Genomic DNA, 115,343 nt, shown 5'->3' with positions numbered 1-115,343 from the left:
GACCGGCTCACCCTGCCGGACCGCAGCATGACGGTGCTGCAACGGCCCGCCTAGGGCGGTGCCGCGGCACCCGCGAGTACCCCGGCCCGCGCCAGGGGCCGGGTCGGGGGCGGGGCAGGGGCAGGAGCGATGACACTAAAGGCGGTGGGTTGGGTACGTAGGTCTCCATGACATCCGATCGACCCGACCCGGCGGTGCCGACGGCCACCTACCGGCTTCAGCTGCAGCCCGAGTTCCCCTTCGCGGCCGCGGCGGCGGCCGTTCCGTACCTGGCGTCGCTCGGCGTCTCGCATCTGCACCTGTCCCCCGTCCTGGAGGCCGTCCCGGGCTCCGCGCACGGGTACGACGTCGTGGACCACGCGCGCGTGCGCGAGGAACTGGGCGGCGAGGAGGGTCTGCGCGCGCTGGCGGCGACCGCGCGCGGGCACGGCCTCGGCCTCGTCGTGGACATCGTGCCGAACCACATGGCCATGGTCCCGCGGCACAACCGCGCCCTGTGGGAGGTGCTGCGGGAGGGACCGAAGTCGCCGTACGCGCGCTGGTTCGACATCGACTGGGACGCGCAGGGCGGCCAGGTGCTGCTGCCGGTGCTCGGGCGTCCGGTGGGTGAGGAGCTGGGCCATCTGGTGGTCGACGGCGACGTCCTGCGCTACCACGACCACGCCTTCCCGCTCCGTGAGGGCACCGGGGACCTGCCGCTGCCCCGGCTGCTGGACGCGCAGTGGTACCGGCCGGTGTGGTGGCGGCTGGCCCGGACCGAGCTGAACTACCGGCGTTTCTTCAGCATCTCGGAGCTGATCGGGGTGCGGGTGGAGGACCCGGAGGTGTTCGACGCCACGCACGGCAAGATCCTCCAGCTGCTGCGCGAGGGCGTGGTCGACGGGCTGCGGATCGACCACCCGGACGGCCTCGCCGACCCCGACGGCTATCTCCGGCGGCTGCACGAGGCGACCGGCGGGCGCTGGACGGTCATCGAGAAGATCCTCTCCGACGGCGAGCGTCTGCCGCCCTCCTGGCCCGTGGCGGGCACCACCGGCTACGACGCCCTCCGGCACGTCGACGGCCTGTTCACGGACCGGGCGGGGGCGGACGAGCTGGCCGAGCTGTACCGGCGGTTCGCGGCCCCGCAGACGGACCGGGGCGGCAACTGGGCGGCCACGGCCCGGCGGGCGGCGTACAAGGTGCTCACGCACGAGCTGGCCGCCGAGACGGACCGGCTGACCCGGGTGGCGAGCCGGCTGTGCGCGGGCTCCGCGGACCCCGCCCTGCGCGACCGCGCTCCCTGGGCGCTGCGCACCGCACTGGAGGAACTGCTGGTGCGGCTGGGGGTGTACCGGCCGTACGCCTCCGGGGACGCGGCCGGCGTCGTCACCGAGGAGGCCGCCGAGGAGGCCCGGCGGGCCTTCGTCGTGCCCGAGGAGGGCGAGGTGGTCGGCCTAGTGCGCGGGCTGCTGCTCGGGCCGGCCGGTGTGGATCCGGTGCTCGCGGAGTTCCGCGCGCGGTTCGCGCAGACGGCGTCGGCGCTGCGCGCGAAGTCCGTGGAGGACACCGCGTTCTACCGGTACGTGCCGCTGCTGTCGGCGACCGAGGTGGGCGGTGAGCCGGGCAGCCCGGGGGTGTCCCCGGAGGACTTCCACGCGTACTGCGCGCGCGTGCAGCGCGACTGGCCGGCCACCGGGACCGTGGTGTCGACGCACGACACCAAGCGCAGCGCCGACGTGCGCGCGGCGCTGGCCGTGCTCACCGAGTGCTCGCGGCGCTGGGCGGGCCTGCTCGCGGAGCTCACCCCGGAGGGGGGCGCCGCCGTGCCGGACGGGCAGCTGGCCTGGGCGGCCTGGCAGACGGTGTTCGGGCTCGGCCCGGCGGACACCGGGCGCGTCCAGCAGGCCCTGCTGAAGCACGCCCGGGAGGCCGGGCTCTACACCAGCTGGACGGAGCAGGAGCCGCCGTACGAGGAGGCGGTGGCCGCGTTCGTGGCGGCCGGGCCGTGCGGGGCGCCCGGTGACCTCGTGGCCGTCTTCCGGGACTCCCTTCAGGGGCACATCCGGGCCAACGTCCTGGGGACCGCCCTGGTCCATCTGACGATGCCGGGCGTGCCGGACCTCTACCAGGGCACGGAGGACGAGTACCGGGCGCTGGTGGACCCGGACAACCGGCGGCCGGTGCGGTTCCCGCCGAAGGCCGCCGTGGCGGACGGGGACAAGGGCACGCTGACGGCGGCGGCACTGCGGCTGCGCGCCCGGCGGCCGGACGTCTTCGGCGCCGGGGCGGCGTACGCGCCGCTGCCCGCGGAGGGCGCGGCCGCGGGCCACTGCCTGGCCTTCACGCGCTCCGGCCGGGTGGTCACCGCCGTCACCCGGCTCTCGCTGCGGCTGGCCGAGGCGGGCGGCTGGGGCGACACCCGGCTGCCGCTGCCGCCGGGCCGGTGGGCCGACGTACTGGATGCGGGGCGGGAGTTCGAGGGGCACGTGCGCGTGGCGGACCTGTTCGCACCGCTGCCGGTGGCGCTGCTGGAGCGGGTCGGGGAGGACTGAGCGGCGCCGCTCGCCACGTCCGGGCCCCGGCTCCGGCCACGCCTCGCGCGGGTGGGCTAGGAAGGCCCGGCGGCCGTGCCGCGGCCGGTGCTCACGCGGTCGCGCGGCCCGTCGGGTGAGGCCGGACTTCCCGGGTCCGGCCACGTCTCGCGCAGGAGGGTGACGAAGGCTTCGGCGGCGCCGGTGGGGGGCACGCGCGTGTAGGCGGTCAGGGTGCGCTTCCAGGGCGGGTCGGGGGTGAGGAGCACGCAGTCCTCGCCGACGGCGCCGCGCACGATGTGGGAGGGCGCCGCGCACACCCCGATCCCGGCGGCGGCCATCCGGACCGCGGTGGAGGTGTGCTCGGTGCACACTGCGGTGCGCGGCCGGAACCCGGCCTGCCCGCACGCCCGGTCCAGGAAGCGCTCGCCGTGCACGACGGGCTCCATGGCGCAGCGCACCCAGGCGCGGTCCGCCAGTTCGGGCAGCGTCACCTTCGTACGGCCCGCGAGACGGTCGTCGAAGGGCACCACGAGGACGATCTCCTCCTCGCCCACCGGCACGACGGTGCCGGCCCAGTCGGTGGGTGCCGGGCCGACGGCGAGGTCCGTGGTGCCGCGCTCCACCGCCTCCCGCAGGGCCTCCGAGGTGGCGTACTCGTGCAGGTGGAGCAGGACGCGGGGGTGGGCGGTGTGCCAGCGGGCGAAGACGTCGGGGAGGACGCCCACCGCGACCGAGTGCAGGGCCGCGACATGCAGTTCACCGCCCTCGGCGCCGGCGGCGGCACGGGCGGCGCGGCGGGCCTGGACGGCGCTGCGGACGGCGAGTCCGGCGTGCGGCAGGTAGGCGCGGCCCATCGGGGTGAGGCGCACCCCGCGCGGCAGGCGCTCCAGGAGGGCGCCGCCGACCGACCTCTCCAGGGCCTTGATCTGGTGCGAGAGCGCGGGCTGGGTCACGTGCAGGACCTCCGCCGCGCGCGTGAAGGACGCCTCTTCGACGACCGTAAGGAAGTACTCCATCTGCCGCAGACTCATGCCATAAGCATCCTGCATGGATTCGACAAGAACATTGCCTTGGACGCATGGCGGGCAGCGGACCGAGGGTGAGGTCCATGAACACACCGGACGTGATCGTCGTCGGCGGCGGCACCGGCGGGTACAGCACCGCCCTGCGCGCCGCCGCCCTGGGGCTGGACGTCGTCCTCGTCGAGCGCGACAAGGTCGGCGGGACCTGTCTGCACCGCGGCTGCGTCCCGAGCAAGGCGATGCTGCACGCCGCCGAACTCGTGGACGGCATCGCCGAGGCCCGCGAGCGCTGGGGCGTCAAGGCCACGCTGGACGCCGTCGACTGGCCCGCGCTCGTCGCCACGCGGGACGACATCGTGGCCCGCAACCACCGGGGCGTTCAGGCTCACCTCGCGCACGCGGGCGTGCGGGTGGTACGGGGCAGCGCACGGCTCACGGGGGTGCGCACGGTGCGGGTGGAGGGTGAGACCGCGCCCGGGGCGGGCGACTTCACCGCGCGCCGGGGGATCGTCCTCGCGACCGGCTCGCGACCGCGCACGCTCCCGGGGCTCGAACCCGACGGCCGGCGCGTGGTGACGAGCGACGACGCGCTGTTCGCCCCCGGGCTCCCGGCGTCCGTGCTGGTGCTGGGCGGCGGTGCGATCGGCGTGGAGTACGCCTCCTTCCACCGCTCGATGGGTGCCGAGGTGACGCTGGTGGAGGCGGCCGACCGGATCGTGCCGCTCGAGGACGCCGATGTCGCCCGGCATCTGACGCGGGGTCTGAAGAAGCGCGGGATCAACGTCCAGGCGGGGGCGCGGCTGCTGGACGCGGAGCTGACGGCGGACGGCGTACGCGCGCGTGTGCGCACCGCCCGCGGCGAGACCCGCACGGTGGCGGCGGAGCGGCTCCTGGTGGCCGTCGGCCGCGTCCCGGTCACCGACGGCCTCGGGCTGGCCGCCGCGGGCCTGGCGACGGACGAGCGGGGGTTCGTCGCCCCGGCGGACTGGCGGCGGCTGGAGACGGCCGTACCGGGCGTGCACGTGGTCGGCGACCTCCTGCCGCCGCCGTCCCTCGGGCTGGCCCACGCGTCGTTCGCGGAGGGCCTGCTGGTGGCCGAGACGCTGGCGGGGCTGCCGTCGCCGCCCGTCGACTACGCGGCGGTGCCCCGGGTCACCTACTCCTCGCCGCAGACCGCGTCCGTGGGCCTGGGCGAGGCGGAGGCCCGCGCGCGCGGGCACGAGGTCGAGGTGGGCACGATGCCGCTGACCGCCGTCGCCAAGGGCATGGTGCACGGGCAGGGCGGCATGGTGAAGGTCGTCGCCGAGGCCGGCGGCGGTCAGGTCCTCGGCGTGCACCTGGTGGGCCCGCACGTGTCCGAGATGATCGCCGAGAGCCAGCTGATCGTCGGCTGGGACGCCCAGCCGTCGGACGTGGCCCGGCACGTCCATCCGCACCCCACGCTGTCGGAGGCGGTGGGCGAGGCCTTCCTGACCCTCGCCGGCCGTCGCCTGCACCAGCAGTGAGCGGCAGGCGCCCGGCGAAGCCGTCCCCCTGGGGGGGTCGACGGCGTGCTCGAGTGCCCCCGGGCGCCCCCTGGAGCCTCCCCCTGCCTCCCCCTCCATCTGCTTGACAGTTCACCTATGCCGTGCGGCACTGGGAGGGCGAAGCCGGGCGGACAAGTCGGGGGTGAGTCCTCTGCCGGAGCTGCGTTACCCCAGTGTTGCCGAACTGGTCGCATCCGCCGAGGCGTTGGCCACCGATGAGCCCGGCGTGTGCGCCCTGCGGAAGGTGGGCCTGTCCCGGGCGGGCAGACCGCTGCACCTGCTGTCGGTGGGGCACCGGCGGCGGGCCGTCCTGGTGGTCGCCGGCGCCCATGCCAACGAGCCCACCGGAGGCTCCACGCTGCTGGCGCTCGCCCAACGGGTGGTGTACGACCGGGAGTTACGAGCCGACACCTCCTGGCACTTCCTGCTGTGCGCCGACCCGGACGGGGCGAGCCTGCACGTCACCCCGGCGCCACGCAGCCTGCTCGACTACCACCGCGGCTTCTACCGGCCCGCGCAGCCCGAGCAGCCGGAGTGGTCACCGTCGGTCCTGCCGCCCGACCGGCTGCCGCCCGAGACCCGGGCCCTGACCGGGGTGATCGACGAACTGCGGCCCTACCTCCAGGTGACGCTGCACGGCACCGACCTGGGCGGCAGCTGGGTGCAGCTGACCAGGGACGTCCCCGGGCTCGCCGAGCCGTTCGTCAAGTCCGCGGCGGAGCTGCGCATACCTGTGGAGACGGGCGCGTCGGACGCGGCCGGCTGGCCCGCGTCGGGCCCCGGCGTGCACGTGATGCCCGACCCGGGCTCGGGCCTCGCCTACCCGAGCATGCCGGACGACGCCCGGCACAGCACCTGGTACCGCGTCCACCGCTACGGCGGGCTGACGGCGGTGGTGGAGGTGCCGATGTGGGCCAGCGACCTGGTGGACGACCCGGCGCCGCACCCCGCCCCGGCGGCGGCGCTGCGGCGGCTGGCGGGCCGGCTGCTGCGGGACGCGCTGGAGGTGGAACGGGTGCTCACCGAGGTCCTGCCCCGGCTCGGGGACACCGACGTACCCCTGCTGCGCGCGGCCAGGTGGGTCCTGGAGGTGGTGCCGGGCCTGGCCGCGGACTGGACCGGCACGCCGCCCGCCGACACCACGATGGCGTACGTCGGCAGCGTGGACGCCTTCGGGCGCCGGCTCCCGCTGCGGGCGGCGGCGATGCTGCTGCGGGTCCTGCGGGAGGCGGACGACCGGGCGGCGCCCCGGCTGGAACGGCTCGTCACCTCCTGGTGCGACGCCTTCGCCGAGCGCTTCCGCGCCCGCTGGGTGCCCCTGGAGCACCAGGTCGAGCACCAGTCCCGCACGGTGCTCGCGGCGGCGCTGCACGCGCGCGAACGGGTGGCGTGAGGCCGCGAACGCCCGCACACCACCCCCGACCGGTCCCACCCGCTCAGCCGTCCCGCACTCAGCCGTCCAGCGCGAACACCGCCCCCGTCCGCGCCCCCATTGCGCAGGTGTTCGAGAACGTCTCCCGGTAGTCGACGGGACGGCCGTGCCACTCCCCGCCCGCGCGGACGGTCACCGGGGCGTAGATCATCGGGCAGAACACGTTCTTCTTCCGCGGGATGGCGCGGATGTCCCCCTTCGCGGCCGTCAGTTCGCCGCAGGCCTCTGCCGCGCGCGCGTGTCCCCGCGGCGGGTCGCACAGCAGCAGGGTGCCGTGGGTGTCCCCGGTGCGGGTGTCGCCGCGGGTGACGGTGAGGTAGAGCCAGTCGCCCTGGCCGGCCGCGCGGGGCGTGGTCGCGGCGGCGGATGCCGGGCCCGCGGCGAGGAGGGCGACCGCCGCCAGCAGGGCGCCCCGTACCGCTGTCGCTTTGGTGGTGTGCGTCATTCCCGGTGCATCGGCACGGCGGCCTGTGTACCCCAGCCCGGCTCACCCGAACGGGAGCACGCGCGCGCGTACCGCTGGGCCAGTTCGAACGCGCTCAGTACGACGCGTGTCTGGTACTCGGCCTGGCGTGCGACCGGGATCCAGCGGGCCCCGTAGCAGTCGCGGTAGTCCGCGCACCAGGTGTCGAGGAGCCGGTCGAGGTCGGGCAGCGCGCCTGCCGGGTCGTGGCCGGTGCCGCGCACCAGCCGGTGCAGCAGCCCCGCCGTCCTGAGGGCCAGGCGCCGTCCGGCGATGCGCAGGGCCGCCAGGTGGGCGGTGCTGAGCGGGGGCAGCCGGCCCGCTCCCGCGCCGTCGGTGTCGGTGTCGGGGTCCCAGGCGTCGGCCAGGCCGGGGCAGACCAGCAGGTAGTCGTCGACCGGGGCGAGCAGGCGCGCCGCGTCCGGGGCGGCGGCCAGCTGGGGCCGGATGCGGCACAGGACGCCCTCCAGGAGCCGGGCGTCCTGGCGCAGGGTGCGGCTGACCGCGCGCAGCGCCGCGTCCCGGTCGGCGGGCGGGGAGGGGTCCTCCACGGCTCGCACGCCCCACATGGGCGCCTCGACGACCGCGGTCACCGTGCCGTGCCGGTGCGGGTGGAACCAGGTCGACTCGACGGCCGCCTCGGTGATGGCCGCGGCCAGGCCGACGCGGCGCGGTGGCGGGATCCGGTAGACGGCGGGTCCGACGTTCGGCCAGTACAGGGTGTCGTACGCGCCGAGCTCGCGCGGGATGCCGAGGCGGGCGGCGGCGCGGGCGACGCGCGGGGCGAGTCCGGGCAGGTCGCGGGTCAGTTCCACGAAGCCGCCGCCGACGTCGACGCCGTGCAGCGAGCACTGGAGGAAGGGCCGCAGTTCGTCCTGGAGGTCGAGCAGGGCGCGGGTCTCCGGCAGCACGACGGCGTCGGCGCCGTCGGGCAGCCATTCGGGCTGCTCCAGGAAGCCTGGCCGGAAGAAGTTCCGGAAGTAGTGCCGCAGGGTGTACGGCCCGGCCAGCCAGCCCTCGTTGCGCCGCGAGCCGTCCGGATCGAGGCACAGCAGCAGGTTCCAGGTGGCGTCGGCGCCCTCGGTCAGCCGCGGGTCGGCGAGCGCCCGTTCGGCCAGGCGCAGGACGGTGGCGCCGCCCACCGGCTCGTTGGCGTGCGGTCCGGCGACGACCAGGACGTGCCTGCTGCCGTGGCCGACGGAGAGCAGCCACAGCGGTGTGCCCGCGCGGGAGGTCCCGACGCGGCGCAGCCGGGCGGCCCCGGGACGGCGGGCGACGAGCGCCGCCGCGCGGGCGCCCAGTTCGTCCACGGACGGATAGCGCAGGAGTGGGGGCAGGGGAGCACACCTCCACTGTGTGGTGCCGGCGGTTCACATCATGTGCACGATGTACGCACAGTCAGTCACGACTTCGGGGGTACGTCAACACCGCCTGAGGCAGCCGGATTTCGGCCACGGAGAGGTTTACGGCGGGGCCGGTCTCAGTGGACGGCGAGGCGGAAGGCCATCCGGCCGAAGGAGATCTGGTCGCCCTCGCGCACGACCGCGGCGCCGATCACGCGCCGTCCGTTGACGGTGGTGCCGTTGGTGGAGCCGAGGTCCCTGAGGACCCACATGCCGCCCTGGCGGCGCAGTTCGGCGTGCACCCGGGAGACGGTCTCGTGATTGAGCCTGAGGCCGCTCGCGGGGTCGCGGCCTATGCGCAGCGGGTGGGTGTTGTCGGGGTGCGGCAGGAGCAGCTTGGGCAACTGCTCGGCCCGCCAGGCGCGGCGCAGCCGTACGGTGAAGCCGGAGACCGACTCGACGGCGCCGAACAACGCGCGCGCGAGGCGGTTCTCCTGGGGCAGGTCGGCGGTGAGGACGGCGAGTTCGTCCGAGCGTCGGGCGGCGAGCGCCAGTTCCATGCGGCGCACGAACGTGTCGTGCGACAGCCGGCCCATGGCGACGCCGTCGCGCAGCAACCGCAGCGCCTTGTCGCGCTCCGCGTCGGACAGCCGCGCAGGATACGTGGAGAACTCGAAGGACGACGTCACGCAGGTGATTGTCGGTCAGTGAACCCCGGGTGTCCAGAAAACGGGAAAACGGTCGCCACGCGCGTACTTTCGGCGACACCCGCCCGGAAAGCGCGGATGGGGAGGCGGACTGATCGCGTTTTGCAGCACGATGGACGGGCTACATCACGGTGAGCAGACGAAGGGGAACCGTCCCGTGCAGTTCGAGGTGTGGGCACCGCAGGCAGACCGTGTGACGCTCCATTGCGAGGGCGCCACGCGCGCGTTGGAGCGTGATCGGGAGCGGGCCGGGTGGTGGACCGGCGAGTCGGAGGCGGACGACGGGTCGCGGTACGGGTACGCGGTGGACGACGGCCCCGTGCTGCCCGACCCGCGGTCGCGTCGGCAGCCCGACGGCCCGGACGGCCCGAGCGCGGTCGTCGACCACACGCGGTACGCGTGGCGCACCGAGGCGTGGGCCGGGCGCGGGCTGCCCGGGGCGGTGCTGTACGAGCTGCACGTGGGCACGTACACCCCCGAGGGCACCCTGGACGCGGCGGCCGGGCGGCTGGAGCACCTCGTGCGACTGGGCGTCACGCACGTCGAGTTGATGCCGCTGTGTCCCTTCCCGGGGCGGCACGGGTGGGGGTACGAGGGGGTGTCGCTGTGGGCGGTGCACGAGCCGTACGGCGGGCCCGAGGCACTGAAACGGTTCGTCGACCGGGCGCACGAACTCGGCCTGGGCGTGGTCCTCGACGTCGTGCACAACCACCTGGGTCCGTCCGGCAATCACCTGCCCGAGTTCGGACCGTACTTCACGCAGACGCACCACACGCCGTGGGGCGCCGCGGTCAACCTGGACGCGCCCGGGTCGGACGAGGTGCGCGCGTACTTCCTCGGCAGCGCGCTGGCCTGGCTGCGCGACTACCGGATCGACGGGCTGCGCCTGGACGCGGTGCACGCGCTGCGCGACACGCGCGCGTGCCATTTCCTGGAGGAGCTGTCGGCGGCCGTGGACTCTCTGGCCGCCGAGGTGGGCCGGCCGCTGTTCCTGATCGGCGAGTCCGACCTCAACGACCCGCGGGTGATCACCCCGCGCGCGGAGCACGGCCTCGGCCTGCACGCGCAGTGGAACGACGACTTCCACCACGCCCTGCACACCGCGCTGACCGGCGAGTCCCAGGGCTACTACGCCGACTTCGCGCGCGACCCGTTCGCCGCCCTCGCCAAGACGCTCACGGACGGTTACTTCCACGACGGCTCGTACTCCAGTTTCCGGGGCCGGCACCACGGCCGCCCGCTGGACCGCGTGCGCACGGCCGGGCACCGGCTGCTCGGCTACAGCCAGACCCACGACCAGGTCGGCAACCGCGCCCAGGGCGACCGCCTCTCGGCCGTGCTCTCCCCCGGCCTGCTGGCCTGCGCGGCCACGCTCACCGTGACCGCTCCGTTCACGCCGATGCTGTTCATGGGCGAGGAGTGGGCGGCCGGCACGCCCTGGCAGTTCTTCACCGACCACACCGATCCGGAACTCGCCCAGGCGGTGCGGCAGGGCAGGCGGCGGGAGTTCGCGGCGCACGGCTGGGCCGAGGAGGACGTCCCCGACCCGCAGGACCCGGCCACCCGGGACCGCTCGTGCCTGGACTGGTCGGAGCCCGAACGGGAGCCCCACGCGCGCGTGCTGGCCTGGTACCGCCGGCTCATCGCCCTGCGCCACGAGCAGCCGGACCTCACCGACCCCGACCTCGCGGACACCAAGGTGGCGTACGACGCCCGGGCCCGCTGGCTCGCCTTCCGGCGCGGGGACGTCCGGGTGGTCGTCAACCTGGGCAAGGCTCAGGCGGCGATCCCGCTCGGCACGCGCCCGGCCGAGGTGCTCGCCGCGTGGGACCCGGTCGAGGCCCCCGGGGAGGACGGGCTGCTCCAGGTGCCCGGGGAGTCGTGCGTGGTGCTGGCGCAGGAGTGACGGGCGCTTCAGCGACCGCCGCTGGTTTCGAGGAGGGATCTGCTCAGCGCCCACACGATGAGGAGGTCGAGGGTCATCACGATGATGGACCACACCGGGTAGTACGGAATGAACATGAACTGGGTGATCAGACTGACCGCCCCCATCGTGATGCCCGCCCCGCGCCCCCAGCTCTTGCCGAGCAGCACCCCCATGCCGGCGACGACGAGCCCCACTCCGATGACGAGGTGGAGCCAGCCCCAGGCGGTCAGGTCGAACCGGTAGACGTACCGGGGCGAGGAGAACAGGGTGTCCTGTGCGATGCCGGTCACGCCCAGCAGGATGCTGAGCGGGCCGCTCAGCATCAGCGTCGCCCCGGCGAACAGGGGCAGTCCGCTGATCATCTCACCGCTGCCGTAACGGTCCCGCCCCTGCCGCACCTTGTCGGGCATCGCTGCCATGGCCTTCGCCTCTCTGTCCGGCGCGGTCGCCGACGCACGTCGCCCGTGCGGGGCCGGCCACGCTCCCTGACAGCCTCACCCGAATCCGCCGGCGTCGCGACCGCAGCCCGGCACGCACGGGTGGACCCGTGGTCCGGGGGCGGGCCACGGCCTTCTACGCCCCCTCTTCCTCGCCGTCCTCCCTGAACTCCGTCACCCGCTCCAGCAGGATCGCCTCCCAGGCGCGCCGCAGCTGGGTCCTGAGGAGCGGGAGGGGGGCGGTGTCGCGGGCCTCGATGCGGTCGGTGAGGCGGACGACGGTGTCGCAGCGGGCGAGCCACAGACCGCGCAGGCAGGGGCGGGCGCTGTATCCGGCGAGGGTGGCGGCCCGGACGGCGGCGGGCGAGCCGACGGCGAGGGCGAGGGAGGCGATGTCCTCGGCGGGGTCGCCGACGGCGGCGCCGGTCCAGTCGAGGATGCCGCGCACCCGCCCGTCGGCGCTGACCACGAGGTGCTCGCCCCTGAGGTCGTGGTGGACCAGGACCGCCGTACCGGGCTGGGCGGCGAGCTGGGCGGCGGCGGTCGGGGCCAGCTGGGTCATCCGGGCCGGATCGAACTCGTCGGCGGCGCCGAGGCGTTCGGCCGCGTGCGCGGCCATCCGGCGCAGTGCCTCCAGGGAGCGCGGGGCGGTGCGCGGGACGCCGAGTGTCTCGGCCTGCCGTACGGGCACCTCCCGCAGCCCGGTGAGCAGCCCGGCCAGGTCGGCCTCGCCGACGGCGGAGACGTCGTGCTCCTCCCCCGTGCCGCCGGGCACCCTGGTGTCGAGCGTGTAGGTGAGGCCGGGCGCCCACTCGCCGTGGGCGACGCTGGTGGGGACGGCGACGGGCAGATGCGGGCGTACGAGGTCGCGCAGGCGCAGCTCGAGGCGCTGGCGGGCGGCGGCCCCGCGGTCGGGGGCGAGGCGCAGCACGTGGCGGTCGCCGACCCACCAGGTGGAGTGCTCACCGCCCTCGGCGACGGGCCGCACGTCGGGCCCGGAGGTTCCCTCCGCGCCGTCCTTGAGCAGCGAACGGACCAGTCGGCGGACGGTGTCCGCGGTGGGTGTCGGTGCCTGGGTCATGGTCGCGCCGTTGTCGTCCCGGGGGCTGTCGGTGGGTACCCGCTGTGCCTGTGTCCTCTCAGTCCACCATGACCATCTCGCGGGTGGTGTTGTTGAGGCGGTGGCCACCGTCCTCGGTGACCGTGACGATGTCCTCGATGCGGACCCCGAAGCGGCCGGGCAGGTAGATGCCGGGTTCCACGGAGAAGCACATGCCGGGCACGAGGGGCTGGTCCTCGCCCTCGATCATGTACGGCGGCTCGTGGGTGGTCACGCCGATGCCGTGGCCGGTGCGGTGGATGAAGTACTCGCCGTATCCCGCGTCGGTGATCACGGCGCGGGCGGCCCGGTCGACGTCCTGGCAGGGGACGCCGGGCCGCACCGCGCGGAAGCCGGCCTCCTGGGCGGCGCGCACGACGTCGTGGACCCTGCGCTCCTCGTCGGTGGGCTCGCCGACGTGGACGGTGCGGGTGGTGTCGGAGCCGTAGCCGTCCTTCAGCCCGCCGAAGTCGAGGACGACCATGTCGCCGCGCCGGATGACGCGGTCGCCGACCTCGTGGTGCGGGTTGGCGCCGTTCGGGCCGGAGCCGACGATGGTGAAGTCGACCTGGGAGTGTCCGTGCCGGCGCAGCAGGCCGGCGAGGTCGTGGCCGACGTCGGACTCCCGGCGGCCGGCGAAGGGGACCTTCCGGATCTCCTCGAACGTGGCGTCGGCGGCCGCCCCGGCCGCCGCCAGCAGCTCCAGCTCGGCCGTGTCCTTGACGGCGCGCAGCATGGGCAGCGCGTCGGTGAGGGCGGCGTAGGAGGTGCCGGGGAGCGTCTTCTGAAGGCCGAGCAGGTGCAGGGCCCAGGCGTTGTCGCTGATGCCGAACCGGCCGCTGTTCGGCAGGAGGCCGGCGGTGACGGCGTACGGGTCCTTGCCGTCGGTCCAGTCCCGCAGGGTGAGGGCGGCGGCGCCGGGTGCCTTCTGGGCGTCCGGGGCCTCCAGCGTGGGCACGACGAGCACGGGGTCCCGGCCGGGGGCGAGGACGAGCACGGTGAGCCGTTCGGTGGCGGCGGTGGGCGCGTAGCCGGTGAGCCACACCAGGTCCGGGCCGGGTGCCACGAGCAGCCCGGCCAGCCCGGCGTCGGCGGCGGCGCGCGCGGCGCGCTCCATGCGGGCCCTGTAGTCGTCGGCGGTGAAGGGCGCGGGCGTACTACCGGTCATCCGGGCCTCCGTGAACGCGGGAACGTGCTGGGCATGGGACCACGGGAGCATCCTGCCCGGACACGGAGGGGGACGCGAGCCGGTTACGGGGTCCCGCGGGCGAGGCCGTGCCTCCCCTCCCCCGAATTCGAACGAAGGTTCGCCGATCACCCGTCAGGACCTCAGGACCGGGCGCTCACGTGACCAGACCGGGAACGGCGGTCAGCTGCTGATAGCCGCCGCCGCGGTGGCGCACCGTGAGGGTGACCCGGGCGCCGGGCCGGCCCGCGGCGACGGCCCGGACGAGATCGGCGGCCGTGTCGACTCGGATCTTGTCGACCTGGAGGAGCACGTCGCCACGGACCAGGCCGGCCGAGTAGCCCGGACCGGGGACGTGGACGCCGACGACCAGCGCGCCCGCCTTCTCGTCGTCCATGACCTCCAGGCCGAGGGTGGCGGCGGGCGCCGCCTGGGCGGCGGAGGGCGTCGCCGGGGCCGAGTGGCCGGGCGGCTGTGCCTCGCGCCGCAGTTCGGCGAGCCTGCTCATGCCGATCACGGTGGCGCCGAGCGTGCCGAGCCCGACGCCGGACAGCACCAGGACGGCGCCGATGAACAGGCCGAACAGCATGGTCCGCAGCCGTCGGCCGCGTCGGCGCGCGGCGTGCGGGCGCCGCGCGGGTCCGCTGGGGCCGCCGTCCCCCCGTTCCTGACCCGGGATCGGCTTGGGGCGCAACGCGGTCTGTTCCATGGATCGCCTCCGGCTGGTGCTCTCCCAGGCGCACTACCCGGCGCACCGGGGCGCGACGAGCCACGATCGAGTGAGACTGAGCAGGGGGCGGCGACGGGAAGTCATAGTCGTCGCGGCTCGTCAGTCCCTTCCGGTCAGCCGCTCCACCAGCACCGCCGCCGCTCCCCGCGGCGCCCCGGCGTACAGAAGCTCCGTGCGGTGCACGATCCGTGGCTCGGTCAGCGGGACGGCGACCGCACCGGGCACTCCGTCGGCCACCGCGCGCGGCAGCAGGGTCAGTCCGTGGCCCGCGGCGGCGAGGGCGGTCAGGACACGGACGTCGGTGCCGTCGTAGCGCAGGGCCGGCCGGAAGGCGCCGCCCCCGGCCGCGGCGCGCACCAGGCCGAGCGGCAGTCCCGCGTCGGGGGCGTCCAGCCAGCGCGCGTCGGCGAGGTCGCCCAGGCGCAGACCGGGGCGGCGCGCGAGCGGGTGCGCGGCGGGCAGCAGCACGGCGAGGGTGTCCTCCCCCACGCCGTGCGCGGTCAGGGGCGCCACGTCGGGCAGCCGCAGCGGGTCACTGGGCGCGGCCGGTCCGTCGACCAGGCCGAGGTCGGCGGCCCCGGTGGCGACGGCGGCCGGGACCGAGTCCCGGGCGAGCACCCGCAGGGTCACGCCCGCGCCGGGCAGCGCGGCGAGCACATGGGGGTGCAGCGCGGTGGGTGTCGCCGCGAGGGTCAGCCCCTGCTCGGGCACGGCCGCCATCCGTACGACGTCCGCGCGCGCCGCGTCGAGGCGCAGCAGCAGCGGGCCCGCGTGTTCCAGCAGCCGGTCCCCCGCCGCGGTGGGGAGGACGGGGCGGCGGGTGAGCAGCGGTGCGCCGAGGTCCTGTTCGAGCGCCGCGATGTGCTGGGACACGGCGGACTGGGTGTAGCCCAGCTCGCGCGCGGCCTCGGAGAAGGAGGCGAGGCGGGCGACGGTGACGTACGTGCGCAGCAGGTGCGGATCCATGGCGGACAGGATCCCATTCGACATCAGCGTTGCTTATCGAAGGTGCAGAGATCATCGTTGGACGTGAACCCGGGGGCGCGCCCAGGATGAGGGGCATGTCGAACACCGCGGTTCACACCGCCACGCTCGCCCTGGTCGGCGACCGCTCCCCCAACGTCGTCTCGCACACCCGGATCCCGCGTCTGCTCGACGCGCTCGCCGCCCGCGACCGGCTCGTCCTCGACGCCTACTGGATCCCGACCGAGGACGCCGAGGGCGCGGACGCCGTGCGCGGCTTCGACGCGGTGTGGGTGCTGCCGGGCAGCCCGTACCGCAGCGAGGCGGGCGTGCTCACGGCGATCCGCACCGCCCGTGAGGAGGGCATCCCCTTCCTGGGCACCTGCGGCGGGTTCCAGCACGCGCTCCTGGAGTACGCCCGGAACGTGTGCGGACTGACCCGGGCCGCGCACGCCGAGAACGACCCGGACGCGGAGGACCCGCTCATCGAACCGCTGGCCTGTTCCCTCGTCGGCCACGAGGCCCCGGTCCGGATCGAGCCGGGCTCGCTCGCCGAGTCCGTGACCGGTTCCGGGCGCACGGTCGAGCGGTACTTCTGCGCGTACGGCCCCTCCCGTCACCTCGACACGCTGCGCGCGCACGGCCTGCGTTTCTCCGGCCGGGACGAGGACGGCCACGTCCGGATGGCCGAACTCCCGGACTCCAGGCACCCGTTCTTCCTGGCCACGCTCTTCCAGCCGGAGCTGTCCGGCGACGGCTCGCACCCGCACCCGGTCGTCCGGGCGCTGGCGCGGGCCGCCACCGAGCACGCGGCGGCCCGCGTACGGCAGTTCAGCTGACGGGCAGGACGGGCGCCGGGGGGCGGTCCGGGAGGAAGCCGTGGGTACGGCTCACCAGCGCGCCGGACTTGTAACGGTCCACGCTCCGGTGCCAGTTCAGGATCCCGGCCAGCCAGTTGCGCAGATCGGCGACATAGCCGTCCATGGCCTCGCGCGCCTCGGCCGTGAGCCGGAAGTCCTCGTACACGACGGGCAGTTCGTGCGCCACGACATGTTCGAACTGCCGCATCCGCTGGGTCATCAGGTCGTGCACGACCCCGAGCGCGGTCGGGTAGTCGACGCCGAAGAAGTTCTGCACGACGAGGACGGCGTTGTGGATCTCGCCCTCGTACTCGATCTCCTTCTGGTACGAGAAGACGTCGTTGACGAGGCAGGCGTAGTCGATGGCGGCGTTCTCCAGCGAGCGGACCGGACCGCTGGCGTACACCTCCGGCGGGATCGCCGGGCCCTGCCCCAGGCGGCACAGGCTCAGGGTGAGGTCGGAACCGAAGGTCGCCCGCCGCATCTCCAGGTAGTCGACCGGGTCGGGGACGCGGTTCTGGAGCTGGTTGGACAGTTCCCACACCCAGCTCTCGGTCATCGTGTCGACGGTCCGTTTCAGGGAGCGCCGCTGGTCGGTGGTCATCTGCGCGGTCGTGCGCGCCCACAGGTCGGTCAGGCCGCGCTCCAGGGGGCCGGCCGGGGCGGGGGCCGGCTCGCCCGCGACGGGCATGCAGGCCGACAGCCGGGCCGTGGTGAGCCGGGCGCCCGCCAGGTCCCGGCGCCGGCCGTGCACCAGCGGGTAGTAGTCGTCGCCGTACGTCCCCCAGGCGAGCCACTGCGCGCTGAGGTCGAGGGCCTCGGGGGTGGCGTCGGGGTCCAGGCCGGCCGCGCAGAGCGGCAGGTCGGCGGCGGCGAGCTTGTCCTCGTCCCAGACGCCCTCCCCGAGGATGCCCATCCGGTGCGCCCAGGCGGTCAGCCGGGGCCGGGCTCCTTCCAGGTGCGGGCTCAGCTCCAGCGGGAAGGGCATGTGGAAGTCGGGCAGCAGGGACGGGCCGACCTTCTGGAACGGCACATGGGAGTAGGCGCGCAGGCGTTCTGCCGCCGCCGAGGCGAGCAGGGCGCCGACGTCGGCGGCCGAGGTGCCCGGTCCGGTCGGGCCGTGCCAGGGCGCGGCGGTGGTGGCGCCCTCGTTCATGTACCGGCTGGAGCGCAGGTGCCATTCGTGGCCGCCGGACTGCCAGTCCTGAAGTCCCTTGGTGTAGGCCGCCACCGCCGCGACCTGGTCCGGGGTGAGGCCCTTGTCCAGGGCGAGGGCGGGCACTTCGGTGAGCGCGGTGTGCTCGAACTGGTGGAGGCGGGAGGTGAGGATGTCGTTGACGGTGTCGGCGGCCTCCTGGGTGGTGCAGCCGAAGAAGGTCTCCAGGACCAGCACGCCGTTGCTGTTCTCCCCCTCGTCCTCGACCTCCCGCTGGTAGGAGAACAGGTCGTTGCGCAGGTGGACGGCGTCGGCGAAGGTCTCCATGAGCACCCGCAGCGGCCTCGACCCGGCGGCCGGCGCGGGCACTTCGGCGGTCGCGTACTCGACGAGCCCCGCCGACCAGGGGGCGCCGCCGACCTTGCGGCGCATCTCGATGTACTCGACCGGGTTGGCGATCCGCCCCTCGTCGATGTTGGACAGCTCCCACAGCGACTCGTTCAGCAGATGCTCGGTGGCCACGGCGAACCGCCGGCGCCAGGCGGCCGACATCGACGGCACCGTGCGCGCCCAGAGGTCGGCGAGGCCCGCCTCGACCGGGTTCTCCGGCTCGGGTACGGCGGCCCCGGGGTCCGGCGGCATGAACAGCGGCAGCCGGTCCAGGTGCGCCTTGCCGGCGGCGCGGTCCGGGGTGCGCTTGTACATGTCCAGGAAGTGGTCGTCGAAGAAGAACACCCACACGTACCAGTCGGTGATCAGCGAGAGCGCGGGGCCGTCGCAGTCGGGGTGGGTGTAGGCGCACAGAAGCCCGTAGTCGTGCGCCTCGAGGTCGGCCTGCTCCCAGATCCCGGACCCCTCCAGCATGCCCATCTCGCGTGCCCACGCCGTCGAGTGGGCGCGCGCCTCGTCGACGTGCGGGTTCAGCCGCGCGGGGTACGGCATGTAGAAGTGCGGGAGTTCGAACGGCTGCGTCATGGCCCGGCCCTACCCGCGGCTCCCAACAGGCATCCGGAACGCGGCACATGATCACACCATCGCGTGAAAGGGCGGGGAAAAGCGGAACTCTTGCCGGGCGCGGACGCAGACGCCACGGTGGTCCCATGACCTCTCTCGCGCCGTCACCGGAGACGGGGCCGGTACCCGACGTGTTCGATCCCCGGCGGTACGCCGCCGGGGTGCCGTACGCCGACTACCGGGTCCTGCGCGACCGGCACCCCGTGGCCTGGCAGGACGAGCCGGAGGTGCTGGGCTGGCCGGCCGGACCGGGATTCTGGGCGGTGACCCGGCACACCGACGTGGTGCGGGTGCTCAAGGACTCGGGGACGTACTCGTCGTACGTCGGCGCGACCCAGATCCGGGATCCCGATCCGGCGGACCTGCCGTTCATCCGGCGCATGATGCTCAATCAGGATCCGCCGTGGCACGGTCGGTTGCGCCGGACGGTCAGCCGGGCCTTCACCCCGGGGCGCGTCGACCGGTTCGCCGAGGTCGCGCGGGAAAGGGCGCGCACCCTGTTCGGGCGGGCCCTGGAAGCGGCCCGCACGGAGGGAAGCGTCGACCTGGTCGCCGCCGTCACCGACGAGTACGCCCTGCTCAACCTCGCCGACCTGCTGGGCGTCCCGCCGAGCGACCGCCGGCTGCTGCTGCGCTGGACACGGCGGGTCATCGGCTACCAGGACCCGGACGAGGCCGGTGAGCCGGTGCTCGACCGTGCGGGCAGACCGGTCGACCCGCGCTCTCCGGCGATGCTCGCGGACATGTTCGCGTACGCGCGGCAACTGGCCGCGTACAAGCGGCGCCACCCCGCCGACGACGTGCTGACCACGCTGGCCCACGACACCGAACTCCGGGACGGGGAGCTGGAGATGTTCTTCTTCCTGCTCACGATCGCGGGCAACGACACCGTGCGCGGCGCCGCTCCGGGCGGGCTGCTGGCGCTCGCGGAACATCCGGAGGCGTACGGGCTGTTGCGTGCGGGGAAGGTGCGGCTCCCGCAGGCGGTCGAGGAGTTGCTGCGCTGGCATCCGCCGGTGCTGACCTTCCGCCGCACCGCCGCGCGGGACACCGAACTGGGCGGGCGGCGGATCCGCGCGGGCGCCAAGGTGGTGGTCTTCCACGCCTCGGCCAACCGCGACGAGCGGGTCTTCACCGACCCGGACCGGCTCGACCTCGCCCGCACACCCAACCCGCACGTGTCGTTCGGGGACGGCCCGCACGTCTGCCTGGGCGCCCATTTCGCCCGGCTTCAGCTGCGGCTGCTGTACGAGGAGGCACTCGTGGCGCTGCCCGCACCCCGGCTCGCCGGGCCCGCCGAACGGCTCGTGTCCAATTTCATCAACGGCATCAAGTCACTGCCGGTGCACGTCGGTTGAGCCCCTGGCGACCTGGATCACCGCGTGCGTGCCCCCGGTGCGCCAGCGCTGTCCCTCCGCGGCGGTCAGGGCCGCTTCGGTGTCCGGGTCCAGACCGGTGATCACATCGGACTTCAGGGTGCGCAGGGCGGCGACCGGGCCCGGGAAGTACGCGGTGACGTCCCGGAAGGGCGTGGTCGGCGGCCACAGCCGGTCGCCGACCAGGCGCCGGTAGTTGAGGTCCCCCTTGAAGACGGTCAGGGTCGCGGCGGCGAACTCGGCACGCAGGTCGTCCGGCATGTCCGCGTACGGCAGCGGGGCGCAGGAGAAGGGGTGGGCGCGCACCGTGAGCCGCCCGTCTGCCATGGCCGCCCACAGCCGCCGCCCGTATCCGGCCGCCGCGCCCGGAGCCGAGGTCAGCCGGCGCAGGGCGTCCACCACGTCGGCGGTCGTGGCGTCGGAGACGTAGTACGGGTAGGACTTGATGTGCAGTACGGCCCGTGCGACGCGGCCCTCGGCGAGGAGGTGGGCGATCAGGAGCAGGTCGGGGACGAGTTCCCGGCCGGCGTTGTCCGCGACCAGGCAGAGCGTGCCCGTGCCGGAGGAGGGCAGCAGGGACCACAGGGCTTCGCTGTCGTCGGCCACCAGGGCCGGGACGGTCTCCTGGGTCTCGGCGCCCTTGTCGGAGAGGCGGAAGCCGAGGTCGGCGCGGTTGCCCCAGAGCGAGCCGTGCAGCAGGGCGCGGGCCCGTTCATCGGCCGGCAGGGCCTCGAGCGCGTCGAGCGCGGCCAGTTCCTCGTCCGTCTCCTCGGCGTCGAGTTCGGCGCGCTTGAGGGGCCGGAACGGGTCGATGCCCGCCCAGGCTCCGGAGCCGAAGTAGCCGACGGCGTCGAGGAGCCGGCGGTAGAAGTGGCTCTCCGACCACAGCCAGGGCACGTCGAACCAGGAGCGGCCGGTCCAGGTGTCCGCGCCCCAGGCGCGCCACCGGTCGCGGTCGGGCGCGTCGGCGGGCAGCGGCTCGATGACGCCCTCGGTGCAGCTCTTCAGCAGCGCGTCCAGCGCGCGGTGCTGCTCGGGGCCGTACGGGAAGGCCTCGCGTACCTGCCGGATGATCGCGGGATGCCGCTCGGCCAGTACGCTCCACGGGAAGGAGCCGGGTCGGTCACCGAGGATCACGGGGGCGGCGGGGGTGTCGGGCATAGGCGTCACCGTACCCCGCGGATCAGGCGGTTCTGGTCTCCCGTTCCAGCTGTGTGGCGAGGGTCAGATAGCGGGCGCGCCGGGGTACCGGCACCATTCCCCGGATCATCAGGTGCCACATCTCGGCGACCCTGCGGGGCAGCCGCCCGTCGGGGTCGAGGGAGCGGCCGGCGACCCGGGTGCCGACGAAGAAGTACACGAGGGAGTGGGCGGCGGCGTCCACGTCGATGTCCGGATGGACATCGGACTCCTTGACCGCGCCGAGGAGTTTGCGGGTGGAGAGGTCCAGCCACTCCGAGAACGGGTGCTTCAGCGGCGGCCGGACGGCCACGTCCGCGGTGGCGAGGCGGAGTCCCGCCCGGGGAATCGGGTCCTCGACCGCGAGCCGGGCGATCCCGAACGTGGTGCGGATCAGGAACTCCAGCGAGGAGCAGCCGCGGCTCTCCACCTCCCTCGTCACCATCCGCGACGCCTGGGCCTGCAACTCCATGATGGCGCGCGCCAGATCCTCCTTGGCCGCGAAGTGGAAGTAGAGCGCGCCCTTGGTGACCCGGGCATGCTCGACGATGTCGCTCAGGCTGGTCGATTCGTAGCCATGACGGTCGAACAGGTCGGCCGCGGCCGTGATGATCGTCGCCCGGGTCTGCTCGGCGCGTAACTGCCTCGCCATCTACGGGACACTCCTTGAAGTCAGAAACGTACGGGACGTGCCGTTTGTTTTTTACCCCACGCACACGATAACTCACCCTGCGACAACAGAGCAGGTTTGTGCAGACTCGGTGGCCGACACGTGCAAGCCATGCAAGCGGCTGTCCGGGCGCCTGCGAAGGTCAATAAGCGGACGATGTCAATCGAGGCCCCTCCCTCGGCTTTTGCCGTCTTCCGGAGGCCATGGCGGACGGCCGGGCCCCCGCGCCCGTGATCGCCACGATACGAGGAGGTCGGGCGGTTCTCAATGGGACCTCAAACGGACGGGCCGGTCGGTGCATGCAAGCACCGACCGGCCCTGTAGGTCGGCGGATCCGTACACGAGGGGGCGAACTGAACGCCGGCGGCCTTTTTCCCGTACTGCACGGGACATACCGTTGCCCCGCCGGCCGAGGAGGCGTCCTGCGATGAGTCGGATGACCGTACATCTGAGGGTCACGGGGGCCGCCGTGGCGGCCTCGGCCCTGCTGTCGCTGTGCGCGGCGGGACCGGCCCGGGCGCACGGCGCGCCGACGGATCCGGTCAGCCGGGTGTACGCCTGCTCCCCCGACGGCGGTGACGCGGCCCGCTCGGCGGCGTGCCGGGCGGCTGTCGCCGCCAACGGGGCGCCCTTCACGATGTGGGACAACCTGCGGGTGGCGGGCGTGAACGGCCGGGACCGGCAGGTGATCGCGGACGGGAAGCTGTGCAGCGGCGGCCTGCCCGCCTACAAGGGGCTCGACCTGGCCCGTACGGACTGGCCGTCGACCCGGCTGACCCCGGGCGCCGGGCTGACGATGACGTACGCCTCGACGATCCCGCACACCGGCACGTTCAAGCTCTATCTGACCAAGCCGGGCTACGACCCGTCCAAGCCGCTGACCTGGTCCGACCTGCCCTCGAAGCCCTTCGCCCAGGTCACGGACCCGGCGTTGACCAACGGCGCGTACCACATCAGGGCCACGCTGCCGTCGGACCGGACGGGGCGGCAGATGCTCTACACGATCTGGCAGAACAGCAGCACGTCGGACACCTACTACTCGTGCTCCGACGTGGTGTTCCCGAAGGCGAAGGCGGGCAAGGCCACCGACCGGTCGCCCTCGGCCCCGGCTTCGGCCGGCGCGGCGACCGGGAAGGCGACCCGGCCGTCGGCCGGCGCCTCCGGCCGGCCGACGGCCACGGAGTCGACCGCGGCGGCGTCCGGCAGGGCGACGACCGCCCCCCGGACCGAGGGCACCGCAGCCGACAGCACCCCGGTGGCCTCCACCACCGACACCGGCTCCGGGCCCTCCGCCCCGCTGCTGGCGGGCGGCGCCGCCGCGGTGCTGGTGCTCACCGGGGGCGCCGCCCTGGCCGTACGTCTGCGTCGGCGGTGAACGCCTCAGCTGCTTACGCTCAGTTGACGTAGACCGAGGCGCCCGAGTCGGTGACGGGGGCGTACTTGGCGGTGAAGTAGCCGCTGGAGAAGCAGAGCGAGGAGCCGGAGCTCTTCGTGAACTGCTGGTTGGTGAAGCTGATGCTGTTGTCGCTGTTGTCGGCCTTGCCGGACAGGCTTGCCGCCTGGTAGACGCAGGTGATGGAGCCCAGCAGGGTCTTCAGCTTGACGGTGGTCTGGATGGTCGAGCCGCTCGCCGGGGTCACGGTGAGCGTGCCGTCGGAGGCCACGGTGGTGGTGTAGGGCATGTTGTCGACCGAGATGCTGCTCACGCCGGTGACGCCGAGGACGTTGCTGGTGCAGCTGCTGGCGTCGAAGGTCTGCGCGGTGGCCGCCTCGGTGGCCGTGCCGGGTGCGGCGGGGTTGTCCTTGACGGTGGCGGTGAACTGCGACGACGTGCACTTGACGCCGCTGGTGCCGGTCGCGCTGGAGTAGAGCGTGGCGGAGGTGCCGCTCGCCAGCGGTGCGGTGAGGACGTCACCGACCGCGACCGCGGTGCCGCCGGCGCTGCCGGTGGTGAGCACAGCGGTGCCGTCCGCGGAGGCGGGGACGGCGGCCAGCGGGAGCGCGAGTGCGGCGACGGCTCCGGCGAGGGTGACGAGGGTACGGGTGCGCATGCGGGTGCCTCATTTCTGAGTGGGGGGCTGGTGAGGGTGAGGTGGGGGGTTGAGGGCGCGCCGGGGCGCCGGCCGCTGCCGGTCCGTGCACGCCTTCTCCGTACGTGACGGACCGGCAGCGGCGGCTGGACACCGGCCGTAAGCCTCGGGGGGAGACTTCCGGCCGGGCCGAATGAGGGCGGCCGGGCACGGGCCGTGAGCCCTAGGGCAGGGAAGGGCCCGTGCCGGGACCGCGCTTGTGCGGAGGCGGTCTGGTGGAGTGCCGCGCCGGGAGCACCCCTGGAGACGACCGATGGTGCCGCACGGCGGATCCGGCGCCACGGATCCGGTTGAGCCAGGGGCAGTTGTAGACCTGAGGATCAGTCAACGTCAAGGTCGATCAAGGGAGTTGCTGCACTTGAAAGGAGCCGACGCATAATCGACACTCTTTTTTCACAACTCCCTTGACCCTTCATGTAACCACCGGTAACTTCCTCGGCGGCTACTGCTGCGTAACGAGAAAGCCCTTGCGATCGCCGGGAGTGCGAGGAGGCGTGCGCGGCAGCCGCTGTCCGCGCCAGGACAACGCGCCACGAGCCCAACCCGCATGACTATGCCCAATGGAGCAGACATGGCCTCGTCCCCGGACCTCTCGTCCGCCGACAACACCCCCGATAACCCCGAGAGCGTTTCCGCACCAAGACGCGGGCGGGTCCGGCTGCGCCGGGCCGCGGTGATGGCGGTGCCCGCCGTCGGGGTCACCGCGGGACTCGCGATCCTCACCGCGCAGGGCGCCCTGGGCGTCCAGTTCGCCATCTCCGGCATGCCGTTCGTGGTCAAGGCCGACCGGCTCGACGGCACGGGGTTCGCGCAGTACGGCGGGCTGGACAACATGATCGAGAACAGCCCCAACGCCGGTGACACCGGGGGTCAGGAGCTGGTCGTCACCTCGGTGGTGAAGAACGGCACGCTCACCAACATGTGCCAGAGCGTCGACCTCGGCGGCATCCAGCTCGTCCTCACCGCGGGCACCGGGTCCAAGAAGGTGCAGGTGCAGAACCTGTCGATCGACTCCGACGACATCACGGGCAACGCCTCGTTCAAGAACATCGAGATCGGCCGCGACGCCAGCACCCTCGACAAGGTCGACGCCAAGGGCCCCGCGGGCGTCTACAGCCAGCAGGCCGACAAGGTCACCATCACGCACCTGTACCAGCGCAACTACGCGGCCACCGCGGCCGTCTTCAAGCTGCCCAACCTGCACATGAAGTTCTCCAGCGACGGCTGCCCGTGATGGACAGGGCCCGCTTCAGGCAGTGGAGAGGAGGCCGTCCCTTCGTGGGCGGCCTGCTGCTCGTACTGGGCGGCGCCGAGATCCTGGTGACCATGAAGGCACCGCTTCCGGTCATCCTGCACGTCGGCATGCAGGGCCTGGCGGGGTATCTCCTGCCCACTCTGATGCTGATACTCGGCCTGCTGGTCCTCTTCAGCCCCGCCCAGCGCATCTTCTACTCCATCACCGGCGTCCTGCTCTCCCTGGGCAGCTGGATGACCTCCAACCTCGGCGGTTTCATCGTCGGCCTCGCGCTCGGCGTCACCGGCAGCTGCCTGACCTTCGGCTGGCTCCCGGACCAGGAACCCCGCGTGAGCCGCCGCGAGCGGAAGCGGAAGGAACAGCAGACGCCCGCCGAGGTCGCCTGACGCCACCGACGGCACCGACGGCGCCGGCACAAGGCCCGGAACTCCTCGCCGGAACTTTTCGGCCGACGCACGAGTTTCTACGGTGTTGTAGAAGCACTCGATCCGTATGTGCCGATCCGTCTGAGGAGTTCGCATGGCCCTGTGGGACCGCATCAAGGAGTCCGCGTCGACGATGCAGACCCAGCTGGAGGCGAAGAAGAACGATCTGAAGAGCGGTGCCTTCCGCGACGCGAGCATGGCCATGTGCGCGCTCGTGGCGGCCGCCGACGGGACGATCGACCCGGCCGAGCGGCAGCGCGTGGCCCAGCTCATCGCCACCAACGAGGTGTTGCAGAACTTCCCCGCCGACGACCTGCGGCGCCGTTTCGAGGACAACCTGAACAAGCTGACCACCGACTTCGCCTTCGGCAAGGTCAGCGTGCTCCAGGAGATCGCCAAGGCGAAGAAGAAGCCCGCGGAGGCGCGCGCCGTCATCCAGATCGGCATCGTCATCGGCGGTGCGGACGGTGACTTCGACAAGACCGAGCAGGCCGTGGTCCGCGAGGCGTGCTTCACGCTGGAGCTGCCGCCGCACGAGTTCGACCTCTGAGCCGTCCGCGAGGATGAGGGCATGCTCGACGACCTCGACCGTGCCCTCATCCACGCCCTGCACATCGACGGGCGCGCGCCGTTCAGCCGTATCGCCGGGGTGCTCGGCGTCTCCGCGCAGACGGTCGCCCGGCGCTACCGGCGGCTACGGACCGAGGCCGGTCTGCGGGTCGTAGGGCTCGCCGACCCGCACCGGGCGGGGCGGACCCAGTGGCTGGTCCGGCTCACCGCGGCGGCGCGGTCCGCGCAGACGATCGCCGAGGCACTGGTGCGGCGAACGGACACCTCGTGGGTGAAGCTGACGTCCGGGGGGACCGAGATCACGGCGATCATCCACGCCCCCACGGACGACACCGCCGGCAACTCACTGCTGCTGCGGGACATTCCGCGCACCGGCGGGATCACCGCGGTGTCCGCGCACTGTCTGCTGCACACCTATCTCGGCGGGCCCGTGAACTGGCGGCGCGGCGCGCGGACACTGGACGCCGAGCAGCAGCGGGCGTTGCGCGAGGGCGTGGAGGGCCGGGAGGACGGCGAGGACAGCGAGGGCGTCGACGCGCGCCGGCCCGGCCCCGGGGAAGCCGAGCTGCTGGCCGCCCTGGAGAAGGACGGGCGGGCCGCCTTCGGGGAGCTGGCCCGCCGGACCGGATGGTCGCCGGCCACGGTGGCACGGCGGCTGGCCGAGCTGCGGGCCGGGGGCGGGCTGTTCTTCGACGTGGAGCTGGACGCCGGGCTGTTCGGGGTACGGACCCGGGCGCTGCTGTGGATGTCGGTGCGTCCCGCGGACCTGGAGGACGTGGCACAGGAGCTCGCGGTCCACGACGAGTTGGCCTTCGTGGCGGCCACCACCGGGCCGACGAATCTGGTGGCGCAGGCGCTGTGCCGGGACCCGGCGGACCTGCACCGGTATCTGACGCGGCGGCTGGGAGCGTTGCGGCAGATCCGTGCGCTGGAGACGAGTCCCGTGCTGCGGACGCTGAAGGCGGGCAGCCCCACGGCTATGTCTCCACTGTCACCCTCGTGCTCGCCACCCAGCTCACGCCCAGCAGTGCCACCGCCGCCCAGCACGCCTTCTCGGCCGCGTGCGGCGCCGAGCCGGCGTTGAGGCAGACGCTGCCCAGGACGGCGACGCCGAGGGTCGCCCCGAGCTGCTGCACCGCGTTGAGCAGGCCCGCGGCCGAACCGATCTCCTGGGGAGCGAGAGGCTTCAGGGCGAGGGTGAAGAACGCGGGGGTGAACAGGCCCGCGCCCATGCCGATGAGCGCCAGCGCGGGGAGCACGGCCACGGGGTAGGCGCCGGGCTGTGCCGCGTGGTACCCGGCGACGGCGGCGAGCAGACCGGTCAGGAGCACGCCGAGGCCGTACGGCATCACGCGCCGCCCGTGGCGTCGTACCAGCCGCGCGCCCGCCAGCCACGACGCGACCGCCAGGCCGGCCGACCACGGGGCGAGGCTCAGACCGGAGGCCAGCACGCCTGTGTGGGCGCCCAGCTGGAATTGCAGGACGACCACCGTCGTCAGTCCGTTCGTCACCGCGAAGAAGGACGCCGACGTGACGAGGGCGGCGGGGAAGCCCCGGCGGGCGAACAGGGTCGGCTCCAGCAGGGGGCTGCGGCCGGCCGCCGCCACCCGGCGCTGGTGCAGTGCGAAGACGGCGACGAGGAGCAGGCCCGCGGACAGCATCGCCCAGCTCCGCCCCGTGAGGCGGGTGACGTCCGCGCCGATCAGCGGCTGGACGATCAGACCGGTGCCGGCCGCCGCCAGCGCCGTGCCGGCCGGGTCGAGGGCGGGGCGGCGCGGAGCGCGGCTCTCCGGCAGCCGGGAGGACAGGACCAGCACCACCAGGGACACGGGGACGTTGACGAGGAAGGCGGCGCGCCAGGAGGAACCGAACAGGTCGGCGTGGGTCAGTACACCGCCGAGGACGGGGCCGCAGACGGCGGCGAGGCCCATCACCGGGCCGATGCTGCCCAGGGCCCGGGAGAGTTCCTCCCCCGCGAACATGGCCTTGATCAGCCCGATGGTCTGCGGAATGATCATCGCCGCCGCCGCGCCCTGCACCGCGCGGAAGGCGATCAGCAGGCCCGCCGAGGGCGCCAGGGCGCAGGCGAGCGAGGCGAGCGTGAACGCCGTGACGCCGAGGACGAACAGGCGGCGCCGGCCCGCGATGTCACCCAGCCGGCCGCCGGTGATCAGCAGCACCGCGAACGGCAGGGTGTAGGCGGCGGAGAACCACTGGATGTCCGACACCGATCCGCCCAGATCGGTGTGCACGACGGGGGCGGCGACCTGCACGACGGTCGCGTCCAGCAGGTTCATCGCCTCGGCGAGGAGCAGGGCGGTCAGCGCGGACCAGCGCCGGCGGTGGGGCGGTGGCGGGGCGACGGAGGTCGCTATGCGTTCGGTGGTCATGGAGGGAGCGTCGGCGCCGGGGCGGCGAGGGCTCCAGCGCGAGGCCCCTGTTGGTGGATTTCTTCCATGAGGGCCGCTCCGTGCGGCGAAAACTCACAACCGCGCCAGCACCGGCAGCAGTTCGCCCGCCATCGTCACGTCCCCCGTCAGCGGGCGGTCCTCCGTGTCGGACGGGAGGACGGCGGCGGCCACGGCGAAGGCGGGGACGGGCGGGGGTACCGGCAGCAGCCGCAGCGCTCGTACGGCGGTGACGAGTTCGCAGGCCAGGACGGTGGCGTAGGCGGTGCCGGCCCGCCCGGTCTGCCGTGCGGCCTGGCCGGCGAAGCTGGCGGCCTCCTCCAGGCCGTGTGAGAGGACGGCGTGTCCGGCGGAGGCGGGTGCGGCGCACGAACGCAGCTCCGCGAGCGCGGAGTTGGCCGTGTACTCCAGGATCATCGCGCCGGAGCTGCTCGCGGGCCCGGCGGCGAGGAACGCGGGCAGGCCCGTGAGGTCGGCTCGGCCGAGGGCGACGAGACGGGCGACGGAGAGCTGGGCGGTCTGGAGCACGGCCAGGTTCAGCCCGTCCAGGGCCAGCCCGAGCGGGGCCGCGAAGAATCCGCCGTGGTGGTAGGCGTGGCCGTCCGGGGCGAAGACGGGGTTCTCCGACGGGCAGTTGACCTCGACCTCGATGATCCGGCGCAGCCGGTCGGAGGCCTCGAGGGCGGCGCCGTGCACCTGTGGGAAGGCACGGAACCCGTACGGGTCCTGGATCCGGCGCCCGCCGGCGCGCGGCCGTTCGGGCATGCCGAGCAGCCGCCTCACCTCGGCGGCCGCACGGGCCGGACCGGGGTAGGGCCGCAGGGCGTGCACCTCGGCGGCGTAGGCCTCCGGGGAGCCGGAGACGGCGGCGAGCGAGAGCGCGGCGACCGCGTGGGTGGCCCGCAGCAGCACATCGGCCTCGTGTCCGGCGAGCGCGGCCCTGCTGAGCGCGAGCGCGTTGCTGCTGAGCAGCGCGAGCGCGTCCCCGGGCCCGAGCGGCACGGGAGCGGGCAGGGGCGGCGCGCCCGGCGGGGTGTCCGGGCGGAGGCGGCCATCGCCGTCCGTCGCCGATGTCAGCCAGGGCCGTTCCCCGATCAGGGTCAGCCCCGTCTGGGCCAGGGCGGTCAGGTCGCCGGTGCCGAGACCGCCGTATTCGTTGACCGCGGGGTGGACGCCGAGGCGGAGGGCCTCGGTGAGGGCGGTGACGAAGGCGGGGTGGATGCCGGAGCCGCCGGCGAGGAGCTGGTTGACGCGGACGGCGAGCATGGCACGGGCCTGGCGGGCGGGCAGGAGCGGGCCCGCGCCGCCCGCGTGGCTGCGCAGCAGCCGCAGCCCGTGCCCGGTCTCGTCGTCCGGGGCGACCGGCACCGAGCGGTGGGCGCCGACGCCGGTGCCGCGTCCGTACAGGCGGCCGTCGGCCGCGAGCCTGCCCGCGGTCTCCCAGGCATGGCGCACCCGCTCCACCGCCTCGGGCGGTACGGCGGGCTCGGCGGCGGCGTCGGCGAGCCGGACGATCCCGGTCAGGCCGAGGCCGCGGCCGTCGAGCACGACGCGGGTGTCCCCGGCGCCCGGGGGCACCCGCGTCGCTCCGTCGGCGGTCGCGTCCAAGGACGAAAGGTCAGCCGAGGCCGGCCGTCTTCAGCCAGGCCTTCGCCACGTCCAGCGGGTCCTTGTTCTCCGACTGCACCTGGATGTCGAGGTCCAGCAGCGTCTTCGTGTCGAGCTTGGCCGAGACGGCGTCGAGGGCGTCGCTGCCCTTCTGGTTCAGCGCGGACTTGTGGACCAGCGGCTGCACGTTCTCGAAGCCGAAGAGGTTCTTGGTGTCCTGGAGGACGACGAACTTCTCCTTGGTGATCGACGCGTCCGTGGTGAAGACGTCCGCGGCCTGCACGGTGTTCTTCTTCAGCGCCGCCAGGGTCAGCGGGCCGCCCGCGTCCAGCGCCTTGAAGGTCTTGAACTCCAGGCCGTACACGGACTTCAGGCCGACCAGGCCCTGCTGCCGGGTCTGGAACTCCGGCGAGCCGCCGATGACCAGGTCCTTCGCGACGCTCTTGAGGTCGGCGATGGAGGAGGCGGCGGTGAGCTTGTACTTGTCGGCCGTCTCCTTGTTGACGGTGACGGAGTCCTTGTTCTGCGCCGACGCAGGCTTCAGCAGCGTGAGCTTGGAGTCGAGCTTCGCCTCGATCGCGGCGGTGGTCGCCTCGACGGTCTTCGGGGTGGCCTTCGGGTCGAGGTAGGCCAGCAGCGCGCCGTTGTACTCGGGCAGGACCGAGATGGTGCCGTTCTTGAGCAGACCGTAGGTCGTCTCGCGGCTGCCGATGTTCGGTTTGTAACTGACCTTGATTCCCTTGGCCTTCAGGGCCTCGCCGTAGATGTCGGCGATCAGGATGCTCTCGGGGAAGTTGTTGGAGCCGACGACTACGGTGCCGCCGCTCGCCTTCTCGCCCGCGAGCGGGTCGTCGGACTTGTCGGAGGAGGAGGAACAGCCCGCCAGCAGGGCCGTCGCCGCGGCCAGCGCGACGATCGCCGCGCCGGGGTGTCTCCGGAATGACCTGCTGGGGTGGGTGTTGGCAGTCACGGTTCCCGTTCCGGGCTCAGATGGTGCGGTGGACAACGTGCACAGCGGTGGACCGCTCTCTGACTGATCCAATCCAGGCGGTTCTTGGTCAGTCAAGAGTCTCTTGGTCACCCTTTGGCTTCAGTCCGTGGCTGGTTGTGTAGTTCAAGCGGTTGTTTTGTAACGGATTCTTGACATGGAGTCCGCTGATCAGCCCTTCAAGAACGCTGTAGTCTCACCGCAGTTGACGTCGGTCACAGCGGTGTACGGGGCCCGCTTCGGTGTCGTTACGCATCAGTTCGGGTGGAGACACCCCCACGAAGGAGGCCCGGTGTCCACGATTGTGGACGCGCACGCCCGGGGCTTCGCCGACCGCTGGCCCTTCCGGCGCAAGCTGAACGTCCTGGTCGGCGTGCCGCTCGCGGTGATCGCCGTATTGCTGTCCTACCTCATCACCGACCTCGTCGACCAGTACGGCACCTCCCGGACGGCGGCGCAGCTGGTCCGCGACAGTGCCCAGGTCGCCCGGCTGGTGAACCTCGTGGAGGCCGAACACCGGCAGGCCATCCTGCTCTCCGTACGGTACGAGGCGGGTCCCGGCAAGCCCTCGCCGCACGGCTACCGGACGGCGCAGAAAGCGGTCGACGCCCAGGTGGAGAAGGTGCGGGACACCTTCGGCGACCGGCTGGCGGACACCGAGGTCCAGGCCCTGCGGCAGGTCGAGGGCCTGGGCAGCCTGCGCGGGACCGTCCAGGACGGCTACCTCCCGGCCGACAACATCGACCCGGCGTACACCAACGCCGCCCAGGACCTCATCGACGGGCTGGGGCTGGACCGCAACGCGTCCCTGGCCTCGACCTTCACCGGCAACCTGCTGGACTCGCTGCTGCGCGCGGACGCCGCCCACAGCTCCTTCGAGACCAGCGTGTTCTCGGCGACCACCGGGGACACCAACGCGCTGATCGAGTTCACCAACGCGGTCGGCGCCTACGACCTGTACGACCACCAGGCGGACCGGTTCGCCCGGTTCGCCAGCGAGGACCAGGCGGAGACGCTGGCCGGGCTCGAGCACACCCCGTCGCAGCGCAACATCGCCGAGTCGTACGCCGAGCTCCAGATCGACCCCGGCAAGCTGGAGGCCGGCAACCAGGCGGAGATCAGCACGGCGGTCAAGGACGCGCTGCTCGACTACCCCGACTACCCGCGACAGGCCGCGGCCCGGCTGGAGATCACCACCTCGCTGATCGACCGGATCGCCGACCGGGCCGACTCGGCGGCCGGCTCGGCCCAGTGGCGGGCCGGCCTGCTGCTGAGCATCGCGCTGATCGGCTTCGCCCTGTGGCTCGCCTTCGCGGTCATGGTCCGCCGCTCGGTGATCCGGCCCGTGGCGGCCCTCACCGGAGTGGCACACGAGGTCGCGGACGTCGCCGGCCGGGAACTGGCCCGGGTGGCCGACGACGACGCCGAGGACGACGGAGCGCCCCTGCTGCGGGACATGCCCGTCACCGCCCGCGACGAGATCGGCGACCTCGCCGAAGCCTTCAACCACGTGCAGACCACCGCGGCCGCGCTGCTGGAGCGGCAGGTGCTCAGCCGGCGCAACGTCGCCGAGATGTTCGGCAACGTCGGCCGCCGGGTCAGCAACCTGACCACCCGGCAGCTCGCGCTGATCGACGCGGTGGAGCGGGGCGAGACCGATCCGGAGCTGCTGGAACGGCTGTACTCCATCGACCACATCGCCGTGCGCCTGCGCCGCAACGCCGACAGCCTGATGCTGCTGGCCGGCATCCGGGAGACCGTCCTGGACGCCGGGCCCACCTCGCTCAGCAACGTCGTACGGGCCGCGCTCGGGCAGATCGAGGGCTACCAGCGGGTACGGCTGAACGCCGCGGCGGACGCGGTGGTCCAGCCCGACATCATCGGCGACCTCACCCTCATGGTGGCCGAACTCCTGGAGAACGCCGTGTCGTTCTCGCCCGCGGGCAGCCCCGTCGAGGTGTCGGTCCGCTCCGGCGCCGAGGGCACCCACGTCGTCATCACCGACCACGGCCTCGGCATGAGTGCCGAACGCCTCGCCGAGGAGAACGCCCGTCTGATCCGCCGCGAGCGGCTGGACGTCGTACCCACCAAGGTGCTGGGCCTGTTCGTGGTCGGCACGCTGGCGCGCCGCTGGGAGATCGGGGTCGAGCTGTCCCGTACCCCCGGCGGGGGTATGACGGCCGAGGTGACCCTGCCGGCGCGCCTGCTGCTGACGGTGGCCTCCGACGCTCCGGCGGAGTCGTCCGGCGCCCCGGCGCCGACCGGCGTGGCGGCCGCGGGCGGTGGCCCGGTGCCTTCCGGTACCGCGGTGAGCGACCCGGCGAGCTCCGGCCCCGGTGGGCCGGTCCCCGTCGCCCGTTCCGCACCCGCGGAGCCCCGCGGCTCCAGGGACGCGGACGCGCCCGTCGGCCACGGCCACGGTCACGCCATGTCCCCGGACACGGCCGCCGGCCAGGACCACCCCTCCCCGCTCCCCCGGAGGGTCCCGCGCCGCGAGTCGGCGGACGCGGACGACAAGGGCCCGCGCGTCACCGGCGCCGGTGACGGCACTCCCCCGACCGCCGACGGCGGCCGCCCCCTCCGCCGCCGCGTGCGCGGAGCGACGCTCCGGACGACCGCCGGTGCCGCGCAGGTCGTACCGCAGACGACGCGGACCGTCGACGCGGACGCCGTGCGGGACGCGCTGGACGAGTTCGAGGCGGCGGTGGAACGCGCCCGACGGGACAGCGACACCGGTGACGTCCCGCTCCCCGACGCGACCGGCCCGGCCGACGCGACCGGCGAAACCCCGACCACGCACCACGCGCAGGACCAGAACCACCGTACGGAAGGAGCCGAGCAGTGAGCACGTCGACAGGTGACACCCCGACGGGCGGCACCCCGCCGACCGATCTGCAGGCCGCCGCAGCCGACTTCAACTGGCTGCTCAACCGATTCGCGACCGAGACCGCGGGTGTCGTGGACGCCATCGCCGTGTCCTCCGACGGGCTGCTCATCGCCGTGTCGGAGCTGCGCGAGCGCGCCCACTCCGAGCGGCTGGCCGCGATCGTCTCCGGCATCACCAGCCTGGCCGCCGGTGCCTCCGGCAACTACGGGCTGGGGGGCCTCAACAAGGTCATCATCGATCTGGAGGGCGGCCACGTCATCGTCTCCGCGATCGGCAACGGCGCCGTCCTCGGCGTGGTCGCCGACAAGGAGGCCAAGCTCGGCAACATCGCGTACGAGATGACGCTGTTCGCCAACCGGGCCGGTGCCGCGCTCAGCCCCCAGCTCGTGCTCGAACTGAAGAACACCGTCGGCGTCCCGTCGAGGCGCTGACCGGCCCGCCGGTCACGCGAGTCGAGACAGCCGAGAGAGGAAGACACGCAGTCATGGCGGACGGCCTCCCGCCCCCGGGCCCCGACCCGGTCGGCCCCGCTTCCGCCGTACGGCCGTTCCTGGTCACCGCCGGCCGGGTCGCGGACAGCGGCCCCGGCCGGACGGTGCCCGTCGAGACCCAGGTGGTGGCCACCGCCGAGGGGCTCGACGCGCTCGACCGGCTCTCCTTCGAGCAGCACGACATCGTCGCCGCCTGCCGGCTCCCGCAGTCGATCGCGGAGCTGGCGGCCCGGCTGCGACTGCACCTCAACGTGGTCCGCGTCCTGGCCGAGGATCTGCGCTCGGCCGGGCAGTTGACGGTGTACGTGCCCGACCACGACGCCACCCACGACGCGTCCGTCCTGCGCAGGGTTATCGATGGCCTCCGCGCCATCCCCGACTCCCGGGGGGTACTGAGTGACACCGACTGAAGCTCCGACCGGCGGCCCCGCCGCGCGGACGGCCGTACGGCCGCCGCTGCCGGTGAAGATGGTCATCGCGGGCGGCTTCGGCGTGGGCAAGACCACCGCCGTGGGCGCGATCTCGGAGATCGAGCCGCTGACCACCGAGGCCGCGATCACGGAGGTCGCGGCGGGCGTGGACGACCTCACGCACACCCCGCGCAAGACCACCACCACGGTGGCGATGGACTTCGGCTGCCTCACCATCGACCCGACGCTCAAGCTGTACCTGTTCGGCACGCCCGGACAGGAGCGGTTCGGGTTCATGTGGGACGACATCGTCGAGGGCGCGGTCGGCGGACTCGTCATCGTCGACACCCGCCGGCTGGACGACTGCTACGCCGCCGTCGACTACTTCGAGCACAAGGGCATCCCGTTCGCGGTGGCGGTCAACGCCTTCGACGGGAAGGTGGAGCACACCTTGGACGAGGTCCGCTGGGCGCTCGACGTCACCGACGGCGTGCCCGTGCTGGTCTTCGACGCCCGCGAACGCGGCTCGGTGCGGGACGCGCTGCTCGTCGTACTGGAGCTGGCGCTGGCCCGCACCGAGGCGCGCTAGACGGGGGCGCTCAGCCCGCGCGGCGCACTCCGGGTGACACCGTGATCCTGTTCAGCACCGAGAAGACCGTGAGGGTGACCACCGCGAGCAGGGCCACCAGGGTGGCGCCGCCCACCACCTTCTCGTAGTTGCGCTGGTAGAGGCCGTCGATGACGTACCGCCCCAGCCCGCCGAGGCTGACGTAGGCGGCGATGGTGGCCGTCGAGACGATCTGGATGGCCGCCGAGCGCAGCCCGCTGAGGATCAGCGGGAGCGCGACCGGCAGTTCGACCTGGAACAGGATCCGCGGCTCCCCCATGCCCATGCCGCGCGCGGCGTCCACCGGGGACGGGTCGACGGAACGCATCGCCTCGTACGTCGTCACCAGGATCGGCGGGACGGCGAGCGCGACCAGCGGGATCATGACCGGCACCAGACCGAAGCCGATCAGGACGAACATCAGCACCAGCAGGCCGAAGCTGGGCAGCGCCCGAGCGGCGGTGGCGATGAGGGCCAGGACGTTGCCGCCGCGTCCGGTGTGCCCGGTGAGCAGACCCACCGGAAGGGCGATGGCGGTGGCGATGGCCAGGGCGATCAGTGAGTACTGGACGTGCTCGCGCAGCCGGGTGGGGATGCCGTCGTAGCCGTGCCAGTGGGAGCCGTCGCTGAAGAAGGCGTTGACGAAGTGGAGCACGTTCATCGGACGGCGTCCTCCAGGGCGGCCGCGGCCGGTTCGGGCCGGGCCTCGGCGTCGACGGGTCGGGCCCTGCGGGTGCCGCGCGGCATCCAGGGCGTCAGGAGCAGACGGACGACGACCAGCACGGCGTCCGCGAGGACGGCCAGGACGGCCGAGCCGATGACGGACAGCCAGACCAGACGCGGCTGGTGGTAGGACATGCCGTCGTAGAGCAGGTTGCCGAGCGCGCCCTGGTTGCCGATGAGCGCGCCCACACTCACGAGTGAGATGCTCGACACGGTGGCGACCCGCAGTCCCGCGAGGATGGCGGGCACCGCGATCGGCAACTGCACCTGCACGTAGCGGCGTACGGGCCCGAAGCCCATGGCGGTGGCGGCGTCGAGGGTCTCCTGCGGTACCGAGCGGACGGCGTCGACGATCGCCGGGACGAGGACGACCAGGCTGTAGACGGCCAGCGGGATCATCACCGTGGTCTCGGTCTGGCCCGTGTAGTCGATGAGGACCACGAAGAAGGCCAGCGACGGGATCGCGTACAGCACGGTCGTCACCCACAGCACGGGTGCGTACAGCCAGCGCAGCCGCACGCACAGCTGGGCGACCGGCAGGGCCACCAGCAGGCCGGCCAGGACCGGCAGCAGCGCCTCGCGCAGGTGCAGCCCGATCAGTCCGGAGTAGCTGTTCTGAAGGTCGCTCGGCAGGTGGAAGAGGCCGCCGCTCATCCGGCCACCTTGGCAGCGGTGGGTGCCGCCGCGTGGGCGCTGCGGATGGCCTCGCCGATGACCTGCTGCGAGACGACGCCGACGACCCGCCCGGCGTCGTCGACGCCGACCGCCCAGCCGGTCGGGGAGAGCACCGCGCAGTCGAGCGCGGCCCGCAGCGAGTCCGTGGCCGGCGCGAAGGGCCGCCCGTACGGGAGCAGCCGCTCGGGGTCGATCTGGCCGGGGGTGAGGTCCTGCGGGCTGCTCCAGCCGAGCGGCCGGCCGTCGACGCCGGTGACGAGGAGGTAGGGCACGTCGGCGGTGCCGCGCGCGGCGATCTTCTCGGCGCTCGCGTCGACGGCGACGACGGGCGCGGTCTGCAACTCGAGCTCCGTGGCGGGGAAGAAGGACAGCCGGCGGATGCCGCGGTCGGTGCCGAGGAAGTCCTCGACGAAGGAGTCGGCGGGCGCGGAGAGGAGTTCGGCGGGCGGGGCGAACTGGGCCAGCTTGCCGCCGGTGCGCATCACCGCGACCATGGTGCCCAGCTTGATGGCCTCGTCGATGTCATGGGTGACGAAGACGATGGTCTTGCCCAACTCGGCCTGGAGACGCAGGAGTTCGTCCTGAAGGCCCTTGCGTACCACCGGGTCCACGGCCGAGAACGGCTCGTCCATCAGCAGCACCGGCGGGTCCGCGGCCAACGCCCGTGCCACGCCGACGCGTTGCTGCTGACCGCCGGACAGCTGGTAGGGGTAGCGCTTGGCCAGTGCGGAATCGAGCCCCACCCGTTCCATCAGCTCCGCCGCGCGCACCCGCGCCTTGTCCTTGCTCCAGCCCAGCAGGCGGGGCACGGTGGCGATGTTGTCGATGATCGTGCGGTGCTGGAAGAGACCGGCGTTCTGGATGACGTAACCCATGGACCGGCGCAGGGTGTTGACCGGCTGCTTCTGGAGGTCGACGCCGTCGAGGAGGATGGTGCCCTCGCTGGGTTCGATCATCCGGTTGATCATGCGGAGGGTCGTGGTCTTGCCACAGCCGGAGGGCCCCACCAGGACGGTGATGGAGCGGTCCGGAATCTCCAGCGACAGCCGGTCGACCGCCACCGTGCCGTCCGGGTACCGCTTGGTGACTGAATCTATCCGTATCAAAACGCCGAATACCCTTCGGGTGTGGCAGGAACTGCCCGTTCTCCGGCCACGGTCGTCGTTGCGCTGGCCGTTGCGGTGCAGAGTCTAGACCTCAAGTGTTTCAGTACTTCGGCGGGCGACGGCCTGGCAGCCGGTCGTGACCACACTGTGCGCAAGCTGTGAGTCCGCTGATTCTCATCCGTCCCTCAGCGAAGCCACAGCACGGGCCCAGACACGGCCCCGATGGTCACTGCCATGACGACTCTCGCCCCGCCGCCCGCGCCCGCCCGAACAGGCCGTCGCCGCGCCACCGGCGCCCCCGAGGACCCCCGCTGGGCCCGCCCCGCGCTGTGGGCGATCCTGGTGCTGGCCACAGCCTTGTACGCCTGGAACCTCTCCTCCGTCACCGGCAACACCTTCTACGACGCGGCCGTCTACAGCGGCACCAGGAGCTGGAAGGCGTTCTTCTTCGGCGCGCTGGACTCCGGCAACTTCATCACCGTCGACAAACCGCCGTTCGCGCTGTGGGTGATGGGCCTGTCCGCCCGCGTCTTCGGCTACGGCACCTGGCAGTTGACGCTGCCCATGGTCGCCGTGGGCACCGGCTCGGTCGCCCTGCTGCACCGGCTGGTCAAGCGGGACTTCGGGCCGGTGGCGGCGACGATCGCCGCGCTGGCGCTGACGCTGACCCCGATCACCGTCGCGATCACCCGGGACACCAACCCGGACCCGGTCCTGGTGTTCCTGATGCTGCTCGGCGCGGCCGCCCTGCTGAAGGCGGTGCGCACCGGACGCCTGATGCCGCTGGTGTGGTCGGCGGTGGCGATCGGCTTCGCGTTCAACACGAAGATGATGCAGGCGTACGTCGTGCTGCCCGCGTTCTTCCTGGTCTACCTGTGGGCCGCGAACACCTCGCTCGGCCGCCGCGTCCGCAACCTCGCCGTCGGCACGCTCGCCCTGGTGGTCTCCAGTGCCTGGTGGATGGTGGTCGTCGACCTGATCCCGGCCTCCTCGCGCCCCTACATCGGCGGCTCGACCGACAACACGGTCTGGGACCTCGTCATCGGCTACAACGGCTTCGGCCGTATCTTCGGGGCGAGTTCGTCGGTGGGCTCGCAGGGCAACGGGGCGAGCTTCGGCGGCAGCGCGGGCCTGTACCGGATGTTCAACGACATCATGGGCGGCCAGATCTCCTGGCTGATCCCGTTCGCGGCGGTCGCGCTGGCCGGCGCCCTGGTGCTGCGCGGCCGGGCGCCGCGTACCGACCCGCAGCGGGCGGCGCTCGTGCTGTGGGGCGGCTGGTTCGTCCTGCACTACCTGACGTTCTCCCTCGCCGAGGGCACCTTCCACCCGTACTACGTCACCGCCATGGCGCCCGGCATCGCGGCCCTGGCCGGTGCGGGCGGGGTGCTGCTGTACCGGGCGTTCCGGGACGGCGCCTCGGCCGGGTGGGGGTGGGTGCTGCCCGGTGCCGTCGCGGTGAGCGCGGTGTGGGCGGTCGTCCTGCTCCAGCGGGTGTCCGGGTCCGGGACGGTGTACACGGTCGCGGAGGCCGTGGTCGGCGTCGCGGGTGCGGTGTCCGTGCTCGGTCTGCTCGCCGGGCGGTTCATGCGGCGGCGGCGACTGATGGGCTTGGCGGCGCTGACGGCGGTCGTGACGCTGCTGGCCGGGCCCGCCGCGTACGCGGTGTCGGCGGCCACGTCCGGCACCAACGGCACCAACCCGACGGCCGGGCCCAGCACCGGCGGCATGGGCGGCGGCGGGCAGCGCCCGAGCGGCGGCGCCCCGGGCGGCAACGCGCCGAGCGGCGATGTGCCGAGCGGCACCAGGCCCGGCGCCGGCGGCACGGGCGGCGGCATGGACGGCGGCGGCACCCAGGTGAGCTCGGAGATGATCAGCTACCTCAAGAAGCACCAGGACGGCGCCGCTTGGCTGGTCGCGGTGGCCACCGACCAGACCGCCTCCTCGATCATCCTGGAGTCCGGCGAGCCCGTCATCTCCATGGGCGGCTGGTCCGGCAGCGACGACGCCATGACCCTCGCCAAGCTGAAGAGCCTGGTGAAGGCGGGCAAGCTGCACTACATCGTCGTCGGTGACGGCGGCCAGGGCTCGGGCCAGGGCTCGAACTCCGAGATCACCGCCTGGGTGAAGAAGCACGGGACGGCGGTGAAGTCCTCGGCCTACGGCTCGGGTTCGACGTCCACGAGCAGCGGCCTGTACCGCCTGGACGCCTCCGACGCCGGCTGACCGGTGCCGGAGCCGGAGCCGGTTCAGGAGGCCAGCGGCACGCCCTCCGTCCGTACCACCCGCCGCCCGGCGTCGACCGCGAAGACCTCGCAGCCGAGCCGGGCGGCGGCCCATGCCACGCCCTCCTCGCCCAGCGCGAAGGCCGCCGTCGCGGTCGCGTCCGCCTCGGTGAGCGTCGGCGCGACGACGGTCAGGCTGAGCAGGCCGGTCGCCGGACGCCCGGTGCGCCCGTCGACGATGTGGTCGCCGCGCTCGTAGCGCCCGGAGGTCGCCACCGCCGCGTCGGTGACCGCGAGCACCGCGCACAGCCGGTCGGCGTGCTCCGGGTGCCGTATCCCCACCCGCCAGGGGCCTCCGGCGGCGACCACGTCACCGCCGGCGTTGAGGCAGAACCGTCGCACCCCGGCCGCGGCGAGCAGCTCGGCCGCCCGCTGCACGGACCAGCCCTTGACCACCGCGCAGGGATCCAGGCCCCGGCCGGGCAGCCGGGCGTCGAAGGCGCCGCCGGTCGCGGTCCGGTACTCCTCGCACAGGCCGAGGACCTCGGTCAGGTCGTCGCTGAGCTCACCCGGCCCCAGTTCGCCCCGGTCCAGCCGGGACACCTCGCTGTCCCGCTTGAAGGGGCTGAAGCGGGTGTCGACCTCGCGCAGCCAGTCGAACACCGCGTCCGCGACACCCTCGGGGATCCGCTCGTCGTCGATCCGCAACGACACGGGGAACCCCATCACCTGCTCCACGCGCCGCATCTAGGCCTCGTCCAGCGCCGCCTGGAGCGACTTCTTGTAGCCCTCGCTGGTGATCGTCGCGCCCGACACGGTGTCGATGTCGGCGCTCTGCGCCTTCAGCGTCTCCGCGACCAGCTTCGGCACGGCGGCCGTCGTCTGCGGATGGTTCGGCTGCTGGAGCATCCGCACCGCGGTGATCTCGTCGCCCTCGAGGGTCACCTGGACCTGGACGGGACCCTTCTCGGTGTCGACCGTCGAACCGGCGACCACCCGCGAAGCGACGGACGCCGCGGGCGAAGCCGACTTCCCGTGCTGGTCGATGGCGGCCTGGAGGGACTTCTCGTACGCCTCGCTGGTGATCGTCGCGCCCGACACGGTGTCGATGTCGGCGCTCTGCGCCTTCAGCGTCTCCGCGACCAGCTTCGGCACGGCGGCCGTCGTCTGCGGATGGTTCGGCTGCTGGAGCATCCGCACCGCGGTGATCTCGTCACCGTCGAAGGTCACCTGGACCTGGACGGGACCCTTCTCGGTGTCGATGGTCGTGCCCCTGACGACCGTGCCGGAGGTCGTGGTGCCCGAGGAGGCGGACGCGGACGGCGTGGCGGGTTCGGCGCTGGACGACGTCGCGGTGCCGATCGACGGCTCGTAGCGCCAGACCGGGACCAGGCCCGCGATGCTCAGGGCGACGACAGGTATGGCTCGCTTCACGGTGTCCCTCTCATCCCGCCAGGCTGAAACGCTCGAAGTGGATCTGCTGCTTGGGCACGCCCAGGTCGCCGAGGCTGCGCAGCACCGCGTTCATCATCGGGGGCGGCCCGCACAGGAAGACGTCCCGGTCGCCGATGTCCGGGACCAGCCGGGCCAGCTCGCGCGGCGCCAGCTTGTCGGGGACGGGCGGGCCGGTGACCAGGTGCAGCTCGGCGCCCTTGGCGAGGGCGAGGTCGCGCAGTTCGTCGTAGAGGACGGCGTCGCGTTCGCCGGCGACCCGGTAGATGACGACCGCGTGGCCCTCCAGGTCCTCCAGCAGCGCCCGGATCGGGGTGACACCGACGCCGCCGGCGATGAGCAGGGACTCGGACTTCGTGCGGTGCAGGGTGGTGAAGGCGCCGTAGGGGCCCTCGGCGAAGACGCGGGTGCCGACCTCGATGTGCCGCAGGGCGGCGCTGCCGTCGCCGGCCGCCTTGACGGTCAGGCGCAGGGTGCGGCCGTCGGGGGCGGCGGAGAGGGAGAACGGGTTGGCCTGCCACCAGCGGTCGCGGGTCAGGAAGCGCCACAGGAAGAACTGGCCGGCCTGCGCGGGCAGCTTGTCCAGGTCGCGGCCGGTGACGTGGACCGAGACGACGTTGTCGGACTCGGGGACGACCGCGGAGACGCGGAACTGGTGGCGGGTGTTGCGCCACAGCGGGAGCACCAGCCGGCCCACGGCCACCGAGCCGAGCGCCACGCCCCACACCGCGTACCAGTAGGTCTTCGCGGCGGACGACGACGTGAAGGTCGTACCGACCGCGACCTGGTGGCTGAACGCGAGCACCACGGCCACATAGGTGTACAGGTGGATGAAGTGCCAGGTCTCGTAGGCGAGGCGGCGGCGGGCGTAGCGGGCCGAGACGGCACCGACCACGAGGACGATGCCCAGCGCGACGATCGCGCGGAGCACGCCCTCGGTCGTCTCGGCGAGGTCGACCAGCTCGCTGATCGGGCCGACCCCGGCGCCGTCCGCGTACCCGAGGCTGATGAACACGGCGTGCGCGAGCAGCGTCCACAGGATGCCGAAGCCGGTCCAGCGGTGCCAGGAGGTCAGCCGGTCCATGCCGATGCGGCGGTCCAGCCAGGGCAGCCGGGCCACCAGCACCAGCTGGAAGGCCATGAGGAGGGCCCCGTACAGGCCGGCGAAGCGGCCGATGACGATCAGGGCGTTCGAGGCGAATCCCGCCTGCGTGAAGAAGTAGGCGACCACGGCCGCGTTCGCGGCCAGCACGGCGTACAGACCGGTGCGGGCCACCACCCTGGGACGTATCGCCGTGGGGGGCGCAGGGGGTGATTGGACGGTCGTCACGGGACGGCAGCTCCTTGATCGGGTCCTGGGAGTCGAGCTTCGCCCGGGGCTGCTGTCGTTTTCCTGTCGGACGACTTTCAACTGGATATCGATGTGGCCGGTGGCAACGGGCGGGGCTGGCGCCGCCAGGCGCGTCGAGGAGGATGAGCGGGTGGAAAAAGTACGACTCCTCGTCGTGGACGACGACCCGCCGATCGCCGACCTGGTGGCCACGGTCGCCCGGTACGAGGGCTGGGAGGCGGTGACCGCGTACTCCGGTGAGGAGGCGCTGGCGAAGGCCGCCGGGTTCCGGCCGGACATCGTCGTCCTGGACCTGATGCTGCCCGACGTGGACGGCTTCGGCGTGCTCGACCGGCTGCGCCGCTCGGGTTCGATGGTGCCGGTGGTGTTCCTCACCGCGCGCGACGGCATCGCCGACCGGGTCGCGGGGCTGACCCGGGGCGGGGACGACTACCTGGTCAAGCCGTTCGCGGTGGAGGAGCTGATGGCCCGGCTGCGCACGGTGCTGCGGCGCAGCGCCGGTCCGGGTTTCCAGCGGTCGGTCGTCCGGGTCGCCGACCTGACGATCGACGAGGACACCCGGGAGGTGCGGCGCGGCGACCGGCTCCTGTCCCTCACCCCCACCGAGTTCGAGGTCCTGCGCTATCTGATGCGCAAGTCCCCGACGGTGCTCACCAAGGCGCAGATCCTCGACCATGTCTGGGAGTACGGCTTCGGGGGCCGCTCCAACGTCGTCGAGCTGGTCATCAGCCGGCTGCGCCGCAAGCTCGACGAGACCGGTCCGGAGCCGCTGATCCACACCGTGCGCGGCTTCGGGTACGTCGTCCGGCAGGCGGCCGAGTGAGCCGAGCGAGCCGACTGACGCACAGCCTGCGCGACGCGTACCGCAGACTGCGCCTGGGCACCCGGTTGGCCCTGGGTCTGGGCGCGCTGTCGCTCGTGGTGTTCGCGGTGGTCGGCACCGCGCTGACCACGTACATGCGCGACTACCTCCAGCAGCAGCTGGCCCAGCAGCTCAAGCTCGTCCAGACCGTGCAGACCAAGGACGCCTCCACCCACGGCACGGTCCGCCGCAAGCCGTACTACGGCTGGTACACGGCCGTGTACGACGTCTCCGGCGGCTCGGCGGTGCTGCGCAGGCCGGCCGACGTGCCGGACGACACCCGCGCCCTCACCGCGCTCGCCGAGGAGCGGGCCCGCTCGGGCACGGAGGTCTCGCGCACCGCGGACATCTCCGGCGAGGGCACCTACCGGCTGCGGGCCTGCGAGGTGGAGCCCGGGGTGGTGCTGGTCAGCGCCGCTCCGCTGGCGGACGTCGAGGGGACGGTGCGCCGGCTGGTCGTCGTGCAGGTGGTGGCGTTCGCGCTGGCGCTGCTGGCCCTGGTGGTCTTCGGCCGCAAGATGCTGCGGCGCGGCCTGCAACCGCTGAGCGACATGGCGACGACCGCCCACGGCATCGCCTCGCACGACCTGACGGAGTCGGCGGCCCGGCTGCCGCTGCGCGCGGACGCGCCCGGCGGCGGGCCGGAGGTGGAGGAGCTGCGCACCGCCTTCAACACCATGCTGGAGCACATCGACGCCTCCCTCGCCGTCCGCGCGGAGGCCGAGCAGCGGCTGCGCCGTTTCGTCGCCGACGCCTCGCACGAGCTGCGCACCCCGCTGATGTCGGTACGGGGCTACGCGGACCTCTTCCAGTACGCGGCCGCCAACGAGCCCGCCGAACGCGACCGCCACCTGGCCCGGCTGCGCGCCGAGGCCGCCCGGATGGGTGTGCTCCTCGACGATCTGCTGCTGCTCGCCCGGCTGGACGCGGCGGAGATGGAGGCGCCGCTGCGCCCGGCGGACGCCGATCTCACGGAGCTGGCGCGGGAGGCGGCGGACGCCTTCCGCGCGGGCCACCCGGACCGTCCGCTGACCCTCACCACCGGGCCGGAAGCGGTGAAGCTGCGCCTGGATCCCCTGCGGATCCGGCAGGTCCTGGACAACCTGCTCACCAACGCGGCGGTGCACACGCCGGCCGGTACCGAGGTGTCCGTGGCGGTCTCCCGCGAGGCCGGCGCGGTGTGCGTACGCGTCAGCGACTCCGGCCCCGGCATACCCGCCGCCGACCGTGCCCGCGTCTTCGACCGCTTCTACCGCGTCGACAAGGCACGCAGCCGGGACCGGGGCGGCAGCGGGCTGGGGTTGTCGGTGGCCCGGGCGCTGGTGGAGGCGCACGGGGGGACGATCGCGCTGGGCGGCGGCGTGGGGCCGACCGTGTTCACGGTCCGGCTGCCCGTGGGGGCGCCGGTCTGAGGACCGGCCTCGTCACCGGCCCGTCGCGTCGGTGTTCCCCCGGCCCGCCGCTTTCCCCGTCGATGTGACGGCCTCCCGCGGCAGCAGGTGGGGGCGGGCCGCCAGTACGGCGACGTCGTCCTCGGCGTTGCGGACGTCGAGGCCGGTGAGGATCGTCTCGAGGAGGTCCTCGACGGCCGCCCCGGCGGTGAAGCGGAGGCCGGCCAGGCGGTCCAGGGAGCGGTCGATGTCCTCTCCCCGGTGTTCGACGAGGCCGTCGGTGAACAGGACCAGGGTCTGGTCGGGGGCCAGCTCGTAGGTGGCGGACTCGTAGCCGCCGAAGCCGGTGCCGAGCGGCGGGCCGACCGGGACGGGCAGCAGGGAGACCGTGCCGGACCGGGTGATCAGGGCCGGCGGGAGGTGGCCGGCGCCGGCCAGGGTGATCTGGCGGCGGCCGGGGTCCACGCGGACGAGCAGGCAGGTGGCCGGTCTGAGGTCGGCCTCGCGGGAGGCGATGTCGTCCATCTGGCGCAGTACGCGGTGCGGCGGCAGGTCGGCGGAGGCGATGGCGCGCAGGGAGGAGCGGTAGGCGTTCATGTCGACGGCCGCCTCCAGACCGTGCCCCATGACGTCGCCGACGACGAGCAGCGTGCGCCCGTAGTGCAGCCGTACGGTCTCGCACCAGTCGCCGCCGACCAGCGCGCGGCCGCCCACGGGCAGGTAGCGGATGGCGACGTCCAGGTTGGGGTGCGGGCGGCCGGGCTCGGCGAGCAGGGCGCGCTGGAGGTCGGCGGCGGTGCGGTTGACCCGCTCGTACTCGCGGGCGTGCCGGATGTGGGAGGCGGCGCGTTCGGCGAGGAGGGCGAGCTGCTCGGCCTCGGCGCGGGCGAAGGGCGCGCCGTCGCGGGCGCAGACCAGCACGCCGAAACGGTTCTCCCCGGTGGTCAGCGGCAGGCAGAGCGCCGGCCGGGCACGGCCCGAGGCCGGATGCCGGGTCCACGGCTCGGCCGGGCCGCCGGCCGCCGGGGTGACGGCCTCGCGGCACGTCGCCGTGGCCCACCGGACGTCCGGCAGCAGGCCCGGGCACCCGGTGACCGACTCGTACCGCGAGAGCGTGTCGCCGGTCCTGAGCAGTACCGCGGCCGCGCCGCCGACGAGCCGCACGGCCGCCCGGGTCAGTTCCGCGCAGGTGGTCCGCTCGTCCAGCGTGGTCCCGATCCCGGCCACCACGGCCCGCAGGTCCTTCGGACCGGCCGGAACGCCGTGCTCGCGCGCCGCAGCGTGCCCACGGCTCGCCCGGGCGGCCACCACGGTTCTGCGGCGGGACCGGATCCAGCGCGCGACGGCCCTCACCCCCACAGACTCTCAAACCGGCTCGGACACGGCACGGGTGGCTCCCCTGGGGTTCAGCCCTCGTCGGGAGTCAGCCGCAGGGAGATGCTGTTGATGCAGTACCGCTGGTCCGTCGGCGTCGCATAGCCCTCGCCCTCGAAGACGTGGCCGAGGTGGGAGCCGCAGCGGGCGCAGCGGACCTCGGTGCGGACCATGCCGTGGGTGCGGTCCTCGATGAGTTCCACGGCGTCGGTGTCCTTCGGGTCGTAGAAGGACGGCCAGCCGCAGTGGGACTCGAACTTGGTGGTGGAGGTGAAGAGTTCGGCACCGCAGGCGCGACAGGAGTACACGCCCTCGGTCTTGGTGTCGGTGTACTCACCGGTGAAGGCGGGCTCCGTGGCGGCCTGCCGCAGCACCGCGTACTCGGCCGGGTTCAGCTCCGCGCGCCACTGCTCGTCCGGCTTCTCGACGTCGTACGACATGAGCCTCAGCCCCTCACTTCGACAGCTGGTCCAGGATCCGCGGGCCGAGGTCGGTGACATCGCCCGCGCCCATGGTGAGAACGAGATCACCGGCCCTCGCCATTCCCGCGATCACCGCCGGCGCCCGGTCCTTGTCGTGGACGGGCGTGACGTCCGCGCCCGCCGCCCGCGCCGCCTCGATGATCAGGTCGCTGGTGACGCCGGGGATCGGGTCCTCGCGGGCCGGGTAGATGTCGAGGACGACCGAGGCGTCCGCGAGGGCCAGGGACCCGCCCATCTCCTTGCCCAGTTCCTGGGTGCGGGAGAACAGGTGCGGCTGGAAGAGGACCAGGATCCGGGCGTCGCCCGCGGCGGCGCGCATCGCCTCGAGGTCGGCGGTCATCTCCGTGGGGTGGTGGGCGTAGGAGTCGATCACCTGGACGCCGGCCACTTCGCCCTTGAGCTGGAGGCGCCGCTTGACGCCGGTGTACGCGGCCAGCGCCGGGGCCAGTCCGGCGGCCGGGACGCCCAGCGCCGCGCCCGCCGCGAGCGCGGCCACCGCGTTGAGCGCGTAGTGGCGGCCGGGGACGGAGACCGTGAAGGTGAGCTCCTGCCCGTCCAGGACGGCGGTGACCTCGCTCTTCAGGCCCTGCGGAACGATCGACAGCACGCGTACGTCGGCGTCCGCCGCCTCGCCGTACGTCACCGTCCTGACCGATCCGGCCAGCCGCCGGGTCAGCTCCCGGGCGCCCTCGTGGTCGGCGGAGATCACCAACGTCCCGCCCGGCACGATCCGGCCGGCGAAGGTCTCGAAGGACTCGTAGATCTCGTCCATCGAGGCGTAGTTGGCGTGGTGGTCCAGCTCCACGTTGAGGACGATCGCGACCTCGGGGGCGTACTTGTGGAAGCTGCGGTCCGATTCGTCCGCCTCGGCGACGAAGATGTCGCCCTCGCCGTGCAGGGCGTTGGAGCCGGGCGCGTCCAGGTCGCCGCCGATGGCGTACGACGGGCTCAGGCCCAGCTCGGTCAGCGACACCGCCAGCATCGACGTCGTGGTGGTCTTGCCGTGGGTGCCCGCGACGGCGATCGGGCGCAGGCCGTCCATCAGGTCGGCGAGCGCGTCGGAGCGGTGCACGACCGGGACGCCCAGTTCGGCGGCGCGGGCGAGCTCCGGGTTGTCCTGCCGGATCGCCGACGACACGACCACACAGCTCGCGTCGTCGGCGAGGTGCTCCGTCGCGTGCCCGATGTGCACGGTCGCGCCCAGCGCCCGCAGCGCCTCGGCGGTCGCCGACTCCTTCGCGTCACTGCCGGCCACCTTGGCCCCGCGCTGCGCGAGGATCTTCGCGATACCCGACATCCCGGCGCCGCCGATGCCGATGAAGTGCGGTCGGTCCATGGCGGGGGGAAGGCCGGGTGCCATGCGCGTATCTCCCAAGATCCGGTACGTCGGTGAGCGCGCCCGGCGATGGGCGCGCCCCCACCTTATTCCGTGCTGTCCAAGTGCTTGGTCAGCGAGGGCCCGCTGTCACGCCTTGCTGTGCGAGAACAGCTTCAGCACCGGGACCCCCACCTTGTGCCGGGCCCTGGAGGCCCAGTCGCGGTGGAAGAACTCCTCCACGTAGTGGGGGTCGGTCAGCACGATCACCTCGTCCGCGTCCACCTCGCCGACGAGGGTCTTCAGCGCGTCCAGCGGATGGTCCTCGATCAGCCGGCCCTCCGCCTCGCTGCCCGCCGTGCGCAGCGCCGTGAGGGACACGTCCAGGGCCTGCTCCCCGAGCGCCTTCGCGTCGGCGCCCTCGGGGGTGGCGCCCTCGCGGGCGGCCTCGTCGAGCTCGCCGAGGGCGATGTCGTCGATGGCCCTGAGCAGGCGGTCGGCCTGGTCCCCGCGCGGCTGGAGCAGCACATGGAAGGTGACCTGCTCGTCCCCGTGCAGGGTGGTGACGAACTCCACGTCGGCGGACGTCAGGGCCTTCTCGATCATCAATACGCTTCTGAACACCAGCGCCCCTTCTCCTTCGCGCACCCGCGGGCCTCTTCTTCGGCGAGGGCCCCGACGGGCCCTGCGGAAACCATCCTGCCCCGTGATCGCAGGGATTTTCAGGACCGACGGTAGCGACTGAACAGGAATCCGGTCTCCTCCAGCAGGGACACGAGCTCGAACCGCCGGGGCACCTCCACCGACGGCCCCCCGGCGATGCGCTGCGCGTCCCCCGCGGTGAGCATCGGGGAGACGGTCAGGCAGAGCTCGTCGAGCACCTCCGCGGCCACGAGCTGCCCGAGCAGCCGGGGGCCGCCCTCGGTGAGCAGCCGGGTGTGGCCGAGGCCGGCGAGGGCCTGGACGGCGCGGGCCGGGTCCACGCCCACGCCGTCGCCCGCGATCACCACGCGGGCGCCCGCCTTCTCGGCGGCGGCCACCCGGTCGGGGGCCGCGGCGGCGCCGGTCAGGATCAGGGTGGGCACGAGGGGCGAGGTGAACAGGGGGAGGGAGAAGTCGAGGTCCAGGCTCGCGGTGACGACCGCGATCGCGGGGGCGGGGCTCTGCCCGGCCGCGGCCCGCAGCCCCGCGAACTCCGCGCGCTCCCGGGCCGGGCGGTACCCCTCCTGACGTACCGTTTCCGCGCCCACGACCACGACATCGGCCAGCGCCCGCAGCGTGCCGAAGATCCGCATGTCGGTCGCGTTGGAGATGGGGTGCGAGCGGCCCTCGTGCTGGGCGGCACCGTCGAGGGTGGACACCATGTTGGCCCGCAGCCAGGGCACCGGCCCGCCGATCGCCCGGCTGAGCGCGGCCGGCTCGGGATAGGCGTAGGCGGCGGCTAGCTCGGCGAGGCTCCACTCACGGTCGACGAGAGCATCGGGAGCCCCAGTGGCCCCACGCGCCTCCCCCACCCCCTCCTCCTCAACGGCACCGCCGAGGGTCCGGGCAGCTGTTTCGTCGGTCACAGGGAACAGGCGTCGCATGCCGTGCAGTGTTCCACGCCGCTTAGCATGGGGAACCGTGTCGTCCTCCACAACCGCCTCCGGTTCCACAGCCGCCTCCGGGCTCAGTCCCCTGGCCGACGCGGCCCCGATGTCCCTGTGCGCCCGCGAGCCGCACGTCCCCGCGGACCGGCTGGTCGCCGAGATGGTGCCACCGCCACGCTTCGACTCGGTGCGCTTCGCCACGTACATCCCGGACCCGAACCAGCCGAGCCAGACCGAGGCGGTACGGGTGCTGGAGGGCTTCGCGGCCGGGATCGGGGGCACCCCCGCGAGCGGCACCGCCAGGCGCGGGCTGTTCGGCTTCGGCAGGGCGAAGGCGGCCAAGGCCCCGGCCGGCCCCCGCGGTGTCTATCTGGACGGCGGCTACGGCGTCGGCAAGACCCACCTCCTCGCCTCCCTCTGGCACGCCACCCCGGCCGATCCCTCCCGCAAGGCGTTCGGCACGTTCGTCGAGCTGACGAACCTGGTCGGCGCGCTCGGCTTCCAGAAGACGGTGCAGACGCTCTCCGGGCACAGCCTGCTGTGCATCGACGAGTTCGAGCTCGACGACCCGGGCGACACCGTCCTGGTGTCCACGCTGCTCGGCAAGCTGGTCGAGGCGGGCGTGGCGCTCGCGGCCACCTCCAACACACTGCCCGGCAAGCTCGGCGAGGGCCGGTTCGCGGCGGCCGACTTCCTGCGCGAGATCCAGGGCCTGTCCGCCCACTTCCGCGCCCTGCGCATCGACGGCGAGGACTACCGTCACCGCGGCCTGCCGGAGGCGCCGGCGCCGTTCTCCGACGAGCAGGTGACCCGGGCCGCGCACGCCACTCAGAGGGCGTCGCTGGACGACTTCCCGCACCTGCTGGACCACCTCGCCCGGGTGCACCCCAGCCGGTACGGCGCGCTGACCGACGGCCTGCGGGCCGTCTGCCTCACCGGGGTGCGTCCGGTTCCCGACCAGTCGACCGCCCTCAGACTCGTCGTCCTCGCGGACCGGCTCTACGACCGTGAGGTGCCGGTCCTGGCCTCGGGGCTGCCGTTCGACCAGCTGTTCAGCGAGGAGATGCTGAACGGCGGCTACCGCAAGAAGTACTTCCGCGCGATATCCCGCCTCACCGCGCTCGCGCGGGACGCCAAGGGCCTGGTACCGGCCGAATAGGGCTGCTACCTCAACCGGACGCGCCGGTCAAGGATCAGTTCAGGCCACTTCACCAGCACTTTTCACGCTCTCTTCTGTACGAAACACCGAGTTAACCCTGCAAACAACTTTGCAGGGTTAACGTGTTTCTTGACCATCCATTGACCAATCCTTGGCATGGACCAGAGGCGTGAACGCGGGAAGGGGGGCGCATGTTCCGAGGTACGACGGCCCGGACCGTGATCTCGCTCCTCGCCGCCGCCCTGCTCGCGCTACAGCTCTTCACGCCCACCGGAAGCTTCGCATCCGCGCACACTTTCCGTCAGGTGGAGGCCAAGGCTCAGCCCGGAATCAAGCCCTCCTCGAAGCCGGTACGCGACGGTTCCGACACGTTCCGCGATCTGAGTTCCACCGGGGATCCGGCCGGTCCCCCGCACACCCGCAACCGCCACCGCACCACCGCCTCCGGATGGGCGCACGAACGCCCGCTGCCCACCCGGGACCCGGCGGTCGCGCACCCGGCGGCCGCACCCTGTGGGACGCACCACCGCACAGCCAGACCCGGGAGAGCACCCTCCCCGGCCGCGTTGCAGGTCTTCCGCTGCTGAGAGCCGGGTGCCGTTCCCACCGCGTCCCCCCACATCCGTCGTGCAAGCCCGACGCGCCGTCGTGGCGCGCCAGGAGGAGTCCACACACATGCAGCAGCCCCTCATCGACAACGCCCGTACGTTCGGACAGCGCCCTGAGGAGTTCGCCAAGCTCGCCGAAGGCCAGTCCCCGCAGGTGCTGTTCATCACCTGCTCCGATTCCCGGGTCGTCCCGGCGCTGATCACGGGCGCCCGCCCCGGCGAGCTCTTCGAGCTGCGCACCGCGGGCAACATCGTCCCGCCGTACGCCTCGGAGCACCCCACCAGCGAGGCGGCCACCATCGAGTACGCGATCGAGGTGCTCGGTGTCCGGGACGTGGTCGTCTGCGGCCACTCCCACTGCGGAGCCGTCGGCGCGCTGGTGCGCGGTGACGACCTCGACGCCGTGCCCGCCGTACGCGACTGGCTCTCGCACGCCACACCCCGGCCCAAGGGGGCCGTGGAGGACCCGACGGTCGCCGAGGGCGTGCAGAGCCACGTCCTGACCCAGCTGCTGCGGCTGCGTTCGTACCCGTGCGTCGCCGAGAAGCTGGCGCAGGGCCGGCTGGCCCTGCACGCCTGGTACTACGAAGTGCACACCGGCGCCGTACGGACGCACCGCCCGCAGACCGACACCTTCGAGGCCCTGTGAGCGCGCCGATGACCAACGTGACCGCCATATCCCCGACGCCCCCGAAGTCCCGGTTCCCGTATCTGAAGGAGGACTTCGCCGCGTCTCTCGTCGTGTTCCTGGTCGCGCTCCCGCTGTGCGTGGGCGTGGCCGTCGCCTCCGGTGTCCCGGCCGAGCTCGGACTGGTCACCGGCATCGTGGGCGGCCTCGTCACCGGGCTGATGCGCGGCAGCAGCCTTCAGGTGTCGGGGCCGGCCGCCGGGCTGACCGTGCTGGTCTTCGAGGCGGTGGAGGAGTTCGGGCTGCCCGCGCTCGGTGCCATCGTGCTCGCCACCGGTCTGCTCCAGGTCCTGATGGGCGTGCTCAGGCTCGGCCGCTACTTCCGGGCCATCTCCGTGTCCGTCGTCGAGGGCATGCTGGCCGGTATCGGTCTGGTGCTGATCGCCGGACAGCTCTACCCGGCGCTCGCCGCCAAGGCCCCCGACTCGGGCCTGGGCAAGATAGCCGGGCTCCCCGGGGCGTTCGCGGACGCCCTCGGGGACACCGGGGCGATGGCGTCCTTCGCGCTCGGCGCGGGCACGATAGCCGTGCTGCTGCTGTGGAAGTACATGCCGGCGAAGGTGCGTACGGTCCCGGGACCGCTCGCCGCGGTCGGGCTCGCCACGCTGGCCGCCCTGGTCCTGTCCCTGCCCGTGGCCACCGTCGAGGTCAAGGGACTGCTCGACTCGATCCAGCCGCCGCCGATGGGCTCCTTCGGGGACCTGGCGGGTGTCGGGGTGCTCGGCACGATCGTCGCGTTCACGCTGATCGCGTCCGCCGAGTCGCTGTTCAGCGCCGCGGCGGTGGACCGGCTGCACGACGGGCCGCGCACCGAGTACGACAAGGAACTCGTCGCCCAGGGCGCGGGCAACACCCTCTGCGGGCTGCTCGGCGCGCTGCCGATGACCGCGGTGATCGTGCGCAGCGCGGCGAACGTCCAGGCGGGCGCGCGGACCAAGGCGTCCCGGGTGCTGCACGGTGTCTGGCTGCTGCTGTTCGCGGCGCTGCTGCCGGAGGTCCTCGGCTACATCCCGATCCCGGCGCTCGCGGGCATCCTGATCTACTCGGGCGCCAAGCTCGTTCCCGTTCGCGCGCTCGCCGCCCTGTGGCGCGAGCACCGCGGCGAGGCGGTGATCCTCACCGTCACGGCGGTGTCGATCGTCGCGGTCAGCATGTTCGAGGGCGTGCTCATCGGGCTCGCGCTGGCCGTCGTCAAGACCGCCTGGGAGGCCTCGCACATCAAGCTGGAGGTCGTCGACAAGGGCGCCGGTCCGGTCCAGGCGTACCTGGCCGGCAACGCGACCTTCCTGCGGCTGCCGAAGATCCTCGACACCCTGGAGGCCCTCCCCCAGGACCGCCCGGTCCAGCTCGACCTGTCCGGCCTGCACCACCTCGACCACGCCTGCCGCACGGCCCTGGAGAACTGGGCCGAACGCCACAGCGCGGCGGGCACGGAACCGGTACGCCTGATGGCGGCCTAGCCGCCCGCGACGCCCGGCCGGGCCGGGGCCGCGTTCCACGACGGCCCCGGCCCGGCCGGCGTACCCTCCCCGAACCGCCACCACCCCCGCCACACGTTCCCGGGGCGGCCCCGGGCCGCCAGGGCATGGCTTCGGGGCGGGTGCGGGCATATCGTTACAAGACGATGCCTCTGGTGTGGAGGAGGTCGTCATGATCCAGGAACTGGTGGGCGTGATCGTTGCGGCCGGTGCCGCGGGTCTGGTGTACCTGGCCGCCGCGGCGCGGGTCGTCAAGCAGTACGAGCGTGGGGTGGTCTTCCGGCTGGGCCGGGTCAACGACGCGCATCGGCCACCGGGGTTCACCATGATCATTCCCATGGTCGACCGGCTGCGCAAGGTCAACATGCAGATCGTCACGATGCCGGTGCCCGCACAGGAGGGCATCACCCGCGACAACGTGACCGTACGGGTGGACGCAGTCGTCTACTTCAAGGTCGTCGACCCGGTCAACGCGATCATCCGGGTCGAGGACTACCGGTTCGCCGTCTCCCAGATGGCGCAGACCTCCCTGAGGTCCATCATCGGCAAGAGCGACCTCGACGACCTGCTGTCCAACCGCGAGAAGCTGAACCAGGGGCTCGAGTTGATGATCGACAGCCCGGCCGTGGAATGGGGCGTCACCATCGACCGGGTGGAGATCAAGGACGTGTCCCTGCCGGACACGATGAAGCGCTCCATGGCCCGCCAGGCCGAGGCCGACCGTGAGCGCCGGGCCAGGATCATCAACGCCGACGCCGAACTCCAGGCCTCCAGGAAGCTTGCCGAGGCCGCGCAGCAGATGGCCGACACGCCCTCCGCCCTCCAGCTGCGGCTGCTTCAGACGGTGATGGCCGTGGCGGCGGAGAAGAACTCCACGCTGGTACTGCCCATCCCCGTGGAGCTGCTGCGGTTCCTGGAGAGGGGACAGCAACCGACCGGGATCAACGACGCGCTCCCGCACCACGGCTAGGGCCTGTCCGGCGGATCATGCCGCAGACGCGGGGCTCACCAGCACCGATGAGGCACCGCACCTGCCCTGCGGCCTGATCCGCCGGACAGGCCCCGGCGCGCTGCGGCCGGGTGGGTGACCGTGCGGTCGAACCAGACATCAGATCGTCATATTTAGGGGTGTCCCGCCCTATTTTCGTACGGTGATCAGATCCGTACGACGCATGACCGCCGTCTGCGCCCTGAGCGCGGCCCTCGCAGCCTGCGGCACCGCCGGGGCGCCCGGCGCCGGCCATCCGGCCCCCGCCAGGCCCGCGCCCTCCGCCGCGCACCCGCCCACCCTCGCCCCCGGCCCGGGCGGTCTGACCCCGGTGTTCGAGCACGGGCCGCGGACGCGGGGCAAGACGGTCGCGCTGACCTTCGACGCCGACATGACCGCCGACCAGGGGCCGCGCGCGGCGGCGGGCGAGCACTTCGACAACCCCGCGCTGATCGCCACGCTGCGTGCGCTGAAGGTGCCGGCCACCGTCTTCATGACCGGCCGGTGGGCGGACGAGTACCCGGCCGAGGCCCGTTCCCTGGGCCACGACCCGCAGTTCGAGGTGGCCAACCACTCCTACAGCCACTACGCCTTCACCGGCGACTGCTACGGGCTGCCGACCGTCTCCGCGGACCGGATGCGCTCGGACGTGGAGCGGGCGTACACCGCCCTCCGCAAGGCGGGTGTACCGCACCCGATGCCGTACTTCCGCTTCCCCGGCGGCTGCTACGACCAGAAGGCACTGCGCGCGCTGAGCGGCCTCCGTGTCACCGCGGTGCAGTGGGACGTGGTGAGCGGCGACGCGTTCGCCACGGACGCGGACGCGGTGGCCCGGCAGGTGCTGGAGGGGGTGAAGCCGGGGTCGGTCGTGGTCATGCACTGCACGCGCAGCGCGGCCCCGACGACCGAGCGGGCCGTGCGCACGGTCGTGCCGGAACTGCGCAAGCGGGGCTACCGGTTCGTGAAGGTCTCGGAGCTGATCGGAGCCACGGGCACCCGGCGGTGAGCCGCTTACGCTGGAGACATGAGCGACACCAGCGACAGCGGGACGGACTACTGCACCATCGCCGACGCGACCAAGCCGCCCAGGGCCGACGGGCCGCCGTACGCGGAGTGCGTGCTGTGCCGGGAGCCGACGGAGTACCCGGAGTCGTACAAGGGCATCACGCTCTGCCCGCGCTGCGAGTGGCAGGAGGCGCAGCGCACCGCCTGCTCAGGGTGACCGGCGGGCGGTGAGGGCGCAGGCCAGGGCCGAGGAGGCGGCGGCGAGCAGGGCCGCCCCGGCCAGGGGGAGCAGCGGGACGGGGACGTGGCCGGACTGCGAGCCGGTGACCAGGCCGCGCACCGCCGCCTGCGCCGGGGAGCCGGCCACGACCAGCACCAGCAGCGCGGCCAGCAGCATCGTGGGCACCGCACGGCCTGGCGAGCGCAGCAGCGGCCAGTTGGTGAGGGCGCCGACGGCCGTGCCCAGCAGGGCACAGGCCAGCACGGCCAGGACGCCCGCGGCACCCGCGTCGAGGCGGGGGACGTGGACCCGGTGCCCGGCGCTCGCGGGATCGCTGATCCAGGTCACGACGAGGGTGGTCGCCGTGCCGAGCGCCGCCGAGGCGGACAGGGCCACCAGCAGGCAGGCGAGATGCGCCCTGGCGGGACCGGCCGCCGCGGCGACGCAGGTACGGGCCGCGGGCGGCTCGTTGGTGACGCAGATCCGCACCAGCCAGGCGGCGACCGGGAGCAGGGCGGCCGCGGCGTAGCCGAGCGAGTCGAGCACCGGCTGCCCGCTCTGCACACCGATGGCCAGGAAGGCCGCGTACAGGATGAACGGCGGCAGCCAGCGCTGGGAGCGCAGCAGCAGGGCGGCCTGGTAGCGCAGCAGGGCGGTCATGGGCGGCCTTCGGGGTCGGGGTCGTCGTGGCCGGGGCGCACGCTCACCACGTGCCAGGGCGGGCGGGCCGTCAGCAGGGCGCGCAGGACGACGTCCGAATGGGACGCGGGGACGCGGAGCCGGTGGGTGCCGGGCGGCTCCTCCTCGGCCGTGCCGACCACCCGGGCCGCCTCGTCGGGCAGACGGCCGCCGGGCGGGCCCTGCACGGTGAGGAGCGTGTGCGGCCCGGTCGGTGAAGTCGCCTGTTCCGTACGGGGTTCGAGGGCGCCGTCGACGACCGCGTACGTCGCGTCGGCCGCGCCCGGCAGGCGGCGCGGGTCGTGGTCGACGAACACGACGGCGCCCCCGGCGGCGACGCGTTCGGCCACCGCCCGCTCCAGCTCCGCCCGCGCCGCCGTGTCCAGTCCCGTCCAGGCCTCGTCGAGCACGAGCAGCTCCGGCTCGGCGAGCAGCGCCTGCGCGACCGCCACCTTCTGGCTGCTGCCCTTGGACAGCCGGTCCATCGGTGTCCCGGCGTACGCCGCCGCGCCGAAGCGGTCCAGCCACTCGGCCGCCGCGCGCGGTGCCGTCCGGCGGGAGAGGCCGTGGATGGTGCCCAGATGGGTCAGGTAGCCGGCGGCGGTGAAGGGCAGGGCCGACGGGAATCTCTCCGGGACGTAGGCGGTGCGGGGGCGGCCGGTGACGCGGCCCTCGGTGGGGGCGTCGATCCCGGCGAGCAGGCGCAGCAGCGTGGACTTGCCGGTGCCGTTGGCGCCTTCGACGCGGGTGAGTGATCCGGGGGCGACGGTCAGACGGACGTTCCTCAGCACCCAGGGACCGCGCAGGCCGTAGCGGCGGCCCACCCGCTCCAGCTTCAACTCACCCGTCATGAGTGGACATCCTCGCTCCTGACTCCCCGCGTCCGTACACGCCCAGTGGATCCGTACACGCCCGGTGGAACAGATCTTCCGCCTGGCAGACTGGAGGACGTGACCAGTGATCCCACCGTTCCCGGCGACAGTCCCTTCCGTGCCGAGCAATCCCCTCGCGACGAGGCTCCGCAGTTCGTACTGCCCCTCGTCGCGCGGATCGAGAAGGCGGCGCCGCCGGCCCGCACCGACGCGCTGGAGACCGCCGCCCGTGCCGTGCTCACGCTGCTCGGCGACGAGCGGTCGGTGGCGGACGGCGAGTGGGCGCCGGCCGTGCGGGACTGGGAGGACGCCCGGATCCGGAAGGTGGTCAGGCGGGCGCGGGGGGCCGAGTGGCGACGGGCGGAGGCGCTGCCCGGCATCACCGTCACGGGCAAGTCGGCCCAGGTGCGGGTCTTCCCGCCGGTCCCGCTGGACGGCTGGCCCAAGGACCTGGCCAAGCTCCAGGTGTCGGGCACGGAGCTGGACGACCCGGAGCCGCCCGTCGACGCCGATCCCACGGCGCCCGTGCTGTGGCTGAACCCGGACGTGACGATGTCGGCGGGCAAGGCGATGGCCCAGGCCGGTCACGGCGCCCAGCTCGCCTGGTGGGAGCTGTCCGACGAGGAGCGCACCGACTGGCGCGAGGCGGGCTTCCCGCTGGCCGTGCGCACCGCCGACCCGGCCCGGTGGGCCGAACTGACCGGCTCGGGACTGCCGTTGGTGCGGGACGCCGGCTTCACGGAGATCGCTCCCGGCTCGTGCACGGTGGTCGCCGACCACCCCGCCCTGCGATGACCAGACCCGACGGCCGGGTCGAACGCGGCAACCGCACCCGGCAGTTGGTGCTGCGCCGCACCGTCGACATCGCCTCCGTGGAGGGGCTGGAGGCACTGTCCGTCGGGCGGCTGGCCACGGAGCTGGGGCTCAGCAAGAGCGGGGTGTTCGCGCTCTTCGGGTCGAAGGAGGAGCTGCAACTGGCCACGGTGCGCGAGGCCGGCCGGATCTTCACGGAAGAGGTGACGGCACCCGCCGCCGAGGTCCCGGCGGGGGTCGCACGGGTGTGGCGGCTGTGCGAGCTGTGGCTGGAGTACTCGCGGGGGCGGGTCTTTCCCGGGGGCTGTTTCTTCTACGGTGTCATCGCCGAGTTCGACGCCCGGTCCGGGCCGGTCCACGACGCGATGGTGCGCGCCCAGCGCTGGTGGACGGCCGCGGTGGAGCGCACGGTCGACGAGGCCCGTACCGCCGGTGAACTGCGGGCCGACACGGATGTGCCCCAACTCGCCTTCGAGCTGGTCGCGTTGATGGAGACCGCGAACGCCTTCTCCGTGCTGCACGACGAGGAGACCGCCTACCGCAGGGCCAGGGTGGGCATCGCGGGGCGGTTGCGGAGTGCCGTGACGGATAAACAACTAGCACGACCGTTCGCACAGTTTTAGTCTCGGCCCATGACTGTCACCGGAACCGACATCGTCGAGCTCGACCGCATCGCCGTGTACGAGGCGGTGCGGCTGGTGGAACTGGCGCAGGACAAGGACTGGGAGCGGGACACCCCGTGCGCGGGGTGGACGCTGCGGCGGCTCGTGGCGCACATGGCCGCGCAGCACCACGGGTTCGCGGCGGCCGCGCGGGGGGCCGGGTCGGCGGCGGCCCACTGGCAGGAGTCGGAGGACCTGCGCGAACCGGCGCAAGCGCACCGGACGGCCGCCGCGGCCGTACTCGCCGCCTTCGCCGAAGAGGGCGTACTGGAGCGGGAGTTCGCGCTGCCGGAGCTGGGGCGGAGCTTTCCGGGCCGGACGGCGGTCGGCTTCCACCTCGTCGACTACGTGGTGCACGCCTGGGACGTGGCCGCCACGCTCGGCGTGGACGTGAAGCTCCCGGACGACGCACTCGGCGCGGCGCTCGCCGTGGCCCGCCGGGTCCCGGCCGCCCCCGACCGGCGCGGCCCGGGATTCGCCTTCGCCCCCGCGCTGGAGGTGCCGACGGGCGCCGGAACACTGGAGGAGACGCTGCGACTGCTGGGGCGCGCACCGGAGCGGTGGCCCGTGCGGGGTTGACGACGGCCGGTGCGCGGCCGAGGAGCCCGCCGGCCACGGGCGCCGGGCGCCAACCTCAAATGTTGCTCTGAAGGTGCGGGCCGCCGGATTCGCCGCCCGCCGTCGGGGCCATACCCCCGTCACGCCGGAACACGGGTGAGAGGGGGCGGCGATGCAACGACTGGGGACGGGGATCGGCTGGCGGCCGGAGATCGCGGACGCCGTGGAGCGCATGCCCGGCATCGACTGGGTCGAGGTGGTGGCGGAGAACGTCTGCCCCGGGCACCTCCCCGAGTCGCTGCGGCGGCTGCGCGAGCGCGGGGTGACCGTCGTCCCGCACGGGGTCTCGCTCGGCCTCGGCGGTGCCGACCGGCCCGACGAGGGACGGCTGACCGCTCTCGCGGAGCGGGCGGCGGCGCTGGGCTCGCCGCTGGTCACCGAGCACATCGCGTTCGTACGGGCCGGCGGGCCGCTGACCGCCTCCCCGCGCCTGGAGGCGGGCCATCTGCTGCCTGTGCCGCGCACCCGGGACGCCCTCGACGTGCTGTGCGAGAACGTACGCATCGCCCAGGACGCGCTGCCGGTGCCGCTCGCCGTGGAGAACATCGCCGCGCTGATCGCCTGGCCCGGCGAGGAGCTGACCGAGGGGCAGTTCCTGTACGAGCTGGCCGACCGGACCGGGGTGCGGCTGCTGATCGACGTGGCGAACCTGCACACCAACCACGTCAACCGGGCCGAGGACCCGGCCGAGGCGCTGGCCGGGCTGCCCCTGGAGGCCATCGCGTACGTGCACGTCGCGGGCGGCTTCGAGCGGGACGGCGTGTGGCACGACAGCCACGCCCACGCCGTGCCGCGGCCGGTCCTCGACATCCTGACCGGCCTCGCCGCCCGCGTGGACCCGCCGGGAGTGCTGCTGGAGCGGGACGAGAACTTTCCCGAACCGGCCGAGCTGGAGCGGGAGTTGCGGGCCATCCGGGGAGCCGTGGCGAAGGGGCGGGCGACAAGGGACGCCGCCTCGCCAGCGGCACGCGAGGCGGCCACGGCACCGCGGCCGGCGCCCACCGACGCCGTCCGCCAGCGCCTCGGGCTCGCGCAGGCCGCGATGCTGTCCGCGCTGGTCGCCGGGACACCGGTGCCGGAGGGCTTCGACCGGGCACGGATGCGGGTGCAGGCCCGGGCGCTCGCGGCGAAGCGGGCCGATGTGGTGGCGAAGGTGGCGCCCGAGCTGCCGGAGATCCTCGGGGAGGGGTACCGGGCCGCGTTCCTCGACTATGCCCAGGGGCAGCCGATGGCCGGAGGCTACCGGCAGGACGCCCTGGACTTCGCGGGGCACCTGCTGTTCACGGGGCGGTGCGAGGACGCCGGGGCGCGGCGGGAGCTGCGGGAGTGGTGGCTGGAACGGTCGGGGCCGGTGCCGCGGTCGAGCCGGCCGGTGGTACGGGCCGCCCGCGCGGCGCGGAGGGTGCTGCTGCGGCGGGGGTGACGGCCGCGGTGTTACCCGGTTCACGTCTGAATTGCCGTCATTTAGCGCCTTATGCGGGACAGCGGCGTGGAGAGGGCCGCAGTAATATGCCGATTCGGCATCCCAGGACCCAGGGGCGTGCGGTGCCGTAACAGGAGGCGCCATGCGATCGCGACGCCACGGCAGGGGCCGAGGCATATTCAGCGGCACCGGGATCATCATCTCGGGCCTGGCCGCGACGTTCGTGGCGCTGGCCTTCCCGATCTGGTCGTACACCGACCGTCCGGGCACGACCGGCGCGGACGTGCTGAGCGCGGACACGACCCTGACGCTGTACGGCCCGCTGTCCGCGCAGGACCGGGACTTCATCACGAAGGTCCGGCTGGCCGGACTGTGGGAGCTGCCCGCCGGTCAGCTGGCGGAGGAGAAGGGCACCACCCCGGCCGTGCGGACGGCCGGACAGCACCTGGTCGACGGCCACACCTTCCTGGACCAGCGTGTCCGGGACGTCGCCGCCAAGATGAACCTCGGGCTGCCCGACGAGCCCACCGACCAGCAGAAGCAGTGGCTCGCCACCCTGAAGTCGGCGCGGGGCGAGGACTTCGACCGCCAGTTCGCCAACATCGTGCGGCTCGCGCACGGCAGGGTGTTCTCCCTGGTCGCCCAGGTACGCGCGGGCACGCAGAACTCGCTGGTGCGCGGCCTCGCCGACGACGCCAACACGACCGTCCTGGACCACATCAAGGCCCTGGAGGCCACCGGGTACGTGGACTTCGCCGCGCTGGCCCGCGACCTCGCCGCGAGCGGCACCCCCACTCCCCCGGGGGCCGCCCAGCCGAGCGCGGGCACCGGCTCCCCGATCCCGGTCACCCCGTCGCCGGCCGCGAGTTACTCGCTCCCGCCCGCCGCCTCCAGTCCGTTGCCCTCGAATGCCTCCTGACCTGCGAGGCAAGCGGAACGTCACATACCGGGAACACTACGTCCGGATCGTGAACAGGGCATGGAGTTTCCCAGACCGCTGGCATAGAAACTTGTCATGTTCTGGGTCCTTCTGCTGCTGCTGGCCTGGGCCGTCGCCGGGACGGCCTGCACCCGGCTGTGCCTGGCCGCCGTACGCGCGGCGACCGCCGAAAGACAGGACGCGACCGCGGGCCGGGAGCACGATCTGACGCTGTACGAGGCGGCGTTCCTGTCCGGCGGGCCCGCGCGGGTCGCCGATCTGACCATGGTCTCCATGGCCCGGCAGCGGCGGCTGCTGCTCGCGCACACCGGCTGGGCGACCGTCGTCGACCCGCGCGGCCGGGACGACATGGAGCGGTCGGTGATAGGCGCCATCGGCCCGGAGGGGCAGTCCCGGATAGAGCCGGTGCGGTCCGCGGCGGCGGGCGCGGACGCGGTGCGCAGCCTCGCCGACGATCTGGTGCGCGCGGGGCTCGCGGTGCCCGACGGGGCGCGTACGACCGTCGCGGCCGGCGTCCGCCAGGTGCGGGCCGCCGCCCTGGCCGTCCTCGCGCTGGGTGCGGCCGCGCTGCTGACGCCGGCGCCGACCCAGATGCCGCGCGACCTGGTCGCCCTGTGGTTCGCGCTCCCCCTCACCCTCACCCTGAGCTGCCTGGCCATGGCACGGGTCGAAGTGCACCCGTACTCGCCCTGGGCCTCCCCGGCCGGGCAGCGGCTGCTCGGCGGGCTGGCCCGGCGGACGGACGGCACGGGCGGCACGGGCGACGACCGGAGCTACCTCACCTCCGTCGCGGTACGCGGCGTCCGCGCGATCGGCGAACCGGAACTGCGCGCCGCCTTCGCCCACCGCGACCAGCCCTGGCGGGAGTGAGGCCCTCAGGGGGCGCATAGGGGGCATTGGGGCCGACACCGGCCGGGCGGTGCTTGCCTTCACCGACAACCGAACGAAATATCCCTTTTGTCTTGGCGGTGCACCGCCGCCCCCACCGAAGGGATACGCGATGAGAGCCGCCGCCCTCTACTCGGCCGCCGGGTCCTTGCTCCTGACCACCCTCGCCGCCGCCCCCGCGGGCGGCGCGCCCCACGCCCCGGACACGACGGCGGAGCAGCGCGGCACCGCGGTGGCCGCCGCCCGCGCGCGTGCGGCCGGCATCGACTTCGGCAAGTGCTCCGCCGACCAGGACGCGCCGGACGGCATGGAGTGCGGCACGGTGACCGTCCCGCTGGACTACGCCCACCCCGACGGCAAGCAGATCAGGCTGACCGTCAGCCGGGCGCAGGCGACCCACAAGGACCCGCGCAACAGCAAGCGCAAGGTGCCCCGCCAGGGCGCCCTCGTCTTCAACCCGGGCGGGCCGGGCGCCTCCGGCATGTACTTCCCCATGATCGGCCTGCTGCCCGAGTGGAAGCGCGTCGCCGCCGCCTACGACCTCGTCGGCTACGCCCCGCGCGGGGTGGGCCGTTCGGCACCGCTGTCCTGCCAGGACCCGGGGCAGCTCCTCACCGGGCCCGCGCAGGCGCCGACGCGCCCCTCGACGGCGTACAAGAAGAAGCGCATCGCCGGCGCGAGGGCGTACGCGCGCGGCTGCGCCCTGCGGGCCGGAAGCGCGCTGCGGTACTACAACTCCCTGAACAACACCCGCGATCTGGACGTCCTGCGCGCCGCGCTGGGCGAGGAGAAGCTGACGTTCATGGGTGCGTCGTACGGCACCTACTTCGGGGCGCTGTACGCCACGCTGTTCCCCTCGCACGTGCGCCGGATGGTGCTGGACTCGCCGGTGAACCCGGACCCCGCGCAGGTCTGGTACCGCAACAACCTCGGTCAGTCGGCCGCGTTCGAGGACCGCTGGGCGGACTTCAGGGAGTGGATCGCCCGGCACGACGACGTCTACGGCCTCGGCGACACGGCCGAGAAGGTGCGCCGCAGCTACGAGACGGCGCGCACGCGGCTGGCCGCCGAACCGGCGGGCGGGAAGGTCGGCCCCGGGCAGCTTCAGGGCGCGTTCCTGTCCGCCGGGTACTACGACGACTTCTGGCCGAGCCGTGCCGGGGCGCTGTCGGCGTATCTGAAGGGTGATCCGAAGCCGCTGGTCCGGCTGGCCACGCCGAGCGCCGGGACGGCCGCGGAGACGGAGAACCTCAACGCGGTCTACACCGCCGTCGAGTGCAACGACGCGCCCTGGCCGACGGACTGGGCGGTGTGGGACCGCGACAACACCCGGCTCGCGCGCGTGGCGCCCTTCGAGACCTGGGAGAACGTGTGGATGAACCTGCCGTGCGCCTACTGGCCGGCGCCCCGGCAGCGGCCCGTCGACGTACGGACCGGCCCGGGTGAGCTGCCGCCCACGCTGATCCTGGCCGCCGAACGGGACGCCGCCGCGCCCTACGACGGGGCGCTGGAGATGCGGCGGCGGCTGGCGGACTCGGTGCTGGTGACCGAGCGGGACGCCGGTACGCACGGCATCGCGGGCGGGCCCAACACATGCGTCAACGCCCACCTCCAGGCCTACCTGCTGGAGGGCCGCCTCCCGGTGCGGCACGCGTCCTGCGCGCCGCACCCGGAGCCGAAGCCGGAGTCGAAGCCCGGGACGCCCCGCAGGCAGGCCCTGAGGGACCAGCTGAAGGGCAAGGCCGGGCGACTCTGATCAGGCCAGGCCCGCGACCAGCTCGCCGAGGTCCTTGCGGCGTCCGGTGAAGAAGGGGACTTCCTCGCGGACGTGCATGCGGGCCTCGGAGCCGCGCAGGTGGCGCATGAGGTCGACGATGCGGTACAGCTCGTCGGCCTCGAAGGCCAGGACCCACTCGTAGTCGCCGAGCGAGAACGACGCGACCGTGTTGGCGCGCACGTCCGGGTAGCCGCGGGCCATCTTGCCGTGGTCGGCGAGCATGCGGCGGCGGTCCTCGTCGGGCAGCAGGTACCAGTCGTAGGAACGCACGAACGGGTAGACGCTGACGTAGTTGCGCGGCGTCTCGTCGGCGAGGAACGCCGGGATGTGCGACCGGTTGAACTCGGCCGGGCGGTGCAGCGCCATGTTCGACCAGACGGGCTCGAGGGCGCGGCCCAGCTTCGTGCGGCGGAAGAGGTTGTACGCCTCCTGGAGCTGGTCGCTGGTCTCGGCGTGCCACCAGATCATGACGTCGGCGTCGGCACGCAGCCCGGAGAGGTCGTACGTGCCTCGGATGGTCACGTCCTTCGCGGCGAGCTGGTCGAACAGCTCCTGGACCTCGTCGGCGTAACCCGCGCGGTCCTCGGGCAGTACGTCCTTCAGCTTGAAGACGGACCACAGGGTGTAGCGGATGACCTCGTTGAGGTCCTTGGCCAGTTTGCCCTTGTTCGGGATCCGCTCGGCGGCGGTGGTGGGGGCGTCGTCACTCATGCCGCTATTCTCCCGCTCCGCCGTGCAGGCTCTGCACCGGGTGGGCGGTGAGCTCCTGCACACCCGTCCGTCGCCCACCACCACCCTCAACCGAAGCGCTGCGCGCTGCCCCTCTCATTGCAGGTCGCCGTGGATCGCATCCACCGCCGCGTAAGCGCTCGCGATGCACGCCGGGATGCCGACACCGTCGTACTGCGCGCCGCACACGGCGAGCCCCGGCAGCTTGGCGACGTGCTCGCGGATGCGGGCCACGCGCGCGTGGTGGCCGACGGGGTACTGGGGCAGGCCGTCGGTCCAGCGGGTGACGCGGGTCTCGAGGGGAGCGGCGTCCAGGCCGGTGGCCTCGCGCAGGTCGTGCCGGGAGACCTCGACCAGGCCGGCGTCGTCGCGCCCGAGGATCTCCGTCTCGGCGTACCGCCCGACGGAGGTGCGCACCACGATCACGTCGGGGTCCTCGTCGGCGATCCAGCCCCACTTGCGGGAGGCGAACGTGGAGGCCTTGATGGTGCGCCCGTCGACGGGCGGGACGAGGAAGCCGCTGCCGTCGGGCAGGGCGGCCTCGGCGCGCCGGTAGGCGAGGGTGACCAGGGCCATGGAGGCGTACTCGACGGTCCGCAGCTCGGCGGCGGCCTCCGGCGACTCGGCGGCCAGCAGACCGGCGGCGGCCGGGGCGGGGACGGCGACGACCACGGCGTCGGCGCGCAGCACGCGGTCACCGGCGGCCACCCGCCAGCCGCCGCCGGGTTCCCGGCGCAGTTCGCCCACCGGGGCCCCCGTGACGATCTCACCGCCCCGCCGGCGCACCGACTCCGCGACCGCGAGCGGCAGTTGGCCCACGCCGCCCTCGATGCCCATGAACACCGGGCCCGTCTGCCGGCTGGCGGCGGCCTTCGCCTGGATCTCGCGGACGGCCTCCGTCAGGGAGGTGTGGGTGCGGGCGGCCTGGAAGAGCTGGGGGACGGCCGAGCGCAGCGAGATGCGGTACGCGTCGCCCGCGTACACCCCGCCCAGGAGCGGCTCGACCAGGCGGTCGACGACCTCGCGGCCCAGCCGCGCCGCCACGTACTCCCCCACCGCCACGTCCTCGCCGACCTCCGTGCGGGGCAGGTCGGCGTCGCGTTCGATGCGGGCGAGGCCCTCGTCGGACAGGACGCCGGTCAGGGCTGCGGCGGTGCCGGGGACGCCCATGACGTGGCCCTTGGGCATGGGGCGCAGGGCGCCTCGGGTCCAGATCGAGGCCGTCGCGGTGGCCGGCGGCTGGAGGCGGTCGGCCAGGCCGGCCTCGCGCGCGAGGGCCACCGCCTCGGGGCGGCGCGCGAGCATCGACTCGGCGCCCAGGTCGACGCGCACGCCCGCGATCTCGCCGGGCAACAGCTTGCCGCCGACCCGGTCGGAGGCCTCCAGCACGGTCACCCGGGCCCCGCGCCCGAGCAGCCGGTGCGCGGCGGCCAGCCCGGCGATGCCCGCTCCGATGACGACGACGTGACCCGCGCCCGTACGTGATCCACTCATGGCTCCAGCCTCTCAGACGTCACCGACAGCGGCGCCAGGGCCTTGTGGCCCCAGTGCGATGTGACCGTGACCTCATCGGAACCGTCCACCCCCCAACGCGCCGCGCCGTCCGGGCGTCGAAGGAACGTCAGTCGTCACGAACCCTCGGGGGTACCGCCAGATGCGCACATCACGATCACTGCCACGGCCCGTTCAGGCCCTGGCCGCCGTCCTGCTCGCCGCGTCCCTCGCCCTCGCCGGATGCAGCGGCGCGGACGACTCCGGCGGCGGCTCCGCCGACAGCAAGGCCGACAGCGGCAGCGTCGCCCGGGGCGGCGCGTCCGGGAGCAAGGCACGCGGCGCCGACGCCCCCGCCAAGGCCCCCAGGCTCACCGCGAGCAGCATCATCCGCACCGCCTCCCTCACCGTGCAGGTCAAGGACGTGGCCAAGGCGCTGGACGAGGCCCGTGCCACCGCCGAGAACGCGGGCGGCTACGTCGGCGACGAAACCACCAGCCGGGACTCCGCGGGTCACGAGCGCACCCGGGTCGTGCTGCGTGTGCCCACGGAGAAGTACGACGCGGTCCTCACGGACCTGGAGGGCTCGGGCAGGCTGATCCACCGCACGGCCAAGGCGCGGGACGTCACCGACCAGGTGGTGGACGTGGGCAGCCGCATCACGTCGCAGCGGGCCAGCGTGGCCCGGATCCGGGAGCTGATGAACCGGGCCGGCAAGCTCAGCGACGTGGTCACCCTGGAAGGGGAGTTGAGCAGCCGCGAGTCGGACCTGGAGGCGCTGCTCGCCCAGCAGGCGTCCCTGAAGGACCGCACGAGCCTGGCCACCATCACCCTGTCGCTGTCGCGGACGCCGGCACGGAAGGCGGCCGGGGACGACTCCCCCGGTTTCACGGACGCCCTGGCGGGCGGCTGGCACGCGTTCGTCACGATGCTGCGCTGGATCGCCCTGACGCTCGGCGCGGTGCTGCCGTTCGCGGCCCTGGCCGCGCTGCTGGCGCTGCTGTGGCTGCGGGTCGTACGCCCCCGGCTGCCGCGCGCCGCCGCCGCACCGGCGCCGGCCGCACCGGGGCCGCTGCCGACGGCCCGTCCGGTGCCCCGGCCCGCGGCACCGCAGCCCGCGGCCGAGCCGGACGACAAGGGCTGAGCGGGCCCGAAATCCGGCGTGCCCGTAGCGTGTTCGCATGAGCATGAACGGTGGGCGGGACGGGACGGAACGACTGGTCGTGATCGGCGGCGACGCCGCGGGGATGTCCGCGGCGTCGCAGGCACGCCGGATGCGGGGCCCGGAGGAACTGGAGATCGTGGCCTTCGAGCGCGGCCACTTCACCTCCTTCTCGGCGTGCGGGATCCCGTACTGGGTGGGCGGTGCCGTGCCCGAACGCGACCGGCTGATCGCGCGCACTCCCGAGGAGCACCGCGCGCGGGGGATCGACCTGCGCATGCGCACCGAGGTCATGGAGATCGACGTGGCCGGGCAGCGGGTACGCGCGCGTGGCGTCGATTCCGGCGCCGAGTCCTGGACGTCGTACGACAAGCTCGTCGTCGCCACGGGAGCCCGCCCGGTCCGCCCGGACATGCCGGGCGTGGACGCTCCGGGTGTGCACGGCGTGCAGACCCTGGACGACGGTCAGGCCCTCCTCGACACGCTGGAACGCACGCGTGGCCGCCGTGCGGTGGTCGTGGGTGCCGGTTACATCGGTGTGGAGATGGCCGAGGCGCTGATCGACCGCGGCTTCGAGGTGACGGTCGTCAACCGTGGCACGGAGCCCATGTCGACCCTGGACCCGGACATGGGCCGGCTGGTGCACCAGGCCATGGAGGGTCTCGGCATCAGCATGGTCAACGACGCCGAGGTGACGAAGCTGCTCACCGGTGAGGACGGCCGGATCCGCGCGGTGGTCACGGAGGAGGCCGAATACCCCGCCGACATCGTGGTCCTGGGCATCGGCGTCCGCCCGGAGACCACGCTCGCCGCCGCGGCGGGCCTCCCCCTCGGTGCCCGGGGCGGCCTGCTCACCGACCTCGCCATGCGCGTGCGCGGGCACGAGAACATCTGGGCCGGCGGTGACTGCGTCGAGGTGCTGAACCTGGTCTCCGGCCGGGAGCAGTACGTCCCGCTCGGCACCCACGCCAACAAGCACGGCCAGGTCATCGGCACCAACGCCGGCGGCGGTTACGCCACCTTCCCGGGCGTGGTCGGCACGGCCGTCAGCAAGGTCTGCGATCTGGAGATCGCCCGCACCGGCCTGCGCGAGAAGGACGCCCGCCGGGTCGGCCTCAGGTTCGAGACGGTGACCATCGAGTCGACCAGCCGCGCGGGCTACTACCCCGGCGCCTCCCCCATGACGGTGAAGATGATCGCCGAGCACCGCACGGGACGGCTGCTCGGCGTGCAGATCGTCGGCCGGGAGGGCGCGGGCAAGCGGGTCGACATCGCCGCGGTGGCCCTCACCGCGGGCATGACGGCCGAGCAGATGACGGCCCTGGACCTGGGCTACGCCCCGCCGTTCTCACCGGTGTGGGACCCGGTACTGGTGGCGGCGAGAAAGGCGGCGGCGAAGGTGCGTGCGAGTGCCGGTTAGCGGCTGTGCGACACGGGCTCTCAGGCGGTGCCGCTGATCCTCGGGAGTGAGGTCACCGAGGTGCTGGACGTCGTGGCCGCGGGCTGCTCCCCCGCGGGCTTGGCATGGGCCGCGGACGCCCTCGTGGACCGCAGCCGGTGGCTCACCGCCTCGTCCAGCGTCACCGGCCGCTGCATCTGCGAGGCCAGCCGCCCCGCCTCCTGGCCGAGCCGTGCGACGTCCTCCCAGGGGAGCCGCACCACGAGGGAGATCTCCGCCTCGCCGTCGGGTGTGGCGTGCATCGGAGGGGTGATTCGGTCGTTCATCGCCTGATCCTCACGTCGGTTGAGGAGAGATACGCACACCTCCGCGGCGGCGTTCACCGATTCGTCCGCCGCATCCCGGGCAGTAATTTCGTGTGGTCATCCCCGTGCATGACGTGAACCCGGTGCGCCGTACCCCCTGGGTGACATACGCGCTCATCGCCGCTAACGTCCTCGTGTTCCTGACCACGCCCGGCATAGCCGGATCCGTGGCCGGGGGCAGCGATCTGGCCCAGCTGTGCCACCTCCAGGCCTTCATGGACCACTACGCGGCCGTCCCCAGGGAGCTGATCCACCATCAGCTGCCGAGGATGGTCCCGACCGGGGGCGTGGGGGTGGGCCCGCACGGGCCGGGCTGTGTGGTGGGGGCGCCACGCTACGACAAGTCACCGCCGCTGTCGGTGTTCACCGCGATGTTCCTGCACGGCAGCTGGCTGCACCTGCTGGGCAACATGCTGTTCCTGCTGATCTTCGGCAACAACGTCGAGGACCGGATGGGCCACGTCCGGTACTTCCTCTTCTACGTCGTCTGCGGCTACGCGGCCGGATACGGTTTCGCGCTGCTCAACGCCGACAGCGGCGACCCGCTGATCGGCGCGTCCGGGGCGATCGCCGGGGTCCTGGGCGCCTATCTGGTGCTCTACCCGAGGGCCAGGGTGTGGGTGCTGGTGCCGTTCCTGATCTTCCTGCCGCTGCGGCTGCCCGCCTGGCTGGTGCTGGGCTTCTGGTTCGGGCTCCAGGCGGTGTACTCCTCCGGGCACGGCGTGTCCGGCGTCGGCACGGTGGCCTACTCGGCGCACGTCGTCGGTTTCCTCGCGGGCATGCTGCTCGCCTGGCCGCTCAAGCCCGGCACCCCGCCCCCGCCGGAGCCGCGCGGCCTGCTGTTCGGCAGGCGGGCCCGGCCCCGGCAGGCCTGGCAGACCTGGTAGGTCAGCGGGCGGTCCGCGTGTGCACGTACTCCGCGAGCCGGGTCAGCGCGTCCGGGTCGGTGGACGGCATGACTCCGTGGCCGAGGTTGAAGACGTGGCCCTCCAGCTCCGCGGCCGTCTCGAGGACCTCGCGGGCCTTGGCCTCGACGGCCTCGGGGCCGGCGAACAGGACGGCCGGGTCGAAGTTGCCCTGGAGCGCCTTGCCGGGGCCGACCCGGCGGGCGGCCTCGTCCAGCGGGACGCGCCAGTCGACGCCGACGACGTCCGCGCCGGCCTCACCCATGAGCTTCAGCAGCTCGCCGGTGCCGACGCCGAAGTGGATGCGCGGGACGCCGTACCCGGCGACAGCCTCGAAGACCTTCGCCGAGGCGGGCATCGCCGAGTGGCGGTAGTCGGCCGGGGCCAGCGCTCCGGCCCAGGAGTCGAACAGCTGCACCGCGGAGGCGCCGGCCTCGATCTGCACCTTCAGGAACGCGGTGGTGATGTCCGCGAGGCGGTCCAGCAGGTCGGCCCAGAGCTCCGGGTCGCCGTACATCATCGCCTTGGCGTTCTCGAACGTACGGGACGGGCCGCCCTCGACGAGATAGCTGGCGAGGGTGAACGGCGCGCCGGCGAAGCCGATCAGCGGGGTGCTGCCGAGCTCGCGGGTGAGCAGGCCGACCGCCTCGGTGACGTAGGAGACGTCCTCGGGGGTGAGGTCGCGCAGCTGGGCGAGGTCGGCACGGGTACGGATCGGCTGCTCGACGACCGGGCCGACGCCGGGCTTGATGTCGAGGTCGACACCGATGGCCTTCAGCGGTACGACGATGTCGCTGAAGTAGATCGCCGCGTCCACGCCGTGCCGGCGCACCGGCTGGAGCGTGATCTCCGCGACCAGCTCGGGTCGCGTGCAGGACTCCAGCATCCCGATGCCCTCACGCACCTTGTGGTACTCCGGCAGGGAGCGCCCGGCCTGCCGCATGAACCACACGGGCGTGTGCGGCACGGGCTCGCGCCTGCACGCCTTGAGGAAGGCGGAGTCGTACGTCGCGGACGGCCGCGTCGGCTGCTGGCCCGTGGAAGTCCCGTGGGCGGTGTCGTTGGCACTCACGGGGAAAGTCTCGCACGGCGGTGCCGGGGCCTCTGCCTGGGTCCGGCGACCGCCGGTGCGGGGTGTCTGCCCCGCACGATGCCCTCGTTCCCCTTACTCTTCCCCGCATGGCTGCGGCTCAGGGACGACTGTCGGACGGCGCTGGCGGAATGGACGACGCGAAAGAGACGGAGGAGGCCGAGGGGCATACGGGCAGTACGGCTCCGCCGGCCTTCCGGGCCGCGGTCGAGGCGCTGCGGTCCGCCCGGCTGCGGCCGCAGATCGAGGTGGAGCCGACGCCCGCCCCGCAGCGGCTCGCCCCCTTCGCGTACGCCGTGGAGGCCGCGGTCGTCGACGGCGACCAGGACCTCGCCGACGGCCGTCTGGTGCTGCTGCACGACCCGGCCGGGCACGACGCCTGGCGGGGCACCTTCCGGCTGGTGACGCTGGTGCGGGCCGAGCTGGAGCCGGAGATGGCGGCCGATCCGCTGCTGCCCGAGGTGTGCTGGTCGTGGCTGACCGGCGCCCTCCAGGCGCGCGGGCTCGTGTACGGCGACCCGAGCGGCACCGTCACGCGGGCGAGTTCGCACTACTTCGGCGGGCTGTCCGAGCGGCCCGCGGCCTCGCAGATCGAGATCCGCGCCTCCTGGACGCCCCGCGAGGGCCTGGGCGGGGTCCCGGACACCGCCGCCCATCTGGCCTCCTGGTGCGATCTGCTGGCCCAGGTCGCGGGCCTGCCGCCGGCCGCCCCCGGTGACGCGTCCGTGGTGACCCTGCCGCAGCGCAGGGGGCCGCAGCCCCGCTGACCCCCGCAGGTCCTCCGCCCCGTCGGCACCGCCGGCGGGGCGTTGCTGTCTGCCCGGCAGGCACGCGACTCACCCTTCGTTGACCATCTCTTTGTCGATACGGCCACTTTCGGAACCCGAATCGCACCCGCTCGAACCCACTCGGTCTTCGGATGATCGACCGCGTGTCCGAATTGCACGGATTGTTACTCACTGGATCGTGATCATTCCCTAAAGGCGGACGGGTTTGGTGCCGAAGACGACTGTGACCTTGAAATCACGGTTCGTCCCGGCTTCATCCCCACGAGCCGGCCCCTTCCCCCCACCCCAGGAGGCCTGGTGTCCGTTCTCCTCGAGCAGCCCGCAAGCCTGGTCGCCTACCGCCCGAACAAGCCGACCGCCATGGTGGTCGTGGCCGACCCGCGCGTCCGCTCCACCGTCACCCGCCACCTGTGGGCGCTCGGTGTGCGCGATGTCATCGAGGCCTCGTCCGTCGCGGAGGCTCGTCCCCGCATCGGCAACCCCCGCGACATCTGCGTCGCCGACGTCCACCTTCCCGACGGCTCCGGCCTGACCCTGCTGTCCGAGACCCGCGCCGCGGGCTGGCCCAACGGCCTGGCGCTGTCCGCCGCCGACGACATCGGCGCCGTACGCAACGCCCTGGCCGGCGGGGTCAAGGGCTACGTCGTCACCGGCACCCGCACCAACATCGGGCTCCCCTCCCGACCGGGCTCCACCCCCATCGGCGCCGCCGCCCGAATGCACCGCCGTCCCCCGGGCGCCCCGAGCCACCCGGGCGGCTACCGCGAGCTGTCCGGCCGCGAGGTCGAGGTGCTGCGCCTGGTCGCCGAGGGCCAGTCCAACAAGGCGATCGGCGTCTCGATGGGCCTGTCCGCCCTCACCGTCAAGAGCCACCTCGCCCGCATCGCCCGCAAGCTCGGCACGGGCGACCGGGCCGGAATGGTGGCGGTGGCCCTGCGTACCGGGATCATCCACTGACCCTCACGCACTGAACCTCACCCACTGACCGTCATCCACTGACCTCATAACGGTTCGTCCATGTGAACCAGGCATTTCACCCGCCTGACCGATTCCTGACTGGTTTACGACCCTCCGACGCCCGTCGACGGAACGTTCCGTCGACGGGCGCTGTCCACACACAGATACCCTTGACATGTGACCGACGCCCAAGAGACCGCAGCAGACATGCCACTGCGCACCACCGGAGGGACCCCTCCGGACGACGGCGGATCTTCTGAGACGGCGGCGCCGGTCCCCTTGCTCGAGCCCCGCGAGGGCATTCCCCCGGTGATCGCCGACGAGGCCGCGCTGGCCGAGGCGGTCGCCGCCTTCGCCGCGGGCACCGGCCCCGTCGCCGTCGACGCCGAGCGCGCCTCCGGCTACCGCTACGGACAGCGCGCCTACCTGGTGCAGCTGCGCCGCGAGGGGGCCGGGACCGCGCTGATCGACCCCGTCGCCTGCCCCGACCTGTCGAGACTCGGCGAGGCGCTGTCCGGCACCGAGTGGGTGCTGCACGCGGCCACCCAGGACCTGCCCTGCCTGCGTGAGATAGGCATGATCCCCAGCCGCCTGTTCGACACCGAGCTGGCCGGCCGGCTCGCCGGGTTCCCGCGGGTCGGCCTCGGCGCGATGGTCGAGGGCGTCCTGGGCTTCGTACTGGAGAAGGGCCACTCCGCCGTCGACTGGTCGACCCGGCCGCTGCCCGAGCCGTGGCTGAGGTATGCCGCGCTGGACGTCGAGCTGCTCGTCGACCTGCGCGACGCGCTGGAGAAGGAGCTGGACCGGCAGGGCAAGCTGGAGTGGGCCCGGCAGGAGTTCGACGCGATCGCGTCGGCGCCGCCCGCCGAGCCGCGCAAGGACCCCTGGCGCCGTACGTCCGGCATGCACAAGGTGCGCCGCCGGCGTCAGCTCGCCGTCGTGCGCGAGCTGTGGGAGACACGGGACCGGATCGCCCAGCGGCGGGACGTGTCACCGGGCAAGGTGCTCAGTGACTCCGCCATCGTGGAGGCGGCGCTCTCCCTGCCCGCCAATGTGCACGTCCTGGCCGGACTGAACGGTTTCGGGCACCGGATGGGGCGGCGGCAGCTGGAGCAGTGGCAGACCGCGGTGGATCGCGCCAAGGCGCTCTCCGAGGCGCAGCTGCCGCAGCCGGGTCAGGCGGTCGCGGGACCACCGCCGCCTCGGGCCTGGGCGGACAAGGACCCGACCGCGGCGGCGCGGCTCTCGGCGGCTCGGGCGGGGGTGTCCTCGCTGGCCGAGCGGCTCAGCATGCCCCAGGAGAACCTGATCACCCCGGACACGGTGCGGCGGCTCTGCTGGGAGCCGCCGAAGAGTGTGGACGAGGAGTCCGTCGGTGCCGCGCTGTCCGGGTACGGGGCGCGGGCGTGGCAGGTCGAGCTGGTGACTCCGGTGCTTGTCGCCGCGCTGGCTGCGGCGGGGGCCTAGGCGTCGTCGGAGTTCTGTTGTGCGGCGGCCGCGGGTTGGTCGTGGTTGCTCGCGCCCACGCGGCGGAGCCGCATATCGATACAGCCCCGCGCCCCTTCAGGGCGCGTCAGCGCGTCGCGCCTCTCATGAAGCCGTTGTAGATGAAGCGCTGCAAGGCCAGGAAGGCGATCAGGGTCGGCAGGATCACCAGTACCGCTCCGGCCGAGATCGTCTCCCAGTGGGCGCCGAAGGGGCCGCGGAAGCGGAACAGGGACGTCGAGATCACGCCAAGATCCTGGGACGGCATGTAGAGGAAGGGGATGTAGAAGTCGTTGTAGACGGTGATCCCCTTCACGATCACCACGGTCGCCGTCGCGGGTTTCAGCAGCGGGAAAATGATCTTGCGGTAGATCGTGAAGGCGTTGGCGCCGTCCAGACGGGCGGACTCGTCGAGGGAGATCGGGATCGACCTGACGAACTGGAGGAAGATGTAGATCGACACGATGTCCGTGCCCATGTAGAGCAGGATCGGGGCCCAGCGGGTGTCGAAGAGGCCGAAGCTGTTGACGATCTGGAAGGTGGCCACCTGGGTGGTCACGCCGGGGACCAGCGCGGCCAGCAGGAACAGCGTCACCACCAGCTTCTTGAAGCGGAAGGTGAAGCGGTCGATGGCGTAGGCCGTCATCGAGCCGATCAGGACGGTGCCGCCGATGGCGAAGAGCAGGATGAAGGCCGTGTTGCCGAAGGCCTGGAGCATCCGGCCGTCCTGGAACGCGGTCACGTAGTTGTGGACGTTGAGCAGGTCGTGGGGTGCGGTGAGGGCGCCGCTGTCGTTCGCCATCTCGTCCGGGGTCTTCAGGGACGTCAGGAGGACGGCGCCCAGTGGGAGCAGGACGACGACCGTCGCGGTGATCAGCGACAGGTACACCAGGGTGCGGGCGACGATACGGCGTGTCATACGAGGTCCATCCTGTTGTCGGCGGAGTCGGGTACGAGCCGCCGTTGCAGCCAGGTCACCGCCAGCACGATCAGCAGCAGGACGACCGCGGCCGCCGAGGCGAGCCCGGTCTTGTTGAACTGGAAGGCCAGCTTCACGGTCTGGATCACGAAGGTCTCGGTGCCGGTCGCGCCGCCGGTCATGATGTACGGGATGTCGAAGGCGGACAGCGAGCCGGAGACCGAGAGGATCACGGTCAGGGTCACCACCGGCTTGATGCCGGGCGCGATGATGTGGCGGAACTGCTGCCAGCGGTTCGCGCCGTCCAGCTCGGCCGCCTCGTACAGCTCCCCCGGAATGGACTGGATCGCGCCGAGGAAGAGGACGAAGTTCAGGCCGAGGTAGCGCCAGACGGAGACGCCCGCGAGGGAGAGGTTCGCCGAGACGGGCGTGCCCAGCCAGGCGTGGTGGGTGTGCACGCCGAACAGGCTCAGCGCCGAGTCCAGGGTGCCGCCGTCCTGGAAGAAGTAGAGGAAGACGAAGCCGATCGCCACCCCGTTGATCAGGTACGGGAAGAAGAGCACGCCCTTGAAGAAGTTCCGGAAGCGGACGTCGAAGCTCAGGACGGTCGCGAAGTAGAGGGCGGCGACGATCTGGACGGCGGAGGCGGCCAGGTAGTAGCCGCTGACGAAGAAGACCTCGAAGAGGTCCGGGCGGGTGAAGAGTTCGGTGTAGTTCCCGGTGCCCGTGTAGTGCAGTTCCGGGCTGACGCCGTCCCAGTCGGTGAAGCTGTACGCGACCATGTTGGCGATCGGCGCGTAGGTGAAGGTGATCAGGAGGGCGAGCGGGGCGAGCAGGAACAGCCAGGGGGTCACCGTCCGCCAGACCCGCACCCGGCGCGGTGCGGGTTCCGGGGCGGGGGCCGGTCCGGCCGGGGCGGTGATGTCCCGGTGGGCCGCCTGCTGAGTGGTGTCCGTCATCAGGACCCCGACCCCACGCTCTTCTGGGCCTCGGTCCACTTCTTGGCCAGGCCGTTCAGGAAGCCGTCGAGGCTGCCGCTCTTCGCGCCGCGCGCGAGGTCGACCAGGTCCTGGCGGTAGTCGGGCTTGTTGATGCCGACCTCGGACTGGTCGTCGATCAGCTTGACCTTGGCGCCCGCGGAGTCGTCGAGTTCGATCAGCTTCACGCCGGCGTCCTCGTACGGCTTCAGGACGGTGGGCAGGGGCGCGTCCTTCAGCGGGGAGATGGCCAGGTTGTCCTTGTCGTAGCCGGACTTGTCGGTGAACCAGTCGATCCAGGCGCGGGCCGCCTCCTTGTGCGCGGAGTGGATGTTGACGGCCTGGTTGTAGTCGGGGCCGACGACCGCGCAGAACTTGCCGTCGACCTGGGCCGGGAAGGGCATGAAGCCGATGTCGCCGGGGTCGGTGCCCGCTTTCTTCGCGGCGTCCTGGAACTGGATGACCGCCCAGGTCCCGAGCCACTCCGTGGCGATCTTCCCCTTGGCCAACTGGGGCTTGGAGGCTTCCCAGTTGGTGGTCGTCGGGTCCTTCTCGGCAAGCCCGTCGTGCACGATGTCGTACAGCAGCTGGTCGCCGACTCGCAGATCCGCGCCCGCGGCCCAGGGGTCGCCGTCGGCGAGCTTGGTGGTCGCCCGGGTGTCGCAGTGCACCGAGCCGTTGACGAACGTCCAGGAGGTCAGCGGCCATTGGGCGGCGAAGTTGGTGTAGTACGGGGTCGCGCCGGTCTTCGACCTGATCGCCTTCAGGTCGTCGAGGAACTCGGCGGGGGTGGTGGGCCACTGGGTCACGCCGGCCTCCTTCCAGACCCGCTTGTTGTAGACGAAGCCGGGGGTCACGCCGATCGGGCTCTGGCCGTAGACCTTGCCGCCGACGGTGGTGAAGTCGGTGAACCGGTACTTCTGGGCACGCTCTTCCCGGGTGCCGAGCGAGGCGAAGAACTTCGGGTAGTCGCTCTTCTTGATCACCCCGGGGATCATCAGGACGTCGCCGTAGTTCTCCGTGTTCATACGGATCTTGACTTCGGACTCGTAGTTGGTGAGGGCCTGGAACTTGACCTTCACCTTCGGATACGTCCTGTTGAACTCGGCGGCGTACTTCTTCATCGTGCCGTCCTGCACGAGGTCGGTCCGCTGGGTGAGGACAGTGATGGTCCCGCTCACCTTCGCCGGGTCGTCGGGCGCCTTGGCGTCGGCGCCCTTGGTCGAGCCTCCCGTACCGGTGCAGCCCGCGAGCAGCAGGGCGGCTCCCGCGGCCGTGGCGAGGATGGGGCTTCGGTGCGTACGGCGGTTCATGTGCGTCAACTCCGTTCTCGGGACGGAAGAGCACGTGCGAGTTGGCTGATTCGGCACTCTGACAGCGCTTTCCTCAACCGGTAAAGTCCCAATCCCGCCAAGGCTGCCGAAGTACGTCCAATCCCGTGTGTAGACCGGTTTAGGGAGTGCGCATGCTGGAGGCCACACCGCTCACCGAGGGCTGGACCCTGCGGCACGAAGGGGAGGTCCTGCCCGCCCGGGTGCCGGGGTGCGTGCACACCGACCTGCTCGCCGCCGGGGTGATCCCGGACCCGTTCCTCGGGCGGAACGAGGTGGACGTGGCCTGGGTCGGGCGGCGGGAGTGGACGTACGAGAGGGAGCTGCGGGAGGTGTCCGCGCACGAGCAGACCGATCTCGTCTTCGACGGCCTCGACACCGCGGCCGAGATCACGCTCGACGGGCAACTTCTCGGCCGGGTCCGGAACATGCACCGCTCCTACCGCTTCGACGTCACGGGGGCGACGGGTCCGCTGGCGGTGCGTTTCGCCTCCGCCCACACCGAGGCCGAGGCCGTCCGCGAGCGGCTGGGCGAGCGGCCCGCCGCCTATGCCGAGCCGTACCAGTACATCCGCAAGATGGCCTGCTCCTTCGGCTGGGACTGGGGGCCCACGCTGGTCACGGCGGGCATCTGGCGGCCGGTGCGGCTGGAGCGCTGGTCGACCGCGCGGATCAGCCGGGTGCGGCCCCTGGTCACCGTCGAACAGGGCACGGGTGTCGTCGAGTTGCGGGTGGACGTCGAACGGACCCGGGTGGAGGCACGGCTCGCCGTCGAGGCCCGGGTGGGCGGACGGACGGCGCGCGCCGACATCGACGGGACGAGCGGCGTCGTACGGCTCCGGGTGCCGCGGGCGCGGCTGTGGTGGCCCCGAGGGTACGGGGAACAGCCGCTTTACGAGCTTGAGTTGATGCTGGTGCACGGTGACGAGGTGCTCGACGGCTGGCACCGCCGGATCGGCTTCCGCACGGTCGAGCTGGACCGCCGGCCCGACGGACACGGCACCGGTTTCACGCTCGTCGTCAACGGGGAGCGGCTGTTCGCGCGGGGCGTGAACTGGATCCCGGACGACGCCCTCCCCTCCCGCGTCACCCGCGAGCGCTGCCGGGAGCGGCTCGGTCAGGCCGCCGCGGCAGGCGTGGACCTGGTGCGGGTGTGGGGCGGCGGGCTCTACGAGAGCGAGGACTTCTACGACGCCTGCGACGAGCTGGGCCTCATGGTCTGGCAGGACTTCCCGTTCGCCTGCGCGGCCTACCCGGAGGAGCAGCCGCTGCGCGGGGAGGTGGAGGCGGAGGCCCGGGAGAACGTCGTACGGCTGATGCCGCACCCCTCGCTGGTGCTGTGGAACGGCAACAACGAGAACCTGTGGGGCTTCAGGGACTGGGGCTGGGAGAGGCGGCTGGCCGGGGACTCCTGGGGCGAGGGGTACTACCTGGGGCTGCTGCCCCGCGTGGTCGCCGAGCTGGATCCGACGCGGCCGTACACGGCGGGCAGCCCGTGGTCGGGGTCCTGGGCGCACCACCCGAACGACCCGGCGCACGGCACGCACCACTCCTGGGAGGTGTGGAACCGGGAGGACTACGCGGACTACGGGCTGAGCGTGCCGCGTTTCGTGGCCGAGTTCGGCTGGCAGGCGCCGCCCGCGTACGCGACGCTGCGGCGCGCGCTGCCCGGTGAGGACCTCGCGCCGGACTCCCCCGGTGTGCTGCACCACCAGAAGGCGGACGACGGCAACGGCAAGCTGGAGCGCGGCCTCGCCCGTCATTTCGCCCTGCCCGCGGGGGACTTCGACCGCTGGCACTATCTGACGCAGGTCAACCAGGCGCGGGCGGTGGCCGCCGGGATCGAGCACTGGCGGTCGCACTGGCCGGTGTGCGCGGGCACGATCGTCTGGCAGCTCAACGACTGCTGGCCGGTGACCTCCTGGGCGGCGATCGACGGCGACGGGCGGGAGAAGCCGCTGTACCACGAGCTGCGGCGGCTGTACGCCGACCGGCTGCTGACACTGCGGCCCCGCACAGAGGGTCTGGTGCTGGCCGCCGTCAACCAGGCCGCCGAGGAGTGGACGGGGGCGGTGACGCTGCGCCGGATGACCGTCGACGGCGTGGTGGTCGGCGGGGCGAGCATGGCGCTGACGGCCGGGGCGCGGGCGGTGGCGGAGATCGGGGTGCCGAGGGAGCTCAGGCCGGCCGGGCCGAAGGAGTTCCTGGTCGCCGACACGGCCGGCCTTCGTGCCCTGCACTTCCCGGCCCCCGACCACGAAATCCCTTACCCACGGCCGGAGTTGGAGGTGTCCGTGGCGCCGGGCGAGGTGACGGTGACGGCCCGTACCCTCGTACGGGACCTGCTGCTCCAGGCGGACCGGCTGGAGCCGGGGGCGCGGGCGGACCGCGGGCTGGTCACGCTGCTTCCCGGGGAACGGGTCACGATCGGTGTGCGGGGCTGGAAGACTCCCGGCGAGGCCGCCGCCCGGGCCGCCCTGTACTGCGTGGAGCCCGTCTGATGACAGCGACGCCGACGCCCCGCGTCACCATCAAGGACGTCGCCGCGCGCGCCGGGGTGTCCAAGGGCGCGGTGTCGCTGGCCTTCAACCACAAGCCGGGACTGTCGGAGGCGACCCGGGACCGGATCTTCGCCGCCGCGCGGGAGCTGGGCTGGGCACCGAACCTCACCGCGCGGTCGCTCGCCGGGGCGCGGGTGGACGTGGTGGGGCTGGCGATCTGCCGGCCGGCGCAGATGCTGGGCCTTGAGCCCTTCTACATGGAGTTCATCTCCGGCGTGGAGAGCGAGCTGACCGAGCGGTCCTGCTCGCTGCTGCTCAGGCTCGTACGGAACGTACGGGAGGAGGCCGGTCTGCTGGAGTCCTGGTGGAAGGGGCGGCAGATCGGCGGGTCGATCCTGGTGGACTTCGGGGCGGACGACCCCAGGCCGGCGGTGGCCCAGCGGCTCGGCCTGCCGGTGGTGGCGGTGGGACACCCCTCGCTGACCGGCGGGCTCACCTCCGTGTGGACGGACGACGCCACCGCCGTCAAGGAGGCGGTGCGCTACCTCGCCGCGCTCGGGCACCGGCGGATCGCCCGGGTCGGCGGCGCGGCGGCCCTCGGGCACACGGCGATGCGCACGGCCGCCTTCGACGAGGCGGCCCGGTCCCTGGACCTCGCCGGTGCCTGGCAGGTCACCACCGACTACTCGGGCGAGGCCGGTGCCCGGGCGACCCGCTCGCTGCTGACCGCCGCGCCGCCGGACCGGCCGACCGCGATCGTCTACGACAACGACATCATGGCGGTGGCCGGTCTCTCGGTGGCCGCCGAGATGGGCCTGAAGGTGCCCGCCGACGTGTCCCTGCTGGCCTGGGACGACTCCCAGCTGTGCCGGCTGACCCACCCCACCCTCTCCGCGATGAGCCATGACGTGCACGGATTCGGCGCGGACGCGGCCCGTACGCTGTTCGGGGTGATCACCGGAGAGGGTCCGGGATCCCATCAGGTGCCCACACCGGTACTGACTCCGCGGGCCTCGACGGCACCGCCGTCGGTGTGACCTTCACCGGTGTGACCTTCACCGCTTGGGCCGACGGGACTGGGCAGCTACGTTACCCATAAGTAGCATGGGAACTGAGCGCGCGCTCAGCGCTTGTGCTCGCAGCAGTGCCATCCCGCACCCTGGAGGAGAGCCATCGTGCCTCGTACCGTCAGGGACGTCGTCTTCGTAGACGGCGTCCGCACCCCGTTCGGCAAGGCGGGCCCGAAGGGCATCTACCACGAGACCCGCGCCGACGACCTCGTCGTGAAGGCGATCCGGGAGCTGCTGCGCCGCAACCCCGGGCTCGACCCGAAGAAGATCGACGAGGTCGCCATCGCCGCGACCACCCAGATCGGCGACCAGGGCCTGACCCTGGGCCGCACCGCCGGCATCCTCGCCGGTCTGCCCCAGTCGGTCCCCGGCTACTCCATCGACCGCATGTGCGCGGGCGCCCTGACCGCCGTGACCACCACGGCCGGTTCGATCGCGTTCGGCGCGTACGACGCCGTCATCGCCGGTGGTGTCGAGCACATGGGCCGCCACCCGATGGGCGAGGGCGTGGACCCGAACCCGCGCTTCGTGTCGGAGAAGCTGGTCGACGAGTCCGCCCTGTTCATGGGCATGACCGCCGAGAACCTGCACGACCGCTACCCGCACATCACCAAGCTGCGCGCCGACGAGTACGCCGTGCGCTCCCAGGAGAAGGCCGCCAAGGCGTACGCCAACGGCAAGATCCAGGCCGACCTGGTGCCGATCTCGGTGCGCCGCACCAGCCCGGAGGGCGGCGAGACGGGCTGGGGCCTGGTCACCGCCGACGAGCCGATGCGCCCGGGCACGACCCTGGAGAACCTCTCCGGCCTCAAGACCCCGTTCCGCGTCCACGGCCGGGTCACCGCCGGTAACGCGGCCGGTCTGAACGACGGCGCCACCGCCTCGATCATCGCCAGCGAGGACTTCGCCCGCGAGAACGGCCTGCCGGTCAAGATGCGCCTGGTCTCCTACGCCTTCGCGGGCGTGGAGCCGGAGGTCATGGGCTACGGCCCGATCCCCGCCACGGAGAAGGCCCTCGCCAAGGCGGGCCTGTCGATCGAGGACATCAACCTCTTCGAGATCAACGAGGCCTTCGCCGTCCAGGTCCTGGCCCTCCTCGACCACTACGGCATCGCCGACGACGACCCGCGCGTCAACCAGTACGGCGGCGCCATCGCCTACGGCCACCCGCTGGCCTCCTCCGGCGTCCGGCTGATGACGCAGCTGGCCCGCCAGTTCGAGGAGCAGCCGAACGTCCGCTACGGCCTGACCACCATGTGCGTCGGCTTCGGCATGGGCGCGACGGTCATCTGGGAGAACCCGCACTTCGACGGAGGCGACAAGTGAGCACCACCGCTGAACTCCTGAAGGGCGCGGCCGAGCTGTTCCCGGACGAGGTCGTCACGCAGGCGCACGTACGCCACTTCGATCTCCCCCTGGGGGCTGGCAAGTTCGCCCTCATCACGCTGGACAACGGCTTCGACCACACCAAGCCGACCACCTTCGGCCCGGCCTCGCTCGCGAACCTCAACACCGCGATCGACCAGGTGGAGAAGGAGGCCGCGGACGGCGAGATCGTCGGCGTCGGCATCACCGGCAAGCCGTTCATCTTCGCGGTCGGCGCCGACCTCAAGGGCGTCGAGCTGCTGAAGGAGCACAAGGACGCGCTGGCCATCGGCAAGGGCGGCCACGAGGTCTTCAAGCGGCTGTCGAAGCTGGCCGTGCCCACCTTCGCGTACTACAACGGCGCGGCGATGGGCGGCGGCGTCGAGGTCGGCCTGCACTGCACCTACCGCACGGTGTCCGCGGCCCTCCCCGCCTTCTCCCTCCCCGAGGTCTTCCTCGGCCTCGTCCCCGGCTGGGGCGGCTGCGCGCTGCTGCCGAACCTGATCGGCGCCGACAAGGCCGTCTCGGTCATCATCGAGAACAGCCTCAACCAGAACAAGCAGCTCAAGGGGAAGCAGGTCTACGAGCTCGGGATCGCCGACGCGATCTTCGAGGGCGCCGACTTCCTCGAGCAGTCGCTGATCTGGACGGCGACCGTCCTCAAGGGCGAGATCGTCGTCGAGCGCCCGGCGATCGACCGCGGCGAGGCCTGGGACCAGGCCGTCGCCAAGGGCCGCTTCATCGCGGACTCCAAGGTGCACGGCGCGGCCCCGGCCGCCTACCGCGCCCTCGACATCATCGCCGCCGCCAAGAACGGCGACCTCCAGCAGGGCTTCGACGCCGAGGACGTCGCCCTCGCCGACCTGATCATGGGCGGCGAACTGCGCTCCGGCATCTACGCCTTCAACCTGGTCCAGAAGCGCGGCAAGCGCCCGGCGGGCGCCCCGGACAAGAACCTGGCCCGCCCGGTGACGAAGGTCGGCGTGGTCGGCGCGGGCCTGATGGCCTCGCAGCTCGCCCTGCTCTTCCTCCGCCGCCTGGAGGTCCCGGTCGTCCTCACGGACATCGACCAGGAGCGCGTCGACAAGGGTGTGGGCTACGTCCACGCCGAGATCGACAAGCTGCTCGGCAAGGGCCGGATCAACCAGGACAAGGCCAACCGTCTCAAGGCGCTGGTCACCGGTGTCCTGGACAAGGCCGAGGGCTTCTCCGACGCGGACTTCATCATCGAGGCCGTGTTCGAGGAGATCGGCGTCAAGCAGACGGTGTTCGCGGAGGTCGAGGCGGTCGCCCCGGCGCACGCGATCCTCGCCACCAACACCTCCTCCCTCTCGGTGTCGGAGATGGCGTCGAAGCTGAAGAACCCCGAGCGGGTCGTCGGCTTCCACTTCTTCAACCCCGTGGCGATCCTCCCGCTCCTGGAGATCGTCCGCGGCGAGAAGACGGACGACGCCTCGCTCGCGACCGCCTTCGCGGTGGCCAAGAAGCTGAAGAAGACCGCGGTACTGGTCAAGGACGCCCCGGCGTTCGTCGTGAACCGCATCCTGACCCGCTTCATGGGCGAGATCCAGAACGTCATCGACGAGGGCACGCCGGTCGAGGTCGCGGAGAAGGCGGTGGAGCCCCTGGGCCTCCCGATGTCCCCGCTGGTCCTGCTGGAGCTGGTCGGGCCGGCGATCGGTCTGCACGTCTCGGAGACCCTCAACCGGGCCTTCCCGGACCGCTTCACGGTCTCCGCGAACCTCGCCGCCGTCGTCAAGGCCGGCAAGCGCGGCTTCTACGTCTACGACAGCGGCAAGCCCGAGCTCGACCCGGAGGTCGCCGCGCTGCTGAAGCAGGGCGACACCGTCCTGACCGAGGAGCAGGTCCGCGCCCGCGTCCTCGACGCGGTGGCCCAGGAGATCGGCCTGATGCTCGACGAGGGCGTCGTCGCCGAGGCCCAGGACATCGACCTCTGCCTCATCACCGGCGCCGGCTGGCCCTTCCACCTGGGCGGCATCACGCCGTACCTGGACCGCGAGGGCGTCTCGGAGCGGGTGAACGGCAAGAAGTTCCTGGCGACGGGCGTGGCCAGCGTGCCGGCGTAGCCGCCCCCGTACGGCCCCGATGCCCGGCACACCGACCGGTGTGCCGGGCATCGGCGTGTCGCCTGGTCAGAGGCGTTTGGCGCTGCGGAACAGCTGGGCGTAGAAGCCGTTGCCGTCGATGCGGGAGACGCCGCCCGTGTCCCCCATCGTGGGGCCGTTCTGCTCCTTGCGGCTGGAGAGGAAGACCTTGTGGCCCTCGGTGTCCAGCCCCAGGTAGAGGGCCACGTGGTCGATGTGGTTGCCGGTGCGGTGGTCCATCTTGAAGAACAGCAGGTCGCCCGGCTGGAGCGTGTCCGTGTTCTTCGGCCGGGTGTACCAGGGCGAGGGGCCCTGGAGCTTGATGATGTCGACGCCGGCCTTGGAGCGGGCCATGCCGTCGGCCGAGCGGGGCAGGCCGTCGCCCGAGGTGTTCGTGGCCATCAGCGGGTAGCGGGCGCGGTAGCCCCACACCATCCGCATGAAGCCGGAGCAGTCCAGCGCGCGGTAGCGCTCCTTGCGCGGGTACATCGTGGTGCCGTTGCGGAAGGTGTACGAGATGCCGAGGTAGTCGTAGAAATCGTTCTGCTCCAGGCGGTCCACCCCGTCCGCCTTGTACGGGCCGAACACCGCGTCACCGGCGTACGGCACGCCCGCGGAGTCCTTCTTCACCGGCACGCCCTGCACGTACTGGAAGGCGATCGCGAAGATGTCGTCCTCCTGGCTGCCCGAGTACTTCTTGAACCAGTCCTTGAACCACTGCTGGTTCTGGGCGCCCTTGACCCAGGGCTCCGGCATGAGGCGGACCCAGTCGTCGGTGACCACCTTGGTGCTGGTGTTGGCCGGTTCGCCGAAGGTCCGTGAAGGGCCCTTGAGAGTGGCCGTGCGGGCGCCGTCGGTGAAGGTGGCGATGACCGCGCCCTTGCCGTCGCGCAGTACCGAACGCGCCGGGCCGTTCAGCCGCTCCCAGGTCTGCTTGCCGGTCGCCTTGCCGGAGTTCCGCAGGGCGTTGTCGGTGACCGTCTGGGCGGCCGGGACCTTCGCCTGTTCGTCCTTGCGCAGTTCGTAGGTGAAGTACGCGCTGCCCGCGAGCAGCGACAGCACCGTCACCGCGTGGACGACGGGGCGGCCTTTGCGTTTCGGCATGGTGAGGGCTCCAGGATTACGTCGGGAACGTGCGGGCTCAGGCGGACGGCAGAGCGCCCAGCAGGATGCCGGCGGTCAGCACCACATAGGTGGCGAGGGTGACCGATCCGACGGACAGCAGCGTCGCGCCCTTGGGCTGGCGGACCAGCTGGTAGCCGATCAGGCCCGGGACGATGAACCCGAGCGTCTGGTTGGCGTACAGCAGCGGGAACTCCATCTGCAGCACGATGATCACGGTGGCCTGGATGAGCACGCCGCTGAGCACGACGGCCGCGAACAGCCGCTTGCCGTACAGGATCACGAACTTCTGCATCAGCAGCGTGGCGAGGTACGTCAGCACGGTCACGCCGACCACCAGGGCGGCCCGCTGAAGGTCCTCGATCAGGGTGAGCGCGAGCCAGCCCGGGGTGATCATGCCGCCCGGCGACAGGTTGGTCGTCAGGTAGCACATCAGGGAGAACATCAGGCCCAGGCCGATGCCGATCGCGGCGATCTCGGGGGTGAGGACGGAGGGGATCAACGCTGTTCTCCTGGGCTGTGCCACTGCTGGCTGTCGTCGGCGGAGGGCTGGGGAGGAACGCGGGGCTCGAACAGCCCGCGGGGCGGGGCCTGTCCGGCTGGTGGGCCGGTGTCCGGGCGCGGCTGCGGCGCGGCGGAGGCGGGCTGGTCACCGCGGTACTGCTGTGCCTGCGTCCAGGCGTCGTCCGGGTACGGCCGGTCGTATCCCGCCTGGCCCGCCGGTTGCTGCTCCGGGTACATGTTCGCGTTGTCCTGGTGCACGGGGGGCTGCTGGACGTACGGCTGCTGAACGTACGGCTGCTGCGCGTAGCGCGACTCGTACGCCTTCGAATACCTCTGGTAGGGGTCGATGCGGGGCGCGTACAGCTGCATGGTCTCGACGTGCTCGACCACGGCGGACTCCACCCCGGCGGGGCCGGCCGGGGCCGCGGCCACCGGCTCGTCGGCGCTCTCGTCCGGGGGGAGTTCGGCCAGGTGCTCCAGCAGGATCTCGCCCTGACCGTGGATGTTGCCGATCGCGACCAGCGAGGAGTCCGGGGCCAGTGTTCCCAGCATCTGGGCCATGAACTCCGCCGGGTCACGCTTGTCGCCGCCGAGGTCGACGGCGCGCGAGCGGAACTCGGCGGGGATGGCGTCGATGGCGGACTTGGCCGGGTGACCGATGACGAAGACGTGCTCGGGGTCGAGGTCGGGGATGATCTCGCCCATCTGACCGTTGCGTTCGACGCGGTCGGGGCGGCAGTTGATAACCACGTTGAGCGGGCGGTGGATGGCGCCGAGGTCGAGCAGCTGGTTGATGTTCATCAGCGTCGACTCGGGGTCGTTGGCCGCGAAGACGTTGGCGAAACGCAGCTTCTTCCCCTCGGGCGTCAGATAGCGCTCGACGGAGAGGACGCCCGGGTCCGGCGGGGCTTCGTACATGCCCTTCAGAGCCGTCTCGCGGTCGACACCGAGGAGTTCGGCGACGGTCAGCGCGATGGCGACGTTCTCCTTGAAGGTGAACCAGCTGAAGCCGCGCAGCTCCTCGTCGGTGACCGTCTCCGGGTCGGCGTAGACGAGTCGGCAGTTCCGGGCGTCGGCCTCCTCCTGGAGGATGTCGAAGCGCTCCTTCTCCGCGGTGACGCAGATGCCGTCCTCGGGCATCGAGCGGCACAGCGACCGCGCCACGTCGTCCAGGGTGGGGCCCATCTCGGCGAGATGGTCCTCGCGGACGTTGCACAGCACGCCGATCGTGGAGCGGATCAGCTTGGACTGGTTGATCTCCTGAAGGGCCGGCATGACGGCCATGCACTCGATCACGAGCGCGTCCGGCTGGTACGCGGCGGCGCGCCGCACGATGCCGATCTGCTCGACGACGTTGGCTATGCCGAACTTGCGGTAGACGGGCTCCTCGGTGGCGTCCGGGTGGATGAACCGGGCCGCGGTGCCGGTCGTCTTGGCGACGGTGGTCAGGCCACCGCCGCGCAGGGCGCCCGCGCACAACCGGGTGATGGACGACTTGCCGCGGATGCCGTTGATCAGGACCCGGGTGGGTATGTGGTCCAGGTTGGTGAAGTGCCGGCGTTGCTCGACGACGCCCGCGACGAGCATGATCGAGCAGCCCGCCAGCAGCACGGTGTAGAGGAAGAACACGAGTGATCAGTTCCTTGTGTACTGCTGCGGCGCGGAGGCCTGGGGCTGGGTGCGGCGGGGCGACTGCCGGCGCTGGTCGTGAAGCTGCTGCCGGATGAGTTCCAGGGAGCGGGTGACGGCGCCGACCTCGTCGTGGTGCTGCGGGAACAGCACGGTCTTGCGGTCGCCGCCGGCCAGTGCCTCGGAACGTCCGGCCAGCGAGCGCAGCGGCCGGGCCACGACGATGTGCAGCCAGCCCAGGCAGGCGACGGCCGCGGCGCTGCCGAGCAGTCCGGCGAGCACGGTGCGGTTCTGGGCGTCGTACTGGGGTATGTCGAGCCGGCCGGCGGGCTGCCAGCTGACCACACTCCAGCCGAGGGCCTCGGCGGGGCCGCTGCCGGCGAACGGGGCGGCGGCGGCGATCCGTACGCCGTTGTCGCGGTAGAGCACCCCGTTCGCGCGGGCCTTCTTACCGAGCCGCTGGGCGCTGGCGGCGACCAGGTCCTTCAGGTGGTCGTCGGGCAGCGACTGGAAGGCGAGGAAGCCGGTGTTGCCGGCGATGACCTTCTCGTGGTCGTCGACGAGGCGGACCACGCCCATGCCCGGCCGGGTCAGCAGCGCGTTGAAGAACTCGACGCGGAACTCGCCGACGAGCTGGGCGCCGTCGCGTCCGGGGATCTCGGTGTTGGCGACGACGACGGGCTGCTTGCCGCCGTGGCCCAGCAGCCGGATCGCGGTGTCGGAGACCCGGTGGGAGCGAATCAGCTTGGGTTCCTTGCCCTCGCGGGCCAGGATCTCGCCGGAGGAGTCGACGACGTAGAGGGAGCGGTAGCGCCGGTTCTCGTCGAGGGTGCGTTCCAGCACCTTCGCCATGGCCTCGGGTTCGGTGCGATTGCCGATGAGGGAGCCGACCGAGTCCAGGTCGGCGCTGCCCTCGTTGAGCGCGCGGCGTACCCGGTCACTGAGTGTGTCGGTGCGTTCGCGCTGGTCGCTGACGAGCTGCTGCGGTACGACGGCGGTGGAGTCGGCGCGGTTGATCAGCAGCATCAGCGGCACCGACCAGGCCAGCAGCAGTACCGCGCACCCGACCAGCAGGGCGCGGGTGCCCACCTTGCGCAGTCCGCGCGGGCGCGCGGCCGGGCCGGTGTCTTCGGCGCTCTCGCCGAGCAGCTGGCGGCGCAGCCGTTCCAGGGCGTGGCCGACGCGGTGCGCCTCGCCGTAGCCGGGGACGGTGACGGGCCGGGTCAGGTCGCCGCGGGTGAGGCGGCGGGACTCCAGGAACAGCCGGATCAGCGGGCGCTGCACGGTGCCGAGGAGCACGGCCACGGCGATGGAGCCGACGACGAGGAGCGCGGCGCCCGCCAGCAGGCCGAACACCAGGGAGTGGGCGCGGGTGGGGTCCTCGCTCACCTTGACCATGGCCACCACGGACAGGCCGAGCCCGGAGGCGGTGGTGGTCTCCCCGGGGGAGGGCGCGGCCAGTGTGGCGTATCCGGCGACGGACCGGTCGCTGAGCACACGCCCGCCGACCGTGCTCCCGCTGACGCCCTGGTAGCCGCCCATGCCGGGTTCCTTGCTGCTGCGCGGGTCCTGCCGGGCCTTGCGGGCGGCGAACTCGGCGAAGGCCTCCAGTTGCTTGCGGGAGAGCTTGATCTCCTTGCGATCGGTGCTGGTGCGCACCTGCTCGGGCTCGGGGATGCCGTCGCTGCTGAGGATCGCGCCGTCCCGGTCGGCCACGGCGATGGACCGGAACTGGCCGATGCTGATGCCGGGGAACGTCAGGTTGCTGGACGCCACGAGCAGCAGCTGCGGTTTGCCCGGCCAGGACAGCAGCGCGAGGGACAGCAGCCGCGTCTCCCCGTTCTTCAGCCGGACCATGCGCGGCGCGAGGCCGCCCTCGTCGCCGAGGGTGGCGGTGTTCACCGAGGTCAGAGGCACGGTCTCACCGCGGGCCGCGACCAGCTTGCCGGTGCGGATCTCGACGACCGCGGTACCCGTCCACTTCTGGTAGGTGCTGCCGAGCTTGTCGAGGACGGCGTCGCCCGTGACCGGCTGGCCGGCGCTGAACAGCGCGGCGGACCGGGTGAGGTCGGTGACGGACTCGTCGATGGAGGCACGCAGCGCGATGGCGCCGTCCTCCGCGAAGTGCTGCTGCGAGGTCAGCACCGCCTTCGGCACCCCGGCGTTGTCGACCCGGCCCAGCACGAGTGCCGTGATGCCGGCGAGCGACAGCAGCAGCACCGAGAGAACCGCGATCGGCGGGCGGATGCCTCCGATCAGCGACATGTCGGCTCGTCGGCGGGCTCGGTGCTGCCGCGACGGGGGCGGTGACGCCAAGGGAGGGTCCTCTCGGGGCGTGCGGCGGTCGGTCCGCACGGAAGCAGTGACGATATTTCGGATGTACGTGCGTTTCAGGCACAGCTGCTTCTCAGGTGCACCCGAAGCACTCAGACGGGTAAGAGTCTTACTAAGTTGCACTCTTACTTATGTGAGCTGCACAACATCTGTGCCCATATGATCAAGAATGGAGAAGTGTGCACGTCACGCGGCCGACGGCCGTCGCCATCACGGCAACGGGGTCAGCGGCTTCAGACCGTCCTCGGCCGCGCCGCGGTTGTAGAGGGTGCCCTCGGTACGTTCGAAGGCGAGCCGCAGCCGGGCCTTCTGCCGGTCCGTGAGGCCGTCGTCGTCGCGAAGCGCCGCCGGCACGTCCAGCAGGCGGTAGTCCCGGGCGTCATCGTCGGTGTAGGTCGCTTTGCCGCCGTCCGTGGCATTCACCGCGTCCGGCGGGATCTGCAGCATCGTCGGCTCGAAGCTCGGCTGGACGTCCCAGTGACCCTTGCCGCGCTCGGTGAACTTGAACCAGGCGATCACGCCCTCCTCGGTCAGACCCGTCGGCTGCGCGTGCCGGGCGATCTGGTTGCCCATGCCGTACGCGACCCAGAGGCCGTCGACCTTCTCCATCGGCTGCACGACGTGCGCGTGGTGGCCGATGACGAGGTTGATGCCGGTGTGCCGGGCCAGTTGCCGGGCGAAGGAGAGCTGCGCGGCGGTGGGGGCCGGCTGGTGCTCGTGACCCCAGTGGATGGAGAGGATCACCACCTCGGCACCGGCCTTGCGGGCGCGCTGCTCGGCGGCCTTGATCCCGGCGAGACTCTGCTGGTTGGCCAGCCAGGGCTTGTTCTTCGGCATCGTGTGCGGCTCGTTGAAGCCGTACGCGAACGATATCTGCGCGACCTTCACGCCCTTGACGTTCATGACCAGCGGGGTGAGCGACTCCTTCTCGGTACGGAAGGAGCCCGTGTGCTTCACGCCGGCGGCGTCCAGCGCGTCCAGGGTTCGCTTCACGCCCGCATACCCGTGGTCGAGCGTGTGGTTGGAGGCGGTGGAGCAGGTGTCGTAGCCGAGGTCCTTGATCGTCTTCGCGGTCTGCGGCGGCACCTCGAAGTCCGGAAAGCCCTCGAACGGACCCTTCGTGGTGCCCATCACCGGCTCCTGGTGGCAGATCGCCAGGTCGGCCTTGCTGATCAGCGGCTTGATCCCGGCCATCATCGGCCCGAAGTCCAGCCCGTTCACGCCCTTGCCGGTGTGCTTGGCGTCCTTGCGGGACTGGTCGACCAGTTCGGGATGCATCAGGATGTCCCCGGCCGCCGCGACGGTGAAGGAACGTCCGCCGCCCTGGCCGCCCCCGTCGTCGGAGACGAAGCCGCAGCCGGTGACGGCGGCGGCGAGGAGGAGCGGGCTCAGCAAGGCCGGCAGGGTGCGGCTACGGCATATTTTCACCGGGATATCTTGATACAACCATGAGAGCCACTCGCTCGCGCATCATAACGATCGCAACAATTCTGCTGGTCATCGCCGGTGTGCTGACCGCTGTGCTCCGCGTCACCCGCGACGGAGGCGGGGATTCCGGACCCCGCCCGGGCTCGGGTGCCCAGCAGGTCGACCTGGCGCGCGAGGTGGCGGACTTCACCAGCCGGTTCGGCGCGGACCGCGGTTACCGGCAACCCGGCCGAGCGGACCGCACGGCCATCGCCGAAGGCGTCGGGCTGCTCCTGGACGGCCACCGCGAACAAGCGGAACACTTGCTTTCCCAACGTGACTTCACGGTGCGCACGGTCTTCGACCGGGTCTCCGAACGCCGCTACGCCGAAGTGGCCGACCGCACCGACGCCGCCGCGGCACCGCGCGGCTGGGGCCGGGTCTACGTCGATCTGGACCACCCTCCGCGCTGGTCGGTCCAGATCCCGCACCCGGTCGCCGACCTGGGCACCGAGCAGCTGGGCGTTCGGGCCCTGCGCGACTCACCCGGCGGCACAATGGTGCTTGCGGGCGCACATCGCAAAGCCGGACGCGGGAACTCCGCGGACGTGGCGCACCGCCGGGACACCGTCTTCTATGCCATCTGCGCCGAGCTGGCCCGCCGCGGGATGCCCGGGGTCCAGTTGCACGGCATGGCCGCCTCCTCGGCCCCCGGCTACGACGTGGTCGCCTCCACCGGTGCCGGATCGGCGGGCCGCGCGGACGGCCGCAGACTGGCCGACGCCCTGGGCACCCAAGGCTTCCACGTGTGCCGATCCTGGGTGCGGGACTGCCCGCTGGAGGGCCGGGAGAACATGGAGGGCCGCGCCGCCGACGCCGCGAACGTGCCCTTCCTGCACGTCGAGTTCGCCCCCGAGGCGCGCGCCGACGGGGCGCCCGCCGACCGAGCGGCCACCGCGGTCAGCGAGGTCACACGCCGCTGGGCGACCGCCGGCGGCGGTGCTCGCGTCCAGTGAGCGCGAGCAGGCCAGGGCAGTGCGCAGCCAGTTCAGGGAGCCGGTCTCCAGCACTGCGTCAGCGAGGGCTTGGCCGCTCTTGGTGACGATCCGGCCGCGGCTGTTGTCGATCCACCGCCGAGCACTCGCATGACCTTGCGCCTTGTAGGGGTCAGGTCGTCGGACACCGTCGGGCTATAGGCCGCGAAGTGCTTCGTGGAGGTCGCCGTAGACGCTCCAGCAGGTGACGCTGCCGTCGTCGTTCAGGCTGCCCATGTACCAGTCGTCGTCGTTGACGGCTTTCACCAGACAGAGTCCGTGGAATCCCAAGACGATCTCGGCGTGGAGCCGCTCACCTTGCGCCGGCCAGCCCATCACGACGCGATCGGTGCCGAGAGGTGTGGCCTCCCGGTCGCCGGAGACCTCGCGGATCTCTTCCAGCGTCCAACCTGCCGGTAGCTGCCTGCCTCCCATCCGATGATGATGACAGCCACCACACGCGCCGAGTGCGCCACGGCTTCTCTGAGCACCGCTTCAGGAGTTCCGTGAGACTCAGCCGGCCGTTCGGACCGCCCCGGACCCGGTCGGCATCGTCTGGTGCGGTTGCGGTGCGGCCGTTGAGGCACGGCGACGAGGTCCGTGCTCGCGGCGGCCGCACTCAGCTGGGCAGAGGGTAGAACCCGGAAGGGCCACGGACGGCGTTTGCCCGAGTTGGAGGCACGCGGCGCCCGAGACGTCGGCCGTCAACGCGTCGATCCGCACGGCGGTTTCAGGTCGCTCGGAAAGTGGGCTGTGCAGCTCGGCCTCGACTGGTGTGTCGAAGGGTGCGCCTTCGAGCGTGGCGAGGGCGGTCAGAGTGGCGCCGGAGTGGAGCTCCGCTTCCTCGATGGTCATCCGCCAGTGAAGCTCTGCCTCTGCCAGGAGTTGCTTGCCGTGGTTCCCGTGGGCGAGAAGAGCGCTGCGACGGCCGCGGATGAGGCGCGCGATGGCGCAGCGGAGCGGGACGTCGGTGCCGTAGGGCAGGTGGACGTAGCCTTCGACCGGTTGCGATCGGCTCTGGAAGGCGTGGGGCTCGGCTACGAACACGTCGTCCGCCTGGCAAGGCCCTGCACGCCCGCTTCGGCGACCGGCTCCCGGCCCAGACACTGAGCGGCGTCGCCTCGCTCGCGCTGCCGGGGATGCTGTTCGAGGTGGACGCGGGGGCGGTACGCCCGTAGGGCTCGCTGTCCCGCGCGCGGCTTCATACCGGCGGTCCGCAGGGCGAGATCTTCAGTCTGGCGCTGGAGGACAGCGACTTCCTCGGCGGTACGGTGCGCGTCGACCGGGTCTTCCGGGACCCGGAGAGCACCGAAGGCGGCCCCCATACGGCCTACGGGGCGTTGATCCCCTGACCTGCATCGCAATTCCGGGACCGCCGTTTGGGGCCTGATATGGTGAAAAATCACATTTAGCACCATGGCCAGGCAGGAGGTCGGGTGGCACCTAGGTCGGCTGAATCAGGGAGTCACCATCCGCAGCCGAGGCTCAGCATCTGGGCTGCTGCGAATGACGGGTTCCTGGACGCCGAGACCCTGACGCTGGCTCTCCGGGCGACCGAGTGCCTGGGCATCCGGGGTGCATTCGTGCATTGGTGCGATCCCACGACCGGCCGGCTGCGCCTGGTGGCGGCTGGCGGTTCCACGCCGTGGAGCGCCGCGGTGTGGGCGGACCTGCGGGACGGGCAGGATGCGGTGCCGGAGTGGGCAGGGTGCCGTAACGACTACGACTGGGCCGGAGGGGACAGCTGGGGGTCGGCGCGGGCGGCACGGCGGCGGTGACCCTGCCCGGTGCCGATGGGCCGGTCGGGGTGCTGTCCGTCCTTACCGTGGGGCCCGGCGAACCGGATGAGGCGCAGCGGTCCTTCCTGCGTTCGCTGGCCTCGTGGACCGCCGCCCGTCTGACGGGCCTGCCCGGCACGTCACCGGGCCTCAGCCCGGATGCCGGGGCCGAGCGGACCGTGCGGATGGGGGAGCTGACGGTAGCGCTCGCCGAGGCGATCACCTCCAAGGACGTCGTGCGGGCCGTCGCGAAGCATGTCCTGCTTCCGTTCGGCGCCGACGGGCTGGTGTTCTACGCACTCGAAAGCGGCCGGCTGCATGTGGTCGGCGCCGCCGGATACCCGCAGCACTTCCTGAACATGCTCGACGGGCTTCCGCTCACCGCCAATGCCGCGGCCGCCGATGTGCTGCAGACCCGTATCCCCCGGTTCCTGGAATCGGACGTGGAGGCATGCCTGCAATATCCGGAACTGCACAACATCTGGTCGACGTCGCCGATGGAGGCCCGGGCGTTCCTCCCCATGATCGCCTCCGGGCGCTCCGTCGGAATCTGTGTGGTGGCCTTCACCCGGCCGCGGTCCTTCAGCAACGAGGAACGCACCTTGCTGACGGCGCTGAGCGGTCTGGTCGGCCAGGCGCTGGAGCGGGCCCGCCTGTACGACGTGGAGCACGCCCGCGCACAAGGACTCCAGCGCGGCCTGCTGCCCCGGACCCTGCCCCGTCTGCCGGCCGTCCGCGCCGCTGCCCACTATCTGCCCGCGGGCAGCAGCGAGGAGGTCGGAGGTGACTGGTACGACGTGATACCGCTGTCCGCCGACCGGGTCGCCATGGTGATGGGCGATGTCATGGGGCACGGCATCACTGAGGCGGCCACCATGGGTCAGCTCCGTACCGCCGTACGCACCCTTTCCGGTCTGGAGATACCCCCGGACGAGCTGCTCAGCCATCTCAACGACGTGGTCAACGATCTCGGCGAGGACGCCCACGCCACCTGCCTGTACGCCGTCTTCGACCCGGTCACCGGGGTCTGCTCGTTCTGCCTGGCCGGTCATCCCCCGCCGGTGGTCGTCCATCCCGACGGCACCGTCCGCTGTCTGCGCCTGGAACCCGATGCGCCGCTGGGCGCCTCCACACCGCCGTTCCACACCCACGAGGTACCGCTGCCCGGGGAGAGCCTTCTGGTGCTGTGCACGGACGGACTGGTCGAATCCCCCTCCCGGGACGTCGACCAGGGACTGACCGAACTCCAGCAGGTCCTGGCCCGGCAGCAGCCCGCCGTCTCCTTCACGACCGGGGACCAGGACGAGGACGAGGACGTGCGGCGGTTGGAGGACCTGTGCTCCACGGTCGTTTCGACGCTGCTGCCCGACCACGGCCAGACCAACGACGACGCGGCCCTGTTGATCGCCCATACCCGGTGCACCGACGCCGGTGACGTGGTCTCCCGCGAACTCCCGGAGGACCCGCGGGCAGCCGGCCAGGCCCGCGAGTTCGTCCGCGAGCGGCTGGGCGCCTGGGGCCTGGAAGACCTGGTCACCACCACGGAGCTGCTGGTGAGCGAGTTGGTCGGCAACGCCGTCCGGCACGCCAAGGGCCCCGTCCGGCTGCGTCTGCTGCGCAGCCGCAGTCTGATCTGCGAGGTGTACGACGGCAGCCTCAGCACGCCGCGGATACGCCACGCCTCCTACACCGACGAGGGCGGCCGCGGCCTGCAACTCGTCGCCGCGTTCTCCGCGCGCTGGGGTGCGCGCTACCTGCCCGACGGCAAATGCATCTGGACCGAGCAGGACCTGGCGCACAGCACCGAGCCGGCCCCCGATTCGGCCGCCCCCGTCAAGTCACTGTACGGGCCGCGCCCTCCGCCCCAGGCAGCAGAGCCGGCCATGGCGGGCACTGTCCGGCGCACCGCACGCAAGCCCGAGCGGACACCGGGCTGAATCCGGTCCGGCCGTTCCCCGCTCGCCGAGGTACCCGATGACGTACGACCCACGCCGCGACCCCACGGCCCGGCACACCGATGCCCCGGCCGCCACCGCCACCGACACCGCCGGGACGTCTTCCGGCTCCGCGGCCCGCCGGGCACTGGTCGGCGCGTGGCTGGGATTCTTCGTCGACCTCTTCGACATCTATCTGCCCATCGTGGTCCTGACACCTGCCATCGAGTACTTCGTCTCGCCGAGGCTCGGCACCGCGGGCACCGCCATCGTCAGCAGCGGTATCTTCGGCGTGACCCTGATCGGCCGCCCGGTCGGCGCCGCGGTCTTCGGGCGCATCGCCGACACGGTCGGACGCAAGCGGGCCACGGTGATCGCCATGACCGGCGCGGGGACCGTCACCCTCCTGATGGCGCTGCTTCCCGGGTACCACCAGATCGGCGTGACCAGCGTGATCTTGTTCCTCGCGCTGCGACTGCTGGCCGGGGTCTTCCTCGGCGGGGAGTACACCGGCGCCAACCCGCTCGCGATGGAGGCTGCCCCACGGGCCAAGCGTGGCCTCTACAGCGGAATCATCAACACCGGATTCCCGCTCGCCTACGCCGCCGTCTCGCTGATCACTCTCCTGCTGCTGCTCCTCATGCCGTCTCAGGGGGCGCGTTCGGCGTACGCCCAATGGGGATGGCGCATACCGTTCGTGATCGGCGCCCTGCTCTCCCTCGCCCTGGCCGTCTACTACCGCCGCACGGTCAGCGAATCAGCGGTGTTCGCCGGGGCCCAGCGGACCCGCGCACCACTGAGAGAGCTGTTCTCCCCGCACAACGCGCGCCGCTTCATCCAGGTCTTCGTCCTGATGACCGGATTCTGGCTGTCCTTGCAACCGATCGCCGCCTCGCTGCCCCTGCTGCTCGGCAAACACGGCGTAGGCATGACCAGCCGCCAGGTCACGCTCACCCTGGTCGTCGCATACCTGCTGCTCGCCGGCGCCGAGGTCGCCGCCGCGGTGCTCAGCCAGCGCATCGGCCGCAAGTACTTTCTGACCTGGGCCGGCGGGGGCATCGCACTGGCCGGCGGCGGGCTTTTCCTGGCGGTCGTCGGCATCGGCCCGGGCCACCCGGTCTGGACGGTCACCGCGACCATCCTGCTCGTCCTGGTGGTCCTGTGCCCGTGGGCGGTGCTGCCCGCCTACATCAACGAGCGGTTCGCCACCCCGGTCCGCGCCTCCGGCTACGGGCTGGCCTACAGCCTGGCCGTGGTCATCCCCTCCTTCTACGCCTTCTACCAGGCCGGTCTCAGTACCTTCATGCCCTACGACCACACCGGCGCGGTCCTGTTGATCACGGGCGCGGCGCTGATCCTCGTGGGCGCGCTCACCGGCCCGGAAACCACCCACCTCGATCTCGGTCACGCCGACGAACCGTCCTGAGACCGCTTCAGGAGAGCGGGGCGGCCTCGACATGGACGGCGCGGAGTTCCGTGCCGTCGCTGTCGCGGCGGGAGCGGCCCAGCATGCCGACGGCCAGGTGGGAAGGGTCCTCGGGGTCGTCGCGCGGGACGAAGGTGACGACGTCCGGGTGGTGGCTCGTCACCAGCCAGCCCTCGCCGTTGTTGAGTTCGAGCACGCGGAAGTCGCCGGCCGAGGTGGCGACGTGTACGGGGCCGAATTCGCGGAGGGTGCCGATGGCCTGCTCGGCGAGATCACCGGCGGGGTGTTCGAGCACCACGCAGGTGCCGTGCTCGAACAGCACCCATGACTTGCCGGAGCCGGTGAGCAGACGCCGCCAGGCGTCGATGAGTTTCTCGGTGTCCACGGTGGTCATCATGGCGCACTCGCGCCTTCCACCATGCCCGAAGGCGACAGGGCGACGGGCCGGCCCCTCCGCCCCGGCTCGCGGCCCTCAGCCCACGACCTGCCAAGGGCCGAACCCCACCGAGCCGCGGCCGGCCTGGCGGGCGACGGCCAGGCGGCCGTCGGGGCCCAGGACCGCGATCGTGGCGCGGCCGTGGACGTCGAAGGCGGCGGCTGGGGCGTGGGCCGGGGGACCGCCGAGGGTGTCGGTGGGGAGTTCCTGCCAGGGGTGGTCGCCGGGGAGGAAGCGGTAGGCGACGCCGCCCGGGTCGCTGAGGGTGGCCACCAGGGTGCCGGTCTCCGTGTCGGGGCCCGGGGCGCAGGCGATGGCGCCGAAGCCGCCGCGGCCGCCGATGGGCACGGCCGGCTTGTTCCACTGACCGCCCGGCGCGTCTTCCTCGGCCATGAGTAGTCGCCCTGTCTCGGGCTGCCGGTAGACCGTCATGACCCGGCCGTTCGGCTGCACGGCGGCCGCGGGGGGCGAGGCGGGGACCGTGAGCCGGAAGCGGGGGCCGCGCCGCAGCGGCCGGTCGTAGGCGCCCTGGGCCCAGTGGAAGACACCCTCCCGGCTGGCGGCGAAGACCTCCACCTTGCCGTTCGGCGCGGTCACCGCCGCGAGGCCCTCCTGGAGTTCGTGGCCGCGCAGGTCCGTCCACCTGCCCCAGACACCGTCCGTCTCCTGGACGCGGGTGTGCAGACCCTGGCCCCCGTTGCGTACGAAGAGGTGCAGGCGTCCCATCGCGTCACGGGCGACGGCCGGCGTACCCAGATGCCGGTCGCGCCCGGGGTCCCCCGCCGAAGGGTTGCCCAGGATGGCCCACGCGGTGAACGCCCCGTCCCGCTCGGCCTGTTCGAGCAGCACGATCTCCCGCCGCTGGGAGTGGTCGGGCCCCAGGTGCGACATGCGCCGGGCGAAGACCTGCCAGCGGCCGTCCGGTGTCAGGCTCACCGCGAGTCCCGGTGCGAGCGGCCCGCCGCCCAGGAAGAACGGTCCGCGCCACTGGCCGTTTCCCGGCTGGGTCTCCAGCCACACCGCGGCCTGCTGGTTGACGACGGCGAACGCCGTCAGGCGGCCGCGCGTGTCCCGCCCGAGCCAGGCCCCGTGCGGATAGCGCGGGGTGGTGCTCTGTACCCATCCCGTGCCACGCGCGCCCAGACCGACCGCGTAGTCGCCGCTGCCGGCGGGATCGCCGCAGTCGTATCCGTCGGCCGCGCCGTAGACGTTGAGGAAGTACTCCTTCAACGAGACGGTCCGCGGGCTGAGTGTGTACGGCCAGCGTTCGTTGGCGTAGCCGCGGAAGGCCTCGACCACGAAGGTCCCGCCCTCGCCCAGGGCCTGGTACCGCTCCAGCGCCAGCCACGAGAAGAGGGCGGTCGCGGTGTGGTCGCAGTGGTCCGCCAGATCGCCGAAGTCGTGGTGCTGCGGGAAGCGTTCGCCGTGGACCAGCCGGTCCGGGTCCGGGTCCATGGTGCGTACGAGGGTCGGCCGGACGAGGTCGAGGATCTGGACCAGCGTGTCCACCAGTCCGGAACGCGTGTACCAGGAGCGCTCGTTCACCAGCCCGCCGCTCACCACCAGTGTGGGGACCCGTTCGGTCTCCTCCTGCCAGAGCACGTGCAGACTGCGCGGCGGCCCTTCGGAACCACCGTGCTGCCGGATGTTGAGGAAGACCAGCTTCACCCACGGTGCCTCGGCCAGTGAGTAGACCTCGGCGACGGCGCCGCCCGCCGTGGACAGGATGGACGGGGTCCAGGGCGCGGTGCGGTCACCGAGGACCATCGCACCGTACGCGGCCCTGATGCCGTTCTGCCGCGCCTTCCCGTAGGCTTCCCGGTCCTCGGCGGGGGGCGCGACCTGCCAGGGGCGGGGGTTGCGACCGTCGGCGTCCCCGCTGGTCAGGTAGACCGTCGTGGTGGGCGTGCCCGCCTTGATCGCCTGGAAGGTCACGGGGTTCATGAAGTACAGGTCGTCGTCCGGGTGGGCCACGATCTGGAGCACGGAGGCGGGGCTGGACACGCTGGAGTTTCTTTCTTCGCTCTGGTCGGGTGCTTCGGTCCCGTCGGGTTCCACGGTCCGGTCGGGGAGGGTCACAGCGGCCATCCGGGCAGATAGCCGGCGTGGGCGCGCCGGTTGCGCACGGATCCCGTCTCGAACTGGCTCGCCACCGGGAAGTAGCTCGGCAGGAAGGCCGCGAGGATGGCGTCCTGCTCCTCCTCCGACACGTCACCGTCGTGGTAGTCGTTGAGGCAGAACACGTCGTGGGGGCGCGCGGTCAGGATCCGGTTCAGCCGCGGACCGTGCTCGACGAGCCCGACGTTGACGAATCCGCAGGAGATGCTGCCGGGCACGCTGCGCCGGGTGAAGTAGCCGTAGTAGTGGTGCAGTGACGAGGCGACCGACACGTCGGTGCGGCTGCGCAACTGGGCGCGCGCCGTGGCCGCCATCTCCTCGGCGTAGTCGCGCTCGATGTCGGCGAGCACGCTGCGCCGCAGCGGATAGGGGGCGTGCAGGAACGCGTGTGTCAGCGTCTGCCCGAAGGACCGCTCGATCAGGCCCCGGTTGTTCTTCGCGGCGGTGATGTTGAACTCGTCCTCTTCCGAGATCGGGGACATCGGCACGGCCGTGGGCGACAGGAAGTGCTTGGCCTGCCCGTTGCCCAGGAAGAACATGCCGGGCTGGACGGTCCGCCCGAGGAGCATGTCGTCGTTGAAGTAGAGGAAGTGCTCGGCCAGCCCCTCGATGTAGTGCAACTGGCTCTCGATGGCGTGCGAGTTGTACGTGGGCAGCGCTCCGCGGTCGCCGAAGATCTCGGTGTGGTCGATGACGCGCACCCGGGGGTGGGACTCGTCCAGCCAGTGCGGGACCTGCCGGTCGGTGACGATGTAGATGTTCCGGATCCACGGGGCGTACATGTCGATGGACCGCAGGGAGTAGCGCAGTTCGTCGCGGTCGCGGAAGCGGGCGGCACTGGTGGCCGAGTCCTGGGTGTCCATGCCCCGGGCGGCCAGGACCGCGTTCTTCCGCTCCAGCCAGTCGACGTCGGCGCCGTTCACCCAGGTGTAGACGGCGTCCACGGGGAAGTCGACATCGCCGACGATCGTCTGGTTGAAGGCCACGAGCGTGGGGTAGTCGCGGCCTCCCAGGGGCATCGTGCTGCGCCGCATGGCGCTGTGCGGGACCCGGTCGCCGATCAGGGTCCGGGTGGGGGCCGTGAGGTGGTCCCCGTCGTCCGGCTCGTCCTCCCAGAAGGTGATCGTGCAGCCGTAGACCGCGCCGAGACGCAGTGTGCGGGACGGGGAGACGACGCTCTGGTACACGCGGATGCCCGAGCAGGGGGTGGCCGAGTAGTCGCCCAGCAGAGCCACGAGGCCGGTCGCGATCGTCTTCTGGCCCTCGCTGAGCACGGAGGCGTAGACGGGTTCGTCCGCGTAGCGGTCGGCGAGCGTCTTGAAGACGGCCTCGCGGTGGTCCGCGTGCACGGCGACCGTGTGCCGCACCATGCGGTCGCGTACGACCATGTACGGGATGCCCGCGCCTTCCAGGGCGTTCGCGGCCAGCGCGAGGTTCGCCTGGACCACGTCCCACGGGGACTCCCACTCCAGCTGCCGGCACACCTGGCCGCCGTCGTGCACCAGGCCCCGCCGCGCCAGCAGGCGCTGCTCCAGCGCGCGCTGGCCGCTCGTGCGGACCGAGCCGGGGGGCGCGGGCGCGGCTTTCGGCAGCGCTCCGTCCGGACCGCTGAGGTAGACGTGGACCGCCTGGCGTTCCGCCTTCGCCGGGTCGCGCCGCCCGCTCTCCCGTTCCGCCACGAGCTCGTGGAAGAGCCGCTCCCAGTGGGAGGTCACCACGGCGGGCGAGAACCGGTTCGCGGAGGCGAGGGCCGCCGCGCCCATCCGGTGGCGCAGCTCGGAGTCCTCGATCAGCGATATCAGCGCGGAGGCCAGCGCGTCGGTGTCGCCGGAGGGGACCAGGAGGCCGGTCCGGCCGTCGATCACCACTTCCCGCGGGCCGTTGGGCGCGTCGTAGGAGACGACCGGGACGCCCGCCGCCTGCGCCTCCGCGAGCACCAGCCCGAACGCCTCGGTGCGGGAGGTGAGCAGGGCGATGCTGGCCTTGGCCCACTCCTCCGTCAGATAGCGCGAGTTGCTGTTGAGCTGCACGCAGTCGTGCAGGCCGAGCATGTCGATCTGCCGGCGCAGGGCACCGCTGAGCGGCCCGTCCCCGAAGATGCGCAGCTGCCAGTCGGGGTGGGCCGTCGCCACCTTCGCCCAGGCGGTGAGGGCGTGGTCGATCTGCTTCTCCGCGACGAGCCGGCCGGCGATGACGACGGTCCGGGTCTCCAGGGTCGACCGGGGCCGGAACCCGCCGGGCAGGGCGTTGGGCACCACCTCCAGGCGGGGAGCGGTCGCGCCGAGGGTCTCGGCGAACCAGTCCCGGGTCCGCTCGCTCAGCACGGCCAGCGCGTCCAGCCGGGCGGCGTACCGCAGCAGCGGTTCGCCGGTGGGGCCGCGCAGCTCGGAGACCCGGTGCTCCTGGTGCACGGTGATCACCCGGGCCGGGGCGAGCCGGACCGCCAGTGCCAGCAGCGCCGGTGTCGTGCTGATCAGGACGTCGGTGTCGGTCTGCTGGAGGGCGAGTTCGAGTTCGACGTCGCTGAGCCGGCTGAACGCGGGCTCCCAGGACCGGTCGACGATGTCGCTGGGCAGGGCGGCCAGAGCGGACCACACCGTGTCGTCCACGGTGCTCGGCCGCAGTGGCCGGGGCCGGTCGTCGGTGAGGTCGACCAGGTGGTCGACGCGGACCCGTTCGCCGGGCTGGAAGAACTGCTCGGCCTCGGTCTTGAAGACGCTGAGGACGCGGACGTCGTGCCGGGCGGCGAGTTCGGCCGCCTGGTTGAACACGGCCCGTTCGGTGCCGCCGACGGCATCGGCCGTGGTCAGCAGGAATGTGATTTTCACTTCTCGGGGTTCAGTCTGCCTCGGGCATGCGCGTGCAGGTGACGCGGAGGTTGCCTGCGGGGGTGTAGCGCGGTTGGACGATCATCGGGGTGCGGCCGGCCGGGGTCATGGCCATGCTGCGCATGGCGAAGACACGCCGCGGGTTGCGGACGTCGTGGAGCCGTCTGCCGAGCCGCAGCGGCGGCCCGGTCTCCTGGCACAGCACGACGTCCCAGTGCTCGGGTCTGGAGGAGCGCGGCTCCATCCCGTCCAGCGGCACCTCGGTGCGGTAGGTGTCCGGCCCCAGCGGGTGGACGGGCTGCCGGATCCGGCGTCCGGCGGCGACGAACTCGGCCCACGGGGTGTCCACCCGGGTGCCCAGCACCCGGAAGTCCACCGCGACCCCGGCATGGGACATGTGCACCTTGGCCACCTCGACGGCCGGCTTCGGGGCCGAGCTGACGATCCGGGCGGCGCCGGTGACCGTGCGCCCGACGCGGTGGCGTGCGCCGGTGACCGGGGAGGCCTCCATGGGCCTGGTCGGGCCCTCGTACGGCACCGGCGGCTCGAGGAGCAGCAGGGCCACGGACCGCTTGCGGGGCCCGGTGTACGTGCGCAGCCGCAGCTTCCACCGTCCGGGGCCGGCGGGTACGCCGCCGAGTTCCGCTCCCATGAGGATCGCGGCGTCCATGAGGAGTTCGCCGTCCGGGCCCTGGTACACGTGTGCCTCGGCGAGATGCCGTACGCGGCCGCGGCACAGTACGACGTCGGCGCGGTCGGGCAGCCGGGTGGAGCGGGGCAGCGCGGCGTGCAGGTTGACCGTCTGGCCGTCGAGGACGGCCGCGTACCGCAGGCGCGCGGTGCGGCCCTGGCGCAGCGGTACGAACAGGCGCAGCATCAGCCACCGGCGCAGGGCGGCGAGCCGGCTGCGCGGTCGGTGCGGCTCGGTGGCGGGGATCGCCGTGGAGGTGGTCATACCTGGGCACCGTCCAGCTCCGCCGCCGGGGCCACCCGCGGTGCGGGGATGCCGGTGGCGCGCTCGTAGGGGCTCGGCACGGGGAAGTAGGCGTTCAGGAAGTCCGCGACCATCCGGTCCTGGGCCACCGGGTCGGCGGCCGTCACGGTGTCGTTCATGCAGAAGGTGTCGTGGTTGCGCCTGGCGAGCAGGGTGTTGAGACGGCGCTGGGCCAGGTCGTCCGCGAGGTCGATGTACTGGTACCGGATGTCCCCGGCGGTCGCGCGTGCCGAGTGGTACGCGTAGTAGTGGTACAGCGAGGAGACGACGGGTACGTCGTTCGGCGACCGGAAGCGGGAGTGCTGGGTGACCCGGTGCGCGTGCGCGTAGACCTGCTCGATCTCCGTCAGGACGCTGCGGCGCAGGGCGTGCGGGGTGTGCTTCATCTTCTGGGAGATGACGGTGCCGAACTGCTGGGCGATGAGTCCCCGGCTGTTCTTGCCGGCGGCGTTGACCGGCAGGTCCGTGGAGTCGGCGCGGCCCGAGGGGATCAGCGCGTTCGACCGGAAGGACTTGGACAGCCCGTTGGGGTGGAAGAACTTCCCGGGCTGCACGGGCCGGCCGAGGAAGACGTCGTCGTTCAGGTAGAGGAAGTGCTCGGAGAGTTCCGGGATGTGGTGCAACTGGCTCTCGATCGCGTGGGAGTTGAACGTCGGCAGCGCGGCCGGGTCCGAGAAGATCTCGCTGTGGTCGACCACCCTGATCCCGGGGAAGGCGGTGTCGAGCCAGGAGGGCACCTGCCCCGCCGTGACGAGGAAGACGGTCCGGACCCAGGGCGCGTACTGGTGGAGCGACCGCAGCGAGTACCGCAGTTCGTCACGGCTGACGTAGCGCGAGTCGTTCGCCGCCTGCTCGTGCAGTGCGTCGTCACCGGTGCCCCGTTCGAGCACCCGCCGGGTCGCCTCCTTGCGGGCGCGCCAGAGGGGGTCGGAGTCGTCGACCCAGGTGTAGACGACGTCGATCGGGAAGAGGTGGTCGTCGGGCAGGGCGGCGGCGAACTCCGGCAGGGTGCGGGCCTGTCCGGTGGTGTACATGGCCGGCACTGTGCTGAATCGTTTCTGCTCGACCCGGCAGCGGCCCGCGTCCACCGGGACCTCGGCCACCACGCGGTTCGGGCGGGGCGCCACGAGCCGGCCCTCCCGCTCGGCCCAGAACTCGATGTCACAGCCGGACTCCCGGCCGAAGACCAGGCTCCCGGTGGGGTCGCAGACGTTCCACGCGATACGCAGCACGGAATGCGCGCGCAGGGCACGCCAGCCGGCCGCCGAGGCGCCCGGCCGCACCGGGCCCGGGGAGGCACCGCCGACGTAGCCGGGGTGGTGCCCGCAGGCGGTCCGCAGGATGTCCTCCACATCGGACCGCAGGCGCTCGGGCACCGCCACGCAGGGGTGGGCCGACGAGGTGCCGCGCACACAGAAGTAGTCGATCCCGGCCTCTTCCAGCAGGGTGACCAGGATGTGCAGGTTCCGCGCCCGAGCGGCCCAGGCGGTGATCCCGGGCACCTCGACGGCCCAGCGGTGCCTGCCGTCGGCGCGTACGACCCGCAGCGGACCGGCGGGAGTGTGCCGGACGCCGGAGCGGCGCCCGTTGCCGAGCGCCCCTGCCACCAGGGTGGAACGCACGGAGTCGGCGACGGTCAGCGAGCGCATCACCGCGGTGCGCAGCGGGCTCGGCACCCGCCGGACGATCTGACGCCGGGCTCCGACCGGCACGAGCGACCGGTACGTCGACACGAGCGCGCTCGCCTCGGGATTGTTCGCACTCAACTGACTTCCGCACCATCCACGTCCATGCGGCAGCAGGCTGCCGGACCCGGCTGTCGAGCCGCCGCCCGAGGCGCACACGACCACAGCCACCCCCCTTGCTTCTCACCGGTCGAGGACAGGTGAGCCCCCACGGTCGCGCGACCCCCCTCATCCCCAGGCCCGAGTGCGCGACCGCCGGAACACTCCGGACAAAGCCGATAGGTTCCATGCAACAATAGTTTAACCTTCAAGACCGCGCATATCTTCACCGTACATTCACTTGGCTGTCAACCGAGCGTCCACATGGCGAAAAACAGACGTGCGCCGGGTCTATAGTTCGGGCACGCCACGGCGTCAGAGCCGCGCAGGCCCGGTCCCTCCCCCACTCGTGCCCTGCTCACGTGCGAACCACGGCATCGAACAGGTGAGTTGAGGAAGGAACCGGTCATGACGCATGCCCCGACGGAGCCGGGCACCGGCAGCGGATCGAGACATGAGCCGGCCGACACCCCGGCCGACACCCCGGCCGGCCCGCCGCCGCGTCGCCGCCGGCGCGTCGCGCGCTGGATCGCGGGCTGTGCCGTGGTGCTGATCACGGCCACGGGCGCGACGGGCTACTGGCTCTACAGCGAGCTCGACTCCAACATCAAGGGTGTCGACCTCGACCGGGCCATCGGCGACGACCGGCCGCCGAAGCTGCCGACGTCCGGTCAGAACCTGCTGGTCCTAGGCTCGGACTCACGGGCCGGCGCCAACGCCGCGCTCGGCACGGGCCATGTGTCCGGGGCGCGTTCGGACACCGCGCTGGTCGTCCACATACCCGAGGGCCGCACGCGGGCCGTCGCGGTCAGCATTCCCCGAGACACCCTGGTGACCCGCCCCGAGTGCACCGGACGGGACGGGACGAAGCTGGCCGGGGCGAAGCGCGTGATGTTCAACTCCGTCTACTCGCTGGCCGGTCCGGCCTGTGTCGTCAAGACGGTGGAGCAGCTGTCCGGGGTGCGGATGGACCACTTCGTGGAGATCGACTTCGCGGGCTTCAAGGGGCTCGTCGACGCGATAGGCGGCGTGCCGGTCACCGTCGGCCAGGACATCCACGACACCTCCAGCGGCCTCGACATCACCGCCGGCACCCACCGGCTGAACGGCACCCAGGCCCTTCAGTTCGTCCGCACCCGGCACGGCATCGGAGACGGCAGCGACCTCGGACGCATCGGGCTCCAGCAGAAGTTCCTGACGGCGCTGCTCACCGAGATCAAGCACCAGGACCTGCTGGGCAGCCCCGCCAAGGCCTACACCATCGCCGACGAACTCACCGCGTCGCTGACCACCGACTCCCGGCTCGCCTCCCTCACCAAGCTCGCCGAGTTCGGCCGCAGCGTGAACGGCATCGACCCGGCCGGCATGGAGACGATCATGCTCCCGGTGCGCTACGACACCCAGGACCCCAACCGGGTCGTGGCCGCCCAGCCCCAGGCGGACCGGCTGTGGCGGGCGCTGCGGACGGACGGGACGATCCCCGCGTCGGCGCGGAAGTCCCCGGCCCGGGGCGGCCGCACCCCCTGAGAGCCTGCTTCCGGGCTCCGGCCGGTTCAGAGCTGCCGCCATGCCTCCAGCGCCAGCCCCGGCTCCTCCTTGCGGCGGGTGAGGAGGAGTTGGCCGGTGGAGGGGGACAACGTTGCCGCGACCACCCGGTCGGCGGCGTCAACCGCGAGGGACACCAGCGCGTCGACGGGAAGCCGTGGACCCGACTCCGTCCACCAGGCGCCGGCCGACTCCTCCTGCGTGGGATACGCGGCGAACGCCACCCGGCCGCTCGCCGAACGCTGGGCCAGCAGCGTGCAGTCGTGCCCGTCGAGGTCGCAGCGGACCGCGGCGACCGGCCCGGACCCGGCCGAGGGCAGCAGGGTGACGGGCTTGCCGCCGGGGCGCCAGGCGCGCAGATCGCCCGCGTCGTCGGTGTAGAAGACGGTGGTGCTCTCCGCGGAGGTGGCCAGCGCCCGGAGGGTGCCGGGCCGGACCGCGGCCTCCACCGCCTCCTCCAGGACCGGCTGCGCCCCGGCGTCCTCCTGGCGCCAGCGCAGGATGCCGCCCGGGACGGCCGCGTACGCCTCCACCCGCCCGGACTCCCCCGTCACCGCCACCGGACCACCCTGGACGTCCCGCCCCTTCAGGTCGCGCCAGGACTCCCAGCCGCCCTTCTCCTTCTGGGCGAGCAGGCTCACCCCGCCGCCCTTGTTGCGTACGAAGACATGGGCGCGGCCCCGTGCGTCGACCGCGACGGCGGGCGTGCCGGTGCGCTCGCCCTTCTTGTCGGGATGGCCGACGGGGCTCCAGTCCAGGGCGGCCAGGAGCGGGCGGAAGTGCGTGGAGTGCACGAGGCCCGACTCGCCCTTGGCGGTGGGCCGCCAGGAGACCAGATGGGCGTAGCCGTCGGCGCCCTGACCGACGGCGAGGACGGGGTGCAGCTTCTGGTCGCCGCCCACCGTGCGCGGTGCGGCCCAGGGACCGCCGGGCGCGCGCTCCGCCCGGCACAGGACGGCGTCACCGGACGGGAGGTAGACGCTGAGGCGGCCGTCTCTGCCGCGTAGGAGCCAGTCGCCGTTCACCTGTTCACTTTAAGCCGGGGCGGCCGGCCGTCGTGGACCGGCCCTCGCCGGGCGGTGGCCGTGGGACCCTGGTCACATGGAAGCGGAAGCCCCCGTGCTGGTGATCGTCGACGCCGCGAATGTCGTCGGATCAGTGCCCGACGGCTGGTGGCGGGACCGGAAGGGGGCCACCGAACGGCTGCGGGACCGGCTGGCCGATCAGGGGCTGCCCGGCCGTCCGAGCCCGGTGGAGATCCTGCTGGTGGTCGAGGGGGCGGCCCGTGGCGTGGAGTCCGTGCCCGGGGTACGGGTGGACTCGGCGCCCGGAAGCGGCGACGACCGGATCGTCGAGCTGGTCGCGCAGGAGCCCCACCGCCCCAGGCTGGTCGTCACGGCCGACCGGGAACTGAGGGCCCGGGTCACCGAGTTGGGAGCGGAGGTGACGGGCCCGCGGACGGTGCTCGGCGGGCCCGTCTGACCGTTCCCGTCGTGCGCGGCCGGCCCCGGCCGGGACCCGCGCTACTCCCCCGTCACCCTGGCGTACAGCACCGCCCCGTCCACCTTCTGCACCGGCTCGTAGCGTGCCGCCAGCAGACGTTCGAGGCTCGGTACACGGTCGGGGGCGTACGGCAGGCCGCGGGAGTCGTCGACCACCAGGGCCGGGGCGTGGGCGGTCAGCTCCGCGCGGAAGACCGGCCAGGCACCCGCGACGGCGTACTTCTCGCCGACCTGGGGGCCGTCCCGGCCGCCGCTGTAGTTGGTGAGGAGGCCGGCGGTGAGGTAGCGGCTGGCGGGGGTGCGGTCGGCGAGCCAGTACGTCTCCGGGTGTATGCCCCACAGCAGGACGCGGTCGGCGGGCCCGGTGCGCTGGGCGACGGCGGCGGCGAGGCGCTGGGCGTGGGCGAGCTCGGGGCGGGGCGCGAGCAGGCCCCAGGTGAGGAACAGGGCGCAGCAGCAGGCCGAGGTGAGGACGGCGGCGGTCAGCCGTTCACGGGGCAGGAGCCGCAGCGCGGCCGTCGCCGACAGGACGAGCGGCGGCATGAGTTGCAGGTAGTAGTGGCCGAAGAAGTGGAAGCCGAGTACCACCGCCACCACCGAGGAGGCCGCCCACAGCCACAGGTCCGCCGGTCCCGTACGGGCCATGCGCCTCGCCCGCACCACGGGCGGGACCAGGCCCGCGCAGGCCACGCCCAGGATCGCCGTGTTGGTCAGGCCCCGCACGAGGACGTGGAGTTCGGAGCCGGTGAAGGAGGCGTACGCCCCCGAGCCGGTGACCGTCCAGAACAGGAAGCCCGCGGGGTCGGTGACCAGGGCGGCACCCAGTACCGGCAGGGTCAGTCCGGCGGCGAGCCGCGGCAGCGCGGTGCGCGGGGCGCCGTACCGGAGCAGCAGCCAGGCCACCGGCACCAGCACCGCCCCGCCGGTCTGCTTGGCGAGGAAGGCGCCGGCGACGGCCAGCCCGGCGGCGCCCCAGCGCCGGCGGTCCGCGCACCACATGGCGGCGGCCGTGCAGGGCAGCATGAACACCTCGAAGCCGGCGGCCTGCGCGTCCTCGGGGTTGAGCCCGACGGAGACCAGCAGGTACAGCACTCCGGCGGTACGGCCGGCCCGGTCGCCCCAGCGCCGCCGGGCCAGTGAGGCCAGCAGTGCCGCGGTGAGCAGCTGCGCGAGGACCGCGAGCACCCGCACGGGGGTGAGCGTCGCGGAGCCGTGGACCGCGAAGGCGGCCTCGTACAGCCACGGCACGAGCGGCGGCTTGCGGTCCACGACCGTCTCGTACAGCCGGCCGCCGTGCGCCAGTATCCGGGCCTGTACGGCGAGATAGCCCTCGTCCGGGTTCCACAGCGGCCGGGCGAAGGAGGGGATCCTGGTGACGCAGGCCAGCGCCGCCAGCAGGGGCAGCAGCCGCGTCCAGTACCCCGGACGGGTGGCTGCGGACCGTGGTGGGGCGAACGGCGCGGCGACCATGCACCGCACGCTATCCGGCCCCACGGCCTCCGACGGAGCGGGACATACGGGACAGGTCCGTACGGGAGTGACTAGGCGTCGGTCACGGCGTGTTCCCGTTCGGGTGCGTGACCTCCTCGACGGTGGTCTCCTCGTTCCGTCCGAGGCGGCTGTGCGAGCGGCTGTAGAGGAAGTACACGACGAAGCCGATCACCATCCAGATGGCGAACCGGAGCCAGGTCTCGGCCGGCAGGTTCAGCATCAGCCACAGTGACGCGAGTACCGACAGGATCGGGAGGAAGGGCACCATCGGGGTCCGGAAGGACCTCGGCAGGTCGGGGCGGGTCCGACGCAGGATGATCACGCTGATCGCGACGACGATGAAGGCGAAGAGCGTGCCGATGTTCACCAGCTCGGCGAGCTCGCTGAGGCTGGTGAACCCCGCGACGACCGCGATGACCACGCCGAGCAGGATGGTCGGCCGGTAGGGGGTACGGAACCTCGGATGGGTGTGGGAGAAGAACCGGGGCAGCAGTCCGTCACGGCTCATCGCGAAGAAGATCCGGGACTGGCCGAGCAGCAGGATCATGCAGACGGTGGTCAGCCCGATGGCGGCGCCGAAGCTGATGAGTCCCGCGTACCACGGGTGCCCGGTGGCCTTGAACGCGTCGGCGAGCGGCGCGTCCACGGAGAGCGCGCTGTACTTCTGCATGCCGGTCACGACGATCGACACGGCGACGTACAGCGCGGTGCAGATGATCAGGGAGCCGAGAATGCCGCGCGGGACGTCGCGCTGCGGGTTGCGCGTCTCCTCGGCGGCGGTGGCCACGACGTCGAAGCCGATGAACGCGAAGAACACGACCGACGCCGCGGTGAAGATGCCCATCACGCCGAAGTTGGAGGGCGCCCAGCCGAACATCAGCTGGATGAGCGGTGCTTTGAGGTTGCCGCCCGCCGCCACGGGCTGCGACTTCGGGATGAACGGGTGGTAGTTGGAGCTGTTGATGAAGAAGGCACCCGCGATGATGACGACGAGGACGACGGCCACCTTGATGGCGACGACGACCGAGGTGACCCGCGCGGAGAGTTTCATGCCGAGGACGAGGATGGCGGTGAGCACCAGCACGAGGGCGGCGGCGAGGATGTCGAAGCCGAAACCGGGGTTGGTGTCCCTGCCGCTGAGCACCGCCGGCAGCTGCCAGCCGGCGTTGTCCAGCAGCGAGTGGATGTAGCCGGACCAGCCGACGGCGACCACCGCCGTACCGAGCGCCAGCTCCAGCACCAGGTCCCAGCCGATGATCCAGGCGGGGAGCTCGCCGAGCGAGGCGTAGGAGAAGGTGTAGGCGGAGCCCGCGACCGGCACCGTGGAGGCGAACTCCGCGTAGCAGAGGGCGGCGAGCGCGCAGACGACGCCGGCCGCGACGAAGGCCAGGGAGACGGCGGGGCCCGCGGTGTTCTTGGCCGCGGCGCCGGTCAGGACGAAGATGCCGGTGCCGATGATGACACCGACGCCGAAGACGGTGAGGTCGAGCGAGGACAGCGACTTCCTGAGCGCGTGTTCGGGTTCCTCCGTGTCGAGGATCGACTGTTCGACCTTCTTCGTACGGAAGAGGGTGCTGGCCACGGGTCTACCTCCCACACGCTCGTCGTCCTCGACATGATCGAGAGGGCTGGGGATGCGTATGCCCCGGCACAGGCAGGTTCACGCAAAAGAGCCGGTTCCGCCACCGGGAAGAGTGGGGGAACCGGCCCTTGGCCATGGCTTCTAGTCGCGCGCGGGCTGCACCGAGTCGACCTCGGTGGCCGGGCGGTCGAACCTGCCGTCCAGCTTGGCGACCAGACCGGTGACCTGGCGGGCGATGTCGGGGGCGGTCAGCCCGATCTCGGTCATCACCTCGGCACGGGAGGCGTGGTCGAGGAAGCGCGGCGGGATGCCGAAGTCGCGCAGCGGCACGTCGACGCCGGCGTCCCGCAGGGCCTGGGCGACGGCCGAGCCGACGCCGCCCGCGCGGCTGTTGTCCTCGACGGTGACGACCACGCGGTGCCGCTCGGCGAGCGGGGCCATGGCCTCGTCGACGGGCTTGACCCAGCGTGGGTCGACGACGGTGGTCGAGATGCCCTGCCGGTCGAGCAGGCCGGCGATCTCCAGGCACATGGGGGCCAGGGCGCCGACGGAGACGAGCAGTACGTCGGGCCGGTCGGTGCCGGGCTCGCGCAGCACGTCCATGCCGCCGACGCGGCCGACGGCCGGAACGGCGGGGCCGACCGCGCCCTTGGAGAAGCGGACCACGGTCGGCGCGTCCGTGACCTCGACGGCCTCTCGCAGCTGGGCGCGCACCTGGTCGGCGTCGCGCGGCGCGGCCAGCCGGAGCCCCGGCACGACCTGGAGGATCGACATGTCCCACATGCCGTTGTGCGAGGCACCGTCGGTGCCGGTGACACCGGCCCGGTCCAGTACGAACGTCACACCGCACTTGTGCAGGGCGACATCCATCAGCACCTGGTCGAAGGCACGGTTGAGGAAGGTGGCGTACACCGCGAAGACCGGGTGCAGACCGCCGGTGGCGAGGCCGGCGGCGGACACCGCGCCGTGCTGCTCGGCGATGCCGACGTCGTACACCCGCTCGGGGAAGGCCTTGGCGAACTTGTCGAGGCCGACGGGCTGGAGCATCGCGGCCGTGATGGCGACGATGTCCCTCCGCTCCTCGCCCAGCTTGACCATCTCCTCGCCGAAGACCGAGGTCCAGTCGGCGCCGGAGCTGGCGATCGGCAGACCGGTGTCCGGGTGGATCTTGCCGACGGCGTGGAAGCGGTCGGCCTCGTCCTGGAGGGCGGGCTGGTAGCCGCGGCCCTTCTCGGTGAGGCAGTGCACGATCACCGGGCCGCCGAAACGCTTGGCCCGCGCCAGCGCCGACTCCAGCGCCTCGATGTCGTGGCCGTCGATCGGGCCGACGTACTTCAGCCCGAGGTCCTCGAACATGCCCTGCGGGGCGATGAAGTCCTTGAGCCCCTTCTTGGCGCCGTGCAGCGTCTCGTACAGCGGCTTTCCGACGACCGGGGTGCGGTCGAGGATCTCCTTCGTCCGGGCGAGGAAACGCTCGTAGCCGTCGGTCGTGCGCAGCGTGGCCAGGTGGTTGGCGAGACCGCCGATGGTCGGTGCGTACGACCGCTCGTTGTCGTTGACGACGATGACGAGCGGGCGGTCCTTGGCCTCGGCGATGTTGTTGAGCGCCTCCCAGGCCATGCCGCCGGTCAGCGCGCCGTCACCGATGACCGCGACGACGTGACTGTCGCGTTCGAGGAGCTGGTTGGCCTTCGCGAGGCCGTCGGCCCAGCCGAGCACGGTCGAGGCGTGGCTGTTCTCGATGACGTCGTGCTCGGACTCGGCCTGCGAGGGGTAGCCCGACAGGCCGCCCTTCATCTTCAGCCTGGAGAAGTCCTGCCGGCCCGTGAGCAGCTTGTGCACGTAGGACTGGTGTCCGGTGTCCCACAGCACCTTGTCCTTCGGGGATTCGAAGACACGGTGCAGGGCGATGGTGAGCTCCACCACGCCCAGGTTGGGGCCGAGGTGGCCGCCGGTCTTGGAGACGGCGTCGACGAGGAAGGTCCGGATCTCCTCTGCCAGCTGGTCCAGCTGCTCCAGGCTGAGCCGGTCCAGATCGCGCGGTCCCCTGATGCGGGTCAGCAGCGGCACCCGTGCCTCCTTGCAGTAAAAGCTGATCGAGCTGTTGCCGGGCTCGTCGAGTCTAATGTTCCGATGTTGCACACGGCGTCCGGGCGGTGCGTGATGCGTCACGCGATCGGCGGTACCCACCTGACGCGCCCCCAAGACACGCCAGTGCCCGGCACCTTGAAGGCACCGGGCAACGAGAGCGCCCCAAGGGCGGCGGGACGGTGCCGATATACGACGAAATGCCCGGGACAGTCAGAGCACCCCAAAGGGGGCACGGGACTGTACGGATATGCGGCTCCGCCGCGCGGGCACAACCACACTCGGCATCCACAGCACGCCCAAAGGGGCGCGGGGCTGCACCGAAATGCGACTCCGCCGCGCCGGCGCGACCACAGGGCCCGAGCAACCACAGCGCACCCCAAAAGACCACGTGCCGGAATCGCCATGCACCGCCGCCACGTGAGCGCAACCACGCTCGACAACCACAGCACGCCCAAAGG

98 protein-coding genes and 3 pseudogenes (1 of these 101 only partly in view) are annotated in these 115,343 nt (G+C 72.3%); 49 read left to right on the top strand and 52 right to left on the bottom strand.

Annotation, left to right across the window (positions count from 1 at the left end):
* Both glgX and treY read left to right on the top strand, forming a co-directional pair.
* A protein-coding gene (gene glgX, locus ABZ915_RS13000) for a glycogen debranching protein GlgX (RefSeq protein WP_361800420.1) crosses the window boundary here: on the top strand, positions 1-54 show its end. Its footprint begins 2,064 nt before the window's first position; the window shows 54 of its 2,118 coding nt (coding positions 2,065-2,118); its start codon lies beyond the left edge, outside the window; the stop codon is at positions 52-54.
* Positions 55-167: 113 nt separating this feature from the next.
* The gene (gene treY, locus ABZ915_RS12995; RefSeq protein WP_361800417.1) at positions 168-2,534 is read left to right on the top strand and encodes a malto-oligosyltrehalose synthase; all 2,367 of its coding nucleotides are present in this window, start codon (positions 168-170) and stop codon (positions 2,532-2,534) included.
* A gap of 56 nt (positions 2,535-2,590) precedes the next feature.
* Here treY and ABZ915_RS12990 read toward each other — a convergent pair whose 3' ends face one another.
* A complete protein-coding gene (locus tag ABZ915_RS12990) occupies positions 2,591-3,547 on the bottom strand; it encodes a LysR family transcriptional regulator (RefSeq protein ID WP_361800414.1) in 957 nt (318 codons plus the stop codon).
* A gap of 77 nt (positions 3,548-3,624) precedes the next feature.
* On the opposite strand from ABZ915_RS12990, the gene lpdA reads away from it, so the two are divergent.
* Together lpdA and ABZ915_RS12980 are read left to right on the top strand one after the other, a co-directional pair.
* On the top strand, positions 3,625-5,043 hold the full coding sequence (lpdA, locus tag ABZ915_RS12985; protein ID WP_361800411.1) for a dihydrolipoyl dehydrogenase: 1,419 nt from the start codon (positions 3,625-3,627) through the stop codon (positions 5,041-5,043).
* Between the two features lie 163 nt (positions 5,044-5,206).
* A complete protein-coding gene (locus ABZ915_RS12980) occupies positions 5,207-6,457 on the top strand; it encodes a M14 family zinc carboxypeptidase (RefSeq protein WP_361800408.1) in 1,251 nt (416 codons plus the stop codon).
* A 58-nt stretch (positions 6,458-6,515) separates the two neighbouring features.
* On the opposite strand, the gene ABZ915_RS12975 is transcribed toward ABZ915_RS12980, so the two are convergent.
* From ABZ915_RS12975 to ABZ915_RS12965, 3 genes are all read right to left on the bottom strand, one after another.
* A complete protein-coding gene (locus ABZ915_RS12975; protein WP_361800405.1) occupies positions 6,516-6,941 on the bottom strand; it encodes an SSI family serine proteinase inhibitor in 426 nt (141 codons plus the stop codon).
* A complete protein-coding gene (locus ABZ915_RS12970; protein ID WP_361800402.1) occupies positions 6,938-8,269 on the bottom strand; it encodes a M14 family zinc carboxypeptidase in 1,332 nt (443 codons plus the stop codon). Before ABZ915_RS12970 ends, ABZ915_RS12975 begins: the two co-directional genes overlap by 4 nt.
* Before the next feature lie 170 nt (positions 8,270-8,439).
* Positions 8,440-8,991, bottom strand: coding sequence for a DUF1707 and FHA domain-containing protein (locus tag ABZ915_RS12965; protein WP_361800399.1), 552 nt, complete (start codon positions 8,989-8,991; stop codon positions 8,440-8,442).
* Positions 8,992-9,166: 175 nt separating this feature from the next.
* On the opposite strand from ABZ915_RS12965, the gene treZ reads away from it, so the two are divergent.
* On the top strand, positions 9,167-10,915 hold the full coding sequence (treZ, locus tag ABZ915_RS12960) for a malto-oligosyltrehalose trehalohydrolase (RefSeq protein ID WP_361800396.1): 1,749 nt from the start codon (positions 9,167-9,169) through the stop codon (positions 10,913-10,915).
* Positions 10,916-10,923: 8 nt separating this feature from the next.
* Here treZ and ABZ915_RS12955 read toward each other — a convergent pair whose 3' ends face one another.
* The 5 genes from ABZ915_RS12955 to ABZ915_RS12935 form a co-directional block, all read right to left on the bottom strand.
* Positions 10,924-11,355 (bottom strand): hypothetical protein, encoded by a 432-nt coding sequence (locus ABZ915_RS12955; protein WP_361800393.1) that lies wholly within the window; start codon positions 11,353-11,355, stop codon positions 10,924-10,926.
* 154 nt (positions 11,356-11,509) lie between these two features.
* Complete coding sequence (locus ABZ915_RS12950; RefSeq protein ID WP_361800390.1) at positions 11,510-12,454, bottom strand: aminoglycoside phosphotransferase family protein; 945 nt, start codon at positions 12,452-12,454, stop codon at positions 11,510-11,512.
* Between the two features lie 58 nt (positions 12,455-12,512).
* Entirely contained in the window at positions 12,513-13,640 is a 1,128-nt protein-coding gene (locus ABZ915_RS12945; protein ID WP_361800387.1) for an aminopeptidase P family protein, read from the bottom strand.
* Positions 13,641-13,815: 175 nt separating this feature from the next.
* Positions 13,816-14,367 (bottom strand): PDZ domain-containing protein, encoded by a 552-nt coding sequence (locus ABZ915_RS12940; protein WP_361800384.1) that lies wholly within the window; start codon positions 14,365-14,367, stop codon positions 13,816-13,818.
* A 120-nt stretch (positions 14,368-14,487) separates the two neighbouring features.
* Positions 14,488-15,354: a LysR family transcriptional regulator gene (locus tag ABZ915_RS12935; RefSeq protein WP_361800988.1), complete on the bottom strand. Its 867-nt coding sequence runs from the start codon at positions 15,352-15,354 to the stop codon at positions 14,488-14,490.
* Positions 15,355-15,449: 95 nt separating this feature from the next.
* On the opposite strand from ABZ915_RS12935, the gene ABZ915_RS12930 reads away from it, so the two are divergent.
* A complete protein-coding gene (locus ABZ915_RS12930; protein WP_361800381.1) occupies positions 15,450-16,190 on the top strand; it encodes a hypothetical protein in 741 nt (246 codons plus the stop codon).
* Here the strand turns inward: ABZ915_RS12930 and cyc2 are convergent.
* Complete coding sequence (gene cyc2, locus ABZ915_RS12925) at positions 16,183-18,342, bottom strand: germacradienol/geosmin synthase Cyc2 (protein ID WP_361800378.1); 2,160 nt, start codon at positions 18,340-18,342, stop codon at positions 16,183-16,185. The genes ABZ915_RS12930 and cyc2 overlap by 8 nt on opposite strands.
* A 125-nt stretch (positions 18,343-18,467) precedes the next feature.
* Here cyc2 and ABZ915_RS12920 point away from each other — a divergent pair, with 125 nt between their 5' ends.
* Positions 18,468-19,739, top strand: a complete 1,272-nt coding sequence (locus ABZ915_RS12920) for a cytochrome P450 (RefSeq protein WP_361800376.1) — start codon at positions 18,468-18,470, stop codon at positions 19,737-19,739.
* Here the strand turns inward: ABZ915_RS12920 and ABZ915_RS12915 are convergent.
* Positions 19,716-20,918 carry a damage-control phosphatase ARMT1 family protein gene (locus ABZ915_RS12915; RefSeq protein ID WP_361800373.1) on the bottom strand — a complete coding sequence of 401 codons (1,203 nt, stop codon included), beginning with the start codon at positions 20,916-20,918 and terminating at the stop codon, positions 19,716-19,718. The two genes, ABZ915_RS12920 and ABZ915_RS12915, sit on opposite strands and share 24 nt — an antisense overlap.
* 22 nt (positions 20,919-20,940) lie before the next feature.
* Positions 20,941-21,588, bottom strand: coding sequence for a ScbR family autoregulator-binding transcription factor (locus ABZ915_RS12910; protein ID WP_361800370.1), 648 nt, complete (start codon positions 21,586-21,588; stop codon positions 20,941-20,943).
* Positions 21,589-22,033: 445 nt separating this feature from the next.
* On the opposite strand from ABZ915_RS12910, the gene ABZ915_RS12905 reads away from it, so the two are divergent.
* Positions 22,034-22,981: a lytic polysaccharide monooxygenase gene (locus ABZ915_RS12905; protein ID WP_361800367.1), complete on the top strand. Its 948-nt coding sequence runs from the start codon at positions 22,034-22,036 to the stop codon at positions 22,979-22,981.
* A 19-nt stretch (positions 22,982-23,000) separates the two neighbouring features.
* On the opposite strand, the gene ABZ915_RS12900 is transcribed toward ABZ915_RS12905, so the two are convergent.
* Complete coding sequence (locus tag ABZ915_RS12900) at positions 23,001-23,657, bottom strand: Tat pathway signal sequence domain protein (protein WP_361800364.1); 657 nt, start codon at positions 23,655-23,657, stop codon at positions 23,001-23,003.
* Between the two features lie 610 nt (positions 23,658-24,267).
* Here ABZ915_RS12900 and ABZ915_RS12895 point away from each other — a divergent pair.
* The 4 genes from ABZ915_RS12895 (at position 24,268) to ABZ915_RS12880 (ending at position 27,030) form a co-directional block, all read left to right on the top strand.
* Positions 24,268-24,930, top strand: a complete 663-nt coding sequence (locus ABZ915_RS12895; RefSeq protein WP_361800361.1) for a DUF6230 family protein — start codon at positions 24,268-24,270, stop codon at positions 24,928-24,930.
* Positions 24,930-25,337 (top strand): DUF6114 domain-containing protein, encoded by a 408-nt coding sequence (locus ABZ915_RS12890; RefSeq protein WP_361800358.1) that lies wholly within the window; start codon positions 24,930-24,932, stop codon positions 25,335-25,337. The genes ABZ915_RS12895 and ABZ915_RS12890 overlap by 1 nt, the downstream gene beginning before the upstream one ends.
* Positions 25,338-25,470: 133 nt before the next feature.
* Positions 25,471-25,926: a TerB family tellurite resistance protein gene (locus ABZ915_RS12885; RefSeq protein WP_361800355.1), complete on the top strand. Its 456-nt coding sequence runs from the start codon at positions 25,471-25,473 to the stop codon at positions 25,924-25,926.
* A 21-nt stretch (positions 25,927-25,947) separates the two neighbouring features.
* Positions 25,948-27,030: an AsnC family transcriptional regulator gene (locus ABZ915_RS12880; protein ID WP_361800352.1), complete on the top strand. Its 1,083-nt coding sequence runs from the start codon at positions 25,948-25,950 to the stop codon at positions 27,028-27,030.
* Here the strand turns inward: ABZ915_RS12880 and ABZ915_RS12875 are convergent.
* The 3 genes from ABZ915_RS12875 to ABZ915_RS12865 form a co-directional block, all read right to left on the bottom strand.
* Entirely contained in the window at positions 26,924-28,336 is a 1,413-nt protein-coding gene (locus ABZ915_RS12875; protein WP_361800349.1) for an MFS transporter, read from the bottom strand. The genes ABZ915_RS12880 and ABZ915_RS12875 overlap by 107 nt on opposite strands.
* Positions 28,337-28,429: 93 nt before the next feature.
* On the bottom strand, positions 28,430-29,962 hold the full coding sequence (locus ABZ915_RS12870; RefSeq protein WP_361800346.1) for an aromatic amino acid lyase: 1,533 nt from the start codon (positions 29,960-29,962) through the stop codon (positions 28,430-28,432).
* A gap of 10 nt (positions 29,963-29,972) precedes the next feature.
* On the bottom strand, positions 29,973-30,932 hold the full coding sequence (locus ABZ915_RS12865; protein ID WP_361800343.1) for an ABC transporter substrate-binding protein: 960 nt from the start codon (positions 30,930-30,932) through the stop codon (positions 29,973-29,975).
* Positions 30,933-31,107: 175 nt separating this feature from the next.
* Here ABZ915_RS12865 and ABZ915_RS12860 point away from each other — a divergent pair, with 175 nt between their 5' ends.
* From ABZ915_RS12860 to ABZ915_RS12845, 4 genes are read left to right on the top strand one after another with little or no spacing between them, the layout of a single operon-like run.
* Positions 31,108-33,795, top strand: coding sequence for an ATP-binding protein (locus tag ABZ915_RS12860; protein ID WP_361800340.1), 2,688 nt, complete (start codon positions 31,108-31,110; stop codon positions 33,793-33,795).
* Positions 33,792-34,268, top strand: coding sequence for a roadblock/LC7 domain-containing protein (locus ABZ915_RS12855; protein WP_361800337.1), 477 nt, complete (start codon positions 33,792-33,794; stop codon positions 34,266-34,268). The genes ABZ915_RS12860 and ABZ915_RS12855 overlap by 4 nt, the downstream gene beginning before the upstream one ends.
* Positions 34,269-34,321: 53 nt before the next feature.
* On the top strand, positions 34,322-34,738 hold the full coding sequence (locus ABZ915_RS12850; protein WP_361800334.1) for a DUF742 domain-containing protein: 417 nt from the start codon (positions 34,322-34,324) through the stop codon (positions 34,736-34,738).
* A complete protein-coding gene (locus ABZ915_RS12845) occupies positions 34,725-35,327 on the top strand; it encodes an ATP/GTP-binding protein (RefSeq protein ID WP_361800331.1) in 603 nt (200 codons plus the stop codon). The genes ABZ915_RS12850 and ABZ915_RS12845 overlap by 14 nt, the downstream gene beginning before the upstream one ends.
* Positions 35,328-35,337: 10 nt before the next feature.
* Here the strand turns inward: ABZ915_RS12845 and ABZ915_RS12840 are convergent, their stop codons facing one another.
* Genes ABZ915_RS12840 through ABZ915_RS12830 form a run of 3 tightly spaced genes read right to left on the bottom strand, consistent with a single transcriptional unit; the run spans position 35,338 to position 37,849 of the window.
* Positions 35,338-36,006: an ABC transporter permease gene (locus ABZ915_RS12840; protein ID WP_361800328.1), complete on the bottom strand. Its 669-nt coding sequence runs from the start codon at positions 36,004-36,006 to the stop codon at positions 35,338-35,340.
* Complete coding sequence (locus tag ABZ915_RS12835) at positions 36,003-36,722, bottom strand: ABC transporter permease subunit (protein WP_361800325.1); 720 nt, start codon at positions 36,720-36,722, stop codon at positions 36,003-36,005. Before ABZ915_RS12835 ends, ABZ915_RS12840 begins: the two co-directional genes overlap by 4 nt.
* Entirely contained in the window at positions 36,719-37,849 is a 1,131-nt protein-coding gene (locus ABZ915_RS12830) for an ABC transporter ATP-binding protein (protein WP_361800322.1), read from the bottom strand. The genes ABZ915_RS12835 and ABZ915_RS12830 overlap by 4 nt, the downstream gene beginning before the upstream one ends.
* Positions 37,850-38,083: 234 nt before the next feature.
* Between ABZ915_RS12830 and ABZ915_RS12825 the strand changes: the two genes are divergently transcribed.
* Entirely contained in the window at positions 38,084-40,075 is a 1,992-nt protein-coding gene (locus tag ABZ915_RS12825; protein ID WP_361800319.1) for a glycosyltransferase family 39 protein, read from the top strand.
* A 23-nt stretch (positions 40,076-40,098) separates the two neighbouring features.
* Here ABZ915_RS12825 and ABZ915_RS12820 read toward each other — a convergent pair whose 3' ends face one another.
* From ABZ915_RS12820 to ABZ915_RS12810, 3 genes are read right to left on the bottom strand one after another with little or no spacing between them, the layout of a single operon-like run.
* Complete coding sequence (locus ABZ915_RS12820; protein ID WP_361800316.1) at positions 40,099-40,821, bottom strand: FAD:protein FMN transferase; 723 nt, start codon at positions 40,819-40,821, stop codon at positions 40,099-40,101.
* Positions 40,822-41,508, bottom strand: coding sequence for an FMN-binding protein (locus ABZ915_RS12815; RefSeq protein ID WP_361800313.1), 687 nt, complete (start codon positions 41,506-41,508; stop codon positions 40,822-40,824).
* A 10-nt stretch (positions 41,509-41,518) separates the two neighbouring features.
* On the bottom strand, positions 41,519-42,856 hold the full coding sequence (locus ABZ915_RS12810; protein ID WP_361800310.1) for a ferredoxin reductase family protein: 1,338 nt from the start codon (positions 42,854-42,856) through the stop codon (positions 41,519-41,521).
* 151 nt (positions 42,857-43,007) lie between these two features.
* Here ABZ915_RS12810 and ABZ915_RS12805 point away from each other — a divergent pair, with 151 nt between their 5' ends.
* Both ABZ915_RS12805 and ABZ915_RS12800 read left to right on the top strand, forming a co-directional pair.
* Positions 43,008-43,700, top strand: a complete 693-nt coding sequence (locus ABZ915_RS12805; RefSeq protein WP_361800307.1) for a response regulator transcription factor — start codon at positions 43,008-43,010, stop codon at positions 43,698-43,700.
* A complete protein-coding gene (locus ABZ915_RS12800; RefSeq protein ID WP_361800304.1) occupies positions 43,697-45,151 on the top strand; it encodes a HAMP domain-containing sensor histidine kinase in 1,455 nt (484 codons plus the stop codon). The genes ABZ915_RS12805 and ABZ915_RS12800 overlap by 4 nt, the downstream gene beginning before the upstream one ends.
* A 12-nt stretch (positions 45,152-45,163) precedes the next feature.
* On the opposite strand, the gene ABZ915_RS12795 is transcribed toward ABZ915_RS12800, so the two are convergent.
* The 5 genes from ABZ915_RS12795 to ABZ915_RS12775 form a co-directional block, all read right to left on the bottom strand.
* Positions 45,164-46,483 (bottom strand): SpoIIE family protein phosphatase, encoded by a 1,320-nt coding sequence (locus tag ABZ915_RS12795; RefSeq protein ID WP_361800301.1) that lies wholly within the window; start codon positions 46,481-46,483, stop codon positions 45,164-45,166.
* 53 nt (positions 46,484-46,536) lie between these two features.
* Positions 46,537-46,944, bottom strand: a complete 408-nt coding sequence (gene msrB / locus ABZ915_RS12790; RefSeq protein ID WP_361800298.1) for a peptide-methionine (R)-S-oxide reductase MsrB — start codon at positions 46,942-46,944, stop codon at positions 46,537-46,539.
* Positions 46,945-46,957: 13 nt separating this feature from the next.
* Entirely contained in the window at positions 46,958-48,346 is a 1,389-nt protein-coding gene (murC, locus tag ABZ915_RS12785; protein ID WP_361800295.1) for a UDP-N-acetylmuramate--L-alanine ligase, read from the bottom strand.
* Between the two features lie 105 nt (positions 48,347-48,451).
* A complete protein-coding gene (locus ABZ915_RS12780; protein WP_361800292.1) occupies positions 48,452-48,925 on the bottom strand; it encodes an indole-3-glycerol phosphate synthase in 474 nt (157 codons plus the stop codon).
* Positions 48,926-49,023: 98 nt separating this feature from the next.
* Positions 49,024-49,887, bottom strand: a complete 864-nt coding sequence (locus ABZ915_RS12775) for a pyrimidine reductase family protein (RefSeq protein WP_361800289.1) — start codon at positions 49,885-49,887, stop codon at positions 49,024-49,026.
* 109 nt (positions 49,888-49,996) lie between these two features.
* Between ABZ915_RS12775 and zapE the strand changes: the two genes are divergently transcribed.
* The 7 genes from zapE (at position 49,997) to ABZ915_RS12740 (ending at position 56,033) form a co-directional block, all read left to right on the top strand.
* Positions 49,997-51,049, top strand: a complete 1,053-nt coding sequence (zapE, locus tag ABZ915_RS12770; RefSeq protein ID WP_361800985.1) for a cell division protein ZapE — start codon at positions 49,997-49,999, stop codon at positions 51,047-51,049.
* 191 nt (positions 51,050-51,240) lie between these two features.
* Positions 51,241-51,636: a hypothetical protein gene (locus tag ABZ915_RS12765; protein ID WP_361800286.1), complete on the top strand. Its 396-nt coding sequence runs from the start codon at positions 51,241-51,243 to the stop codon at positions 51,634-51,636.
* Between the two features lie 88 nt (positions 51,637-51,724).
* The gene (locus ABZ915_RS12760) at positions 51,725-52,306 is read left to right on the top strand and encodes a carbonic anhydrase (RefSeq protein WP_361800283.1); all 582 of its coding nucleotides are present in this window, start codon (positions 51,725-51,727) and stop codon (positions 52,304-52,306) included.
* 8 nt (positions 52,307-52,314) lie between these two features.
* On the top strand, positions 52,315-53,805 hold the full coding sequence (locus ABZ915_RS12755; protein WP_361800280.1) for a SulP family inorganic anion transporter: 1,491 nt from the start codon (positions 52,315-52,317) through the stop codon (positions 53,803-53,805).
* Positions 53,806-53,995: 190 nt separating this feature from the next.
* Positions 53,996-54,793, top strand: coding sequence for a slipin family protein (locus tag ABZ915_RS12750; protein WP_361800277.1), 798 nt, complete (start codon positions 53,996-53,998; stop codon positions 54,791-54,793).
* A 181-nt stretch (positions 54,794-54,974) separates the two neighbouring features.
* Positions 54,975-55,817, top strand: coding sequence for a polysaccharide deacetylase family protein (locus ABZ915_RS12745; protein WP_361800274.1), 843 nt, complete (start codon positions 54,975-54,977; stop codon positions 55,815-55,817).
* Between the two features lie 18 nt (positions 55,818-55,835).
* Positions 55,836-56,033, top strand: a complete 198-nt coding sequence (locus tag ABZ915_RS12740; protein WP_361800271.1) for a hypothetical protein — start codon at positions 55,836-55,838, stop codon at positions 56,031-56,033.
* On the opposite strand, the gene ABZ915_RS12735 is transcribed toward ABZ915_RS12740, so the two are convergent.
* On the bottom strand, positions 56,025-56,696 hold the full coding sequence (locus ABZ915_RS12735) for an ABC transporter (protein WP_361800268.1): 672 nt from the start codon (positions 56,694-56,696) through the stop codon (positions 56,025-56,027). The genes ABZ915_RS12740 and ABZ915_RS12735 overlap by 9 nt on opposite strands.
* A complete protein-coding gene (locus ABZ915_RS12730) occupies positions 56,693-57,565 on the bottom strand; it encodes an ATP-binding cassette domain-containing protein (RefSeq protein WP_361800265.1) in 873 nt (290 codons plus the stop codon). The genes ABZ915_RS12735 and ABZ915_RS12730 overlap by 4 nt, the downstream gene beginning before the upstream one ends.
* Positions 57,566-57,664: 99 nt before the next feature.
* Here ABZ915_RS12730 and ABZ915_RS12725 point away from each other — a divergent pair, with 99 nt between their 5' ends.
* The 7 genes from ABZ915_RS12725 to ABZ915_RS12695 all read left to right on the top strand — a co-directional run bounded on the left by ABZ915_RS12725 (position 57,665) and on the right by ABZ915_RS12695 (position 64,686).
* Positions 57,665-58,381, top strand: a complete 717-nt coding sequence (locus ABZ915_RS12725) for a peptidyl-tRNA hydrolase (protein ID WP_361800262.1) — start codon at positions 57,665-57,667, stop codon at positions 58,379-58,381.
* Positions 58,378-59,022 carry a TetR/AcrR family transcriptional regulator gene (locus ABZ915_RS12720; RefSeq protein ID WP_361800259.1) on the top strand — a complete coding sequence of 215 codons (645 nt, stop codon included), beginning with the start codon at positions 58,378-58,380 and terminating at the stop codon, positions 59,020-59,022. The genes ABZ915_RS12725 and ABZ915_RS12720 overlap by 4 nt, the downstream gene beginning before the upstream one ends.
* A gap of 9 nt (positions 59,023-59,031) precedes the next feature.
* Positions 59,032-59,640 (top strand): TIGR03086 family metal-binding protein, encoded by a 609-nt coding sequence (locus ABZ915_RS12715; RefSeq protein WP_361800256.1) that lies wholly within the window; start codon positions 59,032-59,034, stop codon positions 59,638-59,640.
* A 151-nt stretch (positions 59,641-59,791) separates the two neighbouring features.
* Positions 59,792-61,102 (top strand): DUF692 domain-containing protein, encoded by a 1,311-nt coding sequence (locus ABZ915_RS12710; RefSeq protein ID WP_361800253.1) that lies wholly within the window; start codon positions 59,792-59,794, stop codon positions 61,100-61,102.
* A 142-nt stretch (positions 61,103-61,244) separates the two neighbouring features.
* A complete protein-coding gene (locus ABZ915_RS12705) occupies positions 61,245-62,021 on the top strand; it encodes a DUF4142 domain-containing protein (RefSeq protein ID WP_361800250.1) in 777 nt (258 codons plus the stop codon).
* Positions 62,022-62,117: 96 nt separating this feature from the next.
* The gene (locus ABZ915_RS12700) at positions 62,118-62,912 is read left to right on the top strand and encodes a TIGR04222 domain-containing membrane protein (protein WP_361800247.1); all 795 of its coding nucleotides are present in this window, start codon (positions 62,118-62,120) and stop codon (positions 62,910-62,912) included.
* 130 nt (positions 62,913-63,042) lie between these two features.
* Positions 63,043-64,686 (top strand): alpha/beta hydrolase, encoded by a 1,644-nt coding sequence (locus ABZ915_RS12695; RefSeq protein ID WP_361800244.1) that lies wholly within the window; start codon positions 63,043-63,045, stop codon positions 64,684-64,686.
* Here ABZ915_RS12695 and hemQ read toward each other — a convergent pair whose 3' ends face one another.
* Positions 64,687-65,418 (bottom strand): hydrogen peroxide-dependent heme synthase, encoded by a 732-nt coding sequence (hemQ, locus tag ABZ915_RS12690; RefSeq protein ID WP_361800241.1) that lies wholly within the window; start codon positions 65,416-65,418, stop codon positions 64,687-64,689.
* A gap of 4 nt (positions 65,419-65,422) precedes the next feature.
* Positions 65,423-66,930 (bottom strand): annotated as a pseudogene (gene hemG / locus ABZ915_RS12685) (protoporphyrinogen oxidase).
* A gap of 160 nt (positions 66,931-67,090) precedes the next feature.
* Here hemG and ABZ915_RS12680 point away from each other — a divergent pair.
* Positions 67,091-68,071, top strand: a complete 981-nt coding sequence (locus ABZ915_RS12680) for a DUF4349 domain-containing protein (RefSeq protein WP_361800238.1) — start codon at positions 67,091-67,093, stop codon at positions 68,069-68,071.
* 37 nt (positions 68,072-68,108) lie between these two features.
* Positions 68,109-69,509, top strand: coding sequence for an FAD-dependent oxidoreductase (locus ABZ915_RS12675; RefSeq protein WP_361800235.1), 1,401 nt, complete (start codon positions 68,109-68,111; stop codon positions 69,507-69,509).
* 20 nt (positions 69,510-69,529) lie between these two features.
* Here ABZ915_RS12675 and ABZ915_RS12670 read toward each other — a convergent pair whose 3' ends face one another.
* Positions 69,530-69,814: a hypothetical protein gene (locus ABZ915_RS12670; protein WP_361800232.1), complete on the bottom strand. Its 285-nt coding sequence runs from the start codon at positions 69,812-69,814 to the stop codon at positions 69,530-69,532.
* Positions 69,815-69,906: 92 nt separating this feature from the next.
* On the opposite strand from ABZ915_RS12670, the gene ABZ915_RS12665 reads away from it, so the two are divergent.
* Entirely contained in the window at positions 69,907-70,740 is an 834-nt protein-coding gene (locus ABZ915_RS12665; protein WP_361800229.1) for a rhomboid family intramembrane serine protease, read from the top strand.
* A gap of 1 nt (position 70,741) precedes the next feature.
* Here ABZ915_RS12665 and hemE read toward each other — a convergent pair whose 3' ends face one another.
* Positions 70,742-71,830 carry a uroporphyrinogen decarboxylase gene (gene hemE / locus ABZ915_RS12660; RefSeq protein WP_361800226.1) on the bottom strand — a complete coding sequence of 363 codons (1,089 nt, stop codon included), beginning with the start codon at positions 71,828-71,830 and terminating at the stop codon, positions 70,742-70,744.
* A 107-nt stretch (positions 71,831-71,937) separates the two neighbouring features.
* Here hemE and ABZ915_RS12655 point away from each other — a divergent pair, with 107 nt between their 5' ends.
* The 3 genes from ABZ915_RS12655 to ABZ915_RS12645 all read left to right on the top strand — a co-directional run bounded on the left by ABZ915_RS12655 (position 71,938) and on the right by ABZ915_RS12645 (position 75,060).
* A complete protein-coding gene (locus tag ABZ915_RS12655) occupies positions 71,938-72,615 on the top strand; it encodes a DUF3000 domain-containing protein (protein WP_361800223.1) in 678 nt (225 codons plus the stop codon).
* Positions 72,616-72,933: 318 nt separating this feature from the next.
* Complete coding sequence (locus ABZ915_RS12650) at positions 72,934-73,593, top strand: response regulator transcription factor (protein WP_361800220.1); 660 nt, start codon at positions 72,934-72,936, stop codon at positions 73,591-73,593.
* 177 nt (positions 73,594-73,770) lie between these two features.
* Complete coding sequence (locus ABZ915_RS12645; RefSeq protein WP_361800217.1) at positions 73,771-75,060, top strand: ribonuclease D; 1,290 nt, start codon at positions 73,771-73,773, stop codon at positions 75,058-75,060.
* 106 nt (positions 75,061-75,166) lie between these two features.
* Here ABZ915_RS12645 and ABZ915_RS12640 read toward each other — a convergent pair whose 3' ends face one another.
* Genes ABZ915_RS12640 through ABZ915_RS12630 form a run of 3 tightly spaced genes read right to left on the bottom strand, consistent with a single transcriptional unit; the run spans position 75,167 to position 78,287 of the window.
* Entirely contained in the window at positions 75,167-75,997 is an 831-nt protein-coding gene (locus ABZ915_RS12640) for a carbohydrate ABC transporter permease (protein WP_361800214.1), read from the bottom strand.
* Positions 75,994-76,956 carry a sugar ABC transporter permease gene (locus ABZ915_RS12635; protein WP_361800211.1) on the bottom strand — a complete coding sequence of 321 codons (963 nt, stop codon included), beginning with the start codon at positions 76,954-76,956 and terminating at the stop codon, positions 75,994-75,996. Before ABZ915_RS12635 ends, ABZ915_RS12640 begins: the two co-directional genes overlap by 4 nt.
* A complete protein-coding gene (locus tag ABZ915_RS12630; protein WP_361800208.1) occupies positions 76,956-78,287 on the bottom strand; it encodes an ABC transporter substrate-binding protein in 1,332 nt (443 codons plus the stop codon). The genes ABZ915_RS12635 and ABZ915_RS12630 overlap by 1 nt, the downstream gene beginning before the upstream one ends.
* Before the next feature lie 152 nt (positions 78,288-78,439).
* On the opposite strand from ABZ915_RS12630, the gene ABZ915_RS12625 reads away from it, so the two are divergent.
* From ABZ915_RS12625 to ABZ915_RS12610, 4 genes are all read left to right on the top strand, one after another.
* The gene (locus tag ABZ915_RS12625) at positions 78,440-80,806 is read left to right on the top strand and encodes a glycoside hydrolase family 2 protein (RefSeq protein ID WP_361800205.1); all 2,367 of its coding nucleotides are present in this window, start codon (positions 78,440-78,442) and stop codon (positions 80,804-80,806) included.
* Positions 80,806-81,843 carry a LacI family DNA-binding transcriptional regulator gene (locus tag ABZ915_RS12620; protein WP_361800202.1) on the top strand — a complete coding sequence of 346 codons (1,038 nt, stop codon included), beginning with the start codon at positions 80,806-80,808 and terminating at the stop codon, positions 81,841-81,843. Before ABZ915_RS12625 ends, ABZ915_RS12620 begins: the two co-directional genes overlap by 1 nt.
* Before the next feature lie 138 nt (positions 81,844-81,981).
* Positions 81,982-83,202, top strand: coding sequence for an acetyl-CoA C-acyltransferase (locus tag ABZ915_RS12615; RefSeq protein ID WP_361800199.1), 1,221 nt, complete (start codon positions 81,982-81,984; stop codon positions 83,200-83,202).
* Positions 83,199-85,328: a 3-hydroxyacyl-CoA dehydrogenase NAD-binding domain-containing protein gene (locus tag ABZ915_RS12610; protein WP_361800196.1), complete on the top strand. Its 2,130-nt coding sequence runs from the start codon at positions 83,199-83,201 to the stop codon at positions 85,326-85,328. The genes ABZ915_RS12615 and ABZ915_RS12610 overlap by 4 nt, the downstream gene beginning before the upstream one ends.
* 66 nt (positions 85,329-85,394) lie before the next feature.
* On the opposite strand, the gene ABZ915_RS12605 is transcribed toward ABZ915_RS12610, so the two are convergent.
* The 5 genes from ABZ915_RS12605 to ABZ915_RS12585 form a co-directional block, all read right to left on the bottom strand.
* Positions 85,395-86,450: an NlpC/P60 family protein gene (locus ABZ915_RS12605; RefSeq protein WP_361800193.1), complete on the bottom strand. Its 1,056-nt coding sequence runs from the start codon at positions 86,448-86,450 to the stop codon at positions 85,395-85,397.
* A gap of 37 nt (positions 86,451-86,487) precedes the next feature.
* Positions 86,488-86,970 carry a poly-gamma-glutamate biosynthesis protein PgsC/CapC gene (locus tag ABZ915_RS12600; RefSeq protein ID WP_225830536.1) on the bottom strand — a complete coding sequence of 161 codons (483 nt, stop codon included), beginning with the start codon at positions 86,968-86,970 and terminating at the stop codon, positions 86,488-86,490.
* A complete protein-coding gene (gene pgsB, locus ABZ915_RS12595) occupies positions 86,967-88,601 on the bottom strand; it encodes a poly-gamma-glutamate synthase PgsB (protein ID WP_361800189.1) in 1,635 nt (544 codons plus the stop codon). The genes ABZ915_RS12600 and pgsB overlap by 4 nt, the downstream gene beginning before the upstream one ends.
* Before the next feature lie 6 nt (positions 88,602-88,607).
* On the bottom strand, positions 88,608-90,866 hold the full coding sequence (locus ABZ915_RS12590; RefSeq protein ID WP_361800186.1) for a HAMP domain-containing protein: 2,259 nt from the start codon (positions 90,864-90,866) through the stop codon (positions 88,608-88,610).
* Between the two features lie 279 nt (positions 90,867-91,145).
* Complete coding sequence (locus ABZ915_RS12585; protein WP_361800183.1) at positions 91,146-92,330, bottom strand: CapA family protein; 1,185 nt, start codon at positions 92,328-92,330, stop codon at positions 91,146-91,148.
* A 53-nt stretch (positions 92,331-92,383) separates the two neighbouring features.
* Between ABZ915_RS12585 and ABZ915_RS12580 the strand changes: the two genes are divergently transcribed.
* A complete protein-coding gene (locus tag ABZ915_RS12580) occupies positions 92,384-93,358 on the top strand; it encodes a hypothetical protein (protein ID WP_361800180.1) in 975 nt (324 codons plus the stop codon).
* Positions 93,359-93,370: 12 nt separating this feature from the next.
* Here the strand turns inward: ABZ915_RS12580 and ABZ915_RS12575 are convergent.
* Together ABZ915_RS12575 and ABZ915_RS12570 are read right to left on the bottom strand one after the other, a co-directional pair.
* Positions 93,371-93,505: pseudogene (locus tag ABZ915_RS12575) on the bottom strand (HAD family hydrolase); the annotation flags it as partial.
* A gap of 27 nt (positions 93,506-93,532) precedes the next feature.
* A complete protein-coding gene (locus ABZ915_RS12570) occupies positions 93,533-93,811 on the bottom strand; it encodes a hypothetical protein (RefSeq protein ID WP_361800177.1) in 279 nt (92 codons plus the stop codon).
* Positions 93,812-94,357: 546 nt separating this feature from the next.
* Here ABZ915_RS12570 and ABZ915_RS12565 point away from each other — a divergent pair.
* From ABZ915_RS12565 to ABZ915_RS12555, 3 genes and pseudogenes are all read left to right on the top strand, one after another.
* Positions 94,358-94,554: pseudogene (locus ABZ915_RS12565) on the top strand (RidA family protein); the annotation flags it as partial.
* A gap of 596 nt (positions 94,555-95,150) precedes the next feature.
* Entirely contained in the window at positions 95,151-97,091 is a 1,941-nt protein-coding gene (locus ABZ915_RS12560) for a SpoIIE family protein phosphatase (protein WP_361800174.1), read from the top strand.
* Positions 97,092-97,128: 37 nt separating this feature from the next.
* Positions 97,129-98,514, top strand: a complete 1,386-nt coding sequence (locus ABZ915_RS12555; protein WP_361800171.1) for an MFS transporter — start codon at positions 97,129-97,131, stop codon at positions 98,512-98,514.
* 7 nt (positions 98,515-98,521) lie between these two features.
* On the opposite strand, the gene ABZ915_RS12550 is transcribed toward ABZ915_RS12555, so the two are convergent.
* The 5 genes from ABZ915_RS12550 to ABZ915_RS12530 form a co-directional block, all read right to left on the bottom strand.
* Entirely contained in the window at positions 98,522-98,911 is a 390-nt protein-coding gene (locus tag ABZ915_RS12550; RefSeq protein WP_361800168.1) for a hypothetical protein, read from the bottom strand.
* Positions 98,912-98,986: 75 nt separating this feature from the next.
* Positions 98,987-100,954: a PIG-L family deacetylase gene (locus ABZ915_RS12545; protein WP_361800165.1), complete on the bottom strand. Its 1,968-nt coding sequence runs from the start codon at positions 100,952-100,954 to the stop codon at positions 98,987-98,989.
* A gap of 71 nt (positions 100,955-101,025) precedes the next feature.
* On the bottom strand, positions 101,026-103,896 hold the full coding sequence (locus ABZ915_RS12540) for a stealth conserved region 3 domain-containing protein (protein WP_361800162.1): 2,871 nt from the start codon (positions 103,894-103,896) through the stop codon (positions 101,026-101,028).
* 10 nt (positions 103,897-103,906) lie between these two features.
* Complete coding sequence (locus ABZ915_RS12535) at positions 103,907-104,851, bottom strand: hypothetical protein (RefSeq protein WP_361800159.1); 945 nt, start codon at positions 104,849-104,851, stop codon at positions 103,907-103,909.
* The gene (locus ABZ915_RS12530; protein ID WP_361800982.1) at positions 104,848-106,539 is read right to left on the bottom strand and encodes a stealth family protein; all 1,692 of its coding nucleotides are present in this window, start codon (positions 106,537-106,539) and stop codon (positions 104,848-104,850) included. Before ABZ915_RS12530 ends, ABZ915_RS12535 begins: the two co-directional genes overlap by 4 nt.
* Positions 106,540-107,082: 543 nt before the next feature.
* On the opposite strand from ABZ915_RS12530, the gene ABZ915_RS12525 reads away from it, so the two are divergent.
* Positions 107,083-108,201, top strand: a complete 1,119-nt coding sequence (locus ABZ915_RS12525) for an LCP family protein (protein WP_361800156.1) — start codon at positions 107,083-107,085, stop codon at positions 108,199-108,201.
* A gap of 26 nt (positions 108,202-108,227) precedes the next feature.
* On the opposite strand, the gene ABZ915_RS12520 is transcribed toward ABZ915_RS12525, so the two are convergent.
* On the bottom strand, positions 108,228-109,244 hold the full coding sequence (locus ABZ915_RS12520; protein WP_361800153.1) for a hypothetical protein: 1,017 nt from the start codon (positions 109,242-109,244) through the stop codon (positions 108,228-108,230).
* 76 nt (positions 109,245-109,320) lie between these two features.
* On the opposite strand from ABZ915_RS12520, the gene ABZ915_RS12515 reads away from it, so the two are divergent.
* Entirely contained in the window at positions 109,321-109,701 is a 381-nt protein-coding gene (locus ABZ915_RS12515) for an NTP pyrophosphohydrolase (protein ID WP_361800150.1), read from the top strand.
* Between the two features lie 41 nt (positions 109,702-109,742).
* Here the strand turns inward: ABZ915_RS12515 and ABZ915_RS12510 are convergent, their stop codons facing one another.
* From ABZ915_RS12510 to dxs, 3 genes are all read right to left on the bottom strand, one after another.
* Entirely contained in the window at positions 109,743-111,191 is a 1,449-nt protein-coding gene (locus ABZ915_RS12510) for a glycosyltransferase family 39 protein (protein ID WP_361800147.1), read from the bottom strand.
* Between the two features lie 82 nt (positions 111,192-111,273).
* Positions 111,274-112,794 (bottom strand): amino acid permease, encoded by a 1,521-nt coding sequence (locus tag ABZ915_RS12505; RefSeq protein WP_361800144.1) that lies wholly within the window; start codon positions 112,792-112,794, stop codon positions 111,274-111,276.
* 141 nt (positions 112,795-112,935) lie between these two features.
* On the bottom strand, positions 112,936-114,864 hold the full coding sequence (dxs, locus tag ABZ915_RS12500; RefSeq protein WP_361800141.1) for a 1-deoxy-D-xylulose-5-phosphate synthase: 1,929 nt from the start codon (positions 114,862-114,864) through the stop codon (positions 112,936-112,938).
* Positions 114,865-115,343: the final 479 nt, after the last annotated feature.

This window comes from Streptomyces sp. NPDC046915 (assembly GCF_040644935.1).
GTDB lineage: Bacteria > Actinomycetota > Actinomycetes > Streptomycetales > Streptomycetaceae > Streptomyces.
The sequence above is the reverse complement of the archived record's forward strand: the minus strand, read 5'-3'. Positions and strand labels throughout refer to the sequence as shown.

Coding starts and splice junctions, on each gene's coding strand:
- treY (WP_361800417.1), top strand. CDS start 168: ATGACATCCGATCGACCCGACCCGGCGGTGCCGACGGCCACCTACCGG.
- ABZ915_RS12990 (WP_361800414.1), bottom strand. CDS start 3,547: ATGAGTCTGCGGCAGATGGAGTACTTCCTTACGGTCGTCGAAGAGGCG.
- lpdA (WP_361800411.1), top strand. CDS start 3,625: ATGAACACACCGGACGTGATCGTCGTCGGCGGCGGCACCGGCGGGTAC.
- ABZ915_RS12975 (WP_361800405.1), bottom strand. CDS start 6,941: ATGACGCACACCACCAAAGCGACAGCGGTACGGGGCGCCCTGCTGGCG.
- ABZ915_RS12955 (WP_361800393.1), bottom strand. CDS start 11,355: ATGGCAGCGATGCCCGACAAGGTGCGGCAGGGGCGGGACCGTTACGGC.
- ABZ915_RS12950 (WP_361800390.1), bottom strand. CDS start 12,454: ATGACCCAGGCACCGACACCCACCGCGGACACCGTCCGCCGACTGGTC.
- ABZ915_RS12945 (WP_361800387.1), bottom strand. CDS start 13,640: ATGACCGGTAGTACGCCCGCGCCCTTCACCGCCGACGACTACAGGGCC.
- ABZ915_RS12940 (WP_361800384.1), bottom strand. CDS start 14,367: ATGGAACAGACCGCGTTGCGCCCCAAGCCGATCCCGGGTCAGGAACGG.
- ABZ915_RS12935 (WP_361800988.1), bottom strand. CDS start 15,354: ATGGATCCGCACCTGCTGCGCACGTACGTCACCGTCGCCCGCCTCGCC.
- ABZ915_RS12930 (WP_361800381.1), top strand. CDS start 15,450: ATGTCGAACACCGCGGTTCACACCGCCACGCTCGCCCTGGTCGGCGAC.
- cyc2 (WP_361800378.1), bottom strand. CDS start 18,342: ATGACGCAGCCGTTCGAACTCCCGCACTTCTACATGCCGTACCCCGCG.
- ABZ915_RS12920 (WP_361800376.1), top strand. CDS start 18,468: ATGACCTCTCTCGCGCCGTCACCGGAGACGGGGCCGGTACCCGACGTG.
- ABZ915_RS12915 (WP_361800373.1), bottom strand. CDS start 20,918: ATGCCCGACACCCCCGCCGCCCCCGTGATCCTCGGTGACCGACCCGGC.
- ABZ915_RS12910 (WP_361800370.1), bottom strand. CDS start 21,588: ATGGCGAGGCAGTTACGCGCCGAGCAGACCCGGGCGACGATCATCACG.
- ABZ915_RS12905 (WP_361800367.1), top strand. CDS start 22,034: ATGAGTCGGATGACCGTACATCTGAGGGTCACGGGGGCCGCCGTGGCG.
- ABZ915_RS12900 (WP_361800364.1), bottom strand. CDS start 23,657: ATGCGCACCCGTACCCTCGTCACCCTCGCCGGAGCCGTCGCCGCACTC.
- ABZ915_RS12895 (WP_361800361.1), top strand. CDS start 24,268: ATGGCCTCGTCCCCGGACCTCTCGTCCGCCGACAACACCCCCGATAAC.
- ABZ915_RS12890 (WP_361800358.1), top strand. CDS start 24,930: ATGGACAGGGCCCGCTTCAGGCAGTGGAGAGGAGGCCGTCCCTTCGTG.
- ABZ915_RS12885 (WP_361800355.1), top strand. CDS start 25,471: ATGGCCCTGTGGGACCGCATCAAGGAGTCCGCGTCGACGATGCAGACC.
- ABZ915_RS12880 (WP_361800352.1), top strand. CDS start 25,948: ATGCTCGACGACCTCGACCGTGCCCTCATCCACGCCCTGCACATCGAC.
- ABZ915_RS12875 (WP_361800349.1), bottom strand. CDS start 28,336: ATGACCACCGAACGCATAGCGACCTCCGTCGCCCCGCCACCGCCCCAC.
- ABZ915_RS12860 (WP_361800340.1), top strand. CDS start 31,108: ATGGAGTCCGCTGATCAGCCCTTCAAGAACGCTGTAGTCTCACCGCAG.
- ABZ915_RS12850 (WP_361800334.1), top strand. CDS start 34,322: ATGGCGGACGGCCTCCCGCCCCCGGGCCCCGACCCGGTCGGCCCCGCT.
- ABZ915_RS12840 (WP_361800328.1), bottom strand. CDS start 36,006: ATGAACGTGCTCCACTTCGTCAACGCCTTCTTCAGCGACGGCTCCCAC.
- ABZ915_RS12835 (WP_361800325.1), bottom strand. CDS start 36,722: ATGAGCGGCGGCCTCTTCCACCTGCCGAGCGACCTTCAGAACAGCTAC.
- ABZ915_RS12825 (WP_361800319.1), top strand. CDS start 38,084: ATGACGACTCTCGCCCCGCCGCCCGCGCCCGCCCGAACAGGCCGTCGC.
- ABZ915_RS12820 (WP_361800316.1), bottom strand. CDS start 40,821: ATGCGGCGCGTGGAGCAGGTGATGGGGTTCCCCGTGTCGTTGCGGATC.
- msrB (WP_361800298.1), bottom strand. CDS start 46,944: ATGTCGTACGACGTCGAGAAGCCGGACGAGCAGTGGCGCGCGGAGCTG.
- murC (WP_361800295.1), bottom strand. CDS start 48,346: ATGGCACCCGGCCTTCCCCCCGCCATGGACCGACCGCACTTCATCGGC.
- ABZ915_RS12775 (WP_361800289.1), bottom strand. CDS start 49,887: ATGCGACGCCTGTTCCCTGTGACCGACGAAACAGCTGCCCGGACCCTC.
- zapE (WP_361800985.1), top strand. CDS start 49,997: ATGTCCCTGTGCGCCCGCGAGCCGCACGTCCCCGCGGACCGGCTGGTC.
- ABZ915_RS12765 (WP_361800286.1), top strand. CDS start 51,241: ATGTTCCGAGGTACGACGGCCCGGACCGTGATCTCGCTCCTCGCCGCC.
- ABZ915_RS12760 (WP_361800283.1), top strand. CDS start 51,725: ATGCAGCAGCCCCTCATCGACAACGCCCGTACGTTCGGACAGCGCCCT.
- ABZ915_RS12755 (WP_361800280.1), top strand. CDS start 52,315: ATGACCAACGTGACCGCCATATCCCCGACGCCCCCGAAGTCCCGGTTC.
- ABZ915_RS12750 (WP_361800277.1), top strand. CDS start 53,996: ATGATCCAGGAACTGGTGGGCGTGATCGTTGCGGCCGGTGCCGCGGGT.
- ABZ915_RS12740 (WP_361800271.1), top strand. CDS start 55,836: ATGAGCGACACCAGCGACAGCGGGACGGACTACTGCACCATCGCCGAC.
- ABZ915_RS12735 (WP_361800268.1), bottom strand. CDS start 56,696: ATGACCGCCCTGCTGCGCTACCAGGCCGCCCTGCTGCTGCGCTCCCAG.
- ABZ915_RS12730 (WP_361800265.1), bottom strand. CDS start 57,565: ATGACGGGTGAGTTGAAGCTGGAGCGGGTGGGCCGCCGCTACGGCCTG.
- ABZ915_RS12720 (WP_361800259.1), top strand. CDS start 58,378: ATGACCAGACCCGACGGCCGGGTCGAACGCGGCAACCGCACCCGGCAG.
- ABZ915_RS12715 (WP_361800256.1), top strand. CDS start 59,032: ATGACTGTCACCGGAACCGACATCGTCGAGCTCGACCGCATCGCCGTG.
- ABZ915_RS12710 (WP_361800253.1), top strand. CDS start 59,792: ATGCAACGACTGGGGACGGGGATCGGCTGGCGGCCGGAGATCGCGGAC.
- ABZ915_RS12705 (WP_361800250.1), top strand. CDS start 61,245: ATGCGATCGCGACGCCACGGCAGGGGCCGAGGCATATTCAGCGGCACC.
- ABZ915_RS12700 (WP_361800247.1), top strand. CDS start 62,118: ATGTTCTGGGTCCTTCTGCTGCTGCTGGCCTGGGCCGTCGCCGGGACG.
- ABZ915_RS12695 (WP_361800244.1), top strand. CDS start 63,043: ATGAGAGCCGCCGCCCTCTACTCGGCCGCCGGGTCCTTGCTCCTGACC.
- hemQ (WP_361800241.1), bottom strand. CDS start 65,418: ATGAGTGACGACGCCCCCACCACCGCCGCCGAGCGGATCCCGAACAAG.
- ABZ915_RS12680 (WP_361800238.1), top strand. CDS start 67,091: ATGCGCACATCACGATCACTGCCACGGCCCGTTCAGGCCCTGGCCGCC.
- ABZ915_RS12675 (WP_361800235.1), top strand. CDS start 68,109: ATGAGCATGAACGGTGGGCGGGACGGGACGGAACGACTGGTCGTGATC.
- ABZ915_RS12670 (WP_361800232.1), bottom strand. CDS start 69,814: ATGAACGACCGAATCACCCCTCCGATGCACGCCACACCCGACGGCGAG.
- ABZ915_RS12655 (WP_361800223.1), top strand. CDS start 71,938: ATGGCTGCGGCTCAGGGACGACTGTCGGACGGCGCTGGCGGAATGGAC.
- ABZ915_RS12640 (WP_361800214.1), bottom strand. CDS start 75,997: ATGACACGCCGTATCGTCGCCCGCACCCTGGTGTACCTGTCGCTGATC.
- ABZ915_RS12635 (WP_361800211.1), bottom strand. CDS start 76,956: ATGACGGACACCACTCAGCAGGCGGCCCACCGGGACATCACCGCCCCG.
- ABZ915_RS12630 (WP_361800208.1), bottom strand. CDS start 78,287: ATGAACCGCCGTACGCACCGAAGCCCCATCCTCGCCACGGCCGCGGGA.
- ABZ915_RS12625 (WP_361800205.1), top strand. CDS start 78,440: ATGCTGGAGGCCACACCGCTCACCGAGGGCTGGACCCTGCGGCACGAA.
- ABZ915_RS12620 (WP_361800202.1), top strand. CDS start 80,806: ATGACAGCGACGCCGACGCCCCGCGTCACCATCAAGGACGTCGCCGCG.
- ABZ915_RS12605 (WP_361800193.1), bottom strand. CDS start 86,450: ATGCCGAAACGCAAAGGCCGCCCCGTCGTCCACGCGGTGACGGTGCTG.
- ABZ915_RS12590 (WP_361800186.1), bottom strand. CDS start 90,866: ATGTCGCTGATCGGAGGCATCCGCCCGCCGATCGCGGTTCTCTCGGTG.
- ABZ915_RS12580 (WP_361800180.1), top strand. CDS start 92,384: ATGAGAGCCACTCGCTCGCGCATCATAACGATCGCAACAATTCTGCTG.
- ABZ915_RS12570 (WP_361800177.1), bottom strand. CDS start 93,811: ATGGGAGGCAGGCAGCTACCGGCAGGTTGGACGCTGGAAGAGATCCGC.
- ABZ915_RS12555 (WP_361800171.1), top strand. CDS start 97,129: ATGACGTACGACCCACGCCGCGACCCCACGGCCCGGCACACCGATGCC.
- ABZ915_RS12550 (WP_361800168.1), bottom strand. CDS start 98,911: ATGATGACCACCGTGGACACCGAGAAACTCATCGACGCCTGGCGGCGT.
- ABZ915_RS12535 (WP_361800159.1), bottom strand. CDS start 104,851: ATGACCACCTCCACGGCGATCCCCGCCACCGAGCCGCACCGACCGCGC.
- ABZ915_RS12530 (WP_361800982.1), bottom strand. CDS start 106,539: ATGCGCTCGCTGACCGTCGCCGACTCCGTGCGTTCCACCCTGGTGGCA.
- ABZ915_RS12525 (WP_361800156.1), top strand. CDS start 107,083: ATGACGCATGCCCCGACGGAGCCGGGCACCGGCAGCGGATCGAGACAT.
- ABZ915_RS12515 (WP_361800150.1), top strand. CDS start 109,321: ATGGAAGCGGAAGCCCCCGTGCTGGTGATCGTCGACGCCGCGAATGTC.
- ABZ915_RS12510 (WP_361800147.1), bottom strand. CDS start 111,191: ATGGTCGCCGCGCCGTTCGCCCCACCACGGTCCGCAGCCACCCGTCCG.